At 65.4% G+C, this 83,150-nt stretch carries 69 protein-coding genes, 1 tRNA gene and 2 pseudogenes; 25 read left to right on the top strand and 47 right to left on the bottom strand.

Going from position 1 to position 83,150, the window contains the following annotated elements:
- Nucleotides 1-201 (top strand): transposase (locus tag G394_RS0114055; RefSeq protein WP_028578196.1); only part of this gene is annotated, 201 nt, incomplete at its 5' end.
- On the opposite strand, the gene G394_RS0114050 is transcribed toward G394_RS0114055, so the two are convergent.
- The 3 genes from G394_RS0114050 to pdxR form a co-directional block, all read right to left on the bottom strand.
- Entirely contained in the window at nt 198-425 is a 228-nt protein-coding gene (locus G394_RS0114050) for a hypothetical protein (RefSeq protein WP_028578195.1), read from the bottom strand. The two genes, G394_RS0114055 and G394_RS0114050, sit on opposite strands and share 4 nt — an antisense overlap.
- A complete protein-coding gene (locus tag G394_RS19360; protein WP_043776022.1) occupies nt 422-1,153 on the bottom strand; it encodes a DUF1003 domain-containing protein in 732 nt (243 codons plus the stop codon). The genes G394_RS0114050 and G394_RS19360 overlap by 4 nt, the downstream gene beginning before the upstream one ends.
- 64 nt (nt 1,154-1,217) lie before the next feature.
- On the bottom strand, nt 1,218-2,690 hold the full coding sequence (gene pdxR, locus G394_RS0114040) for a MocR-like pyridoxine biosynthesis transcription factor PdxR (RefSeq protein ID WP_028578194.1): 1,473 nt from the start codon (nt 2,688-2,690) through the stop codon (nt 1,218-1,220).
- Between the two features lie 112 nt (nt 2,691-2,802).
- Between pdxR and G394_RS19355 the strand changes: the two genes are divergently transcribed.
- Nucleotides 2,803-3,756 (top strand): DMT family transporter, encoded by a 954-nt coding sequence (locus tag G394_RS19355; protein WP_051307214.1) that lies wholly within the window; start codon nt 2,803-2,805, stop codon nt 3,754-3,756.
- A 1-nt stretch (nt 3,757) separates the two neighbouring features.
- On the opposite strand, the gene G394_RS0114030 is transcribed toward G394_RS19355, so the two are convergent.
- Nucleotides 3,758-4,684: an EamA family transporter gene (locus G394_RS0114030; RefSeq protein WP_051307213.1), complete on the bottom strand. Its 927-nt coding sequence runs from the start codon at nt 4,682-4,684 to the stop codon at nt 3,758-3,760.
- Between the two features lie 130 nt (nt 4,685-4,814).
- On the opposite strand from G394_RS0114030, the gene G394_RS0114025 reads away from it, so the two are divergent.
- The gene (locus tag G394_RS0114025) at nt 4,815-6,254 is read left to right on the top strand and encodes an aminotransferase-like domain-containing protein (protein ID WP_028578192.1); all 1,440 of its coding nucleotides are present in this window, start codon (nt 4,815-4,817) and stop codon (nt 6,252-6,254) included.
- A 74-nt stretch (nt 6,255-6,328) separates the two neighbouring features.
- Here G394_RS0114025 and G394_RS0114020 read toward each other — a convergent pair whose 3' ends face one another.
- The 4 genes from G394_RS0114020 to G394_RS21435 all read right to left on the bottom strand — a co-directional run bounded on the left by G394_RS0114020 (nt 6,329) and on the right by G394_RS21435 (nt 9,177).
- The gene (locus G394_RS0114020) at nt 6,329-6,967 is read right to left on the bottom strand and encodes a hypothetical protein (protein WP_028578191.1); all 639 of its coding nucleotides are present in this window, start codon (nt 6,965-6,967) and stop codon (nt 6,329-6,331) included.
- A gap of 127 nt (nt 6,968-7,094) precedes the next feature.
- Entirely contained in the window at nt 7,095-8,081 is a 987-nt protein-coding gene (locus tag G394_RS0114015) for a TIGR00266 family protein (protein WP_028578190.1), read from the bottom strand.
- A 38-nt stretch (nt 8,082-8,119) separates the two neighbouring features.
- Nucleotides 8,120-8,782 carry a DUF533 domain-containing protein gene (locus G394_RS21440; RefSeq protein ID WP_051307211.1) on the bottom strand — a complete coding sequence of 221 codons (663 nt, stop codon included), beginning with the start codon at nt 8,780-8,782 and terminating at the stop codon, nt 8,120-8,122.
- Between the two features lie 176 nt (nt 8,783-8,958).
- Nucleotides 8,959-9,177 carry a hypothetical protein gene (locus tag G394_RS21435; RefSeq protein WP_169725572.1) on the bottom strand — a complete coding sequence of 73 codons (219 nt, stop codon included), beginning with the start codon at nt 9,175-9,177 and terminating at the stop codon, nt 8,959-8,961.
- 211 nt (nt 9,178-9,388) lie between these two features.
- Here G394_RS21435 and G394_RS0114000 point away from each other — a divergent pair, with 211 nt between their 5' ends.
- Genes G394_RS0114000 through G394_RS0113985 form a run of 4 tightly spaced genes read left to right on the top strand, consistent with a single transcriptional unit; the run spans nt 9,389 to nt 12,677 of the window.
- Nucleotides 9,389-10,984: a peptide chain release factor 3 gene (locus G394_RS0114000; RefSeq protein ID WP_028578187.1), complete on the top strand. Its 1,596-nt coding sequence runs from the start codon at nt 9,389-9,391 to the stop codon at nt 10,982-10,984.
- Nucleotides 10,985-10,995: 11 nt separating this feature from the next.
- Nucleotides 10,996-11,886 carry a zinc dependent phospholipase C family protein gene (locus tag G394_RS19350; protein WP_051307210.1) on the top strand — a complete coding sequence of 297 codons (891 nt, stop codon included), beginning with the start codon at nt 10,996-10,998 and terminating at the stop codon, nt 11,884-11,886.
- Complete coding sequence (locus G394_RS0113990; protein WP_028578186.1) at nt 11,858-12,217, top strand: hypothetical protein; 360 nt, start codon at nt 11,858-11,860, stop codon at nt 12,215-12,217. The genes G394_RS19350 and G394_RS0113990 overlap by 29 nt, the downstream gene beginning before the upstream one ends.
- A 34-nt stretch (nt 12,218-12,251) precedes the next feature.
- Nucleotides 12,252-12,677: an FKBP-type peptidyl-prolyl cis-trans isomerase gene (locus tag G394_RS0113985; RefSeq protein WP_028578185.1), complete on the top strand. Its 426-nt coding sequence runs from the start codon at nt 12,252-12,254 to the stop codon at nt 12,675-12,677.
- Nucleotides 12,678-12,970: 293 nt separating this feature from the next.
- Here G394_RS0113985 and G394_RS0113980 read toward each other — a convergent pair whose 3' ends face one another.
- On the bottom strand, nt 12,971-15,124 hold the full coding sequence (locus G394_RS0113980) for a RelA/SpoT family protein (RefSeq protein WP_028578184.1): 2,154 nt from the start codon (nt 15,122-15,124) through the stop codon (nt 12,971-12,973).
- Nucleotides 15,125-15,487: 363 nt separating this feature from the next.
- Between G394_RS0113980 and G394_RS0113975 the strand changes: the two genes are divergently transcribed.
- Nucleotides 15,488-18,694: a DEAD/DEAH box helicase gene (locus G394_RS0113975; protein ID WP_028578183.1), complete on the top strand. Its 3,207-nt coding sequence runs from the start codon at nt 15,488-15,490 to the stop codon at nt 18,692-18,694.
- Nucleotides 18,695-18,752: 58 nt separating this feature from the next.
- Nucleotides 18,753-19,133, top strand: a complete 381-nt coding sequence (locus G394_RS0113970; protein ID WP_028578182.1) for a DUF2784 domain-containing protein — start codon at nt 18,753-18,755, stop codon at nt 19,131-19,133.
- On the opposite strand, the gene G394_RS19345 is transcribed toward G394_RS0113970, so the two are convergent.
- Nucleotides 19,108-19,497 carry an NlpC/P60 family protein gene (locus G394_RS19345; RefSeq protein ID WP_169725571.1) on the bottom strand — a complete coding sequence of 130 codons (390 nt, stop codon included), beginning with the start codon at nt 19,495-19,497 and terminating at the stop codon, nt 19,108-19,110. The genes G394_RS0113970 and G394_RS19345 overlap by 26 nt on opposite strands.
- A 206-nt stretch (nt 19,498-19,703) precedes the next feature.
- Nucleotides 19,704-20,444: an NlpC/P60 family protein gene (locus G394_RS19340; RefSeq protein ID WP_084435675.1), complete on the bottom strand. Its 741-nt coding sequence runs from the start codon at nt 20,442-20,444 to the stop codon at nt 19,704-19,706.
- A gap of 117 nt (nt 20,445-20,561) precedes the next feature.
- On the opposite strand from G394_RS19340, the gene metC reads away from it, so the two are divergent.
- Nucleotides 20,562-21,719, top strand: a complete 1,158-nt coding sequence (gene metC / locus G394_RS0113955; protein WP_051307207.1) for a cystathionine beta-lyase — start codon at nt 20,562-20,564, stop codon at nt 21,717-21,719.
- A gap of 63 nt (nt 21,720-21,782) precedes the next feature.
- Here the strand turns inward: metC and alr are convergent, their stop codons facing one another.
- The 10 genes from alr to G394_RS19325 all read right to left on the bottom strand — a co-directional run bounded on the left by alr (nt 21,783) and on the right by G394_RS19325 (nt 34,737).
- Nucleotides 21,783-22,907 carry an alanine racemase gene (alr, locus tag G394_RS0113950; protein WP_028578180.1) on the bottom strand — a complete coding sequence of 375 codons (1,125 nt, stop codon included), beginning with the start codon at nt 22,905-22,907 and terminating at the stop codon, nt 21,783-21,785.
- 23 nt (nt 22,908-22,930) lie between these two features.
- Nucleotides 22,931-24,265 (bottom strand): trypsin-like peptidase domain-containing protein, encoded by a 1,335-nt coding sequence (locus tag G394_RS0113945; protein ID WP_028578179.1) that lies wholly within the window; start codon nt 24,263-24,265, stop codon nt 22,931-22,933.
- 57 nt (nt 24,266-24,322) lie between these two features.
- Nucleotides 24,323-24,784, bottom strand: a complete 462-nt coding sequence (locus G394_RS0113940; RefSeq protein WP_028578178.1) for an Hsp20/alpha crystallin family protein — start codon at nt 24,782-24,784, stop codon at nt 24,323-24,325.
- A 63-nt stretch (nt 24,785-24,847) separates the two neighbouring features.
- Nucleotides 24,848-25,240 carry a hypothetical protein gene (locus tag G394_RS0113935; RefSeq protein ID WP_028578177.1) on the bottom strand — a complete coding sequence of 131 codons (393 nt, stop codon included), beginning with the start codon at nt 25,238-25,240 and terminating at the stop codon, nt 24,848-24,850.
- Between the two features lie 3 nt (nt 25,241-25,243).
- Nucleotides 25,244-27,553, bottom strand: a complete 2,310-nt coding sequence (locus G394_RS0113930; protein ID WP_028578176.1) for a GspE/PulE family protein — start codon at nt 27,551-27,553, stop codon at nt 25,244-25,246.
- 101 nt (nt 27,554-27,654) lie between these two features.
- Nucleotides 27,655-28,173 carry a response regulator gene (locus G394_RS19335; protein ID WP_051307206.1) on the bottom strand — a complete coding sequence of 173 codons (519 nt, stop codon included), beginning with the start codon at nt 28,171-28,173 and terminating at the stop codon, nt 27,655-27,657.
- Nucleotides 28,170-31,961, bottom strand: coding sequence for an ATP-binding protein (locus G394_RS20375; protein ID WP_028578175.1), 3,792 nt, complete (start codon nt 31,959-31,961; stop codon nt 28,170-28,172). Before G394_RS20375 ends, G394_RS19335 begins: the two co-directional genes overlap by 4 nt.
- Before the next feature lie 68 nt (nt 31,962-32,029).
- A complete protein-coding gene (locus tag G394_RS0113915; RefSeq protein WP_084435681.1) occupies nt 32,030-32,458 on the bottom strand; it encodes a response regulator transcription factor in 429 nt (142 codons plus the stop codon).
- Nucleotides 32,446-34,206, bottom strand: a complete 1,761-nt coding sequence (locus tag G394_RS0113910) for a phosphate ABC transporter substrate-binding/OmpA family protein (protein ID WP_028578173.1) — start codon at nt 34,204-34,206, stop codon at nt 32,446-32,448. Before G394_RS0113910 ends, G394_RS0113915 begins: the two co-directional genes overlap by 13 nt.
- A gap of 42 nt (nt 34,207-34,248) precedes the next feature.
- Nucleotides 34,249-34,737 (bottom strand): PilZ domain-containing protein, encoded by a 489-nt coding sequence (locus G394_RS19325; RefSeq protein ID WP_043776016.1) that lies wholly within the window; start codon nt 34,735-34,737, stop codon nt 34,249-34,251.
- A gap of 550 nt (nt 34,738-35,287) precedes the next feature.
- Here G394_RS19325 and rlmN point away from each other — a divergent pair.
- The 4 genes and pseudogenes from rlmN to G394_RS0113885 all read left to right on the top strand — a co-directional run bounded on the left by rlmN (nt 35,288) and on the right by G394_RS0113885 (nt 43,368).
- On the top strand, nt 35,288-36,193 hold the full coding sequence (rlmN, locus tag G394_RS19320; RefSeq protein ID WP_051307205.1) for a 23S rRNA (adenine(2503)-C(2))-methyltransferase RlmN: 906 nt from the start codon (nt 35,288-35,290) through the stop codon (nt 36,191-36,193).
- A pseudogene (locus G394_RS21845) lies at nt 36,190-37,375 on the top strand (deoxyribodipyrimidine photo-lyase). Before rlmN ends, G394_RS21845 begins: the two are co-directional and overlap by 4 nt.
- Nucleotides 37,376-37,384: 9 nt before the next feature.
- Complete coding sequence (locus G394_RS0113890; RefSeq protein WP_028578172.1) at nt 37,385-39,160, top strand: autotransporter assembly complex protein TamA; 1,776 nt, start codon at nt 37,385-37,387, stop codon at nt 39,158-39,160.
- Nucleotides 39,160-43,368, top strand: coding sequence for a translocation/assembly module TamB domain-containing protein (locus G394_RS0113885; protein WP_028578171.1), 4,209 nt, complete (start codon nt 39,160-39,162; stop codon nt 43,366-43,368). The genes G394_RS0113890 and G394_RS0113885 overlap by 1 nt, the downstream gene beginning before the upstream one ends.
- Nucleotides 43,369-43,389: 21 nt before the next feature.
- Here G394_RS0113885 and G394_RS0113880 read toward each other — a convergent pair whose 3' ends face one another.
- The 13 genes and pseudogenes from G394_RS0113880 to G394_RS0113820 form a co-directional block, all read right to left on the bottom strand.
- On the bottom strand, nt 43,390-43,641 hold the full coding sequence (locus tag G394_RS0113880; protein WP_028578170.1) for a hypothetical protein: 252 nt from the start codon (nt 43,639-43,641) through the stop codon (nt 43,390-43,392).
- A 2-nt stretch (nt 43,642-43,643) separates the two neighbouring features.
- The gene (locus G394_RS0113875; RefSeq protein WP_028578169.1) at nt 43,644-45,752 is read right to left on the bottom strand and encodes an ATPase, T2SS/T4P/T4SS family; all 2,109 of its coding nucleotides are present in this window, start codon (nt 45,750-45,752) and stop codon (nt 43,644-43,646) included.
- A gap of 63 nt (nt 45,753-45,815) precedes the next feature.
- Nucleotides 45,816-46,823 (bottom strand): annotated as a pseudogene (ilvC, locus tag G394_RS0113870) (ketol-acid reductoisomerase); the annotation flags it as partial.
- A 40-nt stretch (nt 46,824-46,863) separates the two neighbouring features.
- Entirely contained in the window at nt 46,864-47,352 is a 489-nt protein-coding gene (gene ilvN / locus G394_RS0113865; RefSeq protein ID WP_028578167.1) for an acetolactate synthase small subunit, read from the bottom strand.
- Between the two features lie 9 nt (nt 47,353-47,361).
- Nucleotides 47,362-49,050, bottom strand: coding sequence for a biosynthetic-type acetolactate synthase large subunit (gene ilvB / locus G394_RS0113860; protein ID WP_028578166.1), 1,689 nt, complete (start codon nt 49,048-49,050; stop codon nt 47,362-47,364).
- 5 nt (nt 49,051-49,055) lie between these two features.
- Nucleotides 49,056-49,286 (bottom strand): hypothetical protein, encoded by a 231-nt coding sequence (locus G394_RS0113855; RefSeq protein WP_028578165.1) that lies wholly within the window; start codon nt 49,284-49,286, stop codon nt 49,056-49,058.
- Between the two features lie 29 nt (nt 49,287-49,315).
- Nucleotides 49,316-49,624 (bottom strand): DUF167 domain-containing protein, encoded by a 309-nt coding sequence (locus tag G394_RS0113850; protein ID WP_028578164.1) that lies wholly within the window; start codon nt 49,622-49,624, stop codon nt 49,316-49,318.
- Between the two features lie 9 nt (nt 49,625-49,633).
- Nucleotides 49,634-49,927: a YggT family protein gene (locus tag G394_RS0113845; protein ID WP_028578163.1), complete on the bottom strand. Its 294-nt coding sequence runs from the start codon at nt 49,925-49,927 to the stop codon at nt 49,634-49,636.
- A 75-nt stretch (nt 49,928-50,002) separates the two neighbouring features.
- Complete coding sequence (locus tag G394_RS0113840) at nt 50,003-50,677, bottom strand: HAD family hydrolase (RefSeq protein WP_028578162.1); 675 nt, start codon at nt 50,675-50,677, stop codon at nt 50,003-50,005.
- A 2-nt stretch (nt 50,678-50,679) separates the two neighbouring features.
- Nucleotides 50,680-52,332 carry an AMP-binding protein gene (locus G394_RS0113835; protein ID WP_028578161.1) on the bottom strand — a complete coding sequence of 551 codons (1,653 nt, stop codon included), beginning with the start codon at nt 52,330-52,332 and terminating at the stop codon, nt 50,680-50,682.
- A 25-nt stretch (nt 52,333-52,357) separates the two neighbouring features.
- Nucleotides 52,358-52,927, bottom strand: a complete 570-nt coding sequence (locus G394_RS0113830; RefSeq protein WP_028578160.1) for a helix-turn-helix domain-containing protein — start codon at nt 52,925-52,927, stop codon at nt 52,358-52,360.
- Nucleotides 52,928-52,943: 16 nt separating this feature from the next.
- Nucleotides 52,944-53,696 (bottom strand): hypothetical protein, encoded by a 753-nt coding sequence (locus G394_RS0113825; protein WP_028578159.1) that lies wholly within the window; start codon nt 53,694-53,696, stop codon nt 52,944-52,946.
- A 9-nt stretch (nt 53,697-53,705) separates the two neighbouring features.
- Nucleotides 53,706-54,092 carry a hypothetical protein gene (locus tag G394_RS0113820; protein WP_028578158.1) on the bottom strand — a complete coding sequence of 129 codons (387 nt, stop codon included), beginning with the start codon at nt 54,090-54,092 and terminating at the stop codon, nt 53,706-53,708.
- Nucleotides 54,093-54,258: 166 nt separating this feature from the next.
- On the opposite strand from G394_RS0113820, the gene G394_RS0113815 reads away from it, so the two are divergent.
- Nucleotides 54,259-54,456, top strand: a complete 198-nt coding sequence (locus G394_RS0113815; RefSeq protein ID WP_028578157.1) for a twin-arginine translocase TatA/TatE family subunit — start codon at nt 54,259-54,261, stop codon at nt 54,454-54,456.
- 63 nt (nt 54,457-54,519) lie between these two features.
- Here G394_RS0113815 and G394_RS0113810 read toward each other — a convergent pair whose 3' ends face one another.
- From G394_RS0113810 to G394_RS19310, 5 genes are read right to left on the bottom strand one after another with little or no spacing between them, the layout of a single operon-like run.
- Nucleotides 54,520-55,407, bottom strand: coding sequence for a hypothetical protein (locus G394_RS0113810; RefSeq protein WP_028578156.1), 888 nt, complete (start codon nt 55,405-55,407; stop codon nt 54,520-54,522).
- A gap of 58 nt (nt 55,408-55,465) precedes the next feature.
- A complete protein-coding gene (gene miaA, locus G394_RS0113805) occupies nt 55,466-56,389 on the bottom strand; it encodes a tRNA (adenosine(37)-N6)-dimethylallyltransferase MiaA (RefSeq protein WP_028578155.1) in 924 nt (307 codons plus the stop codon).
- Nucleotides 56,386-56,928, bottom strand: coding sequence for a pantetheine-phosphate adenylyltransferase (coaD, locus tag G394_RS0113800; RefSeq protein ID WP_028578154.1), 543 nt, complete (start codon nt 56,926-56,928; stop codon nt 56,386-56,388). Before coaD ends, miaA begins: the two co-directional genes overlap by 4 nt.
- Entirely contained in the window at nt 56,859-57,473 is a 615-nt protein-coding gene (rsmD, locus tag G394_RS0113795) for a 16S rRNA (guanine(966)-N(2))-methyltransferase RsmD (RefSeq protein ID WP_028578153.1), read from the bottom strand. Before rsmD ends, coaD begins: the two co-directional genes overlap by 70 nt.
- 3 nt (nt 57,474-57,476) lie before the next feature.
- Nucleotides 57,477-59,120 (bottom strand): MBL fold metallo-hydrolase RNA specificity domain-containing protein, encoded by a 1,644-nt coding sequence (locus G394_RS19310; RefSeq protein ID WP_043776012.1) that lies wholly within the window; start codon nt 59,118-59,120, stop codon nt 57,477-57,479.
- Nucleotides 59,121-59,258: 138 nt separating this feature from the next.
- Between G394_RS19310 and G394_RS0113785 the strand changes: the two genes are divergently transcribed.
- Nucleotides 59,259-60,107: an HDOD domain-containing protein gene (locus G394_RS0113785; protein WP_028578152.1), complete on the top strand. Its 849-nt coding sequence runs from the start codon at nt 59,259-59,261 to the stop codon at nt 60,105-60,107.
- A gap of 3 nt (nt 60,108-60,110) precedes the next feature.
- On the opposite strand, the gene G394_RS0113780 is transcribed toward G394_RS0113785, so the two are convergent.
- Complete coding sequence (locus tag G394_RS0113780; protein WP_028578151.1) at nt 60,111-61,076, bottom strand: response regulator transcription factor; 966 nt, start codon at nt 61,074-61,076, stop codon at nt 60,111-60,113.
- Nucleotides 61,077-61,251: 175 nt separating this feature from the next.
- Between G394_RS0113780 and G394_RS19305 the strand changes: the two genes are divergently transcribed.
- Nucleotides 61,252-61,935: a Smr/MutS family protein gene (locus tag G394_RS19305; RefSeq protein WP_043776009.1), complete on the top strand. Its 684-nt coding sequence runs from the start codon at nt 61,252-61,254 to the stop codon at nt 61,933-61,935.
- Between the two features lie 34 nt (nt 61,936-61,969).
- On the top strand, nt 61,970-63,550 hold the full coding sequence (gene ftsY, locus G394_RS0113770; RefSeq protein WP_028578150.1) for a signal recognition particle-docking protein FtsY: 1,581 nt from the start codon (nt 61,970-61,972) through the stop codon (nt 63,548-63,550).
- Between the two features lie 38 nt (nt 63,551-63,588).
- On the opposite strand, the gene G394_RS0113765 is transcribed toward ftsY, so the two are convergent.
- The 3 genes from G394_RS0113765 to G394_RS0113755 are packed head-to-tail and all read right to left on the bottom strand — an operon-like array spanning nt 63,589 to nt 66,378.
- Nucleotides 63,589-64,008 (bottom strand): DUF1499 domain-containing protein, encoded by a 420-nt coding sequence (locus G394_RS0113765; RefSeq protein ID WP_051307204.1) that lies wholly within the window; start codon nt 64,006-64,008, stop codon nt 63,589-63,591.
- A 13-nt stretch (nt 64,009-64,021) separates the two neighbouring features.
- The gene (locus G394_RS19300; protein ID WP_169725570.1) at nt 64,022-64,873 is read right to left on the bottom strand and encodes a pseudouridine synthase; all 852 of its coding nucleotides are present in this window, start codon (nt 64,871-64,873) and stop codon (nt 64,022-64,024) included.
- A 41-nt stretch (nt 64,874-64,914) separates the two neighbouring features.
- A complete protein-coding gene (locus G394_RS0113755) occupies nt 64,915-66,378 on the bottom strand; it encodes an HD domain-containing phosphohydrolase (protein ID WP_028578148.1) in 1,464 nt (487 codons plus the stop codon).
- Nucleotides 66,379-66,548: 170 nt separating this feature from the next.
- On the opposite strand from G394_RS0113755, the gene G394_RS0113750 reads away from it, so the two are divergent.
- The 3 genes from G394_RS0113750 to G394_RS20370 all read left to right on the top strand — a co-directional run bounded on the left by G394_RS0113750 (nt 66,549) and on the right by G394_RS20370 (nt 70,249).
- Nucleotides 66,549-66,625 (top strand) — tRNA-Pro (locus G394_RS0113750).
- Nucleotides 66,626-66,856: 231 nt separating this feature from the next.
- Complete coding sequence (corA, locus tag G394_RS0113745; protein WP_028578147.1) at nt 66,857-67,936, top strand: magnesium/cobalt transporter CorA; 1,080 nt, start codon at nt 66,857-66,859, stop codon at nt 67,934-67,936.
- 198 nt (nt 67,937-68,134) lie between these two features.
- On the top strand, nt 68,135-70,249 hold the full coding sequence (locus G394_RS20370) for a putative bifunctional diguanylate cyclase/phosphodiesterase (RefSeq protein WP_051307202.1): 2,115 nt from the start codon (nt 68,135-68,137) through the stop codon (nt 70,247-70,249).
- Nucleotides 70,250-70,335: 86 nt separating this feature from the next.
- Here the strand turns inward: G394_RS20370 and G394_RS19290 are convergent, their stop codons facing one another.
- A complete protein-coding gene (locus G394_RS19290) occupies nt 70,336-70,872 on the bottom strand; it encodes a chemotaxis protein CheD (RefSeq protein WP_245578343.1) in 537 nt (178 codons plus the stop codon).
- Between the two features lie 94 nt (nt 70,873-70,966).
- On the opposite strand from G394_RS19290, the gene G394_RS20365 reads away from it, so the two are divergent.
- Both G394_RS20365 and G394_RS0113725 read left to right on the top strand, forming a co-directional pair.
- Nucleotides 70,967-71,629, top strand: a complete 663-nt coding sequence (locus tag G394_RS20365) for a CheR family methyltransferase (RefSeq protein ID WP_028578146.1) — start codon at nt 70,967-70,969, stop codon at nt 71,627-71,629.
- 93 nt (nt 71,630-71,722) lie between these two features.
- The gene (locus G394_RS0113725; protein ID WP_028578145.1) at nt 71,723-72,793 is read left to right on the top strand and encodes a protein-glutamate methylesterase/protein-glutamine glutaminase; all 1,071 of its coding nucleotides are present in this window, start codon (nt 71,723-71,725) and stop codon (nt 72,791-72,793) included.
- A gap of 9 nt (nt 72,794-72,802) precedes the next feature.
- Here the strand turns inward: G394_RS0113725 and G394_RS0113720 are convergent, their stop codons facing one another.
- Genes G394_RS0113720 through G394_RS19275 form a run of 3 tightly spaced genes read right to left on the bottom strand, consistent with a single transcriptional unit; the run spans nt 72,803 to nt 79,323 of the window.
- Nucleotides 72,803-73,198: a response regulator gene (locus tag G394_RS0113720; protein WP_028578144.1), complete on the bottom strand. Its 396-nt coding sequence runs from the start codon at nt 73,196-73,198 to the stop codon at nt 72,803-72,805.
- Between the two features lie 27 nt (nt 73,199-73,225).
- Entirely contained in the window at nt 73,226-76,474 is a 3,249-nt protein-coding gene (locus tag G394_RS20360) for a PAS domain S-box protein (protein ID WP_051307201.1), read from the bottom strand.
- A complete protein-coding gene (locus G394_RS19275) occupies nt 76,468-79,323 on the bottom strand; it encodes a response regulator (RefSeq protein WP_051307200.1) in 2,856 nt (951 codons plus the stop codon). Before G394_RS19275 ends, G394_RS20360 begins: the two co-directional genes overlap by 7 nt.
- Before the next feature lie 411 nt (nt 79,324-79,734).
- On the opposite strand from G394_RS19275, the gene G394_RS0113700 reads away from it, so the two are divergent.
- Both G394_RS0113700 and G394_RS0113695 read left to right on the top strand, forming a co-directional pair.
- Nucleotides 79,735-81,684 (top strand): PAS domain S-box protein, encoded by a 1,950-nt coding sequence (locus G394_RS0113700; protein WP_028578143.1) that lies wholly within the window; start codon nt 79,735-79,737, stop codon nt 81,682-81,684.
- A gap of 71 nt (nt 81,685-81,755) precedes the next feature.
- Nucleotides 81,756-83,150: methyl-accepting chemotaxis protein (locus G394_RS0113695; protein ID WP_028578142.1), on the top strand; the 1,395-nt coding region annotated here is incomplete at its 3' end.

Genomic DNA, 83,150 nt, shown 5'->3' with positions numbered 1-83,150 from the left:
AACATGCTGGAAAGACTCAATGAAGAGATCAAACGTCGGACATTGGTTGTCAGGATATTTCCCAATGAAGAAAGCTGCTTACGTTTGATCCGAGCCCTTGCGGTAGAGACGCATGAGAACTGGATCGAGGCAAACAGATACCTGGATATGAGCCTGCTCACAGAGTTAAAGAAGAAAGCATTGATGGAACTGGTTGCTTAATGGAGAACGCATCTGGCGACCTCCGACGAGCTCTGGGTGGGCCCATTCTCGGTCGCCAGCTGCTTGAGGTTACCCATCATGTCGTGGAAGAATTTGCAGAACTTGACGCACACAACTAGAAAGCCGGCAGCGACGAGCACGCTCTCCCCTTCGAGAAACGTTCCCACGAGCAGCACCGCGTAACCGTACGTGGCCAGGAGTTCGGCCATCGGCGGCAGGATCATCCGGCCCTCTCCCGACGCGACGGGCCTTCGCCGGAGCGGCTGCGCAGATCCTCGATGAGCTGGACCTGAAGGTCCTGGATTTCCAGCAGGCGCTGCCACTGGCGCGTCAGCAGGTGGTCGACCTTCTCGTTCAGATGCTTGATCTCCAGCTCGGCCTTGAGGTTGACTTGGTAGTCGTTCTCGGAGCGCAGACGGTCCTTGGCCTCCTGCCGGTTCTGGCTCATCATGATGACCGGGGCCTGCAGGGCGGCCAGGCACGAGAGCACCAGATTGAGCAGAATGAAGGGGTACGGGTCGAAGGCCTGGGCCGCCTGGTAGGCGTTCCAGCAGATCCAGACCACGAGAGTGCCGGCGAAGATGAGGATGAACTTCCAGCTGCCTCCGAAGTCGGCCAACCTGTCCGCCAGCCGTTCGCCCATGGTCAGGGATTCCGAATATTCCTCGTTGATGTTGGAGGAGAGGAGGTCCTGGTCCCGCAGGCTGCGCAGGACATCCTCCTCCAGCCGCGTCAGTTCGCCCTTCTCCTCCTCCAGCATCTCCGCCAGGAAACGGTCCCGGTACTCGTTCAAGTCCTCGGCGCAGACCCGGCTTTCGTCATCCAGACCGGGATGGAGGGACAGGATGAAGCGCTGCAGCGAGGGGCGCAGTGCGGAGATGGGCACAAGGTTCTGGATGTCGCCGCTGCGGCCGCAAAGGGAACAGGCTTCGGCGGATGGGGTCTCGGGCATGAACGCCTCCTTGTCTTGGTCCGAATCGCAAACGTCCGTTGAGAGATACACGGCTGCCGCGCGATCAACAACGCCCCGGGCGGCCTTGGCGGCCCATGGCCAGCCCCAGTCGCCGTATTCCCTCCTCGATGACCTCCTCGCTGTTCGAGGCGAAGTTCAGCCGCATGCAGCCTTCGCCCTCGGCAGGGTCGAGGTGGAAATTCCCGCCCGGGGCGAAAATCATGCCCTCCCCGCAGGCCCTGGGCAGCACCTCCGAGGCTTTCATGCCCTCCGGCAGCCTGGCCCAGACGAAGAGGCCGCCTTTGGGGCGCACCCAGGACGAACCCGCGGGCATGTGCCGCTCCAGGGCGGCCAGCATGGCGTCGCGGCGGCGGCGGTAGACCGTGCAGGAACGCTGCAGATGGGCTCCGTAGCGGCCCACGGACACGTACTCGCGCAGAGCGCGCTGGATGAGGTTGCAAGTGGCCAGGTCATGGCAGCGTTTGGAGCGCAAAAGGTGGTCGTAGACCGGGCCGTCGGCCACCACGAAGCCCACGCGCAGGCCGGGGATGAGCATCTTGGAGAAGGTGCCGACGTAGATGACGCGGCCGTCGGGGTCCAGGGATTTGAGCGTGGGCTGGGCGCGGCCCTCGTAGCGGATGTCGCCGACGTAGTCGTCCTCCAGGATGGGGACGTCGTAACGCCCGGCCAGGCTGATGAGCCGCCTGCGCCGCTGTCCGTCGAGACAGGCGCCCGTGGGGTTGTGGAAATTGGGGATGGTGTAGATCAGGCCCGGGCGGTGGCGTTCGAGGACATGCTCCAGCTCGTCCACGTCCATGCCGTCCTCGTCCACGCCCACGGTATGGATGGCCAGACCGCGGGCGCGGAAGACGTCCAGGGCGCCGGCATAGGTCGGCCGCTCCGCCACCACGCTCTGGCCAGGGGCCAAGAGCAGCGCGGCGACCAGGGACAGGGCCTGCTGGGAACCGGCGGTGATGAGGATGCTGTCGGCGCTCGTCTGCACGCCCTGGCTGGCCAGGACCTGGGCCAGAGTGGCGCGCAGGGGGCGGTACCCGCCGATCTCCCCGTACTCCACGGCCGCGGCCCCGTCCCGGCGCATGACCTGCCCGAGCATCCTGCGGAACTCGTCCATGGGGAAGAGCCTGGGGTCGCAGGCCCCGCCGTCCAGGGCGATCCAGTCCGTCTGGCGGCTGGCCTCGGGCAGGTAGGCGCTCATGGCCTCGTAGCCGCCGTACCGCAGTCGCCCCTGCCAGGCGGGCCAGTCCCCGGAACGGGACGCCACGGCCGGTTCGCCCGGCGCGTGGGCCAGCACGTAGAAGCCGCTGCCCTGACGGGGGGCGACGAGCCCTTCGGCCACGAGTTCGGCATAGGCGCTTTCCACCGTGGCCCGGTTCACGCCGAGGCTCGCAGCCAGGGCTCGCACCGCCGGCAGGCGCACGCCCGGACGCAGGTTGTCGGACAGGATGGCGTCGCGGAAGTGCCTGCCGATCTGAACATAGAGGGGCTGTCCGGATTCGTAGTCGAGGGCGAGGCGCACTGTGTACTCCGGGGAAAATTGGACTGGTCGTTTTTCTGAAAAATTGCCCCTTCTTGCAGGGCCAATTTCCCTTTAGACCACCTTCCAGCCCAGCACAAGAAGGAGATTCCCCATGGCCATGTCCCGCTCCGCCCAAGGATACACCGCCGCCCTCGTCAGCGCCGTGTTCCTGTCCACGACCTCCATCTTCATCCGCTACCTGGTCACGAACTTCGACATGCCGCCCCTGGTGCTGGCCTTCTGGCGCAACGTCTTCGTGGTCGCGACCCTGCTCCCGGTCATGCTCGTGGCCAGCCCCCGCCTCTTGCGCGTGGACCGGGCGCACCTGCCCTTCCTGGCCCTGTTCGGGCTCATGCTGGCCGGCTTCAACGGCCTGTGGGCCATTTCCGTGGCCAACAACGGCGCGGCCGTGGCCACGGTCATGGTCTACTGCTCCGTGGCCTACACCGCCGTCCTGGGCTGGAAGTTCCTGGGCGAGAGCATGGGCTGGATGAAGATCACGGCAATCGCCCTGTGCATGGGCGGCTGCGCCCTCATTTCCGGCGCGCTGCAGGCCGCGACCTGGCAGGTCAACCTCCTGGGCGTCGTGGCCGGACTGCTGACGGGCCTGTGCTACACGGCCTACAGCCTCATGGGCCGCGTGACCTCCGAGCGCGGCATTTCGCCGTGGACCACGCTCCTCTACATCTTCGCCTTTGCCGGCTCGTTCCTCTTCCTGATCAACATGACGGGCGGAAGCGTCCCGGGATCGGCCGTGCGCGCCGCGGACCTGTTCTGGCTGGGCGACAGCGTGCGCGGCTGGACCGTGATGATCCTGCTGGGCGCCATCCCCACGGTGGGCGGATACGGTTTCTACAACGTCAGCCTGACCCTTCTCGACGCGAGCATCGCCAACATCATCGTCTCCCTGGAGCCGGCCTTCACCGCCGTCTTCGCCTTCCTCGTCCTGGGCGAGATCCTGACTCCGGTGCAGGTCCTGGGCAGCGCCCTGCTCCTTTCGGGCGTGGCCGCCATCAAGCTGGCCGACCTGCGCCGGGCGCCGGTTGCAGCACTCCAGGAAGCATAGCTCACCGCCTCCAGACCGCGACCGGCCCCGTCAGGGCCGGCCGGATGCGGGCCAGCCAGGGCTCGCAGACCGTCACGCCCACGCCTCCCAGCAGCAGGGCCGAGGCCACGGCCAGCAGCGGACTGAAGTCCTCACCCATCCAGGCCACGGACATGGCCAGGGCCACGACAGGCACCAGCAGCGAGAACGGCGCCACTTGCGGCGCGCTGTAGCGCCGCAGGAGCCAGGCCCAGGCACCCCAGCCGAACAGCGTCGAGGCGAAGGCCGTGTAGGCCAGGGCGAAGAGGCCGCTTCCGCTCAAGGTGGCCAGGTGCGCCCACTGCCCTTCTTCCAGCCAGGCCGAGAGGAGGAAGTTGGGCAGGGGCGGCACCAGCGACATCCACAGCACCAGCCGAAACCCGTCCACCTTCAGGCCCCGCCCCAGCCGCTTGATGACCACGTTGCCCAGGCCCCAGAAGAGGGCGGCCATGACGACCAGCACGAGTCCGGCCGGATTCAGGGCGCCCATGCGCTCGAAACCCGCCAGCGCCAGGCCGCTCAGGGCGATGCCGATCCCCGCCGACTGCCAGGGCGAGGGCGTTTCGCGCAGCAGGGTCGCGGAGAAAAGGACCGTGAACACGACCTGTCCCTGGGAGACCAGGGCCGCGAATCCCGGCGGCATGCCGAGTTTCATGCCGACGAAGAGCAGGGAGAAGTAGCCCACCCCGATGCACGTCCCCGCGCCGAGGATGAGACGCCAGGGCATGCCCTGCCTGCCGACGATGAGCACGGCGGGAAAGGCTGTCACGGTGAAGCGCAGGGCCGCGAAGAAGAGGGGCGGCAGATCGTCGAGTCCGATGCGGATGACCAGAAAATTGAGGGCCCAGACCAGAACGACGGACAGCGCCAGAAGGATGTGGCGGCCGGACATGTGCTGTTGCGCGGACATGAGAGCTCCGTACGGGGAAAATCAATCTTTCCCTGCTGCTGAGGTTGCGACAGGCCTGGACATTGCCCGCGAATCTGTCATGATGACAGATACAGAATTCACAAATCTTATGATGACAGAAGAGGCAGGCGTGCAGACGGTCGGGGAGCTTTCGGAAGGTTTGCGGTACAAGGCGGTCGCGCAGCGGATCGCGTCCATGGTCGAATCCGGGGAGCTGCCGCCGGGCTCCCGCGCCCCGTCCCTGCGCCAGACAGCGCGGTCCACGGGCATGTCCCTGACCACCGTCGGCCAGGCCTATGCCGAACTGGAGAGGCGCGGCGTCCTGGAATCCAGGCCCAGGTCCGGCTATTTTGTGCGCAGGCGGCCGGCCCTCCTGCCGCGGGCCGGGATGCCCCCCGCCGAGCCGCCCGTGGCGCGCGCCGTACAGCGCGGTGAACTGGTGCGCCGGGCCATGGACGCCATGGGCCGCAGCGACATCCTGCCCCTGGGCCTGGCCCACGTGGACGGACGCCTGCTCCCGGCCGCGGACCTGGCCCGCATCCTCGGCTCCTGCGCCCGCAGGCAGGCCGTGCGCAGCGCCGACTACGGCCCGGTGCCCGGCTGTCCGGAGCTTCGCCGCCAGATCGCCCGCCGCCTCGCCCTGGCCGGCGTCAGCGCCGCCCCGGAGGAGATCGTCCTGACCTGCGGCGCCACCGAAGGCCTGGCCCTGTCCCTGCGCGCCCTGACACGCCCCGGCGACACGGTGCTCATCGCCGTGCCCGCCTACCACTTCTTCCTGCAGATGATCGAGGTGCTCGGCCTGCGGGTGGTGGAAATCCCGTCCCACCCCGAGCGCGGCGTCGACCTCGGCGACCTGGAGCAGGCCCTGGACCGCTTCCGCATCGCGGCCTGCATCCTCTCCCCCACCTGGAGCAACCCAGACGGCAGCCTCGTGCCCGAGGACGGCAAGCGCGCGCTGGTCGAACTCCTGGCCCGCCGGAACGTGCCGCTGGTCGAGGACGACGTCTACGGCGACATCACCTTCGACGGCCCCCGCCCACCGGCCTGCAAGGCCTTCGACCGGACCGGGGGCGTGACCCTGGTCTCGTCCTTCTCCAAATCCATGGCCCCGGGGTACCGGACGGGCTACATCCTGCCGGCCCGCGGCCAGGGGGCCGTCATCCACGAGCTCAAGGCCATGACGACCCTGGCCGGAGTGTCGGCCACGGAACTGGCCGTGGCCGAGTATCTGGACAAGGGGCTCTACGAGCGGCATCTGGCCCGCCTGACCCGCGCCCTGCGGGACCAGGTCGAGGCCATGCGCGACGCCGTGGCCAGGCATTTCCCCGCCGGCACCAGGGCCACGCGCCCCGGCGGCGGGTTCATGCTCTGGGTGGAGCTGCCCGAGGACGCCGTCACGGGCCTGACCCTCTTCCAGCGCGCCGCCGCCGAGGGGATCGGCATCTCCCCCGGCATGCTCTTCGGCATGACCGACAGGTTCGAGCGCTTCATCCGCCTCAATTGCGGGCTGGTCATGGACGCTCCGGTGCAGCGCGCCGTGCGGCGGCTGGGCCTCCTGGCCCGGCCCTGAAACCGGGGGCGAAAACGAAAAAAGCCCCGCCGGGCGGGGCTTTCCTGTGGAACGAAGGCTGAAGGAAGTCCGGTCTACCGCGCCTCGGCCTCCTTGCGCACGATGCGGATGAGTTCCGCCATGTTGGTCACGTCCGTGACCTTCCAGTACCCTTCGGCCTGGCGCTTGAGGCCCAGTTTCACCGGATAGCCGCGCTTGCTGCCGTGGTCGAACATGGTGGCCGATGCCGCTGCCAGGTCGCCCTTGGGCGGCTGCACCTGCACGCCGCGCAGTTCCTTGCGGGCCGTGGACACGTCGGCGAAGAGCACGGAAAAGATGCCGCCCTCGGGCAGGTCCTGCCGCTGCGACGGCCGGCCGGAGAAATCGCCCGAAGCCACGCCGCGGATGACGAACTTGCGCGTCTCCTCGATGAGCATGAGCTTCATGGACTGGTCGGCCGCGGTGCCGGACTGGGCCGCCAGGCCGCCGGAGAGCATGTCGAGCATGGGATCCCCGCCCTCCCCGGCAGGATGCGCCGCGTAGTCCTTGACGAACACGTCCACCCCGCGGGCGATGATGCCGCGCAGGTCGACGTACTTTTCGAGCAGCACCTGATCGTTGCCGTCGATGGCCCGCTGCACGTTGGCCAGGGACGCGGCCGGCGTTTCGGCTGCCCCGGCCCCCGTCGCGCACAGCACTGCCGCGATCATGATGAAATATGCGTACCACTTCATGTGGGCACCTCCTTTTGTCATGGCGCGCTTCTACGCCATGGGCAGGAACCTCGCAAGCGACCCCTTGCAACGCGAAACGGGCCGGGAAGTCGCCCCCCGGCCCGCCGATCGTTTGTCCAGGATGGTCTCAGCGTCCGCCGAGCAGGGTGCCCAGAGGCCCGAGGACCGAGCCCTCGTCCTTGGACCCGCCCATGCCCGGGGCAGACTGCAGCATCCGCCCGGCCAGCCTGGAAAAGGGCAGGGACTGCAGCCAGACCCGGCCCGGCCCCTGGACGCGGGCGAAGAAGAGGCCCTCGCCGCCGAAGAGAGCGGTCTTGATGTTGCCGGCCTGCCTGATGTCGAACTCCACGGTCCGTTCCATGGCCACGAGGCAGCCCGTGTCCACGTCCAGGACCTCGCCGGGCTTCAGGGCCCGCTCCACCACCGTGCCGCCGGCGTGCATGAAGACCTGGCCGTCGCCGTCCAGGCGCTGCATGATGAACCCTTCGCCGCCGAACAGGCCCGTCAGGATCTTGCGCTGGAAATGGATGCCGATGGACACGCCCTTGGCCGCGCAGAGGAAGCAGTCCTTCTGGCAGATGAGGGTCCCGTTCACCGTGCTCAGGGACAGGGGGATGATGTTGCCGGGGTACGGCGCGCCGAAGGCCACACGGCCCTTGCCCTGGCCCGTGTGGGTGAAGACCGTCATGAACAGGCTCTCGCCGGTGATGATGCGCTTGCCCGCGCCCAGCAGCTTGTCCATGAACGAGTCGCCCGCCGCCCCCGAACCGTCGCCGAACACGGCCTCCATGTGGATGGCCTCGTCCTTGTACATCATGGCCCCGGCCTCGGCCACGGCGCTCTCGCCGGGGTCGAGTTCGATCTCCACGAACTGCATCTCGTGGCCGACGATCTTGAAATCGATCTCGTCCGTGCCGCGCCCGACGGGCGGCGGGGGCGCCATGACCGCGGGGCGCTCCGGGGACAGCTCCGCGAGCTGGGAGATGGGCACCCACTGGGCGAAGCCCTCGCGCCAGGCGAAGCCCTGGGGATTCATGCGCGCCCGGGCCTGGGCCTGAGCCAGGTCGAAGGGCCCTTCCTGGCGTCCGTCGAAACTCAGATACCATTGTGACATGCGTCCTCTCCTGCAAAAAAACGTTCGCGGACCCCGGCCTATGCACAGCCCCGGCCGAGGCGCCGGGCGATGGACCGGGCCTGTTCGTCCGTAAGACTCAGCACCACCCTCAGCGTTTCGAAATACTCCCGCTCCTCGGGAGTGTCCGCCTCCACGGCCATGAGCGAGACCGTGAAAACCTGCGCCGCCGCGGCCTGCCCGTCCACGGCGGCGGCAATCTCCTCCAGGGATCTGGGGGTGCCGAACTCCGCGGACAGGAAGTCCTTCTCCTCGTCGCTCAGCCCCGTGCCTTCGAGCTGGGCCAGGATGCGCATGCGCTCCGTGTCGTCGAGGACGCCGTCGGCATTGGCCGCGGCGATCATGGCCCGGATCAGCAGCACCGGGTCTGCCGGCACGGCGGCCGGAGGCGGGGGCGGCGGGGTCGGGGCGGACGGAGCCGCAGACGGCGCGCTGCCAGGCGGCGGGGGCGGCGTCTGAACCCTGCCGGCCGGAGGCGGGGGAGGGACGCCGGGGCCTCCCGCAGGGATCGGCCCCCGTGCGGTCGCACCCTTCTGCTCCGTAAAATGTTCGAAGGCGGCCATGGCCACGCCCAGAAGCCCCAGACCCACCGCGGCCTTTCCCGGCAGCGAGCCCCGCCCGAGGCCGCCCAGGGCCCCCTTGCTGCCCAAGAGCCCCTTGAGCACTTTTTCCGCATCGATCATGTTGCCTCCACGGGCGGGACGCTCCCGCCTCCCTGAAGTCTCTAACCCAGCCCGGCCCCGGCGTGAAGGGGGCCGGAAAAGCCGGTTCCCCGCAACGGCCACGCCGCCACGGGGAACCGCCATGCGTCCCCTGTCATCTCTGATGAAGGAGCAAAACTCCCCGGCCGCGGGGCCCGTCAGGCCTTCTTGACCTCCATGGCGTCCTCGAAAAAGGCGGTCAGCACGAAATTCTTGCCACCGATGTTGACCGTCTCCTCCTGACCCGGGAAAAGCTCCATGGTCGCATCGAAACTGCTGCCGACGAACACCGCCTTGGCCTCGCCGTTGCTTTCCCAGCGCACTTCGTTGCCGTCGTCCAGGACGAGCATTTCCCCGTCGTGCAACCGAACGGGCATATCCTTTTCCGCATACTGCATGGCACACCTCCATAACTGGTTGAATGATAGGAAAGTATTTTGGTTCAGCTTAGCAGAGCCGGAAGCGGGGTCAAGGGATTGGCGAAAATTTTCACAATTTGAGCGAACCCGGCCTTCCTTGACTGTTCCCGATATCGCGCCTACTGCCTCCTTGGCCCTGCACCGGGCCAGATTGCATCGGGAGAGACTCATGAGCGCACTCGCACGAGAAATTCGACAGAACGTGGAAAAACGCCGGACCTTCGGCATCATCAGCCACCCGGACGCGGGCAAGACGACCCTGACGGAGAAGCTGCTGCTCTTCGGCGGTGCCATCAACATGGCCGGCACGGTCAAGTCGCGCAAGGCGTCCCGCCACGCCACCTCGGACTGGATGAAGATGGAGCAGGAACGCGGCATCTCCGTGACCACCTCGGTCATGAAGTTCGAGTACAACGGCTACGACGTGAACCTTCTGGACACGCCGGGCCACGAGGACTTCTCCGAGGACACCTACCGCGTGCTGACTGCCGTGGACTCCGCCCTGCTGGTCATCGACAGCGCCAAAGGCGTCGAGGCCCAGACCCGCAAGCTCATGGACGTCTGCCGCATGCGCAACACGCCCATCATGACCTTCATCAACAAGCTCGACCGCGACGGCCTGGACCCCCTGGACGTGCTGGCCGACATCGAGGAGCACCTGGGCATCGAATGCGCCCCATTGAGCTGGCCCATCGGCATGGGCAAGGGCTTCAAGGGTACCTACTCCATCTACAAGAAGCAGATCCACCTCTTCTCGGCCACCCACGGCGGCCGCATACAGCAGGGCGTGGTCATCGACGACGTGAACGACCCCAAGCTCGACGAGCTGCTGGGCCTGCAGGCCCAGGACCTGCGCCGCGACCTGGAGCTGCTGGAAGGGGCCGGCAACCCCTTTTCCGTGGAGCGCTACCTGGCCGGGACCCAGACCCCGGTCTTCTTCGGCAGCGCCATCAACAACTTCGGCGTGCAGGAGATGCTCGACACCTTCGTCGAGCTGGCCCCCCACCCCCGGTCCCGCCCGACCGTGACGCGCGAGGTCTCGCCCTTCGAGGAGGAGTTCTCGGGCGTGGTCTTCAAGATCCAGGCGAACATGGACAAGGCCCACCGCGACCGCATCGCCTTCATGCGCATCTGCTCGGGCAAGTACGTCAAGGGCATGAAGATCCGCCACCACCGCATCGGCAAGGACGTGCAGATCTCGAACGCCACCATCTTCATGGCCCAGGACCGCACGGGCGTGGAAGAGGCCTTCGCGGGCGACATCATCGGCCTGCACAACCACGGCACCATCCGCATCGGCGACACCTTCTCGACCAAGGAGGAGCTCAAGTTCACGGGCATCCCGAACTTCGCGCCCGAGCATTTCCGCAAGGTCATCCTGAAGAGCCCGCTGAAGGCCAAGCAGCTGCAGAAGGGCCTGGAGCAGCTGGCCGAGGAAGGGGCCGTGCAGGTCTTCCGGCCCATGATCGGCAACGACTACATCCTGGGTGCCGTGGGTGTGCTGCAGTTTGACGTCATCGTTTCGCGTCTTAAAGATGAATATTCGGTGGACGCCATCTACGCCCCGGTCAACCTCTCGGCCGCGCGCTGGGTCCATTGCGACGACAAGTCCCTGCTCGGCCGCTTCCAGAAGGAGCTGCTCCACTCCCTGTCCACGGACTCCGAGGGCAACCTGGCCCTGCTGGTGGACAGCGCCTGGCGCCTGGAATACATCATGGAGCAGTGGCCGGACATCACCTTCCACGCCACGCGGGAAAAGAACTGACCCGGGGGAACATGGCCCTTATCTTCGCTTTTCTGCTTCTCCTTCTCCTGCCCCAGGACGCCCTGGCCTGGGGGCCCGGCGTGCACATGGCCATCGGCAACAACGTCCTGGCCCATCTGCACCTCTTCGCCCCGGCCCTGGCTTCAGTCCTGGCGTCACACCCCGAACAGTACCTCTACGGCTGCCTGTCGGCCGACATCTTCATCGGCAAGGGCTGCGCCTACACGCCCAAGCACTCCCACAACTGGGACATGGGTCGGGCCCTGCTGCGCCAGGCCGAGAGCGCCGAAGCTCAGGCCTACGCCTATGGCTACCTGTCCCACCTGGCCGCCGACGTCATCGCCCACAACTACTTCGTGCCCAACATGCTCGGATTCTCGGCCGGGCGGGGAAAGTTCGCCCACACCTACGTCGAGATGCTCGCGGACCTGCAGGTCGAATGCCCGCGCAAGCAGGCATCGCGGATATTCCGCGTGCCGCACCCCGACGCCGATGATACGCTGGTGGCGACCATGGGACAGAGAAAGGTCCCTTTCTTCATCAAGAAGCGCATCTTCCGCCAGAGCCTGCGGCTGGTGGAGAAGCGCACCTACAAGAACTCCCTGCGCGTCGTTCGCGACCTGCTGCCGTTTTCGAGCAAGAAGGTCTTCATCTCCGAGGCCATCTCCTATGCCCAGGACCTGGTCTTCGATCTTCTGCAGAACCCCATGCGTTCGCCGGTACTGGAATGCGACCCCATCGGCAGCTCGAACCTGAGCCAGATCCGCAGATTCCAACGCAGGCAACGATCCTTTTACACGGCTCACGGGGATGGACTGATCTTCCCCCTGGACACGCGGCTTGAAGCCTGCCTGAAAGAACACGGAGGTCTCCATGAGGAATTTACTCGATTTTCTGCGTGAACGGATTCGACTGGTCCGGGAGGCGGAGGAAACCGCCCTGGATCTCCTGCACAGCAAGGGCGACGACGACGGATACCGCGAAGGCATGCGCCGCAAGGCCGAACTCCTGGCGAGCTTGGCGGAGGACGCCGCGCCCTTGCTGCAGGCCATCAGCCCCGAACGGCGGCCCATGGTCGAAAACCGGCTGGACATGTTCTCCCAAAGCGCCCGGCGCAGCCTGGACATCGGCAGCGTCTTCTACATGTCGGCCCTGCTCTACCCCGACGACCACCAGCCCGGACAGCCCAACGCCCTGGAGGTCTGGCTCAGGGACCTTGAACGCGCCGGATAACTTTCCCAACACTCTTACCGAAGAAGGACGCATCATGGCACTTGCAGCAGGAACCAGGGTTCTGGTTCACTACACCGGCACCCTGGACGACGGCACCCAGTTCGACTCCTCCCGGGGCCGCGAACCCCTCGAAGTCATCCTCGGCCAGGACATGGTCATTCCCGGTTTCGAAAAGGCCATCGTCGGGCTGGAACCGGGCCAGAGCGTGACCGTGACCATCCCCGAGGAGGAGGCCTACGGCGCCCACAACGAGGAGATGGTCATCAGCATCCCGCGCACGTCCTTCCCGGCGGAGATCAAGCCTGCCCTGGGCGAGCAGCTCGTCCTGCGTTCCCCCGATGGCAACGAGATCCCGGCCCTGATCGTGGAGCTCGACGACACCGACGTCACCCTCGACGCCAACCACCCCCTGGCGGGCTTCGCCCTGACCTTCGAGATCGAACTGGTCAGCGTGGGCTGACCGCGCCCCAGCGGCGGTCGTTTCGGACAAACGGCATGGATTCCCGCCTTCGCGGGAATGACGCCATCCGAAACGAAAACGCTCGGACCTTCGCCCATGGATTCCCGCCTTCGCGGGAATGACACATCGTTACGAGTCAGTATCGAGTCATTCCCGCGAAGGCGGGAATCCATGCCTTTCAACGCACCTCCTCACCCCAAAAAAGCCTTCACGCCATGACAAAAAAGGGATTCCAGCCGCATGCCGAAACCCCTTTCCTGTTCCTGACGCCGTGAGCGTCACGGCCCCCTATCTCACCCCGCCGAGGAGCGCGTCACCTCGTGGACGGACTCGAGATTGCGCAGTTTCTCGATGATCCCGTAAAGCTGGGTCGTAGTCTTGACCTCGATGACGAAGTCGAGCTCCGACATGCCGTCCACGCCCGAGGTGAACTGGCCCGAATCGATGTTGATGCCCTCCTTGGCCAGCAGGCCGCTGACCATGCCGAGCACGCCGCGCTGGTTCTTGCAGATGACCTTGATCCTGGCCGGCAGGACCTTGGACTCCTCCTCGCCGCCCCAGCTGACGTCGATGAGGCGCTCGACCTCCATGTTGGCCACGTTGGGGCAGTCCTGGGTGTGGATGGTCACGCCCAGGCCGCGGCTGATGTAGCCGATGATGGGATCGCCGGGCAGGGGGTTGCAGCACTGGGCGTAGCGGATGAGCACCCCATCCACGCCCTTGATGCTGATGGCGTCGGAGGAGTCCTTGGGCTTGGCCGGAGCCGCGGCCGCCTTGTCGGACTGTTTGCGCTCCTCGGGCTTCTGCTCCTCCTTGGGCAGGAGCTTCCTGAGCAGCTGGCGGGCCGTGATGCGACCATGCCCCACGGCGGAAAAGAGATCGTCGATGTGGCGGAACGAGAACTCCTTGACCACCGGGTCGAACTCACCGTTCTTGATGGCCTTGGCCACGTTGATGCCCATGCGCCGGCCCTCCTTCTCCAGGAGTTCCTTGGCCAGGGCCAGGCTGCGGGCCCGTTCCTCGGTGCCGATCCAGTGCTTGATGCGCGAGCGCGCCTTGCCGGACTTGACGAAGTGCAGCCAGTCGCGACTGGGGTTGCGGGAGGCGTCGGTGATGATCTCGATGGTGTCGCCGTTTTTGAGCGGCGTGTTGAGGGGCACGATGCGGCCGTTGACCTTGGCCCCGGCGCAGTGGTTCCCGACCTCCGTGTGGATGGTGTAGGCGAAGTCCACGGGCGTGGCCCCTTCGGGCAATTCCTTGACCTGACCCTTAGGCGTGAAGACGTAGACCTCGTCCTGAAAGAGGTCGAGGCTCAGGGTGGACATGAAGTCGCGGGAGTCCTTGAGGTCGCCCTGCCAGTCCAGGATCTGGCGCAGCCAGCTGAAGCGCTCGGCGTCCTGGGCCTTCTTGCTGCCGCGCTCCTTGTAGGACCAGTGGGCGGCCACGCCGTTCTCGGCCAGCTGGTGCATCTCCTCGGTGCGGATCTGGATCTCGATGCGCTCGCCGTCGGGCCCGATGACCGTGGAGTGCAGGCTCTGGTACATATTGGCCTTGGGCATGGAGATGTAGTCCTTGAACTTGCCAGGCACCGGCTTCCAGAGGGAGTGCACCAGCCCCAGCACTGTGTAGCACTCGCGCAGGTTGTTGACCACGACGCGGAAGGCGATCATGTCGAAGATCTGGTCCAGGGTCAGGCCGCGCTGCTTCATCTTGTGGTAGATGGAGTAGACGTGCTTGACCCGGCCCTTGACGCGGCCCTTGATGTCGTTCTGCTCCAGGATGTCCTGGATCATGGCGCAGACCTTGTCGATGTAGGCCTGCCCCTGGTCCTGGTAGCGGTTGATGCCTTCGGAGATCTGGGCGTAGACGTCGGGCTTCAGGTACCGCAGGCCGTAGTTCTCGAGCTGCACCTTGATGCGGTAGAGGCCCAGACGGTTGGCCAGGGGGGCGTAGATGCCCAGCGTCTCCTGGGCGATGGCGCGCTGCTTGTACTCCTTCTGAAACTCCAGGGTGGAGATGTTGTGCAGGCGGTCGGCAAGTTTGACGAGGATGACCCGGATGTCGTCGGCCATGGCCAGGATCATCTTGCGGATGTTCTCGGCCTGGGCCTGCTCCTTGGACTCGAAATTCATCTTGCTGATCTTGGTCACGCCCTCGACGATGGCGCCGACCTCGGGCCCGAACTGCTCCACGATCTGCGGCACAGAGGCGTCCGTGTCCTCCACCGTGTCGTGCAGCAGACCGGCCACGATGGTGGCCGCGTCGAGGCGGAGGTCCACGAGGATGTTGCTGACCTCCAGGGGATGGGACAGATAGGGCTCGCCCGAAAGGCGAATCTGCCCCGCGTGGGCCGCGGCGGAGAAAACATAGGCTTTCTGGATGAGCGCCACATCCGTCGGGGAGAGGTACGTGGACGCCTGGTCCAGGATGTCGGTAATGCGGATCATGTTTTGTCCTTTGGCCCCAAGGGGATGGAGTCGCTTCCAGCTTGAAATTGGCCTTCGCCCCCCAAAAAGTCAACTTCTCTTTCGCTTTCTTCCCTCGCTGACGTCGGCCGCAATGTCATACGTTTCCCCTGATCCGGCGGGGTTTCCCCCACCATTTCACGAGATATGCGCAGCAGATAATGTATTTTTCCGGCCAGCTGGAAAAAGATGCGCCCAAAGTTCACCCGGCTCTTGATAAAGAATTCTGATTTGATTAGATGGACCGATGTACCGTGCGAACTTCGGCAGCTCTTGATTTCCGCCGTCCCGCGCGGACACGGCCCACATCACCGCCAATGCGGTTTTAGGAGATAAACCCTCAAAATGCCTACTTCCGTCGAATCACGCGTTCAGCACATCCTGAACTCATTTTTGTCTGACAACATCCCCGAGCATATCCGCGACGGGGCCCAGTACCTCATTGCCGACGGCGGCATCCAGAAGATCGACGTCCGCCGCGACGAGGAGACCTGGGACGTCGAGGGTCAGATCCAGGGAGACGAATTCCAGACCTATACGTCCGAACTGGGCATCAATCTGGACCACGGCAGCGTCCATTCCTACTGCAACTGCGAAGATTCCTTTTCCGGCATCTGCCGCCACGTGGCGGCCACGGCCCTGGGCCTGCTCTCGAAAATGGACGTCAAACATGAAAACGAGGCCCAGCCCGTCAAGTCCGAATGGAAGCAGAGCTTCCGCTATTTCTTCTCCACCGCCCTGGAGCCGGAACCGGGCCACCACTACTTCATCTACCGCTTCTTCGCCGAACCCGGCCGCCTGCAGGTCGAGTTCTTCCGCGCGCGCCAGAACAAGTCCGGCCTCTCCACGGTCCAGAACCCCGTGACCCTGGAGCAGATCGTCCGCAACCCCGACTGGTGCGAAATCTCGCCCGAACTGCCCAGGGTCTGCGAGCAGATCGGTCAGTACCTCGACTACTACGGCCACCGGGTGGAGATACCTTTCGGCCTCATGACCTGGTTCTTCTGGGCCATCAAGAACGAGTACTACCAGCTCTGGGAGGAGTCCGAACAGCCCGTGCGCATCGAGAGCACGCCCATGCGCCTGCAGCTGCGCCCCAAGTTCACGGACGAGGGTCTGACCTTCGACATCATGCTTGGCCGCGAAGGCAAGGTGCCCTTCTCCATCCTGAACCAGAACGTGTCCTTCTACGGCCACCTGCCCCTGTGGGTCTGCCTGAAGCACAGCTTCTACCCCGTGCAGACGGGCCTGCGTCCGAGCCTCATCCAGGATCTGGTCACCGCGCCGCCGGTCATCCCCCACGCCGACATCTCGGAGTTCCTGGACCGCGTCTGGACCCAAATCCCGGCCTCGGACCTGCACGGCCAGGACGAGTTCCTGGAACGCATGCAGCCCATCTTCGTGCCGGCCACCTACAACCCCAAGCTCTACCTCAACGAAGAGGGGAGCCTGCTGACGCTCGAGATCCAGAACATCTACGAGACCGAGCACGGCGACATCTCCCTGCCCGGCCCCAACCAGGACCTGCAGACCGGCAGCTACCAGTTCGAGGGCAAGTCCTTCCTCATCCGCCGCGACCAGGAGGAGGAAGAGGCCCTGCTGACGACCCTGGTGGACATGAATTTCCAGCCCAGAAGCAGCTCCATATGGTTCCTGGAGCCCGAAGAGGCCATCACCTTCCTGCTGGACGCCTACCCCAAGCTGGTCGAGGCCTACCGCGTCTACGGCGAGAAGGAGCTGACCCGCTACAAGGTCCGCCTGACGCCTCCCAACGTCGTGGCCACGGTGGAGACCCAGGAAGAGGACAAGTGGTTCAACCTGGAGATAAACGTCGAATACGACGACATCTCCGTGCCCATCGACAAGATTTGGAAGGCCTGGACCCAGGGCAAGCGCTACGTGCAACTGAAGGACGGCTCCTACACGAGCCTGCCCGAATCGTGGCTCGAGAAGCTCGGCCACAAGCTCATCGCCCTGGGCCTGGACCCCGAGAAGCCGCCCAAGAAGCGCTTCGAGAATTTCGAGGCCCCGGTCCTGGACAAGATTCTCGAGGACATCCCCGAGACCACGTCCGACGGGTTCTGGAACACGCTGCGTGACAAGATCAACGACTTCCAGGAGATCAAGCAGATCACCCAGCCCAAGGGCCTGACCGCCACCCTGCGCCCCTACCAGATGCAGGGCGTGAGCTACCTGAACTTCCTGCGCGAGTACCACTTCGGTGGCATCCTGGCCGACGAGATGGGCCTGGGCAAGACCATCCAGACCCTAACCTTCCTGCAGTATATGAAGGAGCAGGGTCACAAGGGCCCCAACCTCATCATCGTGCCGACCTCGGTCCTGCCCAACTGGGAGCGCGAGGCCCAGAAGTTCGTGCCGGACATGAAGCGCCTGGTCATCTACGGCGCCCGGCGCGAGAACCTCTTCAAGAAGATCGAATCCTCGGAACTCATCATCACGACCTACGCCCTGCTGCGCCGGGACCTGGACGAGCTGATGAAGTTCGAGTTCAACGCCATCATCCTGGACGAAGCCCAGAACATCAAGAACCCGAACACCATCACGGCCCGAAGCGTGCGCAAGATGCAGGCCCGCTTCCGCCTCTGCCTGTCGGGCACGCCCATCGAGAACACGCTTCTTGAGCTGTGGTCCCTGTTCGAGTTTCTCATGCCCGGCTTCCTGGGCTCCCAGGCCTCCTTCCAGAAGGGCTTCGTCAAGCCCATCAAGGACGGCGACGACGACAGCCTGGGCTACCTGAAGGCCCGCGTCAAACCCTTCATCCTGCGCCGCACCAAGAACGAGGTGGCCAAGGACCTGCCGCCCAAGGTCGAGAACATCTACTACTCGGCCCTGCTGGACGACCAGCGCGACCTCTACGCCGCCCTGGCCAAGAAGCTGAAAGAACAGGTCCTGCAGGACGTTGACGAGAAGGGCATCGGCCAGAGCCAGATCTCCATTCTGGACGCGCTTTTGAAGCTGCGCCAGATCTGCTGCCACCCGCGCCTCTTAAAGCTCGACATGCCCGGCTTCAACGCCAACCTGTCCTCGGGCAAGTTCGAGGCCTTCAAGGACCTCGTGACCTCCATCATCGACGACGGCCACAAGGTGCTCGTCTTCTCGCAATTCGTGCAGATGCTGCATATCATCCGCAACTGGCTGCACATGGTCGAGATCCCCTTCTGCTACCTCGACGGCACGTCGAAGGACCGCTTCGAGCAGGTCGACAAGTTCAACAACACGCCCGAGATCCCCATCTTCCTGATCTCGCTCAAAGCGGGCGGCACGGGCCTCAACCTGACCTCGGCCGACTACGTCATCCACTACGACCCGTGGTGGAACCCGGCCGTGGAGGACCAGGCCACGGACCGCACGCACCGCATCGGCCAGACCCGCCAGGTCTTCGCCTACAAGATGATCTGCGAGAACACGGTCGAGGAGAAGATTTTGAAGCTCCAGGAGTCCAAGAAAGGCATCGCCGACTCCATCATACCCGGCCAGACGGCCTGGAAGAGCCTCACCAGGTCGGACCTGGAAATGCTCTTCGAAGTCTAGAACCGAACACGCGGGGAAGGGGGCGACTCCTTCCCCGCTTCACGTTGCGGGGCCGATCATGCTCCATCTCCTGGCCGCAAACGCCGTCCTTGTCCTGCACCTGCTCTTCATCTGCCTGGTGGTTTTCGGCTCCCTGGCCGTGCCGCGCCGGCCGCGCTTCGCCTTCATCCATCTTCCCGCCGTCGTCTGGGGCTTCCTGGTCGAGGCCGCGGGGTGGTACTGCCCCCTGACGGACCTGGAAAACGAGCTGTTGCGCCGGGCCGGCCAGGCCGGGTACGACGGGAGTTTCATGGAGCACTACCTGCTGGCGGTCATCTACCCCGAAGGGCTGACGCGGGGGGTTCAGCTGGCCCTGGCCGCGGCTGTGCTGCTGATCAATGGAGGGATGTACGGATGGATGCTGGCCAGGAGGCTCAGAAACCGGACTGGGCCGCGGTGAGGGAAGGCGGCAGCACGCGCTGCACCCGCTTGAGGCGCGGCCACCAGTAGGCATCGAACTGCGATACCGTCACCCCGACGGTCGCGGACGCGTGCAGGAACCTGCCCCGCTCGACCACAACGCCGATGTGATCGCCGCGCTTGTCGATGAAATAGACCAGATCGCCGGGCCGCATGTCGGCCGGCGGCACGTTCTGCCCAAGCCGGCTCTGCTCCCGCGAGGTGCGCGGCAGTTCCATGTCGAAGGCTTCCCGGAAAACGATCTGCATGAGTCCCGAACAGTCCACGCCACGGTGGTCCGTGCCGCCGATGCGGTGCGGAACGCCCTTCCAGGCCTCGTATCTGGCCAGGAGGGTTTCCGTCACGGCAGGCTGCCTGGCGGGCTGCTGAACGGGAGGAGGAGACGGGACAGACTGGATGACAGTCTTGGATGCGCAGCCGGCGGACAGGAAAAGGGCGCAGGCGGCGAGAACGAGGAGCGGTCGGATGAAGGGAATCGGAAACGTGAGACAGCGCATGCCCATTTTCCCATGTGCCGCCGCCGGGGCGGGATCGGGGCGAGACTCGGGCCTCAGCCGCCCTTGCGCATCAGCGCGTCCTGGTCCTTTTCGTCGAGAATCCGGCGGACGCGGATGAGACGCTTGGACCAGTAGCCTTCGAATTTGGAGATGATCACGCCCTTGCGGCGGGACGCGTGGATGAACTGACGATCGTTGACCGCCACGCCGACGTGCTTGCGGCCGCGGTCGATGAAGTACAGGAGGTCGCCGGGACGGATGTCGCCCTTGGGCACTGCCTCTCCGAGCCTGGCCTGGTCGGTGGAACTGCGGGGCAGGTCCACCTCGAAGGCATCCCGGAAGATGGCCTGGACCAGCCCGGAGCAATCCACGCCGCGGTAGTCGGTCCCCCCGGGACGGTATCTGACACCCTGCCAATCCTCGTACTGGGCCAGCACGATATCGCTGACGGAGGGAACGTCCTCGACGGATTCGAGGGAGTCCTGCGTCATGGCCGCGTCTTCCTGCTCGCCGTCTTCAACGTCCCCGTTCAGGGACATATCGCCGAAAAGATGATCGTGTTCGTCGAAAACTGCCGAGAAGTCGGCCTCGCGGGGCGGAGCGGGAACGGGAGCGTTTTCCGGGGTCGTCACAGGCGCACAGGCGGTCTGCTGATCCGGAGCCTGCATGCCTGCGGAACCAGGTCCCGCAGCCTTGGGGGCGCATCCCCCGCCGGCGAGGGCCAGGGCGAAGAGAAACGCGCACAGCACGTGCAGCCAGTCAACAGGGCCTTGCCCACTGTGTCGAAAACCCATAGCTTCCCCTCCTGTTCCAGAATATTTCGGGAGTACCTACACGAGGAAATCCCTTTCGTCAAAACCTCAAGCCCAATTTTCTTCCGCACGGTTCTTGCTAAACACGGGAGTTCCCCCATGCGCCCCTCCACACGACTGATCCACGCCCCCCTCACGCCTTGCCCGGCCGCACGCACCGTCAGCCCTCCGGTCCAGCGCGGCTCCACCGTCCTCTTCGACAGCCACGCCGACTTCCTGCGGGCAGGACGGGGCGAATACCCCGGCATCACCTACGGCACAGACCGCCTGCCCCAGCAACGCATGCTGGAGGAAGCCCTGCAGGACCTGGAGAGGGCCGCCCTGACGCGGGTCTTCCCCTCGGGCATCAGCGCCATCTCCGAGACGCTCATGGCCTTTGTGCAGGCCGGCGACCACGTGCTGGTCTGCGACAACGCCTACGGGCCCACGACCCGCTTCTGCCGCGAGGTCCTCGGGAAATTCGGCGTGCGCTGCGACGCCGTCCCGCCGGACGTCGGTGCGGATATCACGCAGTTCCTGCGTCCCGAGACGCGCCTCGTCTTCCTGGAGTCCCCCGGCTCCATCACCTTCGAGATCCAGGACATCCCGGCCGTGACCGCCGAGGCGCGCAGGCGCAGGATCGTCACGGTCCTCGACAACACCTGGGCCACGCCTCTGTTTCTCGACCCCTTCGCGCTGGGCGTGGATGTGGTCATCCAGTCCGTGACCAAGTACATCTGCGGCCACTCGGACCTGCTCATGGGTTCGGTGTCAGTCAACGCGGACCACGCGCAGACCCTGGCCGACTTCTACGCCTGCCGCGAGATCTACGCTTCGCCCGAAGACTGCGCCCTCGCCCTGCGGGGGCTCAAGACTCTGGACGTGCGCATGCGCGCGCACCAGGCCTCGGCCCTGGCCGTGGCCTCGGGCCTGGCCGGACATCCTCTGGTGGACATGGTTCTCCACCCCGCCCTGCCCTCCCACCCCCAGCACGACCGCTGGAAGCGGGACTTCCGCGGCTCGTCGGGGCTCTTCGCCATCACGCTGAAAAAGGAATACCCTGACGACGCCCTCGGCCGCTTCCTCGACAGCCTGCAGCTCTTCGGCATCGGCTACAGCTGGGGCGGCTTCATGAGCCTGGCGACCACGGGACGCCCTGCGCGGCGCTTTGGCGGCCCGCTGCAGGACAGGACGCTCATCCGCCTGAACATCGGCCTGGAAGACCCGCAGGACCTGCTGGACGACCTGCGGCAGGGACTGGACCGGCTCGCGGAATGAAAACGCGCCGTCCCCGCGTGCACGGGAACGGCGCGATGTGTTTCGAGCCGGCAGACGGTGCGCCTACTCGACGTATTCGCGCGGGTTCTGACCCAGCAGGCAGAAGACCTCGTAGGTGATGGTCCCCCACCAGGCGGCCAATTCATCTGCACTGATGGCGTTCCCGCCGGGCCCGCCGAGGACGAAGACCTCGTCCCCCACGGCGGCCTCGGGCACGGGCCCCAGATCCACGGCCGTGAGCTGCATGCAGACCCGGCCGAGCACATCGACCCTGCGGCCGTGGACGAGCATCTGGGCCCGCGAGGACAGCCCGCGGGAGTAGTTGTCGGCGTAGCCCACGGCGACGATGCCGACGCGCGTCTCCTGCGTGGCGGTGAAGGTCCGCCCGTAGCTGACGGTGCGGCCGGCCGGGATGGTCCGGACCTGCACCAGGCGGCTGGCCACGTCCATGCCCTGCTTGAGCCCCTGGCCCAGATGCGCAAGGCCGGTGCCGTGGAAGGGGTTGCCGCCGTAGAGCGCTATGCCCGGCCGCTGCAGGCCGTGGTGCGTCCGCGGGTGTCCGAAGATGGCCGCGGAATTGGCCAGGCTGCCCTGCACGTCGAGGCCCCGCGCATGCAGGGCGTGCAGGATGCCCTCGAAGCGCCCGGCCTGCTCCTGCGCGTACCCGTCCTGGTCGGGGTCGTCGGCCGTGGCCAGATGCGAGGCGGCCATGACCGCCCGGACGTTGCCGAGCCCCTCCAGAAGATCCGCCACCCCGCCGGCCTCGTCTGCCCCGAACCCGAGCCGGGACATGCCCGTGTCGAACTTGAGGGCGACCCGTACCGGCACGCCCGCCCTGGACGCGGCCTCTTCCAGCAGGAGCAGCTGCTCGGAGCTGCCTGCAAAGGGGATGATGTCGTGTTCGCAGACCAGCCCGTAATCCGCCGCGTCGATGGGCCCAAGCAGGGAGATGACCTCCGCGCCCGGCGTCGTCTCCTTGAGGACGGCGGCCTCGCCCACGGTGCCTGCGGCCATGGTCCGCGCCCCGGCGGCAAACAGGGCCCTGGCCGTCTCGCGCAGGCCGTGCCCGTACGCGTCGGACTTGATGACCGGCGCGGGGTTGGCCGCGCGGCCACGGATCAGGGTGAAATTATCGACGATCGCGCCCATGCGGATGCGCGTGCGCACATGATTGTACCAGATGCTCATCGGTGTGTCCTTAGGTTGTCGGGTCAGACCCGCAGGCGCACGTGATAGCCCCGGCCGTCGCGGGCGACGAGCAGCATCACGGTGTTGGCCATGCGGTAACGCTTGAAGGCTCGTGCGAAATCCGTGACCGAGGCCTGCGCCTCCCCGGCGACCTTGACCAGGGCGTCCCCGGGTTTGAGACCGAGCTGCTGGGCCGGGCTGCCGGGCCGCACGCCGGCCACGACCAGGCCGCGGCCGCGGACCTGCACGGTCAGTCCCCAGCGTTTTTCGGCCATTTCCAGGGCCTTCTCGTCCGTGAAGGGCTGCATGCGGACCGTGACCGTGCGCCGGCCGCCCTGGCCGGCCACGTCGAGGGGGACGTCCTGGCCGAGGGTGTAGTTCCTGAGGATGCGCAAATAGTGGTCGCGGTCCTCGACGTCGACCCGGCCCACGGCCATGATCACGTCGCCCGGCCTGATCCCGGCCCGCTCCACGGCGGGCTCGTGGACCTGGGTCACGACCATGCCGCGGGCCTCAGCGAGACCAAGGTAGCTGGCGATGCGCTCGTCCACGTCCTGCCCCTCCAGCCCGAGCCACACGGCCTGGACCCGGCCCAGACTGACCAGCTCGTCGACGACGCGCCGGGCCTTGTTGATGGGGATGGCGAAGCCGATGCCCTGGGCCTCGGCGTAGATGGCCGTGTTGATGCCGACCAGCTCGCCGGCCAGGTTCATGAGGGGGCCGCCGCTGTTGCCGGGGTTGATGGCCGCGTCGGTCTGGATGAAATCCGTGAAGGTGCCCTGCTTGGTTTCGATGGTCCGGCCCATGGCCGAGACCACGCCCGTGGTCACGGTGTTGCCGAAGCCGAAGGGGTTGCCGATGGCGATGACCGTCTCGCCGATCATCATGTCCGAGGAGTCGCCCATGGCCACCTGGGGCAGATCCCGGGCGTCTTTGAGGTGCAGCACGGCCAGGTCGAAGTCCGGGTCAGAGCCCACCAGTTCGCCGTCGTACTGCCGTCCGTCGAGCAGGCGGACGCGGATGGTCGAGGCGCCCTCGATGACGTGGGCGTTGGTCAGGACCAGGTTCTTGCGGCCGTCGATGATGACGCCCGAGCCCAGGCTGCGCTGCTCGAAGCGCCTGGTCAGGTCCTGGTCGCCGAAGAAGTGCCGGAAGAGCTGGTCGTCGAAGAGCGTGCCGAAGGGGTTGACATCCTGCTCGACGATGCGCGCGGTATGGATGTTGACCACGGCCGGGGCCACCTCCCGCACCGTGCGCACGACGGGGGTCATGCGCACGTCGGAGTTTGACGCCGCAGCAAAATGGGCGCTCGTGAGCGCCCAGAAAACGAGTACGGCCAGAAGTCGCGATATCCTCACAGCATCTTCTCCTTGATGAACGTCCTCAACGCAGGGATGCAGGCACCCCCCGAAGCGTCACTCTTCCTCGAAGGTGATGGAGATGGTCCTGTTCTCCGGCTTGGCGACGCGTTTTGGAACGAAAACGTGCAGCAGCCCGGCCCGCATCCTGGCTTCGACGGACGGCGGGTCGATTTCCATGGGCAGGGCGAAACGACGCGAAAAACAGCCGTAGGAGCGCTCCATGCTCTGGAAGGCGACCCCGGCGAGATCGGCGGGCGGCTTGCGTTCGCCGAATATCGCCAGTTCGCTTCCGTGCACCTCCAGAGAAACGTCCTCGCGTTCCAGCCCCGGCAACTCCACCATGATGAGAAAGCCATCGGTCGTCTCCACCACGTCGGCCAGGGGGCGGAACTGCCCCAGCCTCCTGAGGCCCTCGGCAAAGGGCGATGGGCAGACAGAATCCTCCACCAGCCTCTTCATGTCCTCCTTCAGGCACTCCATCTCAAGCCACGGATCCCAGGGAAAAAGCTTGGCCATACCTCACCATCGGTCACACGGTTGCATCGCACCTGCGCCCCCGATACGGGGCGGCGGCAGGCATCACAGAAAAAGGAACGCGCACGCGGCCGCCAGGATCAGCACCCCGGCCACGATCATCCAAACCTTCGTCTTCTCCTGGCCCACGAACATGGCGCTGCCCACCTGGGAGCTGCGGAGGTTCTCGTCCTGGGCCTGGGCCAGACGGCGCAGCGCGTCGGCCTCGGCTTCGTCCTGCATCTCCTGCCCCCGGTCGCGCCGGCGCACCTCCTCCATGGCCAGGGCGTACACCACCCCGCACTTGGGGCACTCGAAGGGGGAGGCGAAATCGTCATCCCCCTCTCTCCGCTCATAGTCGCACTTGGGGCACTTCTCGAGCCGCAGCTTGAGGTTCGGCGGGATGACCACCGGCTCTTCAACGGCCGTCGCCTCGGTCTTTTCGGCAGGCTCTTCCATGCGCTACTCCGCCAGGGTAACTTTCTGCAGTTGAAGGATGTCGATGTCCCCCTTGAATATCTTGGCGATGCCATCCTGATACAAGGTCCGCATGCCTTGTTCAATGGCCATTTCGGCGATCTCGTCGGCCGTCATGCGGCGGGAGATGGCCTTGCGTATTTCCGGCGTGGCCACGAGCAGTTCGTGAATGCCCGTCCGGCCGCGGTATCCCGTCATGGAGCAGCGCCCGCACCCCTTGGCCCGGTACGTCCTGGCCGTGGCACGGTCCAGGCCGAGTTCCGGGAAATACTTCTCGCCGTACTGCTGGACCAGAAATGTCCATTCCTCGTCCGTGGGCGCATGTTCCTCCCTGCATTGCGGGCAGAGAGTCTTGACCAGGCGCTGGGCCAGGATGCCGTGCAGGGCCTCGGAGAAGTTGAGGGATTCGATGCCCATCTCCAGAAGGCGCGTCACGGTCTCGGCCGCGGAGTTGGTGTGCAGGGTGGAAAAGACCATGTGGCCCGTCAGGGAGGCCTCCACGCCGATCTGGGCGGTCTGCAGGTCGCGCATTTCGCCGACCAGGATGACGTCCGGGTCGGCGCGCAGGAAGGAGCGCATGATGCGGGGGAAGTCGAGGCCGATGGCCGGGTCCACCTGCACCTGCTGCAGGCCCGGCTGGGTGATTTCAACCGGGTCCTCGACGGTCCAGATCTTCCTGTCCGGCGTGTTGATGCGCGCCAGGATGGAGTGCAGGGTCGTGGTCTTGCCCGACCCCGTGGGGCCGACCACCAGGAATATGCCGTGGGGCTTGACCACGAGCCGCTCGATGTGCGCCCTGTTGGCGTCGCTCAGGTTGAGCTTGTCGAAGGGCATGGACCGGCCCGAGGAAAGCATGCGCAGGACCGCGCTCTCGCCGTAGACCGTGGGCAGGGTGGCGATACGCAGCTCCAGTTCGCGCCCCTTGAAGCGGACCTTGGCCTTGCCGTCCTGGGGCAGGCGGCGCTCGGAGATGTTCAGGTTGGAGATGATCTTGATGCGCGAGATGACGGGCTTGATGATGCTCTCGGGAATGGACAGGACGCGCTCGCAGGAGCCGTCGATGCGCATGCGCACCATGCCGGGGCGGCCGGGCTTGGCCGGCTCGATGTGGATGTCCGACGCGCCGGCCTTGTGGGCGTGCATGATGACCTTGTTCACGAAGCGCACGGCCAGCTGGCGGCTCTCCTGGGAGATGTCCTCCTCCTCGACCTGCGAGACCTCGAGCCCTTCCTCGGCGATCTCCTCCAGATCGGCGAAGGTGTCGGCCAGATCCTCGCCGAAGTCGTCGTCCACGGACAGCTCGTCCTCGTCCATCTCCTCCGGCAGCTTCGCCTCGAACTTGGTCTTGGCGGCCCCGCCGTTCTTCGGGAGCTGGCTGCGGTCGCCCAGGAAGGCCAGGATCTCCTCGGGCAGACCGACCTTGAACTCGAATTCGTGGACATTCATGGTCCGGCGGATCTCCTCGATCATCTCGGAGTCGTGGGGGTTGTGCACCAGGACCACGGCCCTGTCGCCCCGGACCTGCAGCGGCACCCAGAGGTTGTTGAGCAGATACTGCCGGTTCATGCCCTTGAGGACCTGGTCGGAAACGGGATTGTCCTGAAAGCGCACGAAGGGCGTCTGGTAGTAGAGCTCCAGGGAGGCGCCGATGTCCTCGGCCCTGACCCCGTAATCGTACTGCAGCAGACGCGACGCCGAGACCCCACGCTTGGACGACCTGGATAGCACGTCGTCGAGCTGCTGCCGGGTCACCAGTCCGCGCATGACGAGGTTTTCGTAGGGCCCCTTGGGGAGCTTGCGCTCCTCGAACATCTTCTGGCCCATGATGCTGACGATGAGCCGGCAGAAGGCCTCGTCCTCCCGTGAAAACGCGCCGCCCTTCTTGTTGAGGAGCTGCAGGACGCCCAACAGGGAGTCTTCGTACTGGATGGGCATGGAGATGAGGTTCTCCGTGTCGAACCCGACCAGCTTGTCGTACTCCCGGTCAAAGCGCAGGCTGGGGTGCACGGCCTCGAGGTCGGCGGGCTCGATGCCCTTCAGGATGAGGGGCAGCAGGGACATGGCCGTGTAGCCGGCCACGCTGGATGCCGAAATCTGCAGCCGGACCTCCGCCGGCCGACCGTCCTTCAGGACCACGGAGTAGAGCTCGGAGTTCTTCTCGTCGCAGCGGTAGAGACGGATCTGGTCGACCTGGAAAAGGGCCTTGAGGTCGGGCAGGCACTTGTTCCAGGCCATCTCGAAGGCCTGGGCTTCCTGAAAGATGTTCTTAATGGCGATGAGCTGGGTCTTGGGCATCCTGAATCCTCGCGTTCGAGACGTCGAAATACCTTAAAAAACGAGAAACGGGACCGGGTAAGAACGCTCCGGCCCCGTGAACGACACATCCCCGCGCACGATCAGACCAGATACGTCGGGGCCGAACCGGCGCCGTTGTGTTCGCGCATGGCCCTGATCTTCATGATCAGTTCGTCGCGCTGCTGCTTGAAGATGTAGCGATCGGAATGGCAGCGGATGCGGGCGATGAGCTCGGGCTTGTCCGGCAGCTTGATCATGTAGTCGTTGGCGCCCAGGGCCAGGGCCTTCTTCTTCAGCTCGGGCTCCTCGCGGGCCGAGAGCACGATGAGCGGGACATCGTTGAAATCCTCGCTGCTCTTGAAGAACTTGACCATGGTCAGCCCGTTCACGCCGGGCATGACGAGGTCGAGCATGATGACCGTCGGCTGGGCCGAGATGGCCGTCTCCAAGGCCTTGTCGGGCTCCTTGCAGTAATGGAAGGTGATGTCCGTCTCTCCGGACAGCTTGATGCGCATGGCCTCGCCGATGAGGAACTCGTCATCGATGAGCAGAACCGAAATGGGTATGGGCGTCACGTATTGCGACGCAATGGCGTCAATGTCCTGATTGTACATACTCATGCTTTGCGCTCCACTATCTGCACTTTTTCCATGTATCCTGCCATTTCGTCGAGCAGCAGCTCGATTTCCTCCGGGTTCTTCTGCATCCCTGCCGTCTCTATCCTGTACCCCAGATGGCTGAGATAATCAAAGCCGTAGGTACTCCCCAGCCCCTTCTGGCTGTGCCCGTGCCGGCAGATGAGATCGAAGTTGCCCTTGGTCACCGCCTCGCGCATTTCCTTGATGTTCGTACGCATCGTGTCCATGAACAAGGGTACCAGCTCGTACAGTTCCTCGTCGACCTCCACCGAGTAATCCTGCTCCTCCACGACCGGCTCGATCACCGGTTCGATCTGCACCCCGCCGGACACCGGTTCCGGCGCCTCCTCCTCGACCAGTTCGTCCTTGATGTCGTAGAGAATGTCGACGCGCTCCAGATAGTTGCCCAGGGCGGACAGCAGGGCTGTCAGCTCTTCGGCGTCCCGTGCGTCGGAAGCCGTCTGGATGCGCTGCCCGATGATGCTGATGTAGTCGAAGCCGTAGGTGCTGCCGAAGCCCTTGTGGCTGTGCCCGAAGCGGCGCAGGGTCGGGAAATCCTTCTGGACCAGGGCCTTGTTCATGAGTTCGAGGTCCTTCTGCATGGCGTCCATGAGGAAGGGGATGAGCTCGGACATCTCCGGCGCCACGTGGACCTGGTAACGGCCCGAAACGGGTTCCGGCAGGACGTCCGTCGCGGCCATCTCCTCGGGCTCCTCGGCGGTCTGAATCTTCGGCGCCTCGCCCGTGTTCATGAACACGGCCAGGTGGTTGACCGCCTCGATGACGACCTCCAGCTGCCGGCCCTTGGCCGCGCTTTCGATGATCTTGCCCGCCTGGCTGATCTCATCCACGGCGTAGGTGCTGCCAAGCCCCTTGAGGCTGTGGCCGCTGCGCTGCATGGTCACGAAGTCCTTGGTGGTGATGGCGTCGGCCAGCTGCGACTGGAAGTCGCGCACCGTGCGCAGGAACAGCGGCCGCAGGTCCTCGAGCTCCGGATCGATCTGGACCGGGGAGTCCTTCTCCTCGTACACGTGGGCCGCCAGAGGCTTGACCGGTTCCCGGGTCTCGGGGACCAGGGACTCGAGCTGGCCGGCGAAGCGGTCGACAACTTCGAGCAGAGCCTGCTTCTTGATGGGCTTGGCCAGGAATTCGGTGCAGCCGGCGTCCATGGTCTTCTGGCGGTGCTCCTGGAAGGCGTGGGCCGTCAGGGCGATGATGGGGGTCTTGTACTCCCGCTTCTCGGCCTCCCACATGCGGATGCGCCGGGTAGCCTCCAGGCCGTCCATGACCGGCATCTCCATGTCCATGAGCACGAGGTCGAAAGGTTCCTCCATGAACTTCTCGACGGCGATGCGGCCGTTTTCGGCCTGCACCAGCGTCACGCTCAGGGACTTCAGGAACAGCTCCACCACGCGCCTGTTGGCCTCGACGTCGTCGACCAGCAGGATCTTCCAGCTTCTGTCCTGGAGTCCGGTCAGACGTTTGCGCTGGGCCTCGGAAATGGCCTCGAAGAGCCTGTCGTGCAGCGTGGCCGGACAGTCCTTGCGCAGGATGGTTGACAGGCCGGGCATGTCCGACGTCCCGGGGAGCTTGGCCAGCTCCGCCTCGGAATCGGCCACCAGGACCACGCTGGTGAGCTGCATGCCCTGCCCCATGAGGAGTTGGACGATGTCGAAGCCCGGCTCGTGGTCCACCACGGAATCGACGAGGATGGCCTGGAAGGCCCGGTCGCCCTTGTTGGCGCTCAAGGCGTCGACGGCCAGGGCTGCGGACTTGCGGGACGTGGGCACGATGCCCCAGCTGCGCACCAGGCTCGAAATGCTCTCGTGCCCCTCGGGCATGTCCTCGATGACCAGCAGGCGGGTGTCGACCGGGATCTTCAGCTTGAATTCGGCAGGCTGCATCTGGAAATCGGGCTTCAGCGGCAGCTTGAAGAAGAAGGACGTCCCCTTACCCACTTCGCTCTCGACCCAGATCTTGCCGCCCATGAGTTCCACGAGCTTCTTGGAGATGGCCAGCCCCAGGCCCGTGCCTCCGAACTCGCGGGTCGTGGAGGAGTCGGCCTGGGCGAAGCTCTCGAAGATGGCGTCCACCTTGGAGGCGGGAATGCCGATGCCGGTGTCCCGGATCTCGAAGAGGCAGCACGGCGCCCCGTCGTCCATGACGGACTCGCCGACGGCCAGGGTCACGCCGCCCCTGCTCGTGAACTTGATGGCGTTGCCGAGCAGGTTGATGATGATCTGCCGGATGCGGGTCGGATCGCCCATGTAGCGGTTGGCCAGGCCCGGCGAGACCCTGCGGGTCAGGGCCAGGGACTTCTCCTCGGCCCTGTAGGCGAAGAGCTTGCCCACGTCCTCGACCAGCTCCGGCAGGTTGAAGGAGATTGTCTCGAGCTTGATCTGGCCGACCTCGATCTTGGAGAAGTCGAGAATGTCGTTGATGATCCCGAGCAGCAGTTCGCCCGCCGAGCTGAAGGTCTTGACGTACTCGCGCTGCTCGTCGTTGAGGCTCGTCTCCTGCAGCATTTCGGCCATGCCCAGGATGGCGTTCATGGGCGTGCGGATCTCGTGGCTCATCCTGGCCAGGAACTCGCTCTTGGAGCGCGTGGCGTTGTCGGCCTCCTCCTTGGCCTGGCGCAGGTCCTCGGCGTGCTGGCGCAGCAGCTCGCTGGCCTTCTTGCGGTCGGAGATGTCCTCGATGACCAGGATCACGCCGCGGGACAGGTCCTTGGGGTCGATGGCCTTGGCCGAGACCTGGCTCCAGAACACGGCGCCGTTCTTGCGCCGGAACTGATACTCCATCTGGGCGATCTCTCGTTCCGCCAGACGCCCGTAGAACCTGTTCACGAAATCCTCGTGGTTCCGGGACGAGATGTGGAAGCGCTCCGGGCCGACCAGCGGCATTTCCTCGATGGAGTAGCCGAAGATGGCGGCGAAGCGGCTGTTGGCCCGGATGACCTTGTGGTCCGAGGAGAAGACCGCGATGCCCACCAGGGAGTTGTCGAAGATGGCCTGCAGCTCGTGGTAGGCGTTGTTCAGGTCCTGGGTCCGCTCGTCGACCTTCTTCTCCAGGTCCTCGTAGACCTCCTTGAGGTTGCGGCTCATGATGTTGAAGCCCTCGGCCAGGACGCCGATCTCGTCCTGGCGCTGGTCCAGGTCCGTGGTCACGAACTGCCCCCGGGCGAGGCTCTTGGTCAGGGAGGAGAGGTTGACGACGGGACTGATGAGAACCCGGTTCAGGAAAACGTAGATGAAGATGGCGATGACGCTCAGTACCGCGGCGAAGGCTGCCACGAGCTGCAGGGCGGTGCGCTGGACCTCCTTGCGGGCCTTGTCGATGAACATGCCGAGCTTGACCTGGCCGATGCGCTTGCCGTCCGAGAGGACGTCGCGCGTGACCATGATGACGTCCTTGGGCGTGTAGGCGCTGATGAGGTCGTCACGGGTCAGCCCTGTCCTGACCTGCCCCGTCAGGAACGATTTACCCACCACGTCGACGATCTGGCAGTAGGCGACCCGCGGCGAATACTCCGCCTTGGCGGCCAGCTCCTCCAGCAGGAAGACGCTCTGACGCTGGATGGCCGTCACGCTCGCCGAGGCGACCATCTCGGCCTGCTCCTCGCCCTGCCTGCGGATGTCGCTGACCAGAAAGTCCAGCTGGGTGACGTAGATGAAATATCCCAGCCCGAAGAAGCATGCAGCCAGGATGAACTGCACGCCGAGGTGGATCTTGAACTGGAGCAGATTGAAGAGAGACGTCTTTTTTTCCATATGCGACTCGCGCGGTCTGCCGCATGCGGCAGGGGCAAAGGTTCATGTGGTCGTATGGGGCGCGCCCGTCACGGCGTCGTCAGCACGGAGGAGACGGCGACGAGGAGTTCCTCGCGCCTGATGGGCTTGCTCAGGCACTGCTTGGCGCCCATGAGCCTGGCCCACTTCAGGTAATCCGTCGCACCGCCGCGTCCTCCGGCGGACATGGCGATGATGCGTATGGCGCTGTCTTCCTTGCGCAGCTCCCGGATGATCTGGATGCCTTCCTTGTCCGGCATGATGAGGTCCGTGATGACCAGGTCGAATTTCCCGCTGCGGTACTTCTGCAGCCCTTCCTCGCCGTTGTAGGCCTGGACCACCTCGTACCCGGCGGAGACAAGAATCCTGGCCAGGGCCAGACACATGAGCTTGTCGTCGTCGATGACGAGGATTCGCTGCACGGCGGCCTTCGGGGCGGGCTCGCCGGTTTCGGGGGGGGTGTTCGCTATTTCAGCCATATCTCGACACGGCGGTTTCTTTCCCGGCCGATGCGGGATTCATTGGGTTCCACTGCTTCCTCCTCGCCTGCGGCCAGTACGGTGATGTTGCGCAGCCCCTTGGCCCGGAGCTTGTCGGCGACCACCTCGGCGCGCTTGACGGCCACGGCCAGATTGGAGGCGTACTCGCCGACGGAATCGGAAAATCCGACGAGGATGACGGCCTTGGCCGCATTGGCCGGCTCCTTCATCAGGGCCGCGACACGGCCGATGTCCTGCATGGCCTGCGCGTCAGGCTCCAGGCTCGAGGACTGGAAGCGGAACACGATGGGCAGCCGCTCGGCGCCGTACACCCCGTCCAGATATTCCTGCAGGACGGCCTTGCGGGCCTCGTTGGGCACGACTTCCCCGTCGAACTGCACCAGCCTCGGCAGGGGTCCGCTGATGGCCGGGGCCTTGAGGACCGACGGCGCTCCGGGGCGGAAGATCGACGGAAGGTTCGACGCGGCCTGCTGCGCCCCCGAAACGTGCGTTTCGGCCGCGGCGGAGCCCGCAAGTTCGCCAAGGGTCACGAAACCGAATTTCCCGACGAGTCCCTGTCCGGCGCCGGACAGGCACAGTTTGACGAACTCCTGGGCGTAGACGTTCTTCGAATCGCCCCGGACATAGAGATACATGCTCCGGCTGGCCGGGTAGGTCAGGGCGCGAATGCTTTCGGGGCCGGGAAGAACTGCCTCGGAATCGGCGTTGGCCTTGAGGGGCATCTCGCGGCACGGGCCGGCCAGGGTGATGCTGCAGAAGCCGATGCCCCAGAGATCGCGGGCCACGAACTCGGGCAGTTGGGACTGCACATCGACTTCCCGCGCATCAGGCGAAATCGGCCGCGAGCCAAGGAAGACGCTCTCGAAGAAGCCGCGCGTGGCGAAGGTGTCCTTGAGGGCGAAGACGTTGATCTTCGCCGACGGCCCGCCGACCTGCTCCCAGTTGGTGATCTCGCCGGCGAAAATCTTCCCCACCTGTTCCAGAGTCAGGGCCTTGACCGGGTTGTCCCTGTGCACGACCACGGACACAGCGTCCATGCCGAGCCGGTGCTCGCTCTCGCCGGTGATGGCGTCGGCGCCCATGGACCTGGCGTCGACCGGCGAGAGCTTGTGCGCGGCCAGGGCCACGTCGCACTGCCCGTCCTTGAGGGCCATGAAGCCGAACTGCGTGCCGCGCCCCTGGATCTCGATCTTGCGGATCTCCTTGGCGGCAAAGAAAATTCCCTGCACCGAAAATTCGTCCGCCCCCGCTCCCGGGACGACCTTGACCTCATCGGCGCCAGACTGTCTGAGATAGAGCTGCGCGAGTTCGGGCGCGAGCCTCCCCGCCAGGGTGCTCGCACCGGTGCAGGTCAGGATGGTCTGCTCCGCAAAGGGGGCCGGGATGTACACGCCTTCGACGCGCCCTCCGGCTTCGCCCTTCTTCAGTACGACGGGCGCCGGGGCTTCCCAGCCCGGAATGGCCTTGAACTCCACGAGATAGATGTTCCCGGCGTCCTGCATTTCACCCGCGGCCTGCCACTGGCTGACCACCCGCCACTGTCCGCCGGCCTGGGCCGCCTCCTGCGGAGCGATGGACACCTGCCCGACGATGCGCCCGGATCCCAGGGACAGCAGATCGGGCCAGACGGCCAGCGCCACGGCGAAACCGACGCCGATCAGCGCCACCAGGACAAGCACCACACACCATGTTTTGCCCGCGGAACGCGCGCCCTCCACTTCAGTCATCGAAAGAGCTCCTTTCTCGCATCGCCATATACGTGCACCCCGTCAGGGGAGAATGTATCTGCCCAGCACCGTATCGAAGCCGCTCGTGTCCCGGAAAACGGCACCAACCTTGAAGCCCCGGACGGAGGTGATCTCGATTTCCTTTTCCAGGGGGGACTGGTCCTCGTCGTCCAGCAGGAAACGTACGACCACGATATCGCCCACGCCGAGCGCACACCTCTCGGATTCGAAGCCGATCCCGGTCAGCGACAGATCGGTAACGTGCACATCCCCCAAAGGCTCAAGCGTCTCGAACGACGCGTACAGGAGCCCGTGCAGGGACGTTTCCATGCGATAGTATTTGCGAAAATTGAAAGACACCTTGAACTTGTGCGCACAACGACGGCACGTTGCGTTCACTTTCCAATGGGAGACGTCCTTGATCTTTTCGACGTTGATGGATTTTTCCAGATTGCAGGACGGACAGCGGAAGGAAACGACGAGTTTCCTGTGCACGAAAACTTCGACATCCGATGATTTGCTTTCATTCATTATGTGCTGTCTCGTGTTGAAGTGTGCAGGTCGGGAAAACGCCGGGACATGCCGCCATCAGGCGTCGTCGCCGCTGGCCTCGCACAGTTTCCGCAGCGCCGTCACGAACGGCCGCCGGGTCCATCTCGTCGGATAGTGCCGTTGATGTCACGCACTGCCGCATGTTTCAAGGGAAAATGGGGCTCTCCCGGTACGGGTGCGCCGGAGTCCGGCGCCCGCCATGCATGATGCAGCCTTACCCGGTCCGTCGCGCTGTCGATGACCTCACCCGCGACGCTTGCGGCCATCCATCCTCCCATTGTCGTCGGATATGCGAGATATCATTATCAATCTTTATCAATAAAGCAATCCATATCATGAATTCTCTTCAACACGTCATGCAAGAGCATGCATATCTCTTGCGAGTTGATACGTTGTCTTATGCGTAGAAAGACGAAACGGGCGCATCCGGGCATCCGGTTGACACCTCCGGACAACTGGACAAGTATTGATGATGCCAAGCGCCCGCCCATTGCAGACTCACCTTCCGAAGCATGATCGCGCGCCAGGGTTGTGGCCGCCACAAAACCTGCTGCCCGTGCGCGACCGGCAGGCCGGCGCCGACGGCACCCGCAAGCTGCTCCTGGAACTCGCCGACGGGCAGTCCGTCGAGACCGTCATCATGGACATGCCCAAGTCGCACACCGTCTGCCTCTCCACGCAGGTCGGCTGCCCCGTGGGCTGCACCTTTTGCCGCACGGGCGGTTCCGGCTTCGTCCGCAACCTGACCGCAGGCGAACTCCTGGCCCAGATCGCGACCGCCGGCGAGGAACTCCGCGCCGCCACGGGCCGGTTGCCCGAGCGGGCCGTGTTCATGGGCATGGGCGAACCCCTGCTCAATTTCACGGCCCTGCGCGGCTGCCTGGAAAACCTCGCGCGGGCCAGCGGGCCTCATCTTTCCTGGAGGAAGATTCTGGTATCGACAGTCGGCATCCCGGAACGCCTCGACGAACTCGGGCGCCTGCGGCTGGCCCTGCCCGCCGTCTCCCTGCACGCCCCGACTCAGGATCTGCGAGACAGGCTCATGCCCGGGGCCCGGGCCTGGCCCCTGCGGGAGCTCATGCCGGCCATGCTGCGCTATCCCCTGCCCGGGCGGGAGCGCATGACGGTCGAATACATCCTCATCCGCGACGCCAACGACGCCGACCGGCACGCGCGCCAGCTCCATGAACTCCTCGGGGACATGCGCGCCAAGATCAACCTCATCCCGTGCAACCCCGTACCCGGCGCCCCCCACCGGGCGCCGGACCGGGAACGAACCGAAGGCTTCGCGGCCGCCCTCAAGGCCCTGGGCCGCACCGCCTTCGTGCGGCGCAGCCACGGCCCTGACATCATGGCCGCCTGCGGCCAGCTGCGCGGACGCCACCGCGCGGACGACGCGGGGACGGGCTGCACGCAGCAGGAGACACGAGCATGAACCCGCGACGCACGCACGTTCTCAGGGCTGCCCCGGAAGGGAGGGGGCCGGTGGTGTACTGGATGCACCGCGACTTCCGCGCGGCCGACAACTGGGGCCTGACCTGCGCCAGGCTCGAAGCCCTGCGCCTGGGCCGGCCCGTGGCCGTCGTCTTCTGCCTGGCGCCGTCCTTTGGCGCCGCCACGACCGCGCACTTCGACTTCCTTCTGCAGGGCCTGGAGGAAACCGACGCGGCCCTGCGCCGGGAGGGCATCCCCCTCTTCGCGCTGCGCGGGGAGCCCGGCAGGGAGGTCGCCGCCTTCGCCCGCGCCCACGACGCGGCCCTCGTCGTCACGGACTTCGACCCCCTGCGGGCCAAGAGAGACTGGGCCCGGGATCTGCTGGACGCAAGCGCCCAGCCGGTCTGGGAAGTGGACTCCCGCAACATCGTCCCGGCACGTGAGGCCACGGACCGCCGCGAGTACATGGCCAAGACGATCCGGCCCAGAATCCGGCGGCAGCTGCACGAATTCCTGGACAACTTCCCCGCCCTGCCGCCCCAACCGCGACGTCTGCTCCAACCTTTCGGCGCATCTGCACTTCGGCATGATCTCGGCCCAGCGCGTGGCGCTCGAAATCATGGCCCGCAAGCTGTCCGGCGAGCACGTGGACTCGTTTCTGGAGGAACTAATCGTCCGCCGCGAGCTTTCCGACAACTTCTGCCTCCACACCCCAGACTACGACCGTGAATCCGGCTTCCCGGCCTGGGCCCGGGAAACCCTGCGCCGGCACCGCAAGGACCCGCGGCCGGCAATCTATTCCCCGGAGGAACTCGAAGGGGCCCGCACCCACGACCCCCTGTGGAACGCGGCTCAGACCCAGATGGTCCGCTGCGGCAAGATGCACGGGTACCTGCGCATGTACTGGGCCAAGAAGATCCTGGAGTGGTCGCCGTCGGCCGAGGACGCCATGCGCGCGGCCATCCTCCTCAACGACCGCTACAGCCTCGACGGCCGCGACAGCAACGGGTACACGGGCATCGCCTGGTCCATCGGCGGCGTGCACGACCGCGGCTGGACCGAACGGCCGGTTTTCGGCAAGATCAGGTACATGAATATGGCCGGCGCACGCCGGAAATTCGACGTCGACCGTTTCGTCCGATCCTGGCTCCCCGGCCCGGACGCACCGCCAACCCGACCCTAGGAAGCCCGAATGCCCGCATCGCAGGTCCGGTTTCTCCTCGCGCTCTGCCTTGCCGTTGCGGTCTGTCTCGGCCCGCGGCCCGGTGTCGCGGCGCCCATGGAGTACACGGTGGACATCCCGCCGCTGCCCGAAGACCTCACCCCTCTGCTGGCCTCGGTCTCGGACTGCGTGGGGCTGCGGGAGAATCCGCCGGACTCCCCCGGCCTGCTGCGCAAGCGCATGCGCGGCGATGTCGAGTCCTTTGCCCGCGCCCTCGACTCCAGGGGGTATTTCCAGGCCTCCATCGAGGGCGAACTCGACACCCAGGCACGTCCTGCGGCGGTGCGCTTCCGCATCGACCCCGGCTCCCGCTTCGTCTTCGCCAGGCCAGAACTGATCCTGCGGCCCGCAGACCCCGCTGCGGCCAGCCTCATGAGCGACACGCTCATGGGCATCCAGACCGGCTCCGGCTACTCCTCCGGTACGGTCCTCGATGTGGAGACCGCCCTTCTCGAACGCCTCAAGGAATACGGCCACCCCTCTCCGGCCCTGATTTCGCGCGATGTGGCGGCCGACCACTCCACCCGGGAAGTGCACGTCACGTACGTCGTCGATCCCGGCCGGGCCGCGACGTTCGGCGAGACCGAATTTTCAGGGTTGGAGACCATCTCCGAAGCCTTCGTCGCCCCGGAACTGGCATGGAGCGCAGGCGCCCCCTATGACCGACGGCTGGTGGACAAGACGAGGGAAAACCTCATCCGCACGGGGCTCTTCCGCTCGGTCCGCATCGTCCCGGCCCATCAGCCGGGCGCAGACAGCGTGACCATGCGCGTGTCCCTGCTCGAAGCCCCGCCGCGCACCGTCCGCGCGGGCCTGTGGCACTATTCCGACCTGGGCCTCGGAGCCGGGCTGGGATGGACGCACCGCAACATCTTCGGCGCTGGCCAGGAGCTGCGTCTGGACTCGTCCGTCTCGGAAAAGCTGCAGCAGGCCGGCTCGGAACTGATCCTGCCCAACATGGGCCAGCCCCGCCAGAGCCTGGGCCTGACGGCCAGGTACAAGAGCGAACAGACCGACGTCTACGACGCCACCAACCTCATCCTGTCCGCCATGGTCCGGCGCCCCCTTTCGGAGCTCGAGGTCGGCTGCGGCCTCGGCTACCGTCTCTCGCGCGTGGACAACGACGAAGTGCGCACCTTCAACCTCATCTCGACGCCGCTCATCGCGGAGTTCTCAAGCGCCGACAACCCGCTGGAGCCCACCACGGGGCTGACCCTGGCCGCTCGCATGGAACCGTTCGCCAGCATTGATCAGAGTGGGACGTCCTTCGTCTTCTGGGACGTCTCGGGCCGCCACTACCTGCCCCTGACCAGGGACAAGTCCCTCGTCCTGGCCACCCGCGGCCGCTACAGCCTCCTGGCCGGCGCCAGCCGCGAGAGCATTCCCGAGGACATGCTCCTCTACGCCGGCGGCGGCGGGTCCATCCGCGGGTACGCCTACCAGTACGCAGGCCAGCTCGACGAGGACGACGAGCCCCTGGGCGGGGTGAGCGCCGTGGATTTCTCCGCGGAACTGCGCTGGCGCATCAACAGGGAGTACGGGTTCGTCATCTTCGGCGACGGCGGTGGCGCGTTCTCCGGGCGCAGTCCGGCCGAGAAGGAGGCATATTTCTGGGGCACGGGCGCGGGACTGCGCTACTACACCCCCATCGGCCCCATCCGCCTGGACGTGGCGGTGCCCCTGGACCGCCGGGACGGCATCGACGACCCATTCCAACTCTACATCAGCCTGGGACAGGCCTTCTGATGGCGGCGCTTGCACAGCCCATACGCAGGCGTCTCCTTCTCGCCCTGGCCACCGTCGTCGTTGCGGCTACCATGTTCGCGGCCGTCACCCTGGGCACCGAACGCGGCAGGCAGGCACTCCTGGACGCCATCGGCGGCCTGGCGGCCGGGCCGCATTTCCGTCTCGAAATGCGGGGCCTGCGCATCGGGGCACAGTGGAAACTCGAAGAACTGACCGTCAGCGACGCCGCTGGGCCATGGCTGTTCGCGGAGGACATCACCATCCGCCCGGTCCTGGGGGAGCTGTTCCTCGGCCGCGTCACCCTGAACCATCTGGGCGTGGGGACCCTCGCCCTGGAACGCCTCCCGGCCGCCGGGGAATCCTCGGGCGGCGCGGGCTTGTCGGGGCTTCGCATCCGCAGCATTGATGCCGGCACGATCCGGGTCGGACAGGCGGTGGCCGGGCACGCGGCGCTCCTCTCCCTCCACGGCGCGGTCGCGCTTGACGCGCGGGAAGCCCGGGCCAGCCTGCAGCTGACGCGGCTGGACCGCGACGGGGACGCCCTCGACCTGGAGGGGCGGGCCCATTTCGCCAGGCGCGAGATGGACGTACGCCTGGACCTGCGGGAGGCACCGGGGGGCCTGCTGCATTCCCTTTCCCATGTGAACGGGACCGAAGGCATTTCCCTGGCCGTATCCGGAAGCGGACCGTTCCGCGACTGTCCGCTGACCCTGGAGGCCCGGCTGTCCGATGTCCTGAAGCTCTCCGGCAACGCCACCCTGGACCTTGATGATGGACCGCGGGTGGCTCTGCAGGCCGGCTTCACGCCCGGGCCCGCCTGGACCGGGTGGTCGGGGCTGCCGCCCGAGGAGGCCGACATCGCCGCCAGCGGCTCGTGGCGGGATCCGATCCTGCACCTGACCCGCTTCGACGTGCGCAACCGCATCGCGGACATCGGGGGCAACGCCACCTGGGACAGCGGGTCGGGCACGCTCGACGCCCGGCTCGAAGGGCGGGCAAAGGACCTGGGCGCCGTCACGCCGCCCGCCGTCAGTCCCGGCGCGGCGTCGGCGCTGGCCGCCCTGCGGCTGGACGGCGACGGCCTGCATGCCAGCGTGCAGGCCAGCCTTGCGGCCTGGAACTTCTCCGGCCAGGCCCTGTCCGAAGCGGCGGCGGACCTCGTCCTGGAAATGCCGACGGGGCTGAACCGCTGGCAGGGGCGGGGGGAAATGCGCGCCATGGCCCCCGGCCTGCCCGAAGGCATGCGCACGTGGAACGCCACCGCCACGCTGGGCGGCGATTTCACGACCATCTCCATCGACGGGCTTCACCTGACCTCGGAAAAAATATCCGGCGACCTCAACGGCCGGGTCGGCCGGGACATGAACATCGCGGCCAGGATCGACATGCGGGACATCCCCCTGTGCATCGGGACACCCGGCCTTTCTGGGTCCTTCGTTTCGGCCCTCAAGGGCGCTGTGGCGCCCGACGCACGCAGCCTGTCCGGGGAGTTGGCCGTGAACGCGACAGACATCGCGGGGCTTCCCCGGGACATCGAAGAGCTGCTGGGCCGCGACGGCCGCCTCCAGGCCGTCTTCGAAGCCGGAGCCGAGCGCGTCCTGATCCGTGAAGCCACGCTGCGCGCACGCACCCAGGTCACCATGAACGGAGAACTCGACCCGGCCTCGTCGCGCTTCCGGACCGAGTTTGACGCCACCCTGCCCGCCCTGCGCCGGGCGGGCCTGAGCCTGCCGAACGGCGCATCCGTGCGCGGGACGGCCGAAGGCGCGCCGGCCTCTTTCGCCCTGAAGCTGACGGCGCAAAGCGGCGCCCTCGCGGCCTCGGGGCTTGAACTGAACGGACTGCGGGCCAGCGCGACATTGCAGAATCTCCCGAAGCTCCCGGCCGTGAGCCTCACGGCCGCAGCGCAAGCGGCCGGCCAGCCCGCAAGCCTGCACATCGAGGCCGTGCCGACCGGCCGGGACGTGCGCGTCTCCCATTTCCTGCTTGAAGCGCCGGGCACGAAAATCCAGGCCACAGGCGACCTCGACCCGGCCACCCTGCTTTTTGCCGGAACCGTGGACGTTTCAAGCGAGGACCTTGGCGTCCCGGGGCTGATCCTGGGCCAGGACCTGCGGGGGACACTCGCCGCCCATGCCGAACTGACCAGAGGCAAGGGCGCACAGCATGTCCGGGTCGAGGGCCGCGGCCGTGGCATCGGTCTCATGGGCCTGGACATCGGCCGGGCGTCGATAGACGGATTCTCGGTCTGGCCTGACCCGCTGCGCGGGACGGACATGCGGGTCTCCCTCGACGCGGTGGACACGGGCGCGCTCAGGGCGGACCGGATCACCGCAGGGGTGCGGGGCGCAGACCGGGGGCTGGCCTTCGACCTGGGTCTGAGCCGCGCCTCGGCCCACACCGACATCGAGGCCAAAGGGTTCCTTTCGCCATCCCCGGCTCGGCTGCGGATCGACAGCCTGCAGGGCACCCTTCTGCGCGAACGGGTGCGTCTCGAATCCCCGCTCGACGTGACCTGGGACGCCGGCCGGACCGAGTGGCGGGAGGCGGTCCTGAGTTTCGGCCGCGCCAGGCTGACCAGCCGGGGAGCCGTCGCACCCGACGGGACCGACATTTCGGCCGAGCTGCGGGACCTGGACCCGGCCATGCTCCGCACCGCCTTTCCGGGCATGCCCGGGGCCCTCGTCAACGCACGGCTGCATGTCCAGGGTTCTCCGCTGAATCCCGATGCGGTGCTGGACATGGAGGCCCGCGAAATCCGCGTCAGAGGCGGCGGAATCGGCAACCTGCAGGATCTCGGAGCAACAGCGCAGGCACGCCTCGGAGGCGACCGGGTGGAAGCGCGGGCCTCCATCGCTTCGGCCAGCGGAATCGCCCTGGACGCGGAACTGGCCTGCCCCATCCGAGCCGAACTGACATCCATCGACGTGCGCCCCGACGCCCCCCTCTCGGGCCGGATCGGCGGATACGCCGAACTCGGCATCCTGCCCACCCTCCTGCGCCTGGACGACCAGGCCGTGGCAGGCAAATGCGAACTCGACCTGCGGGTCGGCGGGACTTGGTCGAACCCAGCCCTGACCGGCGCGGCCAAGGTCCGCGGCGGCCGCTACGAGAACTTCCGCAGCGGCACGGCCGTGGAGTCCGCCGACGTGGATGCCCTGGCCACGGGAACTGCCATCGAGCTGAACGCCACGGCCACCGACGGCGGGACGGGCAAAGCCGCCGGACGCGGCATGGTGGACCTGGGCGCCCTGACCTATGCCTTCGACGTGGATCTCAAGGCCTTCCGCCTGCTGCGGCTGGATCTGATCCAGGGTGCGGCCGCAGGCCCCTTCCGCTTCAGCGGCGACCTGGACGCGGCCGCCCTGTCAGGCGACCTGACCCTGGACCCCGCCACCATCGCCCTGCCCAAGTCCACGGCCAAGGAAGCGCCGCACATCGACATCCGCGAAATCAATACAGGTGCCACGGGGAACCACACACCCGTTGTCGAGCCACGCTTCCTGATCGGGATGGACCTGAACGTGGACATTCCCGCCAGACTCACGGTCAAGGGACGCGGCCTGGATTCGGAATGGGGCGGCCGGCTACACATCGGCGGACACCACGCCCGTCCCGCCTTGAGCGGGGAGATGAACCTCCTGCGCGGCACCTTCGACTTCCTCGACCGCACCTTCGACCTGACCAAGGGCTCCCTGCTCATGGCCGGGGAGAGCCCGCCCAACCCCTTCCTGGACATGCTCGGCGAAACCCGCGTCCTGGATACGGTCGTGCAGGTCCATCTGAACGGACCGGCCAGGAATTTCCGCCTGAACCTGACCTCCATCCCGGCCCTGCCCCAGGACGAACTCCTGGCCATGATCCTTTTCGGCCGCTCCATGCGCGAGATCTCGCCCCTGCAGGCCGTGGCCCTGGCCCAGGCTGCGGCCGAGATGACGGGCGTCGGCACCGGCCTGGACGTGCTCGGGGCCGTCAAGTCCCGTCTGGGGCTGCAGGAGGTCGATGTGCGCAAGGACGAGGAGGACGAAACATCCGTAGGGGTCGGCGGGTACGTCGGCGGGAAATACTACATCCGGACGCAGCGCAGCGTGTCCGGCCAGGACCGGACCAAGGTCGAGGTACAGCTGACGCCGAAGATCAGCGTCGAGACCGAGGTCGGGACGGACTCCCGGCAGGGCGCCGGAATCAACTGGAAGCACGATTACTGAGAAAAGCCGGGGAAGAGGGAACTACAGGTCGTTCTCGGCCTCGGAAGACGCGGGCACGGCCCTGGCGGCCGTGGCGAAGATCTCCTGCAGCGCCTTGCCCCTGTCCTGGGCCAGCTGCTTCCATTTCTTCTTTTCCTTCTTCACGGCTTCGATGGTCTGCAGCAGGTCCTGGATGGTGTGGGCAGGGTATCCGTATTTGCCGTGCTTGCCCTTACGCAGCTCTTCGTCGTTGCGCTCCTTGAGGGCCCGGAGCTGACTGGAGGAGAGAATCATGGCTACCCGCTCACGGCCCGGACCTGGTCCATGTCCGTGTGGCCGTCCAGGACCTTGAGCATACCGTCCTGCTTGAGGCTGAGCATCCCCTCGACCACGGCCTGGGCGCGGATCTCCTCGGTGGGCTTGCGATGCTTGATCTGCTGCTTGATGCCCGAGGAATTGGCCATGAGTTCGTGGATGCCGAGCCGGCCCTTGTAGCCGCCAACGCACTGGGCGCAGCCGACCTTCTGGTAGAGGGTCCGCGAGCCTTCCAGAAACTCCTTGGCATGGATCTCCCAGCCTGGGCCGAATTCCATGGCCATCTCGTCGAGTTCCTGCTGCTGCGGCGTATAGGGTTTCTTGCAGTTGGGGCACAGGGTCTTGACCAGACGCTGGGCCAGAACGCACAGCAGCGAGTCGGCGAAGTTGAACGGGTCGAGGTCCATGTCGAGAAGGCGCGTCACGGTCTCGGGGGCGGAGTTGGTGTGCAGGGTCGAAAACACGAGGTGGCCCGTGAGGGACGACTCGACGCCGATGTGCGCCGTCTCCTTGTCGCGCATCTCGCCGATCATGATCACGTCGGGGTCCGCGCGCAGGAAGGAGCGCAGGGCCGAGGCGAAGGTCAGACCGATCTTGGGGTTGACCTGCACCTGCCGCAGGCCCTCCTGGGTGATTTCCACCGGGTCCTCGGCCGTCCAGATCTTGCGCTCGGGCGTGTTGATGTAGCTCACGGCCGAGTGCAGGGTCGTGGTCTTGCCGGAGCCCGTGGGCCCGACCACGAGGATCAGTCCGTAGGGCTTGTAGATGAGCTTCTCGAAGGCGGCCTTGTTCCGGGGCAGCAGGCCCAGCTTGTCGAGGGGCAGGGGCTTGCCCGAGGCCAGGACGCGCAGGACCACGTCCTCCATGCCCTCCAGGGTGGGAATGGTGGCCATGCGGTATTCGACGACCTTGTTGCGGTCCGGGAGCTTGATCTTGATCTTGCCGTCCTGGGGCAGGCGGCGCTCGGCGATGTCCAGGCTGGCCATGATCTTCAGGCGCGAGACGATGGGCCGGGCCAGGGGCAGGCGCACCTTGCGGAACTCGTAGCACGTGCCGTCCAGACGAAAGCGGAACATGCAAAATTTCGAGTACGGGTTGGGCTCGATGTGGATGTCCGAGACGTTCTTGCGCCAGGCCTCGACCAGCAGGGCGTTGACCATGCGCACGACCTCGCTGTCCGTGTCGCTCAGTTCCGCGTCGCCTTCATCGGCGGCAGACACCACGTCGCCGGCTTCGACGTCCTCGTCAAAGGCCGCGGCCAGGTCCTCGCCGGCCCCGAACTGCTTGTAGAAATGCTCGATGTACTGCTCGATGTCCGAGGCCAGGGTGACCTTGGCCTGCACGTTCGACGTGCCGTAGATGAAGCGGATCTCGTCCAGGCGCCCCAGGTCGAAGGGGTTGGTCATGAGCACCGTGATGGTGTTGCCTTCCTGGGAAAACGGAATCCAGCCGTAGCGCTTGAGAAAATCGGGGTCCAGCCGGCGCTTCTCGAACAGCTCGAAGGGCGGCTCCTTGGACGCGGAGAACGGCACGAACTCCGTGCCGTAGAAGCGGGCCAGGCTCTCGCCCAGGTCCTTCTTGGCGATCTTGTATTCCTTGAGCAGGACGCCGTCAGGGTCCTTGCTGTCGACGGAAAGAACCTTGGAGAGCTGCTCGGCGGTGATGACGCCCTTGTCGAGCAGGAAGGAATAGCGGCTGCTGCTCGACGCCACGGGCCGCGGCGTGAGGGCCTTGATGCGCTGCTCGATGCCCGGGAAGTCGGGATCGAGGATGCGGACCTTCTCGAAGATGCGGCGCGCCTCGGCGACGTCTTCCTGATGCTGGTAGATGAGGCCGGCGCGGAAGTAGAGCTTGGCAGCGACCTTGGGCGGGTATTGGTTCTCCCCCAGCACCTTGAGGGTGACCTCGGCCTGCTCCTGGACCTTGCCGAGCTTGTTCAGGCTGTCGAGCATGAGCCTGACCAAGTCGTAGGTCCGCAGGCCCTGGGCATAGCCGCTACGGCAGATGTTCAGCACACCCGCGTAGTCGTCCTTGGCAAAGAGGCCCCAGGCCTTGGACAGGAGTTGTTCCTCTGTCAAAGGGGTTGACATGCGTCTCGCTCACCCGTTGGTCGGCTGCCGGGCGGCCCGGGAGAAGGCCGCCCGGAAGCGGTGTTATTTCTTCAGCCAGGCCATCATGCCGCGCAGGCTGTCGCCGACCTGCTCCACCTGATGCTCGTGGCTCTGACGCCGGCGGGCCAGGAAGAACGGCAGGTCGGCCTTGTTCTCCAGGATCCAGTTGCGGGCGAAGGTGCCGTCCTGGATCTCTTCGAGGACCTTCTGCATGGCCTTGCGGGACTCGTCGTTGATGACGCGCGGGCCGGTCACGTAGTCGCCGTACTCGGCGGTGTCGCTGATGGAGTGGTGCATCTTCTTGAAGCCGCCCTCGTAGAGCAGGTCCACGATGAGCTTGAGTTCGTGCATGCACTCGAAGAAGGCGATCTCGGGCTGGTATCCGGCCTTGACCAGGGTCTCGAAACCGGCGCGGATGAGCTCGCTCACGCCGCCGCACAGCACGGCCTGCTCGCCGAAGAGGTCCGTCTCGGTCTCTTCGCGGAAGGTGGTCTCAAGGACGCCGGAACGGGTCCCGCCGACGCCGGCCGCATAGGCCAGGGCCTTGGCCAGGGCCTGGCCCGTGGCGTCCTGGTGCACGGCCACCAGGCAGGGCACCCCGCCGCCCTTCTCGAACTCGCGGCGCACGAGGTGTCCGGGTCCCTTGGGGGCGATCATGACCACATCGACGTCCTTGGGCGGGACGATCTGGTTGTAGTGGATGTTGAAGCCGTGGCCGAAGACCAGGGTCTTGCCGGCGGTCAGGTTGGGCAGGATCTCTTCCTGGAAGACCTTGGGCTGGTACTGGTCCTGGACCAGGATCTGGATCATGTCGGCCTTCTTGGCCGCCTCGGCCGCACTGACGGGCTCGAAGCCGTGCTCGCGGGCCAGGTGCCAGTTGGGGCCGCCGGGACGCTGGCCGATGATGACCTGCACGCCGGAGTCGCGCAGGTTCTGGGCATGGGCGTGACCCTGGCTGCCGTAGCCGATGATGGCCACGACCTTGTCCTTGAGTATATTCAGATCGGCGTCCTTGTCGTAGTAAACTTTCATGGTTTCTCCTTCTCTCGTGGTTCGTGATGCCCGCTGTCGGGCCCCATTGCCAAATGGATCAGTCGGCGAGCTGCATGCTGCGCCGCATGGCCACGGTGCCGGCGCGGATGAACTCCTTCACGCCGAACCGCTGCAGCAGAGCCACGACGGCCTTGATCTTGCCCTGATCCCCGGTGATTTCGAGCGTCAGCTCGTCCGGGCTGACGTCGACGACCTTGCATCTGAAAATATCCGCGATCCTGAGCACCTCGGCCCGCTTGGCATCCTCGGCGCCGACCTTCATCAGCACGATCTCGCGCTCCACGGCCTGCAGGTGGGTCAGGTCCACGACCTTGATGACCGTGATGAGCTTGTGCAGCTGCTTGATGATCTGTTCGATGATCTGCTCTTCGCCGCTGGTGCAGATGGTGATGTGGGAGATCCCGTTGTCCAGGGTCGGGCCGACGTTCAGGGACTCGATGTTGAATCCGCGGCCGCTGAACAGGCCGACCACGCGGGACAGGACTCCGGGTTCGTTCTCGACGAGAATGGAAAGGACATGTCTCATGGCGGCCTCCTAAACCAGCAGCATTTCGGACAGGGCCGCGCCGGCCGGGACCATGGGCGCGACGTTCTCCTCGGGCTCCACGCGCACGTCGACGATGACCGGTCCCGGATAGGCGAAGGCCGCCTCCAGGGTCGCCTCCAGATCCTCGGGCTTGTCGACGAGATACCCCGCTGCGCCGTAAGCCTTGGCCAGGGCCACGAAGTCGGGGTTGGCGTGCAGGCAGGTGGAACAGTAGTTCTTCTGATAGAAGAGCTCCTGCCACTGCCGGACCATGCCCAGGTAGCCGTTGTTGAGGATGACGATCTTGACGGGCACGTTGTAGCTCACGGCCGTGGCCAGTTCCTGGATGTTCATCTGGATGGACCCGTCGCCGGCGATGTCGACGACCAGCCTGTCCGGGAAGGCGAACTGCGCGCCGATGGCCGCCGGGAAACCGTACCCCATGGTCCCCAGACCTCCGGAAGTCAGGAGCGTGCGGGGCTTCTTGTAGGTGTAGAACTGCGCAGCCCACATCTGGTTCTGCCCCACCTCCGTGGAGATGATTGCCTCGCCCTTGGACAGCTCGTAAATCTTCTCCACCACCCACTGCGGCTTGATGGCCCCGCCGTTCTTGGCGTAACCTAAGGGGTGCTTGGTCTTCATCTCGGCCAGGGAGGCATTCCAGTCGGCGTGCTTGTCCTTCCAGTCCACATCTTTGATGCGGGCCACCTCTTCGAGCAGTCCTTCGAGCCCCTGCTTGCAGTCGGCCACTATGGGCACGTCCACGACCACGTTCTTGCTGATGGAAGTGGGGTCGATGTCGATGTGGATGATCTTGGCCCGCGAGGCGAAGGAGTTGACGCGGCCCGTTACGCGGTCGTCGAAGCGCGCGCCCACGGACACGAGCACGTCGCAGCTGTGGATGGCCATGTTGGCCGTGTAGGTGCCGTGCATGCCGAGCATGCCGAGCCAGTTCTGGCGGTCGCCGGGATAGGCCCCCAGGCCCATGAGGGTCGTGGTCACGGGCAGGTGAAACTCGTCCGCCAGCCTGGTCAGCGCCGCCGCGCTGTCCGAGGAGACCACGCCGCCGCCGGCATAGATGACTGGCTGGCGGCTCAGGGCGATGAGCTCGGCGGCCTTGCGCAGCTGCTTGCGGTTGGGGTTCACGTTGGGGTTGTAGCTGCGGATGCTGATGCTCTCGGGGTAGGAAAATTCCGTGACCGCGTTGACCACGTTTTTGGGGAGGTCGATGAGGACGGGCCCCGGCCTGCCCGTCCGCGCGATGTAAAACGCCTGCTTTATGGTCGTCGCCAGATCGGCGACGTTCTTGACCAGATAGTTGTGCTTGGTGCAGGGCCGGGTGATGCCCACGATGTCGGCTTCCTGAAAGGCGTCGTTGCCGATCAGGTGCGTGGGCACCTGCCCCGTGATGACGACGAGGGGAATGGAATCCATGTAGGCCGTGGCGATCCCGGTCACGGTGTTGGTCGCACCGGGGCCGGACGTGACCAGACACACGCCCACCTTGCCCGAGGCCCGGGCGTAGCCGTCCGCGGCGTGGACCGCGGCCTGCTCGTGCCGGACGAGAATGTGCCTGATCGGGTGCTTGGGCAGTTCATCGTAGATGTCGATGACCGCGCCGCCGGGGAAACCGAAGATGAGGTCCACCCCTTCCCGCTTCAGACACTCCATCAGAATCTGGGCACCGGTGAGCACCATGGCTCCTATCCCTCCTGTTTCCTGTATTTTTCAAGCAGGGCCTGGATCCGGGTCTTTCCGGCCAGCTTCTTCTTCTTGTACTCCTTCACCTCGAGATCTTCCGCGGGAGAAAGCGCAGCCTTTCCCGAATAGCGCTCCAGGATCTTCTCGTAGCCCACATGTTCCTCCCACAGAGCCTTGAGTTCCTCGTCGTGACCCATGTGGGCCGCAATCAGTTCGAGGTCTTGCTGTTCCATAGGATGTCTCCTTAGCGTTATGGTTATCCTCATGCCCGGCCGGACAGGACGTCCCAGTCGGGCTCTTCCTCGGTCGTCAGGAGCAGGTTCTTGTGCCGGGACCCGTGCCCGGACTCGATGACCACCTGCTGGGTCTTCATTCCGAAAAGCTCGGCCACAAATACTGTCAACGCGTTGTTGGCCTTGTTGTCAACCGCCGGGGCGCGCAGGCGGATCTTGAGATGGTCGCCGTGCATGCCCGCCAGCTCCGTCCTCTTCGCCCCGGGCTGCACCCAGAGGCTGATCCGCCACCCGCCGTCCTTGGCCGGGCCGGCCCAGACCGGGCGGTCCTTCGCCACCGTCGCCCCCTAGAACATCATCTGCGACAGGAGTCGCGTCATGAAGACCTGGATGAACTTGATGGCCAGGACGACCACGAAGGGCGAAAAGTCGATGCCGCTGAAATAGGTGAACGGCATCCACTTGCGGATCCGGTAGAACACGGGCTCGGTCAGGGTCCGGATGCCGCGCACGATGGGATTGTAGGGGTCGGGGTTGACCCAGGACATGACCACCGCGGCGATGACCACCCAGAAATACAGGGACAGGACGCTGTCCACCACATAGTATACAGCCGTGATCAGGCTCGAAAAAACCGGCATGAAGCCTCCGTAAGAATATATTCTTCCTGCGCGGCGCTGGGGCGGGATACTCCGTGCGCCATGGCCGCGCAAGCGTTAATCGATTATCTCAAAAAATCCCCTTTCAAACCATTGCCGCAGTTCATGGAAACTGTCCACATGGAGTTGGGCGGCCAGTTGCCGGTTGCGGTAGGCCCAGAACGGCACCCCCGCCCGCACCGTCGTCTCCTGGTCCACGGACGAGTCCCCGAGGTAGGCCATGGCCCCCTCGCCCACTCCCCAGGTTTCAACGATGCGCCGCAGCCCCTCGGGGTCCGGCTTGGGCCGGGCGACCTTGGCCGCGGTCATGACCGGGTCGAAGTAGCCGGTCAGGGCGAAGCGTTCCAGGACCAGCTCCATGGAGTTCTTGCGGTTGGTGTTGACGGCCATGCGCACCCCGCGCCGGGCCAGGTCCTCCACCAGTTCGAAGAGCCCCGGCTCGGGGATCATGCGGTCGATGAAGTCGTTGTAGGTCATGTGCCCCTGGACCGCGGCCGCTCTGGTCCTGAGGTCCGGGGGAATGATCCTGGCCATGGCCGCGTCCACGGTGTGCATGAACGCGTACTCCTCATCCTCGGGGCTCATGGGCTCAAGGCCCAGGGTCAGGAGGATGTGGTTGTAGTAGTGGCGGTTGACGTCGCGGGAGTCGAAGAGGACCCCGTCGCAGTCGAAGACCACGCCGCGGACGAGCCCCAGGTCGATACGGCGGGGCCGGCCCGCACGAGATGGCATGGCTACCCCATGGCCTCAGGGAAATACTGCCCGGCGAGCTCGCGCAGCTTGAACTTCTGGATCTTGCCGCTGGCCGTCATGGGGTATTCGTCGAGGAAGGCCACGTACTTGGGAATCTTGTAGCGGGAGATCTGCCCGCGGCAGAAGTCGCGGATGTCCTCGGTCCCGTAGTCGAAGCCCTCCTTGAGGATGACGAAGGCGCCGACCTCCTCGCCGTACTTGCGGCTGGGCACGCCGACCACCTGCACGTCCTTGATGCCCTCCATGCGGTACAGGAACTCCTCGATCTCGCGCGGGTAGACGTTCTCACCGCCGCGGATGATCATGTCCTTGAGGCGCCCGGTGATGCTCAGGTACCCGTCCTCGTCCATGACGCCCAGGTCGCCCGAGTGCATCCAGCCGTCGGGGTCGATGGCCTGGGCCGTGGCGTCGGGGTTGTTGTAGTAGCCCTTCATGACGTTGTAGCCGCGGCAACAGACCTCCCCCTGCACACCGGGGGCCACGGGCTCGCCCGTCTCGGGCTCGACCACGCGCACCTCGATCTCGGGCATGGCGCGGCCCACGGTGCGCGTGCGCTGCTCCATCGAATCGTTGACCCGCGTCTGGGTCATGACCGGGGACGTCTCGGTCAGGCCGTAGCAGATGGTGATCTCCTTCATGTTCATGACGTCCATGACCTTCTCCATGACAGGCACCGGGCAGGGCGAACCGGCCATGATGCCCGTGCGCAGGGACGACAGGTCGAACCTGGAGAAGGAGCGGTGTTCGAGCACGGCGATGAACATGGTCGGCACGCCGTAGAGGGCGGTGCACTTCTCCTCCTCCACGGCCGTCAGGACCAGCAGGGGGCTGAAGCCTTCGAGGATGACCAGGGTGGCGGCGTGGCTGATGGCCGCCAGGACACCCAGCACGCAGCCGAAACAGTGGAACAGGGGCACGGGCAGGCAGACCCGGTCGTTGTGGGTGAACTTCTGGTTCTCGCCGATCCAGAAGCCGTTGTTGCCGATGTTGTAGTGGGTCAGCATGACGCCCTTGGGGAACCCGGTGGTGCCCGAGGTGTACTGCATGTTGACCACGTCGTGCGCGTCGAGGGACGCCTGGCGGGCCCGGTAGTCCTCCTCGGCGGTCACGCGGCTCAGGGCCAGCAGCTCGGGCATGGAGTACATGCCGCGGTGCTTCTCCTGCCCGAGGAAGAAGACGCGCTTCAGGTCCGGGAACTTCTCGCTGCGCAGGTAGCCCCGCTCCTGGGTCTTGAGCTCGGGCACCAGCTCGTAGACCGTCTGCACGTAGTCCGTATCGCGGAAGGAATCGATGAGCAGCAGGTTCTCGCACTCGGACTGCTTGAGCAGGTATTCGAGCTCGGCCTTCTTGTAGAAGGTGTTGACCGTCAGCAGGATGGCCCCGATCTTGGCCGTGGCGAACTGGAAGGCCACCCAGTACGGCACGTTGGTGGCCCAGATGGCGACCTTCTCGCCCTTCTGCACGCCCATGGCCATGAGGCCCTTGGCGAGGTTGTCGACCAGTTCGCCGAACTCCCGGTAGGTCATGCGGAAATTGCGGTCCACGTAGACCACGGCTTCGTTGTCCGGGTGCTGCATGATGGCTTCGTCGAGCATCTGCCCGAGGGTAATTTCTCGCAACGCTGGCTTGTCCATGACTCCCCCTTGGAATGATCCCGGACTATTCCGGAAAGTAGAGCACCGCATAGATGGAGGCCGGGGAGTCCCCGCTGCAGGCCACATGATGCGGAACGATGGAATTGAGATAGATGGAGTCGCCCTTGGACAGGGTCAGCACCTCGCGGCCGTAGGTGACCTCGATGGCGCCGTCGTGCACGACGATGAACTCCTCGCCCTCGTGGCTCGACAGTTTGCGCTCGGCGCAGGCCGACGGCATGAGCTCGACGAAAAAGGGCTCCATGTGCCGGTCGGTCTTGCCGCGGCCCAGGGAGTAGAACTTCATGTCCACGGGGCAGTCCTTGCCGCCGAGCATGTTCAGGCCCGCCTCACGTTCGCCCAGACGCACGATGAGGGGGTCGTGCCCGAGTTCGTCGTCCAGGAAGGTGCCCATGCGCACGCCGAGGCCGCGGGCGACCTTGAGCAGGGGTCCCAGGGACGGGTAGACCGAGTCCTCTTCGAGGGATTTGAGAAAGGAAAGCTGCAGGCCGGTGCGCGCAGCCAGATCTTCGAGGCTGATTTCGTTCATTTCCCGGAAACGTTTGATGCGTCTGCCGAGTTGCTCTTTGCTCATACTCAGGTCTCGCTGGTTAGGGTTGCAGGGACGGGGCCACGATGGTCAGGGGTTCGGACAGCTCGACCCGGACGCCGCAGAGCCGCTCCAGGCCGTCCTCGTCCAGCCGGCAGCACAGCAGGGCGCCGTCCTGACCGCAAGGGGAAAAATCCAGATCCAGGGCCGCAAGCTCCCGCAGCACGTCGGCGTCGGTCACGTACAGCCGCGCGTCCCGGGGCAGGAAGCACAGCAGGGACGGCAGCAGGGATTTCCAGGGCAGCTCCGCGCCGGCCCGCGGGAAGATGACCTCGTCGGGCACGCCGAGTTCCGCGAAGCTCTCCTCATCGTCGAGACCCAGCACCGCGGCGAACCCTTCCCGGGCCGCCTCGAACCGGCCTTCCTGCTCGCGCATGGCCACGAACTGCTCCTCGCGGGAGAGGGCCATGGCCAGCAGAACCTGGGCCTGACGGCGCGGGTCGGCCGCCTCGGGTTCGGCGCCGCCAAGGAGCTGCGACCGGAATTCCAGGCTCGTGCCCGTGAAGAAATTGTCCAGTCCCGCGGCCTGGTAGGCCTTCATGTCCGAGGCGCGCGGAAACCGCTCCCCGAACTCCATGTAGCTGCGCAGCAGCGCGCGCACCTCGGCCGGCGAACAGGGCAGGCCCTCGGGCCGCCAGCGCGGCCGGTCCGTGGCCATGTCCACGCCGGGGTCGAAAAAGACGAGCCCCTCGGGCAGGGGCCCCTGGCCCAGCCTCGGGTGCATCCAGGGAAAATGCACGAGCATTGCGGTCATATGATCTCCTTAAACCGTATCCGCGTCAGAACCCGCCAGCACGAACCTGCGGCATCGCCCGGGGCATAAGGGCATGCGCAGCAGGCAGACGCCGTCCAGGAAGTGCGCGCAGGGCACCTCCCCGGCCTCGCCCGGCAGGGGGACGAAATTTGCACAGTCGAGGCCAATGTTCAAGGCCGCATCCACGCGCCGCTCCCAGATTCGCCCGGCCTCCTCCGAAGACAGGCCCAGGCTCTCGCCGCGGACCACGAAGGCGTCGAAGCTGTCCGCGAGGGCCTGCAGCGCGGCGCAGGCGAAAGCCGTGTGGAGGCCGGGGTTGAGACGCTCCTCGTAGAGGCAGCGCCCCGCCGCCCAGAAGCGGCAGCCCTTGCCCGGCAGCGGAAGCGGCGGGCTCACGCAACCACCCTTCCAAAGGCGTCCGGATGCCGCGGGCATGACCTCAGGCTATTTAGGGAATACATTCCATCCATCCGGAAACCAAGATTTTTCTTCGTCACCCAATTGTTGACCTGCCCGAAGGGCTATGTGTATATGAGGCGCATTCATTTCCGAGGAGGCATACATGTTCGGCATTGGCATCCCAGAGCTTCTCATCATTCTGGTCATCGTCCTGGTCATTTTCGGGGCCAACAAGTTGCCTGAAATCGGTTCAGGTATGGGCCGGGCCATCAAGAACTTCAAGAAGGCCACCAGCGAGCCTGAAGAAATCGACGTGACGCCCAAGTCCGACTCGAAGGACACAACGGATAAGAAAGACTGAATTTCAGACGGTTGAAATCGAAAGAATCCCGGCCTTGGCCGGGATTCTTGTTTTCAAAAGCCCCTACCTGACCCGCACCGTCAGCCCCTGGGCCTTGGCCGCGTCCTCCAGGCGCCGGACCAGGGCGTCCCTGGACCCGGTCGTGATCCGCCACACGCCGGCCAGCCCCTGCCCTTCCATTTCCACACCGATCAGGGCCTTGCGCTCGATCTCCGCGTTCCAGCCGTCCATGAGACGGTCGAACTCCATGGGTCCCATGCTCGAAAGCCAGCCGGAGATGCGGACCTCGACCCCGGCCCCGCTCCCCCCGGCTTGCGCCGGTCGGGAAAAATAGTCCTTCCACACCGCCAGCCAGACCTCGTCCAGGGTCTTGGCCGAGCGAGTCGAACTCCACTCCCCGAGGCTCAGCACACCGTTCCAGTCCCGGCCCTGCGACAGGGTCAGAACCGGCACGTCCTCATCGGCGGCGGCCACCGGGGCGAGCCCCGAGAGTTCCTGCAGGGCGCCAAGCCGCTTGGTGCGCGAAGGCTCCACGCCCGACAGGCGGAGCACGTACGGCAGCGGACCCGTCAGGGTGGAGAGCACGCCCATGTCCCGCAAACGGGTCTTGAGGCCCGCGCCGTGAACCCGCACGTCGAGCGCCAACGTCTCGCCCGTGGCGTTGCCCCCGGCCGTGGCGTTGCCGACGTCACCGACCGCTTCCTTGTAGCCCAGGACCAGGGTGTCCCGTTCTTTGGCCAGGACGCCCATGACGGCCTTGAGCCGCGCCGGCGTCAGCGCCGGGCCAGCGATGGTCTGAGTTTCCAGGGCCAGGGCCTCGTCGAACCCGCGCCCCACGGCCGAGGCCCTGTCCTCGCCCTGAACCAGCGGCACCGTCACGCGCTGGTCCGCCAGAACCAGGGTGGACCAGAGCATCAGGGCCGCAACCACACCGAAAACGCGTCCTTGCATGGATACACTCCTTCGTGAAAATCTGTAGCGCGAGGGTCGACCTGCCGCAACCCGGCCCTTACGCCGGGGACTCCAGGAACGCCCTGGCCCTGGCCGTCATCCCCTCGAAATCCGCCGGGTCGTGCCAGGCGATGTCCCCGTCCTTGTTGAACCAGGTCAGCTGGCGCTTGGCGTAGGCCCGCGTGCTGCGCAGCCAGTCGGCCCGCGCCTGGGCCATATCCAGGCCGTCCAGGAGCACGGCCAGCAGTTCGGGGCAGCCGATGCCCGAAAACCCCGGGGCGTCCCGGTGCGGGCAGCCTTTGTAGGCCAGACGGACCTCGTCCAGGGCGCCGGCTTCGAGCATGAGTCCGATGCGGCGCTCCAGTCGCGGGGTCAGCGTCGCCAAGTCCGTGCGCAGGCCGATCTTGAGGGCGCGAAGCCCCTCCGGGCGGCGGGTCTGGCCGTGCCACCAGGTCAGGGTCCGGCCCGTGGCGGCGAAGACCTCCAGGGCGCGGCAGATGCGCTGCGGGTCGTTGGGATGGATTTTGGACGCGTAGTCCGGATCCACGCCCCGCAGACGGGCGTACAGGACCGGCGACCCGACGGACGCGCACTCCCGCGCCAGTTCCTCGCGGATGCGCGGGTCGACGTCCGGGATGGGCGCCAGGCCGTCGACGAGGCTCTTCAGGTAGAGGCCCGTGCCGCCGACGAGGATGGGCACGAGGCCCTCGCTGCGGTAGGTCTCGGCCCGGGCCAGGATCTCGGCCGCGAAGGAGCCCGCCCGGACGGGCCGGTCCACGGGCAGGTAGCCGTAGAGGGAGTGGGGACAGACGGCCTGCTCCTGCGGCGTGGGCTGGGCCGTGACGATGCCGAGGCCGGCGTAGACCTGGCGGGAGTCGAAGTTGACCACCCCGCCGCCCAGGGCCCCGGCCAGGGCCAGGGCCGCGGCGGTCTTGCCCGTGCCCGTGGCCCCGACCAGACAGACGAGACTCGTGACGCTCATGCCTTGGCAGGCCCCCCGGCGGGCAGAACGGCCGCGCCGGAACGGGTCTCGGCCAGCCGAGCCTCGATGTGGGCCTGGATGGACTCGGGCACCAGCCCCTCGATGACCCCGCCGAGCTTGGCCACGTCCTTGATGATGGAAGAGCTGATGTACAGCCAGCGGTAGTCCGTCATCATGAAGACGGTGTGGATGCTGGGCTTCAATTTGCGGTTCATGAGGGCCATCTGGAACTCGTACTCGAAGTCCGAGACGGCGCGCAGACCGCGCAGGATGGTGTTGGCCTGCGTGCCTGGCACGTAGTCCACCAGCAGGCCCGAAAAGGCCTCGACCTCCACGCGCAGCTGCCCGCGGAAGACCTCGCGGATCATGTCGACGCGTTCGTCGAGGGTGAAGAGCGGGTTCTTGCCCGAGTCCCTGGCCACAGCCACGATGATGCGGTCGAAGACCTCGAGGCCCCGGCGCACCAGGCTCAGGTGTCCGTTGTGGAAGGGGTCGAAGGTGCCGGGGTAGACGGCGATGCGCTCTGATTTCTGCGCCATATGCAAATCCTTGTCTGTCCGTAGAGTTTGTCGCGAAGGAGCGCCAGGTCCGGGTGCGGGGGGGCGTCGAAGGCCAACCCCGCCTCCACCTCGGCGCACAGCAGCCCTTCGCGCGCCAGGACGTTTCGGTCAAGCAGCAGCCTCAGAGCCGGCAGAAAAAGGTCCTTGCCGTAGGGCGGGTCGATGAAGACCAGCCCGAAGGAGCCCGTACCGTCCCCACCCAGCCAGCGCGCGGCGTCGCCCTTGACGATCCGGAAACGCTGCCGCGCGACGCCCAGCTCATCGAGGTTGGAGCGGATGAGGGCCGCGGCGTGGGCGGCCTTCTCGACAAAGACCGCTTCCGCCGCGCCGCGGCTCAGGGCCTCGATCCCCAGGGAGCCGCTGCCGGCGAAGATGTCGGCCACCCTCGTCCCGCCCCAGGCCACGCCCTGGGATTCGAGCATGGAGAAGAGGGACTCGCGCACCTTGCCCGTGGCCGGGCGGTAGCCCGGCCCCTCGGTGGTGCGGATGCGCCTGCCGCGGTACTCCCCGGAGATGATGCGCACGGACTAGGCCTTACCGTTCTTGCGCTTCTGCTCGAACATCAGCTCCGAAAGGATGGAGGTGAAGCGCGCGTTGATATCCAGCAGGTTGCCGCGGATCTCCACCTGGTTGGACAGGCCCATGCGCTGGATGAACTCCACCCGCTCCCGGACCTGATCCAGCTTGTCGGTCGTCTCCTCCAGCAGGTATTCCCAATCGATGCGCGGGGCGGCCAGGGACGGACGCGCCGTCAGCTCGAAACGCCCGCCCTTCTCCAACAGGCACTCGTCCAGATAGTCCGGGATGTGCACGGCGTACTTGAACTTCTCGCGGATCAGCTCGGCCAGGACCTTCTGCCCGGAATGCTCGCCGTGGACCAGGTAGATCTGCACATCGGGATTGCGGAAGTGGGACAGCCAGTCGAGGATCTGCGACTGCCCGGCGTGCCCCGAAAAGCCGCCGATAGTGAAGACCTTGGCCTTGACCGAAAGCTCCTCCCCCAGGATGCGGATGGTCTGGGCGCCGTCGACGATGCGCCTGCCCGGCGTGCCCTCGGCCTGGAACCCGACGAAGACGATGGACGCGCCCGGCTTCCAGATGTTGTGCCGCAGGTGATGCTTGATGCGCCCCGCATTGGCCATGCCGCTGCCGGCGATCACGATGGCCGGACCCTGGGAGGTGTTGATGGCCCGGGACTCCTCGGCCGTCAGGGTGTAGCGCAGGTTGGGCAGTTCCAGGGGGTTCTCGCCGTTCTTGACCCGCTCCTTGGTCTCGTGGTCGTAATAGTCCCAATGCCGACGGAAGATTTCGGTGGCCTTGATGGCCAGGGGGCTGTCCACGTAGACGGGCAGGTTCTCGGGCAGTTTCCCCTCCTTGCGCAGCAGATAGAAGGAGTACAGCAGTTCCTGGGTGCGCTCCACGGCGAAGGCCGGGATGATGACCTTCTCGCCGCGCTCGTAGCTGTAGGCGATGGCCTCTGCCAGTTCCTGCCGGCTCTGGGTCTCGTTCTTGTGGTTGCGGCTGCCGTAGGTCGACTCCAGAAAGAGGAAATCGGCGTGCTCCACGGTCTGCGGGTTGCGGACCAGAAGCTGGTTGGGGCGACCCAGGTCGCCGGAAAAGACGAGCTTGGTCTCCTCGTCCCCCTCCTTGACCCACAGCTCGATGAAGGCCGAGCCCAGGATGTGCCCCGCGTCGTTGAAGACCACGCGGATGCCGGGGGCCGGCTCGAATGACGTGTTGTACTCCTCGATTTTCAGCTGCTTCAGGACCTTCTGGGCCTGCTCCACGGTGTAGAGGGGCTCCACGGGCCGGTCGCCGGCGCGCAGCTTCTTGGTGCTGCGCCACTGGGCGTCGGTCTCCTGGATGCGGGCGCTGTCCTCGAGCATGATGGTCAGCAGGTCGCGGGTCGGCGCGGTGGTGTGCACCCGGCCCTTGAACCCCTTGGCCGCCAGGCGCGGCAGCAGCCCGGAATGGTCGATGTGGGCGTGGGTCAGAAGAATGAAATCGAGGGCTTCGGGACGGTACACGCCGTTCTCGTCCCAGTTGCGCGCCTCGATGACCCTGTTGCCCTGATGCATGCCGCAATCTATGGCGAAACGGGCGTGTTCGCATTCGAGCACGTAGCATGAGCCCGTCACGGTCCGGGCCGCGCCAAGAAACGTTATCTTCATTTCTTTCTCCCTATATTTCAAATGGATGAAAACAATGCCCCGCAACCCATTGCCCTTGAAGGGCCGGGTGTGCTAGCCCCGAGGACACGCCGTGTCCCATGACGGGGCGACAACCTTTTTGCCAAGACGAACCAACCCATGATCAATCTGGACAAACTCAGCGACCGGGATCTGCCCCCTCTCAAGCCGATGGTCATCCGGCTGTGGCAGCTCCTCAATGCCCCCAACACCCGTCTGCAGGACATCGTCGAGGCCATGAGCGCCGAGCCCGTCCTGTGCGCCCGGATCATGGCCATCTCCAACTCGCCCATGTACCGCGGCCTCGACGAGATCACCTCGCCGCAGAAGGCGCTTGTGCGGCTGGGTCTGAACGAGGTCAAGGGCATCGTCTACTACCTGACCCTGGCCGACTCGGTCACCAAGAACGCATTCCCGCCCTCGTTCTCCATACGGCGTTTCTGGACCCACAGCCTGAGCACGGCCCTCTTGTCCAAGAAGCTCATCCAGTACTACCCGAGCCTCTTTCCCATGTCCCCGGAAGAACAGGACGGGACGTATCTGGCCGGGCTGCTGCACGACATCGGGTACGTGGTCATGGCCACCCTGATGCCCGGAGAGTTCACCGTGATGACAAAGATCTGGGAAGAGGGTGGACGGGACCCCATGGACGTCGAAGAGAAACTCTTCGGCGTCAGCCACCCGCTCCTGAGCGCCAAGGCCCTCAAGCTCTGGAAATTCCCGAAAAACGTCCAGCTCGCGGTCTACGCCCATCACCGTGCGGTGGCCCAGGACTCCCCCCCCTCCATCATGCTCATCAAGCTGGCGGACTACCTCGCCACCAAGGCCGGGTACCACTTCAACCCCATGTTCACGGCGGACATGAAGGGCCTCGGCGTCCCGCTCTTCCTGCTCGAAAACGACTACCAGCCCGTGGTCGAGGAAGTGGCCCTGAAGGTGGAGACGCTCGTCAACCAGGCCTTCGCCTGAGGTTCAGGGGGCCGTGGTGCAGCGCAGTTCGAGATCGACGGCGCCCGTGTGCCCCATGACCCCTTCGGGCGCGGGCTCGTTCATCCTCTCGCAGACCCAGTTCCACAGCACGTCGCTCGTCCGGTCGAACTGCCTGTAGTCGCCCAGCACCCGCACGCACAGATACCGTGCGGCCAGGGTCATGCGCGCGGTCGGGACGTCATCCTGAAATTGGTATTCTCCGATGGCCGCGCCGAGCCGGGCCAGCATGGATCGCGTGCCCTCCTCGTCGAGGTCGGGGGAGACGAGGCACAGGAACCCGTTGTCCATGGATGCCAGCCGGTCGTAGTTGCGCAGCTGCCGGCGCAGGGAAGCCCAGATGCCGTTCTTGAACCACTCCATCCAGCCGTCGCCGTAGCTCAGGCGCAGGGCCGCCAGGCCCGGCACCGAAAGGACGCTCAGGGAAACCCACCCTTCCCGGCGGCCGATGCGGTTGACCTCCTCGCCCAGATAGATGCGCAGGCCATCGGGCGTCAGCAGGCCCGTCTCCCTGTCCAGCAAGCGCGACGCGCCGTACTTCCGGCACAGGAACATGGCCCGCAGGGCCCGGCGCATTCTCCATTCCAGCTCCAGGTCGAGGCAGGGGGCGGCGATGACGTCGTCGACCTCGTTCTGGCTCGAATAGATCGGGATCATGTCGGCCTGGGGGCCCGACAGGATGATGTAGGCAGGAGTCAGGGAACGCCTGGACTCACGGGCCCGGACCATGGCGCAGAGTTCCAGGCCCGAGATGTCCACCCCCAGGGAGGAGACGAGCAGGCAGTCGTAGGCGATGTCCTCGGTCAGGGCCACGGCCTTGAGATGGCCGCGCACGTGATCGACCTTCAGATCGAGCCGCCGCAGCACGGCGATCATTTCCCGCGCGACGTCGTCGTCGGGCTCCACGAGCAGGAACGTGAACCTGTCCTTGTCTTCCATGGTCTGGGTCATGCGCTGCGCCTTTGCGTTACGGGGGGTTGGATGCACGGATGCCTGGAACCGCCATCGCCTTCGGGTAGCAGACCCGGGGGCGCCTTGTCCACAGACCCGGCGCGCGGCCGGGCCCTTGGGTTTTGCCCTCGGACGCGTTATGGTGTATGGCCCCTGTCCACAGTGGACACCACACATGCATAATCCTTTCAAATCGCTGGAAAAAGATCCAGGCCTCAAGGCCAGGATGAAAAAACGACGCAAGCCCGCGGCCACGGCGCTCGCTCCGGCCGAAGGCCCTCGGGAAAAATCCGAGGACGAGCTCTTCCTGCACGCCTTCTCCGACGTGGTCCCCCTGAACAAGGGCGGCCGCGACGTGGCACCGGCGGCGGCTCCGCCCCAGGCGGCCCCCGCCCCTCCGCCGACCTTCGCCCGGCTGCTGGAGGAGAACATTGAGTTCGAGATGGACTACACCCACGAGTTCATCACCGGGCAGATCCGGGGGCTGGACCCCAAGATCTTACGCAAGCTCAAGGGCGGGGAGTTCAGCGTGCAGGCCCACCTGGACCTGCACGGCATGAACGCCGACCAGGCCAAGCTCGCTGTCCTTGACTTTCTGCGGCGCTGCTACATGGAAGGCAAGCGCTGCGTGCTGCTCATCCCAGGGCGCGGCCGCAACTCCCCCATGGGCCAGGGCGTGCTGCGCCAAGAGCTGACCGCCTGGCTGACCCAGGCCCCCCTGAAGCGCGTCGTGCTGGCCTTCACCACCGCCCTGCCCAAGCACGGCGGCAGCGGGGCCATCTATCTCCTGCTGCGCCAGGTGCGCAAGGACAGGGGCAAGATCGTCTGGGAAGACGTCTTCGTCGATCTGGACGGCTGAATTTCATTCATCTGCATCACCAAAGGACCTGAACATGGGCTTTTTCTCCCGCATCAAGAAACTCTGGGGCTCCGAAACCGAAACGCAGCCCCAGGCCTCCGCGCCGCCGCAGGCCCCAGAGGCTCCGGAACGTCCCAAAGCAGCCCCCCCGCATGAAGGGGCCCCGACACCGCCCGAGCCGCCCCGCCGCGAAGCGCAAACTCCGGAACCCACCCAGGCTGTCCCGGCCGACGAAGCGACGCGGGACGCCAAGCCCGCAAAGCCCACGGAGCCGCAGCAACCTGCCGAGCCCGCGCGCAAGGAAGGCGGCTGGCGCAGGCTTTTCGGTTTCGGCGGCGAAGAGACCACGGAAACGGCGCCCGTCCCGACGGAGCCGGCCGTGCTCTTCCAGGAAAAGCCCACGGCCAAGGCCGCCCTGGAGCCCTGGCAGCAGGCCCTGGTGCAGGCCCTCGGCGAGGCCGAGCCCAAGCTTTCGACCTGGATGACGCACATCCTGGACGGCGTGACCAAACGCGGCGACGCCCTGTGGGGCCGCCTGCGCTTTCTGTTCGCGCAGTTGGACGTGCCGACGGCCGAGGCCGAAGATTTCATCGCCCGCTTCGACACGTGGCTTTCGGACATGGACTACGACCATGTGGACGAGTTCCGTTCGGAACTGCAGTACCGCATGGCCCTGGCCCTGGAGCTGGAGGACGAGGAGGACGAGCGCAACCGCCTCTTCCTGAAGCTCTCGGCGGGCCTGGGCAAGACGCGCGAGCAGCTGACCATGCGCATCGACAGGCTCCTGTCCATGGCCGGAGGCTACGACGACGCCTTCTGGGAGGAGTTGGAGGAAATCCTGCTCATGGCCGATGTGGGCGTCAGCGCCACGCAGGAGCTGCTGAAGCGCCTGCGGCCCAAGGTCCGCCAGGCGGGCGGGCGCGACGCTGCGGACTTCAAGGCCCTGCTCAAGGAGGAACTGGCCGCGGTCTTCCTGGAGCCCAAGGCCCCCACGGTGCCCCAGGCGCCCGAGGTGGTGCTCATGATCGGCGTCAACGGCGCGGGCAAGACCACGACCATCGCCAAGCTGGCCCACCGCGCCCAGATGCAGGGCCGCAAGGTCCTGGTGGCGGCCGGCGACACCTTCCGCGCCGCGGCCATCGAGCAGCTGCAGGTCTGGTCCAAGCGGGTCGGGGCCGGCTTCTACGCCAAGACCCACGGCAGTGACCCGGCGGCCGTGGCCTTCGAAGCCGTGGATTACGCCATGAAGGAGGGTTACGACCTGGTCTTCGTGGATACGGCCGGACGCCTGCAGACCAAGCACAACCTCATGGAGGAGCTGAAAAAGATAAACCGCGTCCTGGGCAAGAAACTCGACGGCGCGCCCCACCGCACCGTCCTGGTGCTGGACGCCACCACGGGCCAGAACGCCCTGTCCCAGGTCAAGCTCTTCTCCCAGGCCTCGCCCGTGGACGAGGTCATCCTGACCAAGCTCGACGGCACGGCCAAGGGCGGCATCATCGTGGCCATCGCCCTGGAGTTCAAGATCCCCATCAGCTTCGTGGGACTGGGCGAAAAGATGGAAGACCTGCGCCCCTTCTCGGGCCAGGAATTCGCCAGCGCCCTCTTCGACTGAAAAAACGCGGGCGGGATCATGGTCCCGCCCGCATCGTCCTACTTCCCCGTCGCATCCCCCAGCGCCCGCCGGAGGCTCTCCACCCGCCGCCTGTTGACGCCCAGGTCCCACCAGCCAGTGCGCGAAGCCGAGCGCACCTGAACCACATCGCCGTCCCGGCGGCATTCCAGATCGTCCATGAAGCCAAAGAGGCGGGAACGGAAGGTGGCGTGCAGGTACCCGCCCTCCTCTCGCTCGATGCTGCCGCCGAGCGAGACGATCGCCTCGCGCAGCCGCGCCCAGCCGTCTTCGCCGATCACGGGCAGGGGCGGGGCGCTCCCTTCTTCAGAGTTCACGCAGTTGGGCGAACCGGGACAGGCGCGCAGCCTGCCGCCGTCCGGTCCCGAAGGCCCGGCCGCGGCGCAGGACGCCAGGCCCAGACAGACCGCAAGGGCAAGACACGGGGCAATCCGGAACATGCTTCCTCCAGGGTTACGATGCAGGAAAGGACAGACGGACCGCCTCGACGGCGCGGACATCGACGAAGTCCCACTCCGGCGGCAGTTCCGCCGTGAAACCAGGCATGTCCAGCCTCCAGTGGTGCAGGAAAAGACCGCCATGCTCGCCAACGCCATAGACGGGGTCGCCGACGAGGGGGTGCCCGGCATGGGCCAGATGGGCGCGGATCTGGTGCCGCCGCCCCTTGAGGATGTGGACCAGGACCAGGGTGTTCCCCTCCACGGCGTGCACCGGCCGGACCACCGTATGGCGCAGGGCTTCGTCTTCCTGCCCGGTGACGCGCACCACGCGGCGCTTGTCGTCCAGGATCAGCCCCGTCAGTTCAAGCTCCCCCACGCAGCCATGGGCCAGGGCCAGGTACCACTTGCGCACCTGCCCGGCCTCCTGCCACCCCTTGTACAGGGCGGCCTCCCGCTCCCCGGCGGCAGCCAGGACCAGCCCGCCGGTCAGCAGGTCGAGACGGTTGAGGAGACGCCACCCGGTCAGGCCCAGCCCCGGCAGGCACCCTTCAAGGCTGTTCCCGCCGCGCCCGGCCACGGTGTGCACCCCGCCGGGCTTGGAGATGGCCGCAAACCCCATGGCGCTGAAAACGACCTCGACGCCGGCGACGTCGCAGACGCCTGGGCCCGCGTCCGCCGGTTCCGCAACGCTGACGAGCTGGCCGGGCAGCACCAGTCCGCCCTTGGCCAGCGGCCGGCCGTCGACCAGAACCAGGCCGGCCTCGATCAAGGCCCGGCTGCGCCTGATCCCAAGGCCGAGATTGGCGGCCAGAACCTTGTCCAGCCGCTCGGGGGAAAGATGTGCGGGGTGCGGGAACGTGCTCATGTGCGCTTGCAGCGCCAGCCCTGATGCGTGTTGCGGCAGGGTCATTGCTGGGGGTAGCCGGGCTTTTCCCGCTCCACGATGGACATCCAGGCCACGGTCAGTTCCCGGTCCCACTGCGTGCCGGCCCCGCGTTCGAGTGCGTACATGACCTTGTCCATGGGCAGGGCCTGCCGGTAGGCGCGGTTGGAGGTCATGGCCTCGTAGCTGTCGGCCAGGCAGATGATGCGGGCCAGGAAGGGGATCTCGTCGCCGGCCAGGCCATCGGGGTAGCCCTGGCCGTCCAGACGCTCGTGGTGGTGGTAGATGAGGCCCGTGATGTCCTTCATGGCCTCGACCTGGCCGAGAATCTCGCGGCCCATGACGCTGTGGCGCTTCATGATCTCGTACTCGTCCTCGGTCAGGGCTCCCGGCTTGTTCAGGATGTGGTCGGGGATGCCGATCTTGCCGATGTCGTGCAGCATGCCGGCCATGTGCAGAAGGTCGATCTCCTTGGTCCCCAGCCCCAGCGCCCGCGCCAGCCGGCAGGCGTACTCGGCCACGCGTTCGGAGTGCCCGCGGGTGTAGTAGTCCTTGACCTCCACGGCCTGGGCAAAGGAGCGGATCACGTCCTGGTTCATGGTCCGCAGGCGCGAATAGAGGTGCGAGTTCTGCAGTGCCGAGGCCGTGTGCGAGGCGAAGACTCCCAGAAGCTGGAGGTCCTGCTCGCGGTACAGGGCGTTTTTCTCGTCGCGCACCAGGGCGATGACGCCGACCCGCTTGTGCGGCAGGTCCAGGGGCACGGCCATGACGGAATACGGGAAGCCCTGCGGGAAAAAGGCGGTGTTGAAGGAGGATTGCCGCAAGGTGAACTGGTCCAGCAGGTAGGAGCGGCCGTGGCGCATGATCTTGTCGCACAGCTTCGTCACGAAGACGCGCAGCAGTTCGCTCGTTTCCAAAAGCCGCCCCTGGATGCGGCAGGGCTTTTGCTCCATCATCTCCGGCATGAGCAGGCAGATGGCGTCGGGCGTGAAATTCTCGCGCAGGTGGCTCAGGAACTCCTCGACCACGGCCAGATGGTTGAGCTGGCTGCCCAGGCGCTTGCTCAGGCCAAGCATGCGCACCACGGCCGAGAGCTTCTCCTGCTCCTTGCGCAGCCGGCGCTGCTCCATGACCGAGCGCACGCGCAGCAGCAGGTGCTTGATGTCGAAGGGCTTGGCGATGTAGTCGGCCGCCCCGTTCTTCATGAGGTCCACGGCCGTCTCGGTGGTGCCGTAGCCGGTGATGACCAGGAAGTCCGAGTCGATGTTGCGCTGCCGGATCTGGCTGAGGAGATCCTGGCCGTTCATGGCGGGCATGCGCAGGTCGCTGATGACCAGATCGAAACAGCGCTCGCAGGCCTTGGCCAGGGCTTCCTGCCCGTTGGCGGCCAGGGTGACGCGATACCCCGCGCCGCCGAGGGCCTCCTCGCAGATTTCCCTCAGGGCAGGCTCGTCGTCCACCACCAGCACGTGAAACGAAGAAGTCATCTTCCCACCTCTCCAGCCAGACCGCCCTTCCCGGGCCGGCCTCGCCGAAGCCGTTGACGTTGGAACACGCCATTTTCGTATTTGAAAAACAATGACCTGACAACACAGGGCAAGGATGAAAATAATCCTTGCCAAGAAAAACCATCTTGGGTAGATGCCATTTCCTCATTCGGGATGTGGCTCAGTCTGGTAGAGCGCTGCGTTCGGGACGCAGAGACCGGAGGTTCAAATCCTCTCATCCCGACCATAAAAATCAAGGGCTTGGATATAAAAAATCCAAGCCCTATTTTTTTTGCACTCTTTTCCGGTAATACAAGGCGACCGGGAACCAGCATTTCACTGTTTGGCTCCGGAATGACGACCTTCATGTGCCGCCGTATCGGACCCTCCACAGCACAGCGGAGGGATTGGCGACCAACGTCCCGACGCGAGGAACCATATTGCGGGGAACATGAATCCGCGCCAGCAAGGAGACCGCATGAGCAAGAGACAAAAGCGGAAAAATGTCAGACGGCAGAGCACAAAATCCGGATTGGCCCCTGGGACGCCGGTCTTCATCGGGGAACGCAAGCGGGAAACAACACGAATAGACATCATCGACTACGACGATGCCGCCCTCAATGAATTTCCGGACACAACCGTGGAGCAATGCACGCTTCTGGCCCAATCGGAAACGGTGACCTGGATAAACGTCATCGGCCTTCACGATCTCGGGATGATCGAACTGATCGGCAAGCGCTTCAATCTCCACCCCCTGACCATCGAAGACCTCGTCAACACCAACCAGCGCCCCAAGGCGGAGATCTTTCCCGACTATCTGTTCATCGTCCTGAAAATGATGAGCTACAGCGAAACCGCCAATTCCGTGGACGTCGAACATGTCAGCCTCATTCTGGGCAAGAACTACGTCATCTCCTTTCTCGAAAACGAGGGGGATGTCTTCGATACGGTTCGTGCGCGCATCCGGTCTGCAAAAGGCCGGATACGGGCGATGCCGTCCGATTATCTCGCCTATGTCCTGATGGATGCCGTGGTTGATCATTATTTCCTCGCCGTCGAGCGGATCGGCGATTTTATCGAGGATATCGACGACCGTCTCCTGGCTGATCCCCAGCCTGATGACGTGCAGGAAATTCACCGCCTCAAACGCGAGATACTGGTTTTGCGCAAAGCGGTTTGGCCACTGAGAGAGGAAGTGGGCGCTATCGAAAAAAGCGAATCACCGCTCATTCATCATGAAACCCGCATTTTTCTTCGCGACCTCTACGATCACACGATCCAGGTCATCGATATGGTGGAAACCTTCCGGGACCTTTTGGGCGGCATGCATGACACCTATCTTTCGAGTGTCAGCAACCACATGAACGAAATCATGAAGGTGCTTACGATAATCGCGACCATTTTCATTCCGCTGACGTTTATCGTCGGAGTTTATGGAATGAATTTCGAACACATGCCCGAGTTGAAATGGCCATGGGGATATTATCTGATCTGGCTGGTCATGGCCGGTGTAGGCGTCGGCATGGTGCTGTTTTTCAAACGCAAGAAGTGGATTTGATGGTCCGCCATGACCAGTGGGCACACCCGGGGCACCATTGAGGCTTCTCAGCAACTCGTAACCGTCTTCCCCTGATGCGGATTTTCCCCGCTACAGACGCTCTGGTCCTTGGTTTCCAGAAAATGCTTGTCTGGGCCTGCGGAAAGAGGCATACGTTTCAGTGACACCGAACACTTTCCCAAGGATTTCCGGACCATCATGCAGAGTACGTTCGCTGATTCGCCCTCCTCTCCGGAAACGCGGCGGAACAAACCTTCCATCCTGCTCGTCGAGGACAACGTCATCGTCGCCTTCGACATGCAGCAGCGCCTGCAGCAGCTCGGGTACGCGGTCCAGGGCATCGTCGCTTCCGGCGAGGAGGCCGTCGAGACCGTAGCCCGGCAGGAGCCGGCCCTCATCCTCATGGACATCTTCCTCGAAGGCCGCATGGACGGCATCGAGGCCGCCCAGAAGATCCTCGAAAAGAGTCAGATCCCCATCATCTTCCTCACGGGCCATGACGACGAGGAGACCCTGGGCCGCGCGAAGATCACCGAGACCTTCGGCTACATCATCAAGCCCGCCAAACCGCGCGACCTGCATGTGGCCATCGAGATCGCCCTCTACAAGCACGCCGCCACCCAGGCCCTGCAGAAGAGCGAGCAGCAGTACCGGCTGCTCTTCAACTCCATGCTCAACGGCTTCGCCCTGCACGAGGTGATCCTGAACGACGCGGGGCGGCCCGTGGACCTCGTGCTGCTCGACGTCAATCCGGCCTTCGCCAATTTCTTCGAGCTGCCTGCCCAGGACATCGTCGGCCGCAGCCTGCGTGAGCTTTCCGACAGGGTCGAGCCCTTCTGGATAGACGTCCTGGGCAAGACCGCCATAAGCCGCCAGTCCATCCGCTTCGACGGCTTCGCCGCCTTTCTGGGCCGGCATTTCTCCATCGTGGCCTTCAGCCCCCAGGAACGTCAGGTGGCGGCCATCTTCGAGGACACCACAGCCCGCAAGGACGCCGAAAAGCGGCTGCAGCACCGCACCTTCCACGACGCACTGACCAACCTGCCCAACCGCGCCCTGTGCCTGGACCGCATCAAGCAGGCCATGGACCGCGCCAGGGTGCGCGAGGACTATCTTTTCGCCGTCGTGCAGGTTGATGTCGACCGCTTCAAGGACATCAACGACAGCCTCGGGCATTTTGTCGGCGACACGCTCCTGAAGACCATCGGCCGCATCCTGCAGGACGAGGTATCGTCCATCGACACCGTGGCCCGGCTCGGCGACGACGAATTCGTGGTCCTGCTCGAAGAACTGCCGTCCAAGAAAAGCGCCGTAACCGCCATTAAGAAGATCAAGGCCGCCCTGAACCGCCCCCTGATCATCGAGGGGCACGCCCTGCACCTGAGCGCCTGCCTCGGTGCCCTTTTCGGCCCGAGCGATTACGAAACGCCCGAAAACTACCTGCAGGGCGCCAACATAGCCCTGCGCCACGCCCAGGAACAGGGGCCGGACCAGCTGCGCTTCTACGCCCATGAAATGCAGGACAAGGCCCTGCGCAAGATGGACACGGAAAGCAGGCTGCGCAACGCCATCCGCGACAACGAACTGCATCTGGCCCTACAGCCCATCTTCGCCATCGGCGAGGAGCCGGTCCTGACCGGCTTCGAGGCCCTGCTGCGCTGGAAGCCCGCGGACCGGGACTGGGTCTCGCCGGCGGAGTTCATCCCCATCGCCGAACAGACCGGCCTCATCCTGCCCATCGGACAGTGGGTCCTGGAACAGTCCTGCAGTGTCCTGGCCTCGTGGGCGACCACCTTTCCGGACAGCGGCCTGAGCATTTCCGTCAACCTTTCGGCCCGCCAGTTCTCAAGCCCGGACCTGGTGCAGAACATCTTCGACTGCATCCAATCCAACGGCATCTCCCCGTCGCTGCTGAAGCTCGAAATCACCGAGAGCGACGTCATGACCAACCCCGACATTACGGTCCAGAAGCTCAGGCTCATGAAGGAACTGGGCGTGGCGATCCTGGTCGACGATTTCGGGACGGGCTACTCGTCCATGAGCTACCTGCAGCGCTTTCCCATCGACACCCTGAAGATCGACCGCAGCTTTGTGACCCAGCTGGAGCAGCACGCCAACCGCGTCATCGTGCGCACCATCGTCAACCTGGCCCACAGCCTGGGCCTGTCGGTGGTGGCCGAAGGCATCGAGAGCGAGCGCCAGTACCAGGTCCTCAAGGAGATGGGTTGCGAATTCGCCCAGGGGTTCCATTTCTCGCGGCCCATCTTCCTCGACCAGGTCGAGGGTTTCATCGCCGCGTATCTCGCGCGCTGAAAAACGCCGGACTCCCTGCTGCCCTGCAATGGCATGGGCTGGCGAATGGGAATGGATGGGGAGGGGAAAACGGCGATGTGCGGGCTTCAGCGCCCGCACTCCTTGCATGCCTTGACCTGGAAGCGTTTCTGCAGGACCAGGCCCGTGTCGGTGCGGAAGAAGAGTTTGCGGCCCACGTTGCCGCCCACGCTGGAGGCGCTGACGCTCACGCCCTCGCGTTCGAGGGTCTCCATGGCCGCATCGACGTTGCGCCGGCCGGCCGAGGCGTCGCAGTTCTGGTGCAGGGGCGAGGCCCCGCCGAACACCTTGCACTCCAGGCTGTCCGGATAGATGCCCGCCTTGGCGAATTCCCGCAGCAGTTCCTTGATGGACGAGTCCACGTAGCGGAAGCGCTCGTCAGGCGCCGAGGTTTTGGAGAAGTCACCGATGCGCGGCAGCAGGGCGTGAAAAATCCCTCCCCACCGGTACCGGGCGCAGTACATGGTCACGGATACGCACGAGCCGAGCACCGTCTGCACCACCGTCGGAGTCTTGTAGACCCCGCCCTGCCCCACGAGGAGGTACTCGTGAGGCATGTCCCGGCAGTCCTCGACACCCTCCAGGTCCTTGGGGGGCAGGGACATCCTTTTTTTCGCGGTCTTGTGCATTGCCGTCACGAAGTCCTGGGGTGTAGGTTGAGGAAACGCCGTTCCAGTTTGCAAACAATAACTTTTCTCAATGCAGAAGTCATCAGCTGAAAACACCTTCTGTCCGGGCCTGCGTCTGGAGCTTCCCTATCTGGTCGACGCCCTGTCCAAAGACCACGGGTTTCTGCACGACACCCGACAATTCGATTTCCTGGCCGAAATCGTGGCCGACCACCACCGCCACGGGGAGCCGCTGACGTCTTTCCTTGTGGCCGGCTGCGACCGCGGCATCGACGCCTACAGCCTGTGCATCGCCCTGCTGGAGGAAGCGGCCAGGCTGCCGGGCCTTGAGTTCTCCATCCTGGGCACGGACTTCCTGCCCGCCAACCTGGGTCAGGCAGTGCGGGGGATCTATCCCGCATCCACGGTCAGCTCCCTGCCGGTGGCCCTGACCAAGCGCTACTTCCTGCGCAGCCGCACCGCCCCCGACGATCTGGTCCGGTTGCGCCCCGGCGTGCGCAACCGCGTCAGCTTCCGCTGCCAGGACATCTTCGAGTCCTTTTCCCTGCGCGAACCCATGGATGTCATCGTCTGCCGCCAAGTCCTGCACCATTTCCACCCCGCCCTGGCCACCGCCCTGGCGCAGAGGCTGCGCGGATACCTGGCCCCGGGCGGCATTCTGGTGCTCGGGGTGCGCATGTCCCGCGCGCCCGGATTGCGGCACCTGGGACACGCCCTGTATCAGGCCGTCTGAACCCTTCGCGCCCATTGACGATTTACTCGCCATGATTCTGCATATATAGTGCCCAGAATCAGGCCATCCCACCCGTTTCCGGAGCGCACGAACATGAGCACGAAAATCCGCATACTGATCGTCGACGACTCGGCCCTGGTCCGTCAGACTCTGACTTCCATCTATTCCTCGGATCCGGAGATCGAGGTCATCGGCGCCGCCGGCGACCCCTTCGCCGCCGCCGAGATCATGCGCGAGCAGGTTCCGGACGTGCTGTCCCTGGACGTGGAGATGCCGCGTATGGACGGCATCACCTTCCTGAAGAAGATCATGAGCCAGCACCCCATCCCGACCATCATCTGCTCGACGCTGACGGAAAAGAATGCCGAAACGACCATGAAGGCCCTGGAATACGGCGCCGTGTCCGTCATCCAGAAGCCCAAGGTCGGCACCAAGCAGTTCATGGAGGAGTCACGGATCATGCTGTGCGACGAGGTCAAGGCCGCGGCCAAGGCCAAGGTGAAGAAGTACGTGCCCCGCACCCTCAAGGTCAGCCAGAAGCTCACGGCCGACGCGATGCTGCCCAAGCCCGCGTCCAAGGCCATGGTTCAGACCACCGAGAAGGTCCTGGTGGTCGGGGCGTCCACCGGTGGCACGGAGGCCCTCTTGACCCTGCTGCAGGCCATGCCCGTGGACTGTCCGGGCATCGTCATCGTGCAGCACATGCCCGAGAAGTTCACGGCCGCCTTTTCCCAGCGGCTCAACACTCTGTGCGACATCACGGTCAAGGAGGCCGCGGACAACGATACCGTGCTGCGCGGCCAGGCCCTCATCGCGCCGGGCAACCTGCACATGCTGCTGAAGCGCAGCGGAGCCCGGTACTACGTCCAGATCAAGGACGGCCCCCTGGTCTCGCGCCACCGTCCGTCCGTGGACGTGCTCTTCCGCTCGGCCGCCCGCTACGCCGGCAAGAACGCCGTGGGCGTGATCATGACCGGCATGGGCGACGACGGGGCCAAGGCCATGCTCGAGATGCACGAGGCCGGGGCCGTGACCGTGGCCCAGGACGAGGCGTCCTGCGTCGTCTTCGGCATGCCCGGCGAGGCCATCAAGCTGGGCGGCGTAGACAAGGTCGTGCCCCTGAACCTTATCGCGCCGACGGTGCTCCAGCTCTGCCGGGACTGACGCCCCGGCTCAGATCAGCTCGAGCTTGCGCAGCTCGTCGATGATCTTGCGACGCTCGATGGGCTTGACCAGATAGGCCGACGCCCCGCCCTGGAAAAAGGACTGGGTCACGTTCTTCACGTCGTCCAGGGCGCTGGTCATGATCACCTTGACCTCCCTGGACAGCGGCACGCCCCGCTCCTTCTCCTTGCTCCTGATGATGTTCAGGGCCTCGTGGCCGCTCATGTTGGGCATCATGATGTCCAGGAACAGGACGTCGTAGGGGTTCCCCGCCTCCCAGGCCAGGTCGAAGGCCTTGACCGCCTCGGCCCCGTCCACGGCGATGTCACATTCCCCGTACTCCATAAGCAGCTTGTGCATGATCTTGCGGCCGACGAAATCGTCCTCGACAATCAGAATTCGCATTGCAACCTCTGTGTGTTTATGTCCTGCCTACGGTCGCGCGCGAAAGCCCGGCGCGTCCCGCCTTTCCTTTTCCAAAAGTACCCGCTCCATCTCCTGCTCGATCTTGCCGATATCGATGGGCTTGCTCAGATACCCGTCCATCCCGGCGGCCATGAACTTCTCCCTGTCTCCGGCCATGGCATGGGCTGTCAAGGCGATGATGGGGATGTCCGCGACGGCCTCGAACGGCGCGGCGCGGCGGATGGCCCTGACGGTCTGAATCCCGTCCAGGACGGGCATCTGGATGTCCATGAGCACCACGTCGAAATCCCGGCGCGCACGCAGAACCTCCAGAGCCTCCTGGCCGTTGCGGGCCGTGGTCACGGCGTGCCCGGACCTGCTCAGGAGACGCTGGCCGCACAGGAGGTTGACCTCGTCGTCCTCCACCAGCAGCACCCGCAGCTCACGCCTGCCGGACCCGGAGGCCACGACCTCCTCGATCGGACACACAGTGGGCAGCCCGAAGGGCAGGGAGACGTGGATGGCCGTCCCTTGATCGGGCTCTGAATCCACGCACAAGGTCCCCCCCATGCGGCCGACCAGCTTGCGCACGATGGACAGCCCCAGCCCCACTCCCTGATGGCGGCGCGTGTACGATCCGTCGCTCTGGATGAACGGCTCGAAAATGTCCTTGAGCGTCTCCGCCGACATGCCCGGCCCCGTATCCCTGACCGTGAACAGGAGCCTGACGGCCGCACCGGCCGTACGCGGCAGGGACGAAACCTCGACCTCGACGCTCCCCTTGTCCGTGAATTTCAGGGAATTGCCCACCAGGTTGAAGAGCACCTGCAAAAGCCTGGCGTCGTCTCCGAGCAGCGTCCCCGGAAGGCCGGGGTCGCGACGGAAGGCGTAGGCCACGCGGTTCTCCCTGATGGTCTGGCAGAACAGGTCGGCCAGGGCCTGCTCGATCTCGCCCATGTCGAAGCAGCGCTCCCTGAAGACCAGCCTGTCGGCCTCGATCTTGGAAATGTCGAGGATATCGCTCAGGAGCCGGGTCAGCCGCCCGGACGACTTCATGGCGGTCTGCAGGCAGTCCTGCTGCTCCTCGTCGAGCCGCGTGGACATAAGCAGCTGCAGCATGCCCAGCACGCCGTTCAGGGGGGTGCGGATCTCGTGGCTCATGTTGGCCAGGAACTCGGACTTGAGCTTGTTGGCCGCCTCGGCCTCGTCCTTGGCGCGGCGCAGGGAGTCCTCGACCTTCTTCAGGTGGGTCAGATCGTTCAGGATGGCGTAGTAGCCCTCCACCTCCCCTTCGCCCGAGTAATCCGGGACGAGATAGGCGTCGATGAACCTCTCGCCGACGCCGGGGTACGGCAGCATGTACGAGTAATGGACCGTCTTGCCCTGGAATGCCTGTTCGATGAATTCCCGGGACTTCTCGAATGCGTCCGGCCCGATGACCTCGGGCACGCTCCTGCCGACGATGTCGCCAGCCGGGAAGAGGCCGGCGTAGGCCTTGTTGACGAAACGATAGCACAGGCCGCGGTCCACGTAGGAGACCAGCTGGGGGAGGATGTCCACGACCCGGTTGAAGTTGACCTCGCGCTTGCGCAGTTCCTCCTCTGCCTGGCGCCGCTTCGTCACGTCCTCCTTGATGGCCACGTAATGGGTGATCTTCCCGTCGGGGTCGAAAATGGGCGCGATGAGGGCGGACTCCCAGTACAGGCTGCCGTCCTTGTGGCGGTTGTGGAACTCCCCGCGCCACTGCCGCCCGGAGGCGATGGTCGCCCAGAGTTCGCCGTACTCCTCCCTGGACTTCCGGCCGGAGCCGAGAATCCGCGGGTTCTGTCCCCTGACCTCGGCGAAGGTGTAGCCGGAGATCTGCGTGAACTTCGGGTTGACGTACTCGATGCGCCCCTGCGGGTCCGTCATGACGATGCAGACCGGGCTCTGCTCGACCATCTGCATCAGGGTGCTGATGCGCGCCTCGGTGCGCATGCGCTCAGAGATGTCGCGCACGATGCCCCAGGCGTACCGGACGTCCCCCTCCTCGTCGAAGGCCGCGAAGTCTCGCAGTTCCACGGGGAAGATGTGGCCGTCCTTGTGGATGTATTCCTTGCTGTACACCCCGGTGTCGCCGGTCTTCCGGAGCCTGGGCCAGATTTCGGTCCGCTGCCAGTGCCGCCATTTCTCCGGCGTGATGGCGTAGAAATCCCCGAGCTGGCGCAACTCGGGCAGGGAGTAGCCCGTCATCCGACAGTAGGCGCTGTTGGCGTCAAGGAAGCGCCCCTGCGGGTCGGCCAGGACATACCCGTCCTGGCTCAGTTCGAAGAGGGCGCGGAAATGCTCCTCGCTCTGCCGGACCTGCCGTTCGGCCTCCTTGCGCTCGGAAATGTCACGGCAGATGCCGATGACGCAGGAGCTGTCGCCGACCGCCGCACCAGCCACGCTGACCTCCACGTCGAACACCGAGCCGTCCTTGCGGCGGTGCCTGGTCTCGAAGGTGTTCTCGATGATGGAGAAGTCGCCGAAAATCTCCCGGACCTCCGCTTCCCCGAGGTTGGCCTCGTAATCCCAGGTGTACAGGCCCGTCACCTCGGCCATGTCGTAGCCGAGCATGTCGGCGAAGCGCCGGTTGGCCTCGACGACGCGGTGGTCCTGGCCGATGATGACAATGCCGTCGCGGCTGCGGTCCATGAGCATGGCGCGCATGGCCTCCCGCGCTTCCCGCTCCCTTTTCTCCCGCATCAGCTGCGCCTTGTGGTAGGCCTTTTCCGACAGGGAGTTGGCGATGACGAAGAGGGCGTCGGCCACCTGCCGGAAGCGCTCCTCGGTCATGAACGGGACTTTCGCCAGGGCCAGGCGGTATTCGTCCGGGTCGGCGCCGATGACCAGGGCGTAGTCGAGCATGTGGGCGTCGTCATCGCCCGAGGAACGGACCTGGCCGATGAGCCAGTTGGCCACGTGCACGCCATCCACGGTGACGCTCACCCCGGCGTCCCACAGGCCGCCGCTCAGGCAGCGCCGCACGACGGGTCCTCCGGGGTTGTGGACCCCGAGCAGGGCGTCGGAGCGCATGCAGTTAGCGCACCCCGGCGCGGTGGCGCGGATGATGTCGCGGCACAGACGGGTGAAGTTGCTCGGCCGGGTCAGGGGGGTCCCGGCGGGTGTGGTCACGAGGGACGCCACCCCCGTGGCCATGGCGAAGCCGTCCTGAATCTTCTGGATCTCGTCCAGGTCAAAAATGTCCTGAAAGCGGACTTCGCCGGAAGGTCCTTCGCCTGTCTGTCTCAGCATGACGCGCCCTCATCGCCAATTGTGCGTTGCTCCCCTAACCCGCTCCGTCCCGACCCGGACGGGACCGCGCAGGTCAACGCCCGCTTCAGCTCGCGGGCGCCCACCGGCTTGGAGATGTAGTCGTTCATGCCCGCCGCCAGGCATATGTCGCGGTCGCCGCTCATGGCGTAGGCGGTCATGGCGATGATCGGCACCCTGGCCATGGACCCAAGGCCGGCGTCGGCCCGGATCAGCCGCGCGGCCTGCAGCCCGTCCATGACCGGCATCTGGACATCCATGATCACGACGTCGAACTCCCCGCCGCGCAGGGCATCCAGGGCCTGCCGCCCGTTCTCGACGCAGACGACGGCGTGGCCGATCCGTTCCAGGAGGCGGCGGGCGGCGAACACGCTGACCTGATCGTCCTCGGCCAGCAGGATTCTGAGGGAGTCCGGCTCCGGAGGCGCCTCCTCGCCATACGCCGCACAGGCCTCTCCCGCGGCCGCCATGGGCAGAGTGAAGCAGACCGTCGTGCCACCCGAAGCGTTGTCGATGGCCAAGGTCCCGCCCAACATGTGCACCAGGCGCTTGACGATGGCCAGACCGAGCCCGGCGCCCTGGTGCTGACGGACATACTCCTTCTCGGCCTGGACGAACGGCTCGAACGCCTTGGACAGGAAGGCGTCGTCCATGCCGGGCCCGCTGTCGCCGACGCAGAACAGGATCCGCTCCCGCCCGGACGCGTCCTGGCCCAGCGACTCCATGTCCACGCGCACGAACCCGTCCGAGGTGAACTTCACGGCGTTCCCGACCAGATTGAAGAGAATCTGGCGCAACCGCAGGACATCCCCCGTCAACCGGCCGGGCAGTCCGGCGGCCGCCACCACCTCCAGGCGCACGCCCTTCCTGTCGGCCGCCTGGGAGAAAAGCTCCTCGATGGAGGCGCAGACTTCCTGCACTTCGAAAGGCCGTTCGCAGACGGCCAACCGGCCGGATTCGATGCGCGAAAGGTCCAGGATGTCGCTCAAAAGCCCGGTCAGCCGCCGGGCGGAGTTCGCCGCCATCTGCACGTACTGCCGCTGCTCGACGGACTGTTCCAGGCCCTCCAGGAGCTGCAGCATGCCGAGGATCCCGTTCAGGGGCGTGCGGATTTCGTGGCTCATGTTGGCCAGGAATTCCGACTTGCTGCGGTTGGCCGCCTCGGCCGCGTCCCGGGCCTGGCACAGGGCTTCGAGCACCTGGCTGCGCTCGGTCACGTCGCGGAACAGGCCGACCAGGCACGGCGTCCCGTCGACCTCAAGGGGAAAGCTCCTGATGTCGGCCGTGAAGACTCCCCCATCCCGGCACAGGCACGGTAAGCCCTCGGCAAGATCCTTTTGTCCCCTGGACTGCTGATCGAAGTTGGCGAAAACCTCCGCCAGATGCTCGCGCGGGTGGATGTCCTCCACGCCCAGGGAGAGGAATTCCCCTTCCGAGTAGCCAAACATCCGGCACACCGCCGGGTTGGCGAAAACAAAGCGCCCTCCGGCCCTTTCGGCCACCAGGATACCGTCCGCGTTGGCATTGAACAGGGCCTTGTAGCGCGCCTCGCTGTCCATGAGGCTGGCCTTGGCGCTGCGCAGGCGGAACACGTGCTGCAACAGGGCCGCGACCAGGGTCACCAGCACGCAGACCACGGCCCCGGCCAGCAGGATGTGCGGCATGTAGCGCGAGATGAGGGACACGGGCCGGCCCCGGACGTCGCTCCCATCCGGCAGGAGCGCCTCGTCGATGCCGAAGCGCGTGAGCGCGGCATGATCGAAGACCTGTCTGTTGGCGTCGTCGCCTTCGATGACCGGAAGGGTGCGCGCCGCCTCGCCGCCCAGAATGCGCAGCACGAGCCCGCCGGCGAGACGGCCTTGTTCCCGGTGGGAGATGACCTTGCCCCCGACGATGCCCTGACCGATCCCGTGCTCCCAGAGATGGAACACGGGCGCCCCGGCATGCCGCAGGATGAACCCGAGGCCGTCCTCGAAGGAACGGCCCTCCCCCTGCCGGTCTCTGTAGGCCGAGAGCAGCAGGATCGCGTCGCTTTTCGGCACGGCGGACAGCCTGCTGCCGAGTTCGTCCCAGGACATTGTGTCCAGGTCGAGGACATGCAGTTCGAGGTCCCGGATGCGACCCTGCTGCGAGAGGAACGTCCTCAGGTCACCGCGGCCCCCGGGCTGACCGTCGACCACGGCGTGCACCCCCCGGGCTCCCGGCCGCAGCGACCGGATGTCCTGCAGGGTCTCGCCCATGGACACGGATTCGATGATCCCGGTGAACCCTTGGGAACCGCTCAGGCCGTGAGCGAGGTCCTGATCGTTGACCCCGAAGAAGACCACGTTCAGGCCAGGGAACAGCTCGCGCCCGTGGTCCAGGACGAAATGCAGGGCCGCGTCGTCGGCCGTGACCACGACATCGTAGGCCGGAAGCGCGGCCAGCTTGAAACGCAGGGAATCGAGAAAGCGCGCGGAGGCCTCGCTCACGGGAAAACGCTTGGTGTCCATGAACTCGACGTCCAGGGCCACCCCGGCAGGCTCCAGGGCCTCGCGAAGTCCGCCGGCCTGGTCGAAGAACGTGGGGAATCCCGGATGGTAGGAGCTGATCAGAAGCGCATGACGCCCCCCGCCCCAGGCACTGACTGCAAAAAACGCGCACAGCAGGACCGCCGCCAGGCCCCTGAGCGGCCGCACCCTGGTCCACGGCGTGGCCGCACCCTGCACCTCGTGCCAAAGGGCGGTCGCGACCCGACGCGCAGAGGGAACGCCGCAGGTCCCTGGCTGCGACGGGCCGGCGCTCGTGCGGACGCCCTCGGGGCACGCCTTGCTCCTGAACAGTCCTTCCATGGTCGCGTCCGTCCTTTGCTGCGTTACAGTCCCTGGCATGATGCTCCGGATGCCGGCGGGAAGCCATCCATCAGAAAAGACCCGTCCGAGGGCCTACCTGGACTCGTTCCGGCTTCGGCAGTCACCAGGCGCCCCTGATGACGATTATGTGGTAGCCACTTTTCCATGGTCAATGTAATTTTGCTCCGCGAGCACAACTTTTGTCGACCCGCCGATGACCACTGCGGCCCAGGCCGGCTACCAATTTCAGCCCAAGGCGATCTCGGCCCGGACGAGAGCGTATGACGGCAGCAGCATCTCAACCATGCGAATTTTTGAAAACAACATCCGTCCTGATTATTTTTTGCAAACGTGGCGTGTCAGACGAAATAATGCTTGCACCGGAAATTATGGCTACTTCATAATAGACACATGAGCTCCCTAGGAAGTTACGTCAAAGAGCGCAGGGAGGCGCTGTCCGCCAAACACTCGGGCTATTCCATCCGCAGTGTGGCCAAGCGCATCGGCATCCACCACTCCTACCTCAGCAAGCTCGAACGCGGTGAGAACGCCCCCCTGACCGAGGAGCGCATCCACGCCCTGGCACGCCTGCTGGGCGAAGACCCCGAAGTGCTCATGGCCCTGGCCGGGAAGCTCTCGGAGCGCACCACCGCCCTGATACGCTCCAACCCTGCAGCCTTCCAGGAGTCCCTGGTCTCCCTTCAGTCCGTGATGGCCGGACTGACCGCCGACTCGCCCACCCAGCGTCTGGCCCAGCGCAAGAACGAACTCGAAGAGCTGACCAGGCTGCTGCGCGACGAGATCCGGCAGCGGCAGGTTCTCGAAGGTCAGCTGCGCGAACAGCAGAAGGTGCAGAGCACCATCCTCCAGAACCTGCGGGACGTGTCCGTGGTCCTCCTCGACACCCAGTTCCGCATCGTCTGGTCCAACACCCCGGTCACGGACAACCCGTCGAGCCTCATGCACCAGCTCGGCACGGGCAATTGCGGCCAGCTGGGCCCAGACGGCTCCGAAGCCAACCCCTACTGCACGGCCTGGCGGGCGCTCAAGACGCGCACCATCCAGAACGGGACATACCGCAGCATCGACGGCCGGCACTGGCTGCTCCGCAGCGCCCCGGTGCTGGCGGCGGATGGGACCGTGACCCAGATCGTGCACCTCCAGTTCGAAGTCACGGAACTGCTGCAGGCCAGGCAGGCCCTGGAAGCCAGCGAGGAACGCTGGAAATTCGCCCTGGAAGGCTCGCGCGGCGCGGTCTGGGACTACGACATCCCCACGGGCCGGGTGCAGCACTCGCCCATGTGGATGGCCATGCTCGGGTACGCCGGCAACGAATTCGAACTGACCATCGACCAGTGGGAGCGCATGCTCCACCCCGAAGACCGCGGCCCGGCCATGGACACGCTGGCGGCGCACGTGCGCGGCGAAACCGAGTTCTACGATTTCGAGTACCGCCTGCTGTGCAAGGACGGGTCCTACAAGTGGATCCACTCCCGCGGCAAGCTCATGGAGAAGGGCGCCACGGGCGCGGCCACGCGCATTACGGGCACCCACCACGACATGAGCCAGCGCAAGGCCATCGAGGAACAGATCCTGGCCAACGAAGCCTTCCTCGAAACGCTCCTGGGCAGCATCGAGGAGGGCATCAGCGTCCTCGCCCCGGACATGACGGTGCGTTACGCCAACCCGACCATGGTCCGCTGGTACGCCGAAGGTTTCAACCCCGTGGGCAAGAAGTGCCACCAGGCCTTCCACCAGCTCGGCGAGTGCTGCGCACGCTGCCCTGCGGTCAGGTCCCTGCGCACGGGCCGCAACGAGTTCGAGGTGCTGGAGGTAACGTCGTCGACGTCCGTGCGCTCCATCGAATTCAGCGCCTACCCCATCCGGGACATGAGCGGCGACGAGGTCACCGGCGTCATCGTCTTCGTGCGCGACATCACCGCCAAGCGGCAGTCCCGCATCGCCCTGGACAGCGACGCGCAGCTCCAGGACATGTACGAGTCCGCGCCCATCGGCCTGTGCACCGTGGACGCCGCGGGACGGTTCGTGCGCATGAACGCCCGCTACGCCCGCCTGCACGGCTACGCCTCGGCCAGGCAGATGATGCGCTCCGTGCACTCCGAATCCGAGGCCTTCGCCTCGCCTTCGGACTGGGCCGCCCTGCAGGAGCAGATCCTGGCCAGGGAGGAGATCACGGGTTTCGAATGCCGCATCCGCTGCAAGGACGGCACCACCCCCTGGACCTCCCGCTCCATCAGGGTGGCCCGCGGCGACCGCGGCGGCGTACGGGGCTGGGACGTATTTCTGGAGGACATCCAGGCCAGGAAGAGCCGCGAGCTCGTCCCTGGCGACATGCGATGAGACCGCAATACACAGGCCAGAGGGAAAGAATTTTGGCGGATTTCCGCCGTTTCACTCACAAGGAGGGACGAATGAAAAACATCAAGTTGGGAATCAAGATCGGCGGAGGCTTCGGAGTTCTGATTCTCATTGCATGCATCCTCGGCGGCATGGCGGTGTTCAACATGAAGGGCGTCGAGGGCGACTCCATCCGCCTGGCCAAGGAGTATGTCCCGGAAGTTGGCATGGCCAACGAGATCGAGCGTTCGTCCCTGCTGGCCATGTACGCCTGGCGCGGCTACGCCTTCACGGAAGAGCAGACCTTCCTGGACGAGGGGCGCAAGAAGCTCGCCGCCGTGCAGCAGGGCCTGGGCGTGGCCGAGAAGCACGCGCAGACCTATCCTTCGCTGGTCAAGCTGAAGGAGCAGGTCGTCACGGCCAAGGGCGAGGTCGCCGCCTACGTCGCCCTGTCCGACCAGACCGTGGAAGTCGTCGAGGCGATGCACAACGACCGCAAGGCCCTGGACCAGGGCGCCGCATTGTACATGAAGAACTGCGCCGACTATCTCGAATCCCAGAACGAGGCCATGAAACGTGAGATGGCCGAAGGCGCCTCGGCTGAGAAGCTGTCGGAGCGCCTCGACAAGATCACCTGGCTCAACGACATCATCGACCTCGGCAACGACACCCGCATCAAGGTCTGGCGCGCCCAGGCCACACGCGACCTGAAGCTCGTCGAAGCCGCCATGGACAATTTTCCCAAAATGGAAGGGCTGTTCGACAAGCTCAAGACCGTGACGAGGCAGGAGGTCAACCTCAAGCAGATCGCGGCCACGCGCGAGGCCGCCATGCAGTACAAGACGGCCATGAACAGTCTGGGCGAGCACTGGAAGGAACTCGACCAGATCAACGCCAAGCGGGCCAAGTCCGGTCAGGATGTCCTTGCGGCCGCCCAGCAGACGGCCGAGGCGGGCCTGGAAGGCACCCAGAAGATCGCCGACGAGGCCGTGCAGAACCTGTCCACGGCATCGACCGTCATGATCGGCGGCCTGACCGTGGGCGTGCTGATCGGCATCTTCACGGCGGTGTTCCTGACCAAGGCCATCACCGTGCCCGTGCAGAAGGGCGTGGACTTCGCGCGCAAGCTGGCCCAGGGCGACCTGACAGCAGAGGTGGACGTCAACCAGAAGGACGAACTGGGCATCCTGGCCCAGGCCCTGCGCGAGATGGTCGCCAAGCTGCGCGAGGTCGTCAGTGAAGTCCAGTCGGCCTCCGACAACGTGGCCTCGGGCTCCGAGGAGCTGAGCGCCTCGGCCGAGCAGCTCTCCCAGGGCGCCACCGAGCAGGCGGCGTCCGTCGAGGAAGTCTCGTCCAGCATGGAGGAGATGAGCTCCAACATCCGCCAGAACGCCGACAACGCCACCCAGACCGAGAAGATCGCCCTCAAGGCAGCCCAGGACGCCCAGGCCGGCGGACAGGCCGTGGTC

This window comes from Desulfomicrobium escambiense DSM 10707, assembly GCF_000428825.1.
GTDB classification, from domain to species: Bacteria; Desulfobacterota; Desulfovibrionia; order Desulfovibrionales; family Desulfomicrobiaceae; genus Desulfomicrobium; species Desulfomicrobium escambiense.
The sequence above is the reverse complement of the archived record's forward strand: the minus strand, read 5'-3'. Positions and strand labels throughout refer to the sequence as shown.

What these genes read in the sequence shown, in the direction of transcription:
- G394_RS0114050 (WP_028578195.1), bottom strand. Translation starts at nt 425, where the DNA reads ATGATCCTGCCGCCGATGGCCGAACTCCTGGCCACGTACGGTTACGCG.
- G394_RS19360 (WP_043776022.1), bottom strand. Translation starts at nt 1,153, where the DNA reads ATGCCCGAGACCCCATCCGCCGAAGCCTGTTCCCTTTGCGGCCGCAGC.
- G394_RS19355 (WP_051307214.1), top strand. Translation starts at nt 2,803, where the DNA reads ATGGCCATGTCCCGCTCCGCCCAAGGATACACCGCCGCCCTCGTCAGC.
- G394_RS0114030 (WP_051307213.1), bottom strand. Translation starts at nt 4,684, where the DNA reads ATGTCCGCGCAACAGCACATGTCCGGCCGCCACATCCTTCTGGCGCTG.
- G394_RS0114020 (WP_028578191.1), bottom strand. Translation starts at nt 6,967, where the DNA reads ATGAAGTGGTACGCATATTTCATCATGATCGCGGCAGTGCTGTGCGCG.
- G394_RS0114015 (WP_028578190.1), bottom strand. Translation starts at nt 8,081, where the DNA reads ATGTCACAATGGTATCTGAGTTTCGACGGACGCCAGGAAGGGCCCTTC.
- G394_RS21440 (WP_051307211.1), bottom strand. Translation starts at nt 8,782, where the DNA reads ATGATCGATGCGGAAAAAGTGCTCAAGGGGCTCTTGGGCAGCAAGGGG.
- G394_RS21435 (WP_169725572.1), bottom strand. Translation starts at nt 9,177, where the DNA reads ATGCCCGTTCGGTTGCACGACGGGGAAATGCTCGTCCTGGACGACGGC.
- G394_RS0114000 (WP_028578187.1), top strand. Translation starts at nt 9,389, where the DNA reads ATGAGCGCACTCGCACGAGAAATTCGACAGAACGTGGAAAAACGCCGG.
- G394_RS19350 (WP_051307210.1), top strand. Translation starts at nt 10,996, where the DNA reads ATGGCCCTTATCTTCGCTTTTCTGCTTCTCCTTCTCCTGCCCCAGGAC.
- G394_RS0113990 (WP_028578186.1), top strand. Translation starts at nt 11,858, where the DNA reads ATGAGGAATTTACTCGATTTTCTGCGTGAACGGATTCGACTGGTCCGG.
- G394_RS0113985 (WP_028578185.1), top strand. Translation starts at nt 12,252, where the DNA reads ATGGCACTTGCAGCAGGAACCAGGGTTCTGGTTCACTACACCGGCACC.
- G394_RS0113980 (WP_028578184.1), bottom strand. Translation starts at nt 15,124, where the DNA reads ATGATCCGCATTACCGACATCCTGGACCAGGCGTCCACGTACCTCTCC.
- G394_RS0113975 (WP_028578183.1), top strand. Translation starts at nt 15,488, where the DNA reads ATGCCTACTTCCGTCGAATCACGCGTTCAGCACATCCTGAACTCATTT.
- G394_RS0113970 (WP_028578182.1), top strand. Translation starts at nt 18,753, where the DNA reads ATGCTCCATCTCCTGGCCGCAAACGCCGTCCTTGTCCTGCACCTGCTC.
- G394_RS19340 (WP_084435675.1), bottom strand. Translation starts at nt 20,444, where the DNA reads ATGGGTTTTCGACACAGTGGGCAAGGCCCTGTTGACTGGCTGCACGTG.
- metC (WP_051307207.1), top strand. Translation starts at nt 20,562, where the DNA reads ATGCGCCCCTCCACACGACTGATCCACGCCCCCCTCACGCCTTGCCCG.
- alr (WP_028578180.1), bottom strand. Translation starts at nt 22,907, where the DNA reads ATGAGCATCTGGTACAATCATGTGCGCACGCGCATCCGCATGGGCGCG.
- G394_RS0113940 (WP_028578178.1), bottom strand. Translation starts at nt 24,784, where the DNA reads ATGGCCAAGCTTTTTCCCTGGGATCCGTGGCTTGAGATGGAGTGCCTG.
- G394_RS0113935 (WP_028578177.1), bottom strand. Translation starts at nt 25,240, where the DNA reads ATGGAAGAGCCTGCCGAAAAGACCGAGGCGACGGCCGTTGAAGAGCCG.
- G394_RS0113930 (WP_028578176.1), bottom strand. Translation starts at nt 27,553, where the DNA reads ATGCCCAAGACCCAGCTCATCGCCATTAAGAACATCTTTCAGGAAGCC.
- G394_RS19335 (WP_051307206.1), bottom strand. Translation starts at nt 28,173, where the DNA reads ATGAGTATGTACAATCAGGACATTGACGCCATTGCGTCGCAATACGTG.
- G394_RS20375 (WP_028578175.1), bottom strand. Translation starts at nt 31,961, where the DNA reads ATGGAAAAAAAGACGTCTCTCTTCAATCTGCTCCAGTTCAAGATCCAC.
- G394_RS0113915 (WP_084435681.1), bottom strand. Translation starts at nt 32,458, where the DNA reads ATGGCTGAAATAGCGAACACCCCCCCCGAAACCGGCGAGCCCGCCCCG.
- G394_RS0113910 (WP_028578173.1), bottom strand. Translation starts at nt 34,206, where the DNA reads ATGACTGAAGTGGAGGGCGCGCGTTCCGCGGGCAAAACATGGTGTGTG.
- G394_RS19325 (WP_043776016.1), bottom strand. Translation starts at nt 34,737, where the DNA reads ATGAATGAAAGCAAATCATCGGATGTCGAAGTTTTCGTGCACAGGAAA.
- G394_RS0113890 (WP_028578172.1), top strand. Translation starts at nt 37,385, where the DNA reads ATGCCCGCATCGCAGGTCCGGTTTCTCCTCGCGCTCTGCCTTGCCGTT.
- G394_RS0113885 (WP_028578171.1), top strand. Translation starts at nt 39,160, where the DNA reads ATGGCGGCGCTTGCACAGCCCATACGCAGGCGTCTCCTTCTCGCCCTG.
- G394_RS0113880 (WP_028578170.1), bottom strand. Translation starts at nt 43,641, where the DNA reads ATGATTCTCTCCTCCAGTCAGCTCCGGGCCCTCAAGGAGCGCAACGAC.
- G394_RS0113875 (WP_028578169.1), bottom strand. Translation starts at nt 45,752, where the DNA reads ATGTCAACCCCTTTGACAGAGGAACAACTCCTGTCCAAGGCCTGGGGC.
- ilvN (WP_028578167.1), bottom strand. Translation starts at nt 47,352, where the DNA reads ATGAGACATGTCCTTTCCATTCTCGTCGAGAACGAACCCGGAGTCCTG.
- ilvB (WP_028578166.1), bottom strand. Translation starts at nt 49,050, where the DNA reads ATGGTGCTCACCGGTGCCCAGATTCTGATGGAGTGTCTGAAGCGGGAA.
- G394_RS0113855 (WP_028578165.1), bottom strand. Translation starts at nt 49,286, where the DNA reads ATGGAACAGCAAGACCTCGAACTGATTGCGGCCCACATGGGTCACGAC.
- G394_RS0113845 (WP_028578163.1), bottom strand. Translation starts at nt 49,927, where the DNA reads ATGCCGGTTTTTTCGAGCCTGATCACGGCTGTATACTATGTGGTGGAC.
- G394_RS0113840 (WP_028578162.1), bottom strand. Translation starts at nt 50,677, where the DNA reads ATGCCATCTCGTGCGGGCCGGCCCCGCCGTATCGACCTGGGGCTCGTC.
- G394_RS0113835 (WP_028578161.1), bottom strand. Translation starts at nt 52,332, where the DNA reads ATGGACAAGCCAGCGTTGCGAGAAATTACCCTCGGGCAGATGCTCGAC.
- G394_RS0113830 (WP_028578160.1), bottom strand. Translation starts at nt 52,927, where the DNA reads ATGAGCAAAGAGCAACTCGGCAGACGCATCAAACGTTTCCGGGAAATG.
- G394_RS0113825 (WP_028578159.1), bottom strand. Translation starts at nt 53,696, where the DNA reads ATGACCGCAATGCTCGTGCATTTTCCCTGGATGCACCCGAGGCTGGGC.
- G394_RS0113815 (WP_028578157.1), top strand. Translation starts at nt 54,259, where the DNA reads ATGTTCGGCATTGGCATCCCAGAGCTTCTCATCATTCTGGTCATCGTC.
- G394_RS0113810 (WP_028578156.1), bottom strand. Translation starts at nt 55,407, where the DNA reads ATGCAAGGACGCGTTTTCGGTGTGGTTGCGGCCCTGATGCTCTGGTCC.
- miaA (WP_028578155.1), bottom strand. Translation starts at nt 56,389, where the DNA reads ATGAGCGTCACGAGTCTCGTCTGTCTGGTCGGGGCCACGGGCACGGGC.
- coaD (WP_028578154.1), bottom strand. Translation starts at nt 56,928, where the DNA reads ATGGCGCAGAAATCAGAGCGCATCGCCGTCTACCCCGGCACCTTCGAC.
- G394_RS19310 (WP_043776012.1), bottom strand. Translation starts at nt 59,120, where the DNA reads ATGAAGATAACGTTTCTTGGCGCGGCCCGGACCGTGACGGGCTCATGC.
- G394_RS0113785 (WP_028578152.1), top strand. Translation starts at nt 59,259, where the DNA reads ATGATCAATCTGGACAAACTCAGCGACCGGGATCTGCCCCCTCTCAAG.
- G394_RS0113780 (WP_028578151.1), bottom strand. Translation starts at nt 61,076, where the DNA reads ATGACCCAGACCATGGAAGACAAGGACAGGTTCACGTTCCTGCTCGTG.
- G394_RS19305 (WP_043776009.1), top strand. Translation starts at nt 61,252, where the DNA reads ATGCATAATCCTTTCAAATCGCTGGAAAAAGATCCAGGCCTCAAGGCC.
- ftsY (WP_028578150.1), top strand. Translation starts at nt 61,970, where the DNA reads ATGGGCTTTTTCTCCCGCATCAAGAAACTCTGGGGCTCCGAAACCGAA.
- G394_RS0113765 (WP_051307204.1), bottom strand. Translation starts at nt 64,008, where the DNA reads ATGTTCCGGATTGCCCCGTGTCTTGCCCTTGCGGTCTGTCTGGGCCTG.
- G394_RS19300 (WP_169725570.1), bottom strand. Translation starts at nt 64,873, where the DNA reads ATGAGCACGTTCCCGCACCCCGCACATCTTTCCCCCGAGCGGCTGGAC.
- G394_RS0113755 (WP_028578148.1), bottom strand. Translation starts at nt 66,378, where the DNA reads ATGACTTCTTCGTTTCACGTGCTGGTGGTGGACGACGAGCCTGCCCTG.
- corA (WP_028578147.1), top strand. Translation starts at nt 66,857, where the DNA reads ATGAGCAAGAGACAAAAGCGGAAAAATGTCAGACGGCAGAGCACAAAA.
- G394_RS20370 (WP_051307202.1), top strand. Translation starts at nt 68,135, where the DNA reads ATGCAGAGTACGTTCGCTGATTCGCCCTCCTCTCCGGAAACGCGGCGG.
- G394_RS19290 (WP_245578343.1), bottom strand. Translation starts at nt 70,872, where the DNA reads ATGTCCCTGCCCCCCAAGGACCTGGAGGGTGTCGAGGACTGCCGGGAC.
- G394_RS20365 (WP_028578146.1), top strand. Translation starts at nt 70,967, where the DNA reads ATGCAGAAGTCATCAGCTGAAAACACCTTCTGTCCGGGCCTGCGTCTG.
- G394_RS0113725 (WP_028578145.1), top strand. Translation starts at nt 71,723, where the DNA reads ATGAGCACGAAAATCCGCATACTGATCGTCGACGACTCGGCCCTGGTC.
- G394_RS0113720 (WP_028578144.1), bottom strand. Translation starts at nt 73,198, where the DNA reads ATGCGAATTCTGATTGTCGAGGACGATTTCGTCGGCCGCAAGATCATG.
- G394_RS20360 (WP_051307201.1), bottom strand. Translation starts at nt 76,474, where the DNA reads ATGCTGAGACAGACAGGCGAAGGACCTTCCGGCGAAGTCCGCTTTCAG.
- G394_RS19275 (WP_051307200.1), bottom strand. Translation starts at nt 79,323, where the DNA reads ATGGAAGGACTGTTCAGGAGCAAGGCGTGCCCCGAGGGCGTCCGCACG.
- G394_RS0113700 (WP_028578143.1), top strand. Translation starts at nt 79,735, where the DNA reads ATGAGCTCCCTAGGAAGTTACGTCAAAGAGCGCAGGGAGGCGCTGTCC.